The sequence below is a fragment of the Methylobacterium fujisawaense genome (assembly GCF_014138435.1).
GTDB classification, from domain to species: domain Bacteria; phylum Pseudomonadota; class Alphaproteobacteria; order Rhizobiales; family Beijerinckiaceae; genus Methylobacterium; species Methylobacterium fujisawaense.
In genome coordinates this window covers 284,137-394,431 of record NZ_JACJIM010000004.1, presented here as the reverse complement: position 1 = coordinate 394,431, position 110,295 = coordinate 284,137, and the positions used below count along the sequence as shown (strand labels likewise).

Below are 110,295 nucleotides of genomic sequence, written 5' to 3'. Positions count from 1 at the left end.
CGGAACCGAGACCTACGTCGCGACCCCCGACCTCACCGCGGCGGTCAACGCCGCGGTGGTGCTGGAACGCCCGCTTCTGGTGAAGGGCGAGCCCGGCACCGGCAAGACGGTGCTGGCCGAGGAGATCGCCAGGGGGCTCGGTGCGCCGCTGATCGTCTGGAACATCAAGTCGACCACCAAGGCGCAGCAGGGTCTCTACGAGTACGACGCGGTCTCGCGCCTGCGCGACTCCCAGCTCGGCGATCCCCGGGTCTCGGAGATCGGGAACTACATCCGGCGCGGCAAGCTCTGGGAGGCGTTCACTGCGCCCGAGCGCCCGGTCCTGCTGATCGACGAGATCGACAAGGCCGATATCGAGTTCCCCAACGACCTCCTCACCGAACTCGACCGGATGGAGTTCCACGTCTACGAGACCGGCGAGACCGTCAAAGCCGTGCGCCGGCCGATCGTGATCATCACGTCGAACAACGAGAAGGAGCTGCCGGACGCCTTCCTGCGCCGCTGCTTCTTCCACTACATCAAGTTCCCCGACGCCGAGACGCTGCAGCGCATCGTCGACGTCCACTATCCGGGCATCAAGCACCGCCTCGTCGAGGAGGCCCTGCGGACCTTCCTGGCCTTGCGCGAGGTGCCGGGCCTGAAGAAGAAGCCTTCGACCTCGGAACTGCTCGACTGGCTGAAGCTCCTCGTCTCCGAGGACATCGCCCCCGAGACCCTGCGCGAGCAGGACAGCCGCAAGCTGATCCCGCCCCTGCACGGGGCGCTCCTGAAGAACGAGCAGGATGTCAGCCTCTTCGAGAAGCTGGCCTTCATGATGCGCCGGGACCAGCGCGGCGGCTGAATTCGCGTGAAGACCCGAGGACTCCCGCCAGAGGAGCCCGGGACAGGGACGGAGCGTGCGGCATGGGCGAGATCGCGATCGTCGGCGGCGGCGTGATGGGGCACGGCATCGCCCTGGTGCTGGCGCTCGGCGGCCACGGCGTGCGGATCACCGACACGTCACCGGAGACCCGCGCGCGGGTGCCCGGCCTGATGGAATCGGCGCTGGCCACCCTGCAGGAGGCAGGGGCCGCGCCCGCGGGCTGGGATGCCGAGCGACTGGCACGGGCCGTCCGGGTCGAGGCGGCGCTGGACGCGGCGGTGGCGGGCGCCGGCCTCGTCATCGAGGCGATCACCGAGAACCCGGAGGCGAAGCGCGCCCTGTTCGCCGAGCTCGACCGGCTCTGCCCGGCCGACGCGATCCTCGCCAGCAACACCAGCTATCTCGACGTGTTCCCGCTGATCCCGGAGGCCCGGCAGGCGCGGGCGCTGATCCTGCACTGGTACACGCCGCCCTACATCGTCGACCTCGTCGACGTGGTCCCGGGGCCCGGCACGGATCCGGCGGTGGTCGCCGCCATGGCCGACCTCGTGCGCGGCCTCGGGCAGGTCCCGATCGTGCTGAAGCGCTTCATCCCCGGCTACATCGCCAACCGCATCCAGCAGGCGATCAGCGCCGAGGTGTTCCGGCTCCTCGACGAGGACGTCGCCGCGCCGCGGGACATCGACGATGCGATCATCCACGGACTCTCCTTGCGCATCCCGATCCTCGGCCACCTCGCCAAGGCCGACTTCACCGGCCTGGAGCTGACGCAGCGCGCGCTCGCCAACGGCAGCTACGCGCCGCCGCCGCCGCGCACCCGCTCCGAGACCCTCGACGCCCTCTGCGCCGCGGGCCGGACCGGGGTGATGGCGGGGCGCGGCTATTTCGACTGGGGCGGCCGGGCGCCCGCGGAGCTGTTCCGCGAGCGCGACCGCAAGCTCCTGGCGCTCAAGGCGGCGATGGCCGGGATCGGCCGGATGGAGGGATCATGATCGGAGCGGACCTGTCCGGACGGCGCGTCCTCGTCACCGGAGCCTCGTCGGGCATCGGCCTCGCGACGGTGGAAATCTTCGCCCGCAACGGCGCCGCGGTGGCGCTGAATCACCTGCCCGACGATCCCCGCGGTCCCGCCGAGGTCGCGCGACTTGCCGGGACGGGGCTCTCGGTGCTCGCGCTGCCCGGGGACGTGTCGCGGGCGGGCGAGGCCGAGGCGATGGTGGCGGCCGGGATCGACCGGCTCGGCGGCCTCGACGTGCTCGTCAACAATGCCGGAACGTCGGGCACGACCACGCCCATCGCCTTCGAGGATCTCGACGCGATGAGTGAGGATTTTTGGGCCACGATCCTGGCGACCAACCTCCTCGGGCCGTTCCGCTGCGCCCGGGCCGCGGCCGCGACCCTCAAGGCGAGCCGGGGCGCCATCGTCAACACCGCCTCGGTGGCCGGGCTCGGGCGGCGGGGCTCCTCGGTGGCCTACGCGGCCAGCAAGGCCGGGCTGATCAACCTGACCCGCAGCCTCGCCCGGGCGCTGGCGCCCGACGTGCGGGTCAACGCGGTGGCGCCGGGCCTCGTGGCCACGCCCTGGACCGAGCCCTGGTCGGAGGCGCGCAAGGCCTCGACGGTGGAGCGCACGATGCTCGGCCGCATGGCCCGGCCGGAGGACATCGCCGAGACGATCTTCTTCCTCGCGGCGGGGGCGGCCTACATCACCGGCGAGACGATCACGGTCGACGGCGGGGCGATCTGAGCCCGGGGAGGATACGATGTCGAGCACCACCGTCATCACCTGTGCCCTCACGGGCTCCTTCGACACGCCGAAGAAGAATCCGGCCGTGCCGGTGAGCCCGAAGGCCATCGCCCAGTCGGCCCTCGAGGCCGCCGCCGCCGGGGCCGCGGTGGTCCACATCCACGTCCGCGATCCCGAGACCGCCGCGCCCAGCATGGAGTTGGCCCATTACCGCGAGGTGGTGGAACGGATCCGCGACCAGAACGACAGCGTGATCCTCAACCTGACCACGGGGGCGGGGGGCCGGTTCGTGCCCGGCGATCCCGATCCGGCCGTCGCCGGCCCGGGCACCACCTTCGTGAGCCCGGAAGCCCGCACCCGGCACGTGGCGGCACTCACACCCGAGATCTGCACCCTCGACGTCGCCACGATGAATTTCGGCGAGCACCTGTTCCTCAACACCCCCGGCCACCTGCGGGCGATGGCGGGTCACATCCGCGACGCGGGCGTGAAGCCCGAGATCGAAGTGTTCGATCTCGGCCAGATCGAGCTGGCCCGGCACCTGATCGCCGAGGGGCATCTGGCGCGGCCGCCGCTGTTCCAGATCTGCCTCGGCATTCCCTGGGGAGCGCCGGCGACACCGGAAGCCCTGGTGGCGATGCGCGCCCGGCTGCCGGAGGACGCGGTCTGGTCGGCCTTCGGCATCGGCCGTGAGGAGTTCCCGATCCTCGCGGTCGCCGCCGGCATGGGCGGCAACGTCCGCGTCGGGCTGGAGGACAACCTGTACCTGTCCCGCGGCACCCTCGCGCCGAGCAACGCCGCGCTGGTGGAGAAGGCCGTGAACCTGCTGGCCCATATCGACCGTGCGCCGGCCACGCCCGATCAGGCGCGGGCGATCTTCGGGCTGGCGCCGCGGGGCGGTTGAGAGTCCGGTCGCCGCCGCTCACCCGTCATCACGTGCGCAGCGAAGACGGGGTGGCGCCTCGGAGAAGCGAATGCCCGTCCGCGATCACCGAAGCGTCGTCGCGGGCGGGGAAGGCGGCCCCTGACGGAACGCCCGCATCCTCACGCGTTGCCGTATCGACCGCGATCCCCCCCGGATAGTCTGCACCCTGAGAAGAACCGAGCGGCGATCAACGCCGCCGCGTTCGGACAAACAGGGAGAGAGACATGACGGTCCGCCACCACGTCGCGCGACTGCTCGGGAGCTTGTGCGCGCTCGGCGCCGGCGCCGCCTTCGCGGCCGACCTCGTCCCGGTGAAGATCGGCGTCCTGAACGACCGCTCGGGCGTCTACTTCGATTCCACCGGCGAGGGCTCGGTGGTGGCCGCCCGCATGGCGGTCGAGGACTTCAAGCCGGAGGCGCACGGGCTGAAGGTCGAGGTCGTCTCCGCCGACCACCAGAACAAGCCCGATGTCGGCGCCTCCGTCACCCGGCAATGGTACGACCGCGACGGCGTCGACGCGGTGTTCGACGTGCCGACCTCCTCGGTGGCGCTCGCCATCGCGCAGATCACCAAGGAGAAGAACAAGGCCTTCATCAACTCGGGCGGCGGCACCGCCGACCTCACCGGGCCGGCCTGCACGCCCAACACCGTGCACTGGACCTACGACACGGCGGCGCTCGCCAACGGCACCGGCAAGGCGATGCTCAAGCGCGGCGGCAAGACCTGGTACTTCATCACCGCCGACTACGCCTTCGGCCTCGCCCTGGAGCGCGACACCAAGGCCGTGGTGGAGAAGAACGGCGGCACGGTCGTCGGCGGCGTGCGCACGCCCTTCCCGAACCCGGACTTCTCCTCGTTCCTTCTCCAGGCCCAGGCCTCGGGGGCGCAGGTGATCGGGCTCGCCGATGCCGGCCTCGACGCCGCCAACGCCATCAAGCAGGCGCACGAGTTCGGCATCCGCCAGGGCGGCCAGAAGATCGCCGCCCTGCTGATCGCCATCACCGACATCCACTCGCTGGGCCTGGAGGTGGCGCAGGGGCTCGACTTCACGGCCTCGTTCTACTGGGACCTCAACGACGGCACCCGCGCCTTCGCGGAGCGGTTCGAGAAGCGCATGCCCGGCAAGAAGCCGACCTCGTACCAGGCGGGCGTCTACGCCAGCACGCTGCACTACCTGAAGGCGGTGGCGGCCCTGCATTCGGCCAAGGACGGCGCCGCCGTGGTGGCCAAGATGAAGGAGATGCCCACCGACGACCCGCTGTTCGGCAAGGGCTCGATCCGGCCGGACGGGCGCAAGATCCACCCGATGTACCTGTTCGAGGCCAAGGCGCCCTCCGAGTCGAAGGGCGCGTGGGACCTCTACAAGGTGCTGGAGACGATCCCCGCCGAGCAGGCCTTCCGCCCGATGAGCGAGGGCGGCTGCCCGATGGTGGCCGGCATGACCGCGAAGTAGGGGCCCGAGCTATCCCACCAAACCCCTCAGCCTGAGGTGCCGCGCAGCGGCCGCGAAGGAGGGCTCCAGGGATCGCGGCGGTATCGGGAGGGCTCCTTCGAGGCTTCCGCTTCGCTCCAGCACCTCAGGATGAGGGCGGGGGTCGGATGAGCGCCTCTCACGCCGCCCCGATCCGGTCGAGCGCCGCCATGGCCTCCTCCGGCAGGCTGAGTTCCGCCGCCGCGAGGTTCTCGCGCAGGTGGCCGAGGGACGACGTCCCCGGGATCAGCAGGATGTTGGGCGACCGGCGGAGCAGCCACGCGAGCGCCACCTGCATCGGCGTCGCGCCGAGCCCGGCGGCCACCTCCGACAGGGTGCCCGATTGCAGCGGGCTGAACCCGCCCAGCGGGAAGAACGGCACGTAGGCGGTGCCGGAAGCCGCGAGGGCGTCGATGAAGGCGTCGTCGCCCCGGTGGGCGAGATTGTACTGGTTCTGCACGCAGACGATGTCGGCGATCCGGCGCCCGTCCGCCACCTGACGCGGCGTGGCGTTGCTCAGGCCGATCCGGCGGATCAGCCCCCGGCGCTGGAGATCGGCCAGCACGGTGAGCGGCGCCTCGACCGGGCCCTCCGCCGGCCCGTGGACGTCGAACATCAGGCGCAGGTTGACCACGTCGAGGGCCTCGACGCCGAGGTTGCGCAGATTGTCGTGGACCGCCTGCGTCAGCTCCGCGGCCGAGAAGGCCGGGTTCCACGAGGCGTCGGCCCCGCGCTTCGCGCCGACCTTGGTGACGATCACGAGGTCGTCCGGGTAGGGGTGCAGCGCCTCGCGGATGATCTGGTTGGTGACGTGCGGCCCGTAGAAGTCGCTGGTGTCGATGTGGTCGACGCCCGCGGCGACGGCCGCGCGCAGCACCGCGATGGCGGCGGCGCGGTCCCTGGGCGGCCCGAACACGCCCGGCCCGGCGAGTTGCATGGCCCCGTAGCCGAGCCGCTTCACCCTGCGGTCGCCGAGTTGGAACGTGCCGGCCTGCGCGATGTCGGTCATGACGGATCTCCTGTTCGCGTCCCGGATGTAGACGCCAGCGATTCGACAGATAAGCGGTGACAATCGGCACGGGCTGTGCGGATCTTCGAACAATGACCCAGGATCTCACGGACCTCGCCGCCTTCGTGACCGTGGCGCGGGCCGGCGGCTTCCGCGAGGCCGCCCGCGCCGGGGGCGGGAGCGCGTCGCGCCTCAGTGAGGCGGTGCGCCGGCTGGAGACGGGGCTCGGCGTGCGCCTCCTGAACCGCACCACCCGCAGCGTCGCGCCCACCGAGGCGGGCATGCGCCTGCTGGAGCGGCTCGGCCCGGCTTTGGCCGAGGTGGAATCCGCCCTCGACGTGGTGAACGGGTTCCGCGACCGGCCGGCCGGGACGCTGCGGCTCAACGTGCCGCTGAGCGCGGCGCGCCTCGTCCTGCCGGCCCTCGTGCCGCCCTTCCTGGCGGCCTATCCAGAGATCCGCCTGGAGGCGGTCGTCGAGGACGGGTTCGTCGACGTGCTGGCGGCGGGCTGCGACGCCGGGATCCGCTACGACGAGCGGCTGGAGCAGGACATGATCGCCGTGCCGATCGGCCCGCGGCGGCAGCGCTTCGCCACCGCCGCGTCCCCGGCCTATCTCGACCGGCGCGGCCGGCCGGAGCATCCGCGCGACCTCCTCGCCCATGCCTGCCTGCTCGGCCGGTTCCCGAGCGGCGCCCTGACGGCGCCCTGGGAGTTCGAGCGCGACGGCGACATCGTCCGGGTGGACCCGTCCGGGCCGCTGATCGTGCGGGTCGCCGCCAGCGACCTCGCGGTGGAAGCCGCGGTCGCGGGAACCGGGATCGTCCACCTGTTCGAGGACTGGCTGCGCCCGCAGCTCGCGAGCGGCGCCCTGGAGCCGGTGCTGGAACCCTGGTGGCAGGTCTTCTCCGGCCCGTTCCTCTACTATCCGGGCCGGCGGCTCCTGCCGGCGCCCCTGCGCGCCTTCGTGGATTTCGTCGGCGCGCAGGCGTCGCGCGCTAGAACCGGAGGGTGAAGGTGCCCTTCACGGCCTGATCCTGGGCGCGGGCGCCGGTCTGGCCCGTGTAGGCCACGCCCAGGCTCGCGTTCGGCGCCACCGCCAGATCGAGCCCGACCTGCGCCACCAGCGCGTCCCGGTCGATCGGCACGCCCGCGCTCAGGAAGGCCGGGCCCGTGCCGAACCGCAGCAGGGCCGTCGGCACCACGTCGCCGAACGCCCGCCGGTAGCCGACCAGACCCCGCAGCGTCACCGGAAGACCCAACCCCAGCTCCAGGCCCGTCTGCGCCCGCACCCCCACGGTCGCCGCGCCCAGATCGTAGTCCCGCGCGACGCTCGCCAACGCCGCCGCGCCCCCGGTCTCCGCGAAGGCGTCCCGCCGGATGCCGACATACGCCCCGCCGACGAACGGCTCGACGTAGGAGGCCGCCGGCGGCACCGGCACCGCGACGCCGTCCCTCGACACCAGAGCCGCCGGAGCCGGCTGGCCGAGCGCGATCCTCCAGCCGATCTCGCCGAAACCCTGCACCGTATAGCCGCCGCCATGGCCGCTCAGCGTGTCCGACAGCCCGTACAGCACCGCCCGCCGGGTGCGCGTGTCGGTCCCGGCGTAGAGCGCCCCCAGCCGCAGCGACAACGGCCCGACCTCATAGCCGCCATACAGGCCGCCGAAGCCGCTCTTGAGCGTGGCGCTCTCCGCCCGGCTCGTGCCGCCGGACCGGCCGGCGCTGTCGAGATACGCCTCCGTGTAGCCGCCGACCACGCCGACGCGCAGCCCGTTCGACACGCGGACATCCGCGCCCGCCGCGAAGCCGGCGATCTGCCGGTCGAGGTTGAACGCGTTGCCGCCGCCCTCGGCCGTGCCGAAGGCGCCGAAGCCCTGGCCCCAGAGCCCGAACACCTGCGGGTCGAGCGTCCGCACCGGCACGCCCGCCACCACCGGCTGGCGCCCCGGCAGGTCGGCCGCGTAGGCGGCCGGCAGGGTGCCGTAATCGAGCCCGGTGCCGGGGCTGCCCCAGCGCAGGCGGTCGAGCACCGCCTCGCGCACGAAGAACGCGGTCTCGTAGGCGGTGGACACGGTGCCGGCGTGGATGTCGCCCGCCAGCGCCCGGAAGGCGTTGCCGGCCTCGGCCGTGGTGAAGGCGACCGCCGCGTCGAAGAGCCGGCCGCCGCCGGCCGCCTGGACGGCGGTGGCTGCGGCCGCGCCGTTGCGGCTGGTGGCTGACGCGGCGAACGGCACGTCGTTGCGGGTGAGGGTCAGGTCGACCGCGTCGGTCCGGTAGCGCAGGCCCGGGCTGAGGAAGGCGAGGTTCGCCGTCACGCCGGCGAACTGGCCCGAGACGCCGCCGGCGGCGGAGAGGATCGTGTAGGTGGTGCGCGGGTTGTAGGCGCCCGAGGCGGCCAGCACCTGGACGGTGCCGCCCGACAGGGTGGCGCTGCCGGTGGCGGCGATGCGGTCGGCCTGTCCGGCGGCGTTGGCCTCGACCCGGTAGGTCGAGCCGGCCGCGAAGGCGGCATTGCCGGCGACGGTGAGCGTGCCGATGGAGTTGCCGGGAGACACGGTGCCCCCCGAGAGCGCGCCGATCCCGCCCACCGTGCCGGAGCCGCCGAGCTCCGCCCCCGGCAGCACCGACACGACCGAGTTGGCGAGGGAGCCGTTCACCGCGAGCCGCCCGGCCTGAACCGTGGTGGCGCCGCTCAGCGTGCTGAGGCCGGTGAGCGTGAGGGTGCCGGCATTGGTCTTGGTCAGGGTCCCGGAGCCCGTGATGGCGTTGGGCAGCGTCCCGTCGACGGATTGATCGACCACGAGGGCCGCGTTGTCGACGATCGCGCCCGTGCCGAAGGCGCCGGCATGGCCGACCAGCGTCCCGCCACCGATCGTTGTGCCGCCCGCGTAGGTGTTGGCGCCGGCCAGCACCAGGGTGCCGCTGCCGAGCTTCTCGAGGCTGCCCGCGCCGCCGATATCGTTGCGCCACACATCGTAGGCCGAGAAGCCGCCCTTGGCTGCATCCAGGGTGACGCTGACGGGACCGTTGAAGGCCCCGTAGCCGTCGGCGGCGGCGAACAGGTTGATGCGGTCGTAGCCCAGGCCGTTGTCGAGGAACCCGCCGGAGGGCAGCTCGGTGGTGGCGATCACGTCGCGGCGCTGCGCCGCCGTGAGGTAGGGGAAGCGCGTCGCGAGCAGCGCCTCGGCGCCCGTCGGGACCACCGACGGCAGATTGGTGGGTCCGACCGAGGGGAGACCGTAGGTGAGGCGCGCCGTGTAGGCGGCCTTGTTGCGCGCAGAATCGGAGAAGCGGTCGGTGGCGGGATCGACCGCGGCGTGGGCGCACCGTTCCACCGGCCCGCCGCAGGCCTGGCTCAGGTAGCTCTGGGCCTGCGCGACGGCGTCCGCCAGCAGGGTCGCGTTGGCCGGGTCGTTGAGCGCCCGGATGGCGAAGTAGGTCGCCAGCACGCGGCCGCCGATCACGTCGGTGGGCGAGTGCATCCCCGCCTCGATGCGGTTGTCACCGAGCTCGCTGGCGCGGGTGAGCAGTTCCTGGAACCGCTGCGGGACCGCGTAGGCCAGGGCGAGGGCCGAGAGGTAGGCGGCGTTGGTGTGGCCGCTCGGGAAGCCGCCATCCGTCGCGGGCGTCGGGCTCTTCTCCGGCACGAGGGAGGGCGGCACGACGAAGCCGAGGCTTCCGCCGTTCAGGCTCTGCCGCCACGGGCGCGGGTAGCTGTAGGCGTCCTTGGCCGGGCTGGTGGAGGCGTTGGTCCGGAACACGTTGACCAGCTGCACGACCTTCCCGAGGGGCGACGTCGTCACGCCGGCGCCGGTGCCCTGGTCGACATACTGGACGCGGGACGTGGTCGCGTCGAAGGCCGGGATCGTGGTGGTCGCCCCGGACCCCGCCAGATAGGCCTGGGTCAGTGGGCCGAGGCCGTGGATGACGCTGTAGCTCTGGTTGCGGCGGTCGTCGTAATAGGCGGCAATCTCCTGCGCGAGAGTCCGCTCCCGCGCCCGCTCGGCGACGATCTGGATGTTGCGCAGCAGGAGGGGCGCCCCGAGGGCCGTGGGCGATCCGGTGTCGTAGGTCCGTCCGGGGATCCAGATCCGCCCGAAGCCCGACAGGATGTCGACGCCGTTGCCCGTACCGGGCGTCTGTGCCTGGGCGCCCGAACCGAGCATCGCGACCGCCAGAGCGGCGATTGAGACCCCATATCCCCGTTTCATGATGCGCTCCCCGACACCGCCCCGTCCGGCCGGTCGCGCGCCCCATATCCAAGATCATCGGTGGAAAATCGTCATATTTCGTTCAACATCTGACGTCTTCTTGATTCGTATCTTCGGAGCAACACTCTGTAAGTCGGCTTATTTTCGAAAAATATACCGAGATGTCCGGATTTATTCTATCACAATATCCGTCAAGAACTGGGTTTCGGCCTTCGATTGCCGCGTACGTGCGGCCGCACCTGAATAGCCGCGCCCGAGGCCGGGAGCGGTTGCAGGGGTCGGGGCCAGGCGGGGCAGGGGAGGCGGCCCGGATTGCGCCCGGGCGGATCCGGCGCCGAAGCGACCCGGCGGGATGCCGTGCGAATCGCCCGGCGGCGCGTGCGGATGCCGCCGGGACCGGCGGCCGGGCCTACTTCGGCAGTTCGAACACCGTGAGCTGCCCGCCCGGCGCCGTGTATTGCGACAGGGCCGCGTAGCCGCCGACCGCCCCCGAACCGTCGGCGGGATCGGTGAGCCCGGCCGCCAGACCGATCCCGGCCCAGCCGCCGACCCCGGAGAGCACCGCCACGTACTGCTTCCCGTCGTGCAGGTAGGTGGTGACGTTGCCGACGATGCCGGACGGCGTCTTGAACCGGTAGAGCTCGTGCCCGTCCCGGGCATCGACCGCCTTCAGGTAGCCCTCCAGCGTGCCGTAGAAGACCACGTTGCCGGCGGTGGCCAGCGCCCCCGACCAGACCGAGAAGGCTTCCGGGATCGTCCAGGCGATCCGGCCCTTGGCGCCGTCCCAGGCGATGAACGCCCCGGTCCGGTCCGAGCCCTCCGGCGGGTGCAGGGTGAGCGTCGCGCCGACATAGGGCTGGCCGGGCGTGTAGGTGACCCGGAACGCCTCGTAATCCATGCACATGTGGTTGGTCGGCACGTAGAACAGCCGGGTCAGGGGCGAGTAGGCCGCGGGCTGCTGGTTCTTGGCGCCCAGCGCCCCGGGGCAGATGTTCTTGGTCACCTCCTCCTCGTCGGCCTCCCCGGGCGCATAGCGCTTGTCGACCACCGGCCGGCCGTAATCGGGGGCGGCGGGGTCCATCACGATCCGGCTGGCCCAGTTGACCGTGGGATCGAACTTCTCCGCCACCAGCACTTCGCCCGTGGCGCGGTCGAGCGTGTAGCCGAAGCCGTTCCGGTCGAAATGGGTCAGCACCTTGCGCGACCGCCCGGCGATCACCTGCTCGGTGAGGATCATCTCGTTGACGCCGTCATAGTCCCACTGGTCGTGGGGGGTCATCTGGTAGACCCAGCGGGCCATGCCCGTGTCGGCGTCGCGGGCGATGATCGCCATGGACCAGCGGTTGTCGCCGGGGCGCTGGGACGGGTTCCAGGTCGCGGGGTTGCCGGTGCCGTAATAGACGAGGTTCAGGTCGGGATCGTAGGAGAACCAGCCCCAGCTGCAGGCGCCGCCGGTCCGCCATTGGTCGCCCTCCCAGCTCGTCAGCGAGGAATCCTTGCCGATCGGGCGCCCGAGTTCGGTCGTCGTCTCCGGATCGACCAGCATGTCGGCATCGGGCCCGGTGGCGTAGGCGCGCCAGAGGCGCCGGCCCGTCGCCTGATCGTAGGCGGTGACGTGGCAGCGCGCCCCGTACTCGCCCCCCGCGAGCCCGACGATGAGCTTGCCGTGGACCGGCAGGACCGTGGCGGTGTTGGTCTCGCCCCGGCCCGGATCGCCGTTCTTCACCGACCACAGCACCCGGCCGGTCTCGGGGTCGAGGGCGACCACGGTGGTGTCGGCCAGCTGCAGGAACAGCCGCCCGTCCGCGTAGGCCAGCCCGCGGGAGACCGTGTCGCAGCACATGACGGCGATGACGCCGGCCTCCTGCCGGGGGGCGTAGCGCCACAGGATTCGGCCGTCATGGTCGAGGTCGAGGGCGTAGACCACGTTGGGGAAGGGCGTGTGCACGATCATCACGTGCCCGACCACGATCGGCGCGCCCTCGTGGCCGCGCAGGACGCCGGTGGAGAAGGTCCAGGCGACCTTCAGGCGCCCGACATTGCCGGCGTCGATCTGGGCGAGATCCGAATAGCGGGTGTTGGCGTAGTCCAGGGTCTGGAGGACCGGCGCGGGTCCGGCCGAGGCCGCGCCGGCGAGGCCGGCGAGCGGCAGGGCCGCGAGGAGGGAAGCGCGCATCCTGAAAATCCTCCCGCCGCGCGGTCGCCGGCGCACCGGATCCCGCCCGGACCGCCTCACATCCGCTGCTGGACGATGGTCTCGGCCTGGGGATCCGGCTCGTGGCCGGCCGTGCGGAGCATCGGCACCACCTCGGCCGCCTCGCGGGCGACGAGGTAGCTCAGGTCGAGGCCCTCGCGGATGAAGCCGTGGCCGCGCATGTGCTCGAACAGGGCGAGCAGCGGCGCCCAGAACTCCGCCACCGAGACCAGCACCACCGGCTTCCGGTGCCGCCCGAGCTGCGCCCAGGTCAGCTGCTCGACCAGCTCTTCCAGGGTGCCGATGCCGCCCGGCAGGGTCACGAAGGCATCCGAGTGCTCGAACATCAGGCGCTTGCGGGTGTGCATGTCGGGCACCACCACGGTCTCCTGGACGTCCGCCAGCATGTGCTCCCGCGCCTGGAGGAAATCCGGGATGATGCCGGTGACGTGGCCGCCGGCGGCGAGCGCCGCCCGGGCGACCGTTCCCATCAGGCCGACATCGCCGCCGCCGTAGACGAGGCGCATCCCCGCCTGCGCGAGCGCGGTCCCGAGGACCTCCGCGGCCTCGCGGAAGGCCGGGTCGCGGCCGAAGCCGGAGCCGCAATAGACACAGACTGTCCTCACCGGGGCCATCCGGCGCCCTCCTCGCGCGTCCGTTGCGAGCCGTCCAGAACACGCCCCGCGCCCGGCACTCCACGCGCCAAACTGCTGAATTCGCGGGGGATTCGCCCGCCTGGACGGCGGGACGGCTTGGTGTCAGGACCATGTACGGTATTATGGGCGGCGCCGTCGACGGTTTTCGCGCGGGGCGGCCCGACGGGCGGCGGCAGGATCAGGGGAGGCCTTCGTGGCGATGTCGAGACAGGTGCGGCGCAGTCTCGCCCTGGCGCTCGCCGGCCTTCTCGGCGGACTGGGACTCGTGCTGGCGCTGTTCGGCGGCGATTCCCTGCGGCGGCTCACCGGCCGTCCCGTTCCGGACGCCCCCGCGCCGAGCGCCAGCCTGCGCGGCCTGACCGATCCGGGCGCCGTGGCCGGTCGCCCCGACCCGACCATCGACTTTCGCGACGACAAGCCGGGCCGGGCGAGCCCGGCGCCGGGGGCGGGCAACATGGCCGCCCGCCCGCAGGATCCCCGCGCCGCCGCACCCGGAGCGCCGCAGGCCGGCCCAAGCCCGGATGCGCGCCTGCCGGACGCCGCCGAGGCGCCGCGCTTCGACATCGTCCGGGTCGAGCCGAACGGCGACGCCGTGGTGGCCGGCCGCGGTGCGCCGGATGCCGGGATCGAGATGCTGGTCGACGGCAGGCCGGTGGCCCGGGCCAAGGCCGACGCCAACGGCCAGTTCGCGATCGTGCCGCCGGCCCTGCCGGCGGGGGCCAGCACCCTCCGCCTGCGCATGACCGGCAAGGACGGGCGCGCGACCGAGTCGCAGCAGAGCGTCGCGGTGGATGTCGCCCCCGGCCGGGATCGCCAGCCCCTGGTGGCCCTGACCGCCCCGGACGCCGCGACCGTGGTGCTGTCGCAGCCCGGCGCCCCCGGCGCGACGGCCGACGCCAAAGCGGGAGGCAAGGCGGATGGCTGGGCCGGATCCAAGCCCAGCTCTCAGCCCAGCACCGAGCCCGGCTCCAGGCCCGCCGACCCTGCGCAGGCCGCGCGGCCGGCCGGGAGCGGCGAGACCCGCGAGGCCGCGGCGCCCGGGTCGGCGCCGACCCGGATCGTCAGCGTGGACGTGCAGGGGAACGGCCGCCTGTTCGTGACGGCCACCGGTACGCCGGGAGCCAGGATCCAGCTCTACCTCAACGACACGCTGATCGCCCCCGGCAGCATCGGGCCGGACGGCCGGGCGACCTTCACCATCGGGCGCGGTCTCAAGTCCGGCCAGTACCAAGTGCGGATCGATGAGGTCGACCCGGCCACCGGCAAGGTCGCCAGCCGCGCGGCGGTGCCCCTGTCGGTGCCCGAGCCGGCGCAGCTCGCCGCCCGGGAACCCGCCGAGCCCGCGCCCTCGGCCGCCCAGGACGGGGCGCGGGCCCCGGACGCGCGGGCCGGCGACGCCCGCGACGGGGCCGATCGGGACCGGCCGGCCGCGGCCTCGCCCCCGGCCGCCGGAGCGAGCCCCCTGGTGGCCGACATGGCGGGGCCGAACCGGGCCGGGACGGTGTTCGTGCCGGAGATCAGCACGGCCCGGATCACCCGCGGCGACAATCTGTGGCGCATCAGCCAGCGCACCTATGGCCGGGGCGAGCGCTACACGGTGATCTACGACGCCAACCAGAACCAGATCCGCGATCCGGACCTGATCTATCCGGGCCAGATCTTCGTGCTCCCCGCCGACAAGCGCGGCTGAGCGGCTTCGGGGCCTGCCCGACCGTCCTCAGGGCCGCCGGGGCGGCCTGAAACGCCGGAGCTCCAGACCACGACCTCGTCCTGGGGTGCCCGCGCGCGCGGGCCTCGCAGGAGGGCTCCAGAATCCTGATCGCCAATCAGGGCGAGGCCCAGGGACGGGACGGGTCCCCGCGCGCAAGGCGCCCGGACCGCCTCCGGTCGATGCCGCCGAACCGTCGTCACGCGCACCGCCGTGACCGCGGGCGGCACAGCCCGGGCAGAGCCGGGCAGAGCCGGGCAGAGCCGGGCACCGGCGCCGTCCCAAGACCCGCCTCACTCCACGACCTGATCGTCGCCCGCAAACGCCAGGCGGCGCAGGCTGCGCAGCGCCCCGTCGAGGTCCGCGCGGGACGGGGAGGCCAGGGCGAGGCGCACCGCGTTCGGCGCGTGGCCGGGATGGACCGCGAAGGCCGAGGCCGGGAGGAGGGCGATGCCCTGGCGCAGGGCCGCGGCCGCGTAGGCCTCGGCCCGCCACGTCTCGGGCAGTTCCAGCCAGAGGTGGTAGGCCTGCGGATCGCCCACCACCCGGAGGTCGGCGAGCGCGGCCCGGGCCAGAGCCTGCCGGGCCGCCGCATCGTGGCGCTTGGCCTCGGCCAGCGCCGCCGCCGAGCCCCCGGCCATCCAGTGCATGCCGGCCGCGAGCGACAGGCCGAGCACCGTCCAGGCCCCCTGGCGGACGGAGGCGGCGAGCCGGTCGGTCAGGGCAGGCGGCGCGGCGATCAGGCCGACCGTCAGGGCCGGCATCACCCGCTTCGACAGGCTGTCCACGAAGATCACCCGGTGCGGTACGAGGCCGGCCAACGGCGGCGCCTCGGCCAGGAAACTGTAGACCGCGTCCTCGATGGCGATGAGCCCGGTGCGATCCAGGACCTCCGCCAGGGCGGCCCGCCGCGCCGGCCCCATCGTGGCGCCGAGGGGATTGTGCAGGGTCGGCTGGAGATAGACCCCGCTCAGCGGGGTCGCCCGGTGGGCCTGGAGCAGCGCCTCGGGACAGACTCCCTCGGCATCCATCGCCAGCGGGATCAGCGTGATCCCGAGCCGCGCCGCGATGCCCTTCACCCCCGGATAGGTCAGGGGCTCGCAGCCGATCCGCTCGCCGGGCGCCGCCAGGGCCGCCAGGGCGGCGGCGAGCGCCTGCCGGCCGTTGCCGGTGAACAGGATATCGGCGGGATCGGGGGCGTAGCCCTCCCGGGCCAGGAACCCGGCGGCGACGGCCTGCGCCCGCGGCGTGCCCGCGGGACCGTACTGGCTGAAGCCGATCTCGGCGCCACTGCGGGCCAGCGCCGCCAGGGTCTCGGACAGGACCGCCTCCTGCTCCGGCAGGCGCGAATGGGTCCGCTGCAGGTCGAGGGCCGCCGCGGGCGGCTCCGGCCGGAGCAGGCCGGCCTGCCCCGGATCGCTGCGGACATAGGTGCCCCGCCCGACCTCGCCGGTCACCAGCCCCCGGCGGGCCAGTTCCGCGTAGACCCGGCTCGCCGTCGAGACCGCGATGCCCCGGGCGTAGGCGAAGTCCCGCTGCGGCGGCAGCCGCGCCCCGGGGCGCAGCCGGCCCGCCGCAATGTCGGCGGCGATCGCGTCGGCGACGGAGCGGTAATCCGCGGCGCGCATCATTGCTCCGAGGTCAATGTTTCGATTGATCCGAGATGTGTATCGGATCAATGCTCCGCCAGCAATCCCGGCCGGACTGCATCCCCGCCATCGGATCGACCGCGATGCCCGCCGTCACATTGTCTTCGTCACCCGCCCTTCGCCGCCCCGCCGCGCGCCCGTCCCTGCTACGGACGTGGCTGAATCGGATCCGCACCCGGCGTGCCCTCGCGGCGCTCCACCCCGATCAGGCCCGGGATGCCGGCCTGGAGCCGTGGGCGCTGCGCATCGAGATCGCGAAGCCGTTCTGGCGGGCGTGACGGGTGCCCTGCGCGCAGCGCGGGTGATCCCGCGCCGCCCCGCGCCTATATGCGGGACTCAGCATTCCCTCCCGACAGAACCCGCATGACCGACAAGACCGCGCCTCAGGCCGGGCCGCCTCTCCCGGCCGAGCGCCCCGGCCTGATCGCCACCTACCGCCGGCTCTGGCCGCATCTCTGGCCCCATGGCCGGCCCGACCTGCAGCGCCGCGTCTTCCTGGCCTTCGGCCTGCTGCTCGCCGCCAAGCTGGTGACGATGGTGACGCCGTTCACCTTCAAGTGGATCACCGACGCGCTGGTCGCTGCCGTGGGGGGCAAGGACGCACCGGTGCCCACGGGGCTGCTCGCCGCGCCGATGCTCTTGATCGCCCTCTACGGCGTCTCGCGGATCGCCATGTCGGCGCTGACCCAGGTGCGCGACGGTCTGTTCGCCAAGGTGGCGATGCATGCGGTGCGGCGCCTCGCGCTCCAGACCTTCGAGCACATGCACCGGCTGTCCCTGCGCTTCCACCTGGAGCGCAAGACCGGCGGCCTCACCCGGGTGCTGGAGCGCGGCCGCGCCGGCATCGAGGAATTGTCGCGCCTGATGGTGCTGACGCTCGTGCCGACCATCGTCGAGTTCGTGCTGGTGCTCGGCGTGCTGGCCTACGAGTTCAGCTGGACCTACGCGGCGACCGCCTTCGTGACGGTCGCGGCCTATCTCGCCTTCACCTACAAGGCGACCGAGTGGCGGATCGCCATCCGCCGCCGGATGAACGCCTCGGACACGGACGCCAACACCAAGGCGGTCGATTCGCTGCTCAACTACGAGACCGTCAAGTATTTCGGCGCCGAGCGCCGCGAGGCCGCCCGCTACGACGAGTCGATGGCGCGGTACGAGAAGGCCTCGACGCAGACCTACGTGTCCCTGGCGGTGCTCAATGCCGGGCAGGCGGTGATCTTCACCCTGGGCATGACCGTGGTGATGTGGCTCGCCGCCCGGGACATCCTGGCCGGGCGCACCACGATCGGCGGCTTCGTGCTCGCCAACACCATGCTGGTGCAGCTCTCGATGCCCCTCAACTTCATGGGCATGATCTACCGCGAGATCAAACAGGCGCTCATCGACATCGACGACATGTTCCGCATCCTCGGGCAGAACCCCGAGATCGCCGACCGGCCGGGCGCCGCGCCGCTCGCGGTGGCGGGCGGCACGGTGCGGTTCGAGGATGTCCGCTTCGCCTACCATCCGGAGCGGCCGATCCTGCGCGGCGTTTCCTTCGCGATCCCGGCGGGCCAGACGGTGGCGGTGGTCGGGCCCTCGGGGGCGGGCAAGTCGACGCTCTCGCGCCTGCTGTTCCGGTTCTACGAGCCGCAGGGCGGGCGGATCAGCATCGACGGGCAGGACATCGCGGCGGTGACGCAGGAATCCCTGAGGGCAGCCATCGGCATGGTCCCGCAGGACACGGTGCTGTTCAACGACACGATCGGATATAACATCCGCTACGGCCGGGCCGACGCCACCGACGCGGAGCTGCGCGAGGCGGCCCGGCTCGCGCAGATCGACCGCTTCGTCTCGAGCCTGCCGGAGGGCTACGACACGCCGGTGGGCGAGCGCGGCCTGAAGCTCTCGGGCGGCGAGAAGCAGCGGGTCGCCATCGCCCGGACCATCCTCAAGGCGCCGCCGATCCTTGTGCTCGACGAGGCGACCTCGGCGCTCGATTCCTTCACGGAGGCGGAGATCCAGTCGGCGCTGGACCGGGTCAGCCGCGGCCGCACCACCCTGGTGATCGCCCACCGGCTGTCCACGGTGGTCAACGCCGACGCGATCCTGGTCCTCGACCACGGCCGCATCGTCGAGCGCGGCACCCATGCGGAGCTGCTGGAGGCCGGGGGCGTCTACGCGGCGCTCTGGGACCGCCAGCGGGAGGCCGATGCGGCCCTGGAGGTTCTGCAGCGCGCCGACGCACCGGTGGCGCCCCGGCCCGGGCAGGCGGCCCTGCCCGAGACCGAAGCCGCGGAGTGACCGGGCGGACACAAGCGGACCGTGCCGAGCGGCCCAGGTGCAACCGGAGGCGGCAGCGGCCGTTTGCCGGACATGCCGCACTTCTATCTCCACATCCGTGACGGCCAGTGGCTGATCGAGGATCTCGACGGCGCTGACCTGGCCGACCTCGACGCCGCCCGCGCCGAGGCCGAGCGCTCCGCCCGCGCGCTCTTGGAGATCCAGCGCGTCGACGGCGCGGTGCTGGCCGGCCAGTCCTTCGAGATCGCCGACGCGTCGGGTGCGGTGCTGGCGGTGGTCCCCCTCAAGGACGTGCTGGAGCTGCCCTGATCCCGCGGGATGCCTCGCATCCGCGCCCGCGTCCCGCGGTGCCGGAGCGCGGCGAAGGCCGCGAAGGAGGCCTCCGGCCGGGCGCGCGATCCCTGAAGCCCTCCTTCGCGGCCGCTCCGCCGGGGCGATCCCCTAGGACCGCGACCGCACCCGGACCCCGAGCAGCGCCTCGAACGGCAGGACCATAGCGCCCTTGTCCCGGTCGCCGTGTCCCTGGCGCAGGGCGGTCTGGTAGGTGACGGTGGCGGCCGCGGTGACCGGCATCGGGAAGCCGTTCTCCGCGGCGATCGCCGCCGCGGCGACGAGGTCCTTGTAGGCCGCCCCCATCGGATAACCCTCGTCGAAGCGGCCCTGGAGGATGCGCGGCACGAAAAACTGCGCCGCGTAGCTTCGGCTCGTGCCCGTGGTGACCACCTGGGCGACCTGATCCGGGTCGAGCCCCAGGGCGACGGCCATCGGCAGCACCTCGGCGAGCGCCGCGATGTTGATGTCGTAGAGCGCGTTGTTGATCGTCTTGGTGAGCTGGCCAGACCCGGCCGGCCCCATAGCGAGGATGGTCGTGCCGATCCGCGCCAGCAGCGGGCGCACCCGCGCCACCGCCCCGGCCTCGCCGCCGCACATCACGGTGAGCGTCCCGGCCTCGGCACCGGCCGGCGCCCCGGAGACCGGCGCATCGACGAAGGCGCGCCCGGTCGCCGCCACGGCGCGGCCAATCGCCAGGGCCTTGGCGTGGGCGATGGTGCTGAGGTCGACCACGACTGCCCCGGGGGCGAGGCGCTCCGCCAAGGCGCCGGTGCCGAAGAGCGCCGCCTCGACCGCGTCGCCGTCCGGCAGACACAGGAACAGCACGTCGGCGCCGGCGGCCTGACCAGGATCGGTCGTGGCGACGAGCCCCGGCGTGTCGAGACCGGCGAGGCGCCGCGGATCGCAATCAATCGCGACGAGCGTCTCGGCGTCGGAGTCCCGCTTGGCCGCGAGGTTGCGGGCGATGGGATGCCCCATCGCGCCGAGGCCGAGGAGGGCGAAGCGCGCGGCCATGCGGGTGTCCCTGTTCCGGGTGTCCGGCCGCCCGCCCGTCCGTACGGGGGGAGGCGCCGCGCCAGCATGTCGCCGGACGGGGCCGTCTTCCAGCCCCGTCTCCGGCATTCGTGGAACGCGCGTCATCCCGGGGCCGCGCAGCGGGACCCGGCTCCGGAGGCTGCTCCGGTCGGGACACCCGCGCCGTGCCCCCTCTCCCGTGCGGGAGAGGGGACCCGAATTCCCTGTGCTCGCGTCCCGCCCTCCAGCGCGGCCGCGCGGGATCAGGCGCACCGGAACGGCGGACGGGGGCCAGGGATGCGTGGAGTTGCGCCGCGCCGTTGTTCCCTCGCCCGAGAAATCGGTCTACACGGCCGCTCCCCCGAAATTGCTTACCTGCCGCGTATGCAGGACTGAGCCCGGAGACGCTCGAACCATGCCGATCCTCACCTTCCCCGATGGCAACACCCGGGAGATCGCCGCCGGCACCACCGGCCGCGCCGTGGTCGAGGGCATCGCCAAGTCGCTGGCTAAGCGCACCGTCGCCATGGCGCTCGACGGCACGGTCGCCGACCTCGACGACCCGATCGCGGGCGACGCCCGCATCGAGTTCCTCGACCGCACCGACCCGCGCAGCTTGGAGCTGATCCGACACGATTGCGCCCACGTGCTCGCCGAGGCGGTGCAGGCGCTCTGGCCGGAGACGCAGGTCACGATCGGCCCGGTGATTGAGAACGGCTTCTACTACGACTTCCATCGCGAGACCCCGTTCACGCCCGAGGACTTCCCGAAGATCGAGGCGAAGATGCGCGAGATCATCGCGCGCGATGCTCCCTTCACCAAGGAAGTCTGGACGCGCGAGGACGTGCGCGCCCTGTTCGCCGGCAAGGGCGAGGGCTTCAAGGTCGAGCTGGTCGACGCGATCCCGCCGGGCGAGGATCTGAAGATCTACCGGCAGGGCGACTGGTTCGACCTCTGCCGCGGCCCGCACATGACCTCGACCGCCAAGGTCGGCACCGCCTTCAAGCTGATGAAGGTCGCGGGCGCCTACTGGCGGGGCGATTCGAACAACCCGATGCTGACCCGCATCTACGGGACGGCCTGGGCGAGCCAGGCCGACCTCGACGATTACCTGCACCGGCTGGAGGAGGCCGAGCGCCGCGACCACCGCCGCCTCGGCCGCGAGATGGACCTGTTCCACTTCCAGGAGGAGGGGCCGGGCGTCGTCTTCTGGCACGCCAAGGGCTGGACGATCTTCCAGGAGCTGATCGCCTACATGCGCCGCCGCCTGCGCGGCGACTACGCCGAGGTGAACGCCCCGCAGATCCTCGACAAGGCCCTGTGGGAGACCTCCGGCCACTGGGGCTGGTACCGGGAGAACATGTTCGCCGCGCAGTCGGCCGGCGAGGAGGCCGAGGACAAGCGCTGGTTCGCCCTCAAGCCGATGAACTGCCCGGGCCACGTGCAGATCTTCAAGCACGGCCTGAAATCCTACCGCGACCTGCCCCTGCGCATGGCCGAGTTCGGGATCGTGCACCGCTACGAGCCGTCGGGCGCCATGCACGGGCTGATGCGTGTGCGCGGCTTCACGCAGGACGACGCCCACGTGTTCTGCACCGAGGACCAGCTCGCCGACGAGTGCCTGAAGATCAACGACCTGATCCTCTCGACCTACGCGGATTTCGGCTTCGACCAGATCGTCGTGAAGCTCTCGACCCGGCCCGAGAAGCGCGTCGGCTCCGACGCCCTCTGGGACCATGCCGAGGAGGTGATGACCCGGGTTCTGGCCCAGATCGAGGAGCAGTCGGCCGGCCGGATCAAGACCGCGGTGAACCCGGGGGAGGGCGCGTTCTACGGGCCCAAATTCGAGTACGTGCTCCGCGACGCCATCGGCCGCGACTGGCAATGCGGGACCACGCAGGTGGACTTCAACCTGCCCGAGCGGTTCGGCGCCTTCTACATCGACGCCGACGGCGCGAGGAAGCCGCCCGTCATGGTCCACCGGGCGATCTGCGGCTCGATGGAGCGCTTCACCGGCATCCTGATCGAGCATTTCGCCGGGCATTTCCCGCTCTGGCTGGCGCCCGTGCAGGTGGTGGTGGCGACGATCACCGGCGAGGCCGACGCCTACGCCCGGGACGTCATCCGGACCCTGGAGCGGGCCGGCCTGCGGGTCGAGGCGGATCTCCGCAACGAGAAGATCAACTACAAGGTCCGCGAGCACTCGCTGGCCAAGGTGCCGGTCCTGCTCGCCCTCGGGAAGCGCGAGGCGGAGGAGCGGACGGTCTCGATCCGGCGGCTCGGCAGCCAGCAGACCCGCACCCTGCCTCTGACCGAGGCCGTGGCGGCCTTCGTGGCGGAGGCGACCGCCCCGGATATCCGCCGCGCCCAGGCGGTGGCCGAGACGGTCCCGACCAGCGACACCGTCCTCGACGGCCATCACGGCGTGCACGACGCCCCGTGATCGCGCCGTGATCGCGCCGCCGCGCGGATCGCGCGGCGGCCGGATCGACCCGCCCGGCCTGCGCCGCCGGGCGGACGCGGAAACCGCCTTGGCCGACGGCCGGCATCCGCGCGCCGGGACCTCGTCCGGGGCTCTGGACAGTCTTGAGGCGCATCCACGCGACCGTCTCAACTTCCGGATGGCGCGACCGCGCCAAGGATCGTTGAACGCGAATTGATTTCGTCAAGGTTGGCGAAAGGAATCCCATTCTATGAGGACAAGGGATTAATTTCCGAGCCGGCTCGATCCGGCGGCCGCGCGACGTGGTCGGGTTGCATCGGGGGAATGGCCATGACGGCGCGGTTGGGCAGGGCGGCGATGAAGCTGGCGCGGCGCTATCCTCGGGCTGTCCGTGGCCGGCGCCAGGACGGCCTCGGCCGCGGACGCACCCTCGGACCCGGTTTGGTCCGGGCCCTGGATTCCCTGCCGCACGGCCTGTGCGTGTTCGATGCCGCCGACCGGCTGCTGTTCATGAGCGACGGGTTCCGGCGCCTCTTCGGGTCGGCCGCGAACCGGATCCGGCCCGGCCTGCATGCTCGGGAGGTCGATGCCGCGAGCGCGGCCGGGCCCCTCCCGTCCGACCGGGATCCGAACGGGCTCTGGGCGGCGTGCCGGCGGCTCCGCGCCCGGGGCACGACCGATGCGGTGGTGCAGACGCTTCCGGACGGGCGCCAGATCGCGCGCACGCTGCACCCGCAGGCCGGCGGCGGCTGGACCGCCCTGTGGGAGGACGTGACCGAGCGCCGCCGGACGGAGTCGCTCCTGCGCTACATGGCCCACCACGACCCGCTGACCGGATTGCCGAACCGCTACCTGTTCGCGGCCCGGCTCGACCGGGCCCTGGCGCGCCGCGACGGCGTGCCCTGCGCCTTGCTGTCCATCGACCTCGACGGCTTCAAGCCGGTCAACGACCGTCACGGTCACGCCATGGGCGACGCGCTCCTGCGGCAGCTGGCCGAGCGCCTCCGGGAGGGGTTGGGGGCGGCAGACATCGCCGCGCGGCTCGGGGGCGACGAGTTCACCATCCTCCTGGGCGACGCGGCGCCGGCGCCGGCGCTGGGCTTCGCCCTGCACCTCCAGGCGCGCCTCGCCGCCCCCTACGATCTCGGTGCGGGATCCCCGATCCGCGTGGGCGCCGCGATCGGCGTGGCCTGCGCGCCCCTGCACGCCACGCGGGCGCAGGCCCTGGCGGAGCGGGCCGACGCGGCGATGTACACGGCCAAGCGGCTCGGCCATCCGTGCCTGTGGGACGAAGCGCTGATTCTCGGGCCGACGGATACCGGACGCGGAGCCCCGGCCTGAGGCGGCCGCACCCCGATGTGCCGCGGAACACGCCCGCCGCGAAAGCTTGGGCTTATCTCTTCCCCATACCGCGAAGACAGTCGCGAGCCGGAGGGAGATCGACGATGAGCTGGACCAACCGCATCACACTGGCGCTCACCCTGGCGGGTGGCGCCATCGCGCTGACCCTGTACGCGCAGGCCCTGTCCCTGCCGGCGCATTTCGTCTGAGCGGCGCCGCCGGATCTGCGGGCGGGGAGGCGCTCAGCGCGCCTTCTCGTGCTCCCCGAGGCCCACGGCCTTGTAATCGTAGGTCGGGTAGAACTCGGTGCGATACGCGCCCCAGGCCGTGTCCTCGAGGACGCGGTTGACCTCGCGCAGGCGGGATGCGGGCAGCCGCAGCACGATGATCTGCCCGATCCCCATGACGACGGTCCAGGAGACGACCTCGATGCCCGGAGGCGGGAAGGCCTTGTAGAATCCCTGCCGGGCGAGCTGCGCGTTCAGGTCCGCCAGCGGGCGCGATTGGTCGTGACGCAGGAAGACCGTCAGCATCACGGCGTTGTCGGCCGTGGCCGAAGCCGTGCCCGCCGGCGGGGGCGGTGCGGTCTGCGCCGTCGCCCATCCGGCCGAGCCGAGAAGCATGAGCGCTGCCGCGAGGGCACGGGCCGGACCTGTCGAACGTCGCATGTGATGCCCCTGTCTTGGACCCGTGCCGGCCTCCGACACCGCGCCGGAGGGCGCGCCGTCAGCCGGTTTCAACATCGTAGGAGAGGCGCAGCCGCAGGCGGACCGCGCCCTGCTCGTCGCGCACGGCGATGACGTAGTCCTGCCGCTGCACCGGATCGGTCAGCCCCTGCGCGACCCGGGTCAGCAATCGAACCGCCTTCGCCCGCGCCGCGGCAAGATCGGGCAGATCGAAGCCGTCCCGATCGCGAATCAGGTTGGCGCCGTCGTGGAGATCGATGAAATAGCGGGGCACGGATGCGGGCTCAGCGAGCGCGGAAGCGCGCAGGTATCGACCGCCGGTGTTTCTACGTAGTTTCCCGCGGGCCGCACTGCGCGGTCCTCCGTGTCGCATCCCGAGACGCGGCCGGGATCAGTTCCCCAGAAGAGTCTCGGCAAAATCGTCCGGAACCTCCCCGAACTGGCCGAGGATCGTCACGCCTTCCAGTTCTCCGGTCTCGTCGTCCGCGACGATCTTGAGGGCCGCCGCGCCCGGCATGCGGGCGGCCAGCGCCTCCGCCTTCTTGAGGGCGCCGAACTCGCTCTGGGCGGGCTCCTGACGGGCGGGCCGCAGGCGTTTCCGATGCAGCTCGAACGGCTGCACGAGGAAGGTGGTCCTCAGGGTCATTCCGGTCTCCTCGGCGCAGCCGGCGATCGCGAGGCCGACGGCTCGCTCGCCTACAGGCTGCGTGTGGTCACCCCAAGGGCGAGCAGGACGTAGGCACCGATGAAGAACCATTGCCGGTGCGCCACGACCGTTTTACCGACCATGGGGATGCGCGTGTACAGGCTGGCGACGGCAAGGCCGATCAACACGGCCGACACCAGGAACGTGAGCAGGCGCGGGGCGGAGAGCGTGGGCATGGCCCATGCTCGCGCCGGCACGCTTACCGGACCGTTACCGGTCGAGCCCCGGAACGAGGGGGCGTTGCGCCGTCAGCGGCCCCTGGGTGCCCGGAAGCAGTCCGACCTCGGCGAGCCACAGAACCGCGATCGCTCCGGCCAGCAGCGTCGCGAGCGAAGCGAGGCGCCCGGTCCACCGCCGGAGGACGATCATCACGACCACGACGGCCAGCAGGGCGATGAGAAGCACGAGCATCAGCATGGCCGCGCCATGCCACGCCCCGGCCGCCGCGTCACCGCAGAAGACAATGCAGCCCCCGGCCGACAGAGACGCGCAAGCTCCGAAGCCGCGAGACTCGCCTTCTGGTCGTTCCGCAGAGTGGAAACACTACCGCAGTCGATAGGCTTCGCCGGGCCGCGCAAGAAAGTTCTCCATCGCCGATTGCCAGATCTACCTTCCAGCTGTCCGCCGCGCGCACGCCAGTCATCCGCAGGATGCCCCGCGCCAAACGCTTTTGTAACTTGCATTCAGCGCTCAAAAGTAGCAGATCCCTCGTGAGGGGCACATCAGGAATCTTGCAGTGACAGAGGAAACCACAGGGCCCAACTCGAATTTCATCGAGCTGGCGGGCGACATCGTCGCCGCCTACGTGTCGAACAATCCGGTTCCGGCCTCGGAGCTGCCGGCCCTGATCGCGCGGGTGCACGGCGCGATCAGCGGGCTCGTCGCCGGGACCCTGACGCCGGAGACCGGGGCGGCGCCCCAGGCCGATATCGAGAAGCCGAGCGCGGCCCAGATCCGCAAGTCGGTCCGGCAGGACGGGATCGTCAGCTTCATCGACGGCAAGACCTACAAGACGCTGAAGCGTCACCTGACCAGCCACGGCCTCGATCCGCGCAGCTACCGGGACCGCTACGGCCTTCCGGCCGACTACCCGATGGTCGCCCCGAGCTACGCCGAGCAGCGCTCCGCCCTCGCCAAGGCGATCGGCCTGGGCCAGCCCGGCGCCATGGCCGAGCGTGAGCGCAAGGGCCGCAAGGCAGCCTGAAGGCGGACATCTCCGGGGGTGCCCCGTGCGGGGCGCCCCCGCAACGCTCCGTGGAGCCACGCGCATCGCGCCCCTGCGGCCGGAACGGCCCGCAGCCTTTGGCCGCCGGAACGCACCGAAACCGTTGCATCACCGCCACACGCCTCCAAGACATCGCAGGACACGGACAAGCTGCCACACTCTGCACAAAGCTGATGCGCACGCCGGAGCCCAGGGATGTTACCGAGGGGTTCGGCGAGATGAAGCGAGAGCAGACGATGACGAGTTCGGTCGTGCCGTTCCCGGCGCATATCGCGCCCGCGGTCGCGGACGAGGACACCGCGTCGATCATCGCCGTGTTGCAGGATCAGCTGGCGCTGGCCCGCGAGGGCCGTTTGCGCTCGGTGGCGGTGGTCTCCGTCTCGGCGGACGGCGAGGCGATCGGCACGCAATGGTCCTGCAAGGGCTCCGACATCAGCAACCTGATCGGCAAGCTGACCGTCCTGACCCATGACATGATGGCCGCCCGGAAGTGAGCGACGGGCTCTCGCGGGTGCGCCCGCGAAACGAGCCCACAGGGCCGCGCGGATGCGCGGGCACTGTCCGCCCGCTGCGGCGTTCCAGAGGCGTGGTCCGGTCCCGGACCGAAGGAAGGCCTTTGGATGACTCGTGCTCTTCTGCTCCCCGCGTTACTGGCCGCGGCCGTCCTGCCCGCCGCGGCTGCGGCGGCCGAAGACCCGAAGGACGCCACGCGCACCGAGACGATCGCGGGTCTTGTGCGGATCGTCGGCGCGCAAGCCGGCATCGTTCTTTACTGCCGCAAGTTCTACACCGTCGATGATGCGGTCTCCGAGGGCCTGTCCCGCACGGTCCGCCGGGCACTCGACGTTTCCCTCGGCCACCGGCAGGCGCAGACCGTCATCGCCGCGGAAGGCCGGCGCGTCGCGGAGGAGATCGCCGCGGTGGGTGCGGAGCAATGGTGCGCCGACCAACGCGAGATCCTGAATACAGACGGCGTCCGCGTCTTCATCGACTGAGCCCGCTGGGGGCCGGCCCTGCGCTCAGCCCCCACGACATCGACAGCCCTCGCGACAGATCTTCCACGAGGCCCGCGCCCAGAACAGATGAGGGCGGCAGACCGACTTTATGTTCCGCAATGCAGAACAGATTATGATCTTGTTCGCCCGTTCTTCGTCTGTCATGTTTTGACGACGGATGAAACTGAACAGATCAAGCCGGTCGCACTCGTCCGTACAAGAGCCCCAAGGGCCGCGAGACCGGCGGAGAAGGAAACGCCATGTCCCGACCGCTCTATCTGGCCCTCGCCCTCGTCCTATGCGGGGCTGCCGTCACGCTGTTCGCCTTCATGCGCGCGCCCCAGTCGAAGGAATTCGCCGGGTGGGATGTCGCCTTCATGAGCGGCATCGGCGCGGTCGCCCTGGGCTTTCTCACCACCCTCGTCGAGGTCGTCACCGGCTAGGACCGGCACCGGATCGATACGCAAGCCGCGACCGGTGCGGCGCAGACGAGGCCGACCCGCCGGTCACGGCTTCATCGCCCCCTTTCTACTGGGCGGCCGGCGCGGCACAGGCCACGCGGTCGCCCAATCGCACCGCGCCCGAAGCCCGCTGAATTCACAGTTCGGCGGGCATCCCGACAATTCGATGCATTTCGCAAACCCTGTCTGAACCCGGGTGTCCGATCCTGTCGGACAGAGGTTTGTCGAGGCGGTGATGTTCGAACGACGCAGCGCTCCGCGCACGATCCTGAACGAGACCGGCAGCATCTCAGTAGACGAGCATCGAAGCCTGCCCTGCATCGTCTACGATCGATCGGCCGGCGGCGTGCGGATCGCGCTTCCGGACACCGAGATCGTGCCGGATCGCTTCATCCTCAGTATCGACGCGAGCAACGAGATCCTCGTCTGCCAGGCCATCTGGCGCAAGGCGGACGAGATCGGGGCGACCGCGGACGTCCCCGAGACGGCTCGGTCGGGCGGCTGGACGATGCTTCACGAGCTGGAGCGGGCCTGAAGGCGGCCGAAGGCCGGTCCGCCCAACAGCGAGGCCGCGCGGCCCGAAGTGGCCCTTCGCATCGGATCATCGCGCCGGTCGGCGCGCCGGGGCACCGTGGAGCCGGCTCGCATCAGTCCCAATCGATGTTCAGAGAGCGCTCGAAGGCGGCCGCGGACAGTTCCTTGCCCTTCGGGTCGGCGACCGTGATCTCGCGGAAGCCGCGCCGGGCCAGTTCCCAGGTCTTCTCCATGGCTTGCTCGTCAGTCCCGCAGGCGAACGTCATGACGCGCCCGGACGGATCAATCCCCTTGACGGTGAACACGTCTCTCTCCCTGCTCTCACCTCCCATATAGAGGCGCGTCCCGCATCGCGCCTCCCGCCATCGTGAGAGACACGGGGCCCCGTCGCGTCGTTCCGCGCGGGGCGGGCCCTCAACACGGAGCGGCAGGCCATCATCGGCCCACCGACGCACGGGATTCGCCCGTGAGACGCGAAACCGAGATCCGACCGGTCGTTGCACGGTACGGTCGATCCCTGGACCTCCGTGCTCGTGCGGCCGGCCCGCCCGGGCGGGGATGCGTCGCCAGGCGGGTCCGACCCGGACGCGCGCCTTCGCCGGGACCGGCCTCGCACAGGCCCGCAGGGCCATCGGGAGCTCATCGACGCGCTTCACGATTCGGCCGATCCCGCCCGCACCCGCGGGCAGGCGCTCGATGCCGCGATGACGCCGTGCAGGACGTGTACAGAGCCATCCGCGCCCGGTCTCTGGGCGCGTGGGCGGGCGGCCCGTCGCGGCGCTGCCGGCCGTCTTCGGACGCGGAGTTGGCAATGATGTACGGGGAGGTGGGCCGCCTGGCGGATGAGGGCCTGCGGCTGAGCCTGCGGCAGGCCGAGAATGCCGCATTGCTCGTGATGGCGATGCAGTATGCCTGGGCGGAACTGTGGCTCGAGGGATATCGGGCGGCCGGAGCCGCCCTCAGTGCCGAACGCGATCAACGGGCGCGGACGCGGCGCTTGATCCGTCGCGGCGTATCGCCGGCGGCAGCCGCTCAGGCGTTGCACATCGTCTGAGTCAGGGCCGGAGACAGAGGCGCCCGGGGCGCTCCGTCTCCGGCGGCGGGCTCAGCGACTCGCCTCGACGGAGGCCTGGACCATCGGTCGGCCAAGGGCCGAGACCGTCCGGCTGACGGTCGCCGGCGCCGCCACGGGCTGAGGCGTGGTGGTCAGGTCGTGGGTCGCACGGATCTGCTGGGCAGGCCGGGCCTGCTCTCGATAGAGCGGCGGGGTCAGGTGCAGGTGGTCGTCGGCGGCGGCCGGGCCGATGAAGGCGGCCGAGGTGAGCGCGGCCGACGCGAGGATGAGGATCGTGCGCATGGTGCGTCTCCGTTTCGATCGCAGCGTCGACCGCGGATTGCGATCGACCAGCGCATGAGACCACGGATTTGTGCGATGCGGCATGCGTTTTTCGCATTGCACCATATCGCCACGACGGCACGGTTTTGCAATGTTCCCGGGCTTTCCGGGGGGCCTGAGCAGGGCGACAATTAAATGCCCATGCATTCGATGCAAATGAACTAAACTTCCATTGGCCGGTTCTCAAATATAACTTGGACGCGCGCATCATTTAATTTCTGATCCGGGCGCCGGATGGTTCGTCGCCGCCGCACGGGCGCACCCGGATCGGCGGCCTCCGGCGCCAGATGCCCGTCACACAGGCCCGGTAGACCCACACACCATGCCAAGCATCACGGATGCGCCGATGACGCCCTCCGATCTCGACAAAAGGGCCGAACTCACCATCTGGCCCGCACGCGCGACCGGTCGTTCCGCGGAGGGGCGCCCGTTCGCGACGCTGCGCGAAGCCCTCGCGGTTGCGCTCGAGGCGATCGCGTCCGACGACGCCCGGCCGTGGATCATCACCGAGGCCGGTGACATCCTCTCACCGCGCTGGATCCAGGCGCATTCCCGCTCGCGATCCCTGCAATAGCCGGGGCGACGCGGGTCTTGCAGTCACGATCAGCAGCCGATGCAGATGTCGCGCACCACGTGCGGGTGTCGCAGACCCGTGCGCTGGTTCGGAAGCCGTCCTTCGAGGGATGAAAATCCGCTCCCCAGCCCCGGGGGACGTCGGCGCCCCCCGGTCGGGTCGGCCTGGACGGGTGCCGGCGCCGGTGCCGGCGCCGCCGCGACCGGTGCGGGCTGGGCCGGGAGGACGGGGGCGGGAGCGCCGCTGGCCATCCCCGGATCGGGCTGGGTCAGGGCCATGCCGGGAACCGGAGCCGTCGGCGCGAACTCGCCCGCACGTCCCGGCAGGGAGGCGGCGACGAGGGGAGCGACGATGGGGCCTGCGACGACGAGCCGGGTCAGCGGATGCATCACACTCTCCAGGCTTGGAAGCCGGCACGGCACGGAAAGCCGCGCCTGTGCCCGCCAATCCCGATGACGGGCCCCGGTCCGGCCCCTGTGTGACGCGGGGGCCGACGCGGCGCCACTCATCCATTCGACGGAGCGGTCTCCGGGCGGCTCAGTAAGCGCGACCGTAATAGGGCTGCGAGACCGGGCGATAGCGGTCGCTGACCGGCCACGTATAGGGCTGATTCTTGCCGGTCTGCAGGTGCGACCGGAATTTCGGCTCGTTGAAACCGATCCCGTGCAGGCCTGTCGCGCCATGGGCGCCCTGCGCCTTGGGGCCGGCATCGCGCGCCAGGGCTGCGCCCGAGACGCCGAGAACGAGAACGGCCGCGAAAGAGACGCGGCCCAGAATGACGCTCATTTCTGCCTCCTGTCCCGGCCCAGGTGCCGGAACAGGATGAACGGCATCGGTTCGGCCCGGTTCCGGGCCCGGGAGGCGCTCAGAAGCCGCCGCCGAGGCAGGCTTCGGCCAGGGGATCGCCGCAGAGGTCGCCGGTCCGGACCGGCGCGGCCGCCGCACCGCCGATGCCGGCCCCGCCGAACGCCCCTCCGCCGGACGGGAGCATGCGGGCCGCTTGTGCGGGGTCGTCCGCGCGGAGCCCGCTCGCCCCGACGATCCCGGCCCCGCCCGTTCCGACGCCCCCCGCGCCGGCCGCTCCGGAAATCGAGGCGCCCGCGCCCGGGCTCACGGTCGCGCCGGTCCCGAGCCCGAACACGCCGAACGGCCCGACGCTGGACAGGGTGGTGCCGGACGCTCCGATCGCGGCCGCGTCGGCGGTCCCGCCTGCGAGACCGGCCGACGCAGCCGCAGGGAACAACGTTCCCGATGTCCCGACAGAGCCGACCCCCGTGGCGGTGCCGTTGCCGAGACCGTTGAGGGAGCCCGCGCCCGTCAGGGCGGTCGTCTGCCCCGTGCGGGTCGTGCCGCCGGATCCCAGGCCCAGGGAGAGGCCAGACCCGCCACCCAGACCGATCGTGCCGCTGGTCAGCGACAGGGTGCTCCCCGGTGACGTGCCCAGCCCCGAACGCGACGCGGTGCTGAATCCGCTGCGCAGGCCGCTGGCGCCGATCGTCCCCCCGGTCCGGAGGCTGGAGCCGGAGACGCCTGCGCCGCCGGTCGCGGCCGAGCCCAAGGTTCCGAGCTGGCCCGCACCGGTCGATCCCGCGGCCGATGTGCCGATGGCAGTCCCGGCCGATTGCCCAGCCGCCCGCCCGCCCGAGGCGCCGATGCGGCCGCCGCCGCCCGCGCTGCCGAAGCTGAGCTGGCCGGCATTCACCAAGCCGCCGGTCTGCGCCGAGACGGTCGGGAACGGGCCGGTGGTGGTGCCGCCGCCGAGGCTGAGCTGACCGGGATTGGCGATGGGCGTGATCGGCTCCGGCGAGGCCGAACTCGGCACCGTCGCGGTGGCCGACAGGCTCTGCGCCGAAGCCGGGATGGCGATCGGCAGCAGCAGGGCGGCGAGGATGGACCGCATGGCACGCTCCGCAGGCCGGCGGACGAAGACAAAGCCGGACAGATTTGTTGCCGAGAAACAGAGGGGCGTGAGGCCGGTTCCGGCGGCGCACCGACGCGGAACGCCCGCCGCAGGCGCGGAAAGAGCACCGTCGGCCTTCATGCTGCCGGAAAGGCGGTGTGGTCTCGGCGGCGGATCCGCCCGGACCTGCGCCCCGACCTGCGATCGTACCGTTGCCCGAAACCCTCGCCTCAGGCTTGCGCAGCGCCGGCTGGCTCGCCGGCCTGCCGGCCCTCGCGCTGATCTGGGCGAGTGCGACGCTCTACGCCGCCCCGCGGATCGCCGAGGGGCTCGAGGCCGAGGGGGCGGCGGTGGCGTCCGGCACGGCCACCGCCACCGGCGAGCCCTGGCTGCGCCTGGAGGCCAGCGGCCGCGACCTCGTGGCCGCCGGCGAGGCGCCGGACGTCGCCGAACGGGCCACCGTGCTGTCCCGCCTCGCGGCCCTGGACGGCCCCCGCCGCATCGTCTCCGAGGTCGGCATCGTGGAGACCGCCGCGCCCTTCCAGTGGGCGGCGATCCGCACCGGCCCGAACCGGATCGCCCTGGAGGGCAGCCGCCCGGTGGAGATCGGCCGGCGGGCCCTGGAGGCGCGGATCACCGGCGCCCTCCATCCCGGCACAGGCCTCGACGACACCGCCCGGGCCGCCCGGGGGGCGCCGCCGGACTTCGCCAGCGCGGCCGCGTTCCTGGCGGCCCGGCTCTCGGGCCTCGCCAAGGGCGGGCGGGCCGCCCTCAGCGACACCGTGCTCAGCCTCTCGGGCGAGGCCCTGGACGTGCCGGCCTACGAGGCCCTGCGGGCGGCGCTCTCGGACCCGCCGGAGGGCTTCAGCATCGGGCGGATCGAGATCCTGCCGCCCAAGGTGGCCGCGTACCGGTTCGCCGTGGAGAAATCCGGCCGGGGCGTCGTCCTCGACGGCTTCACTCCCTCGGCCGCAGACCGCGAGGCCGCCCTGCGCGCAGCCACCGAGGCGGCGGCCGGCGGCGCCGTGGAGGACCGGCTCCTGGCGGCCCGGGGCCTCGACCCCGCCATCGACCCGAAGGGCCTCATCGCCTTCGCGTTCAAGCTCGCCGAGCTGATCCAGTCCGGCCGCGTGGTCTTCCAGGACGGGGCGGTCTCGGTGACCGGCGACGCCATCGACGGGCAGGCGCTCCCGGACGCCGAGGCGCTGATGCGCGACGGCCGGCCCGCCGGCGTGGCGGCCGGGCCGGTGGCGCTCACGGCGCGGCCGCTCTCGCCCTACCGGGTGGCGATCCGCCGGACCGCCGATTCCGTACTCCTCACCGGGCATCTGCCGGACACCGCGACCCGGGAGCGGGTGCTCGCCGCCCTGCGCCCGCGCCTGTTCCGGGAACCGGTCATCGACCGCACCCGCCTCGCCGACGGCGCCCCGCCGGATCTCGGGGACGCGCTGGCCGCCGCCGCCCCGCTGGTGGCGAACCTCGCGGACGGGACCGTCACGGTCTCGGACCGCGCCCTGACCCTGACCGGCGAAAGCCTCTACCGGGAGGGCGCCGCCCGCACCCCGGACCGGCTGGCCGAGGCGCTGCCCCCCGGCTGGACCGGACAGGCCACCGTCACGGCCCGGGACGCCGCCGAGCGGCGCGACCCCGCCACCTGCCGCGCCGACTTCACCGCCGCCCTGGCCGGCACCGACCTGCGTTTCCCCGCCGGGGGCGCGGTCCTGACGCCGGCCTTCTACCCGACCCTCGACGCCCTCGCGGCCCTGGCCAAGACCTGCCCGTCGCTGCGCATCGCCGTCTCGGGGCCCGCCGACCCGGCCAAGCCGACCCCGACGCCGGCCGCCGGTCCGGCGGCCACGGGGGAGGGCGCGCCCGCCGCCGCACCGACCCAGATCGCCAGCGCCGCCAAGACGGAGACGCCCAAGGCGGAGACGCCCAAGCCGGACCTTCCCAAGGCGGAGACGCCCAAGGGGGACACGCCCAAGGGGGACACGCCCAAGACGCGGGGCAAGCCGGATCACGCCAAGACCGAGGCCGGCAAGGCGGAAGCGGCCAAGAAGGACGCCAGGAAGGAGCCGGCCGCGCACGGCAAGGCTTCGGCGAAGAAGCCCGCCGAGGCCCCCGAGGAGCCGCCGCCCGACCTGCCGCGCCTGCGCGCCCAGGCGGTGATGGAGTATCTCCTCCAGGCCGGCGCCCGACCGGAGCAGGTCACGGCCGGGCCGGACGGGCCGGCCGGCCCCGTCGTCTTCGCGCTGCTGCCGTGAGGGACATCCGCTCCGCCCCGCGCCCGCCCGCCGGGCCGCGCCCATCCGCGCGCAGCGATCGCGCCCGCAGGGAGGCCGGACGGCCGTGACGCTGCTGCTCGCCGGATTCTGGCCCGGGCTCGCCGGGGCGGCCGCGCTCGGCCTCGTGGTCGGGGCGCTGGTCGGCTGGCCGGACCGGCTCGCCGCCTCGCTGGGACTTTGCGTGGTGGCGGGGCTCGTGGCCGCGGCGGCGCTCGCCGGGTTCGTGCCGGGCCTGCCCGGTCTGTGGCTCGACGGCGCGGGCCTGATCCTGCCGGTCTACTGCGCGGCCTGCGCCCTCGGGGCGCTGGGGCGCCGCCTCGTCGTCCGGGATTAAGGGTTCGGGAACCGGTCCGCCCCCCGGCGGCGTTCATCCGGCAACAGGGCCCCGAGGGCCCGCCCCGAACCCGGAGAGGCCGCGATGCCCTGGACCGTCGAAAGTCCCCATCCCGCGAAACGCCGCGCCGTCCGCCTGCCGCGCCCCCGCGCCGGCGCCGCCGCCACCGGCCTGTTCCTGGCCGGACTGATCCTCTCGGCCGCGACGGTGCCGCTGATCGAGCCCGCCGACGCCACCACCGCCGCCCACACCACGCAGGCCGCGCTCACCCCTCCGGCCCGCTGAGCGAGGCAACCCGCGCCCGCCCCCGAGGGTTGTCCGCCGGGGCCCGTCCGGCCCGAACCGTGGGGGAGACGCGCATGGGACTGCTCGAATCGGCGATCGGCGGCGTGCTGGGCCAGGTGTTCGGCGGGCAGAAGCAGGGCGCCGGGGGCATGTCGCCCCTGGTGAAGGCGCTCTTGATGCTGCTGCTGGCCAAGGGCGCCAGCGGCGGCTTCGGCGACATCTTCGGGCGCGGGGGACGGGGCGAGCCGGGCCCCGAGGCCGACCGCTCCGGCGGCGCCGGCCCCTACGGCCGTGATCCCGGCCAGCACCCCGCCGATGCCGGCGGACGCCGCCCCGACGACGGGGGCGATATCGGCGGCTGGGACCAGTATGGCGGCCGCCGCGACGGGGGCCCGGAGGGGCCGACGGATCCGTCCCTCCCGCCCGGCGACTTCTCGGATCTGTCCGGCATGCTCGACGGCCCTGGCGACGCCCCGGCCCCGAGCCGCGCCGCCCCGGAGGGGCAGGGGGATCTCGGCGGCCTCGACGGACTGGTGGACCGGTTCCGCCAGGGCGGCCTCGGCGACGTGATCGAGTCCTGGATCGGCCACGGTGCCAACCGCCCGGTGGCCCCGGACCAGCTCGCCCGGGCGCTCGGCCCCGACACGGTGGACACCCTCCAGAGCCAGACCGGGATGGACCGGGACACGCTTCTCGCGCAGCTCGCCCAGGCATTGCCGGAGGTGGTGCACACGCTCACCCCGCAGGGGCGGGTGCCGGGGGAGGCGGAGCGGCGGGGGTGGTAGGACGACAGGTCGGCTGGCGCGCGGCGCGTCGGACAGTGATCCCGATCGCGACCTCATCCTGAGGTGCCGGAGCGCAGCGCAGGTTTCGAAGGAGCCATCCAGTCAGCCCCGTGATCCCTGGAGCCCTCCTTCGAGCCTGCTGCGCAGCACCTCAGGATGAGGGCGGGCACGGGATTCCGCGCCCAGGTCTCACGGCCACCAGCGTCGCGGATCAGAGGAAGAGTATCTGCGCCGGCGCCATTGTTGGACCGGAGGCAGTATCCTGCCCTGAATGCCGTGACGGGCCGCAGGTTTTACCGATTTGTCGACGAGACGCCCGCGTTGACCGACAGAAGAACTGCTAGCCGGAACGTATTTCCTCTTGCAAGCATCGTCGGCGCGCGCTCGACCTGCTTCAGGCCCGTGCCAGCTCCCAACCGCCCGGACGCGCACGGCCCGTCAGCGTGCAGTCTCCACCCGTTGCAGGAACGCGGAGGCATTCCGCACGTCAGATCGCGATCAATGCTTCTGAGAGACTTGCAGACCGTCTCAGCGTGAGACGGTGACGCTCTTAAGCGACCCGCCGCATCACCAGCGACGCATTCGTCCCGCCGAATCCAAAAGAATTCGACAGCACGACATCCACCCGCTTCCGCTTCGCCTCGAACGGCACGAGGTCGATCTTGGTCTCGACCGAGGGGTTGTCGAGGTTGAGCGTCGGCGGGATGACGTTGTCGCGCAGGACGAGGATCGAAAAGATCGCCTCGACCGAGCCGGCCGCACCCAGCAGGTGGCCCACCGAGCTTTTGGTGGACGACATGGTGGCGTTCGCGGCGGCATCGCCCAGGAGCCGCTCCACGGCCTTCAGCTCCAGCTCGTCGCCCATGGGCGTCGAGGTGCCGTGGGCGTTGATGTAGCCGATCTCGGACGGCGAGATCCCGGCCCGCTTCACCGCGGCGCTCATGCAGCGGAAGGCGCCGTCGCCGTCCGGGGACGGGGAGGTGATGTGGTAGGCGTCGCCCGAGAGGCCGTAGCCCACCACCTCGGCGTAGATCTTCGCGCCGCGGGCCTTGGCGTGCTCGTACTCCTCCAGCACCACGATGCCGGCGCCCTCGCCCATGAGGAAGCCGTCGCGGTCGCGGTCGTAGGGGCGGGAGGCCTTCTCCGGCGTGTCGTTGAAGCCCGTGGTCAGCGCCCGGCAGGCGGAGAAGCCCGCGATCGAGAGGCGGTTCACCGGCGATTCGGCGCCGCCCGCCACCATCACGTCGGCGTCCCCGAGCGCGATCAGGCGGCTCGCGTCGCCGATGGCGTGGGCGCCCGTGGAGCAGGCCGTCACGACCGCGTTGTTCGGGCCCTTCAGGCCGTGGGCGATCGAGACCTGGCCGGAGGCGAGGTTGATGATCCGGCCCGGGATGAAGAACGGCGAGATCCGGCGGGGCCCCTTCTCGTGCAGGGTCACGGAGGCGTCGTAGATGCCGCCGATGCCGCCGATGCCGGAGCCGATCAGCACGCCGGTGGCGCACTGGTCCTCGTGGCTCTTCGGCGCCCAGCCGGCATCCTTGAGGGCCTCGTCGGCCGCCGCCATCGCGTAGACGATGAACGGATCGACCTTCCGCTGCTCCTTCACCTCCATCACGAGGTCGGGGTTGAAGGTGCCGTCGGTGCCGTCGCCGAAGGGGACCTGCGCGGCGATCCGGCAGGGCAGGTCGGCGGATTCGAAGCCGCGGATCGGGCCGGCGCCGCTGTCGCCCGCGATCAGCCGGCTCCAGGTGTGCTCCACTCCGCAGCCGAGCGGCGTGACCATCCCCAGACCCGTGACCACCACCCGCCGCATGTGCCCTGTCCCGTCTTGAGGCGCAGCCCCGCCGGCAGAGCCGCGGTCGCGCATCGTCCTAACGCCCTCGGCGGCGGAATCGGTCCCGGCGGGACCCGTCACGCCTCCGAGCCTTGAAACGCATAACGGCGCGGGGGCTGTTTCGCCTCACCCGCGCCGCGTCAAACCCGGTCCCCGGCGCCTTTAGGCGGCGGAGTTCTTCTCCAGGAACTTCACGGCGTCGCCGACCGTCTGGATGGTCTCGGCAGCGTCGTCCGGGATCTCGACGTTGAACTCCTCCTCGAAGGCCATGACCAGCTCGACCGTGTCGAGGCTGTCGGCACCGAGGTCGTCGATGAAGTTGGCGCTCTCGACCACCTTCTCGGGCTCCACGCCCAGGTGCTCGACGACGATCTTCTTCACGCGCTCAGCGATATCGCTCATCGGTCTTCCGTCCTCGTCCTTTTGGTCTGTCAGTCTTCTCGGGGTGGTGCCGTGGCCGCGTCGCGCCCTTGCGGGCTTGTTGTGACGGGCCGGTGTCCGATCGCGCGTGCTTCTGAGGTGAACCGGCGCGTGAGCCGGGACGCCCCCGCCGGAGGGCCTTGGACTGAAAACCCGCTGAACCGTCAACCCCCTGTACGGCTGCGGGGCGTGGTAGCACAGGGTTCCCGCCCTGGCGAGGGCCCGTTCAGAAAGCCTTCATGGGTGTGGCACTTGCGTGTCGGCGGGGGTGATTCGCGCGCGATCGTCGCCGGTTCGAGACCGGTCTTCGCACACTAGTACATGGCCATACCGCCATTCACGTGCAGCGTGTGCCCGGTGACGTAGGCCGCCTCCGCGGAGGCGAGGTAGAGACAGGCCGCCGCCACCTCCGAGCCTTCGCCGAGCCGCCCGGCGGGCACGCGGGCGAGGATGCCCTCGCGCTGCTTCTCGTTGAGGGCGTCGGTCATGGGCGAGCTGATGAAGCCCGGGGCGATGCAGTTGACCGTGATCCCGCGCGAGGCGACCTCGGCGGCGAGCGCCTTGGTCATGCCCACGAGGCCGGCCTTGGCGGCGGCGTAGTTGCCCTGGCCGGGATTGCCGGTGCTGCCGACCACCGAGCCGATATTGACGATCCGCCCGGAGCGGCGGCGCATCATGCCCTTCACGGCGGCCCGCGACAGGCGGAAGGCGGCGGTGAGGTTGACGGCGATCACCTGCTCCCACTCCTCGTCCTTCATCCGCATGAACAGGTTGTCGCGGGTGATGCCGGCATTGTTCACGAGGATGTCCAGCGGGCCGATCGCGGCCTCGGCGGCCGGCACGAGGCCCTCCACCGAGTCCTTGTCGGAGAGGTCGGCGGCGACGGGGCTCGCGCGCTCGCCGAGTTCGGCGGCGAGCGCCTCCAGGGCCGCGGGCCGCGTGCCCGAGAGCGCCACGGTGGCGCCCTGGGCGTGCAGCGCCCGGGCGATCGCCTGGCCGAGGCCGCCGGTCGCGCCGGTGACGAGGGCCTTGCGGCCGGTGAGATCGAACATGCGGGGCTCCTGTCGGATCAGAGCGCGAAGGCGGCGACGTCGGCGGGCGTGCCGACCGCCGTGGCGCTCGCCTGGGGGGCGATGCGCTTGACGAGGCCGGTCAGCACCTTGCCGGCGCCGAGTTCGTAGAACCGGTCGACGCCCGTCGCCGCCATGGCGGCGACGCTCTCGCGCCAGCGCACGGTGCCGGTGACCTGCTCGACCAGGGCCGTGCGGATCGCCTCCGGATCGGAGACCGGGGCGGCCGCGACGTTGGCGTAGAGGGTGACGCGCGGGGCCTTCAGGGCGACGGCGGCCAGCGCCCGGGCCATGGCCTCGGCGGCCGGGGCCATCAGGCGGCAGTGGAACGGCGCCGAGACGTTGAGCATCACGGCGCGCTTGATCCCGCGGCCGGTGGCGATGCCGATGGCGCGCTCCACGGCCGGCCGGTCGCCGGAGAGCACCACCTGGCCGCCGCCGTTGTCGTTGGCGACGTCGCAGACCGCGCCGCCGCCGGCCTCGTCGGCCGCCGCCTCGGCGACGGATCGGGCGGAGTCGAGATCGGTGCCGATCAGCGCCGCCATGGCGCCCGCGCCCGGCGCCACCGCCTCCTGCATCGCCTCGCCGCGCAGGCGCAGCAGCTTGGCGGCATCCGCGATCGTCAGGCTGCCGGCGGCCGCGAGGGCCGCGTACTCGCCCAGCGAATGGCCGGCCACGCAGGCCACGTCGCGTTCGAGGTCGAGGCCGCGCTCGGCCTCCAGCACGCGCAGCACCGCGAGGCTCGCCGCCATCAGGGCCGGCTGGGCGTTGGCGGTGAGGGTCAGCTCCTCGACCGGCCCCTCGAACATCAGCCGCGACAGGTTCTGGTTCAGGGCGGCGTCGACCTCGTCGAGGACGGCCCGGGCCTGCGGGAAGGCCTCCGCGAGGTCCCGCGCCATGCCGACCGCCTGACTGCCCTGGCCGGGAAAGATGAGTGCGCGCATGTTGCGTCCTGATCGCCGGCACCTTTCGGCGCGCGAACGCCGCCCGTGTCGGCCGAAACTCTGGAATGGGGCGCGCACTCGCACCCGCGGCCGTGGGTGTCAACAATGCGCCGCACCATGACGCCGCACCGACGCCGCACCCGAGCCTCGGCGCGCCCGGCCCGCAGCGCTCGCCGGAGGCGCGCCCGGCGCAACCCGCTGTGCTTGTTGCACAACGGCATCCGGTGTAGAGTGGCGCCATACCCGACATCTTCCGTCGCTCAAGCCCAAGGAGCCGCCCCGCATGGCGCGCGTCACCGTCGAAGACTGCATCGAGAAGGTCGAGAACCGCTTCGAGCTGGTGCTGCTGGCGAGCCACCGGGCCCGCCTCCTGGCCGCCGGCGCCCCCCTGACCATCGACCGCGACCGCGACAAGAACCCCGTCGTGGCCCTGCGCGAGATCGGCGACGAGACGATCACGGCCGACGACCTCAAGGAGCAGCTGATCCACTCGATGCAGAAATACGTCGAGGTGGACGAGCCGGAGGCCGAGACCGTGCCGCTGCTGTCGAGCTCGCCGGCCGCCGCCGCGGTGGCGCCCCAGTCCTCCAGCGACGACGCGGCGGTCCAGTTCGACCGCATGAGCGAGGAAGATCTGCTCCGCGGCCTTGAGAACCTCGCCCCGCCGGTCGAGACCGACGACGAGGGCGAGTGAGCCGGACACCGTGGGCCTGGATGCGCACGACCTGACCGAGACCGGACCCGGCGGAGACGCCGGGTTCTCTCGTTCCGAGGCCGGCCCGGCGCCGGAGGGTTTTCCCCCGCCGGGGGCTGGCGCCGGCCCGGCGGTTGCGGAACAATCGCGCGTGATCCCGACCCCACGCACGACCCAGGAAGCCCCGGCCCCGTCCCGGCGGATGATGCGCCAGTACGAGCTCGTGGAGCGGGTCAAGCGCTACAATCCGGCCGCCGACGAGGCGCTGCTCAACCGCGCCTACGTGTACGCCATGCAGGCGCACGGCACGCAGAAGCGCGCCTCGGGCGACCCGTTCTTCGCCCATCCCCTCGAAGTCGCCGCGATCCTCACCGACCTCCACCTCGACGACGCCACCATCGTGGCCGCGGTCCTGCACGACACCGTGGAGGATACCGAGGCGACGCTGGAGGAGATCCGCCGGCTGTTCGGGCCGGAGATCGGCGCCCTGGTCGACGGCCTGACCAAGCTCAAGCGCCTCGACCTCGTCTCCAAGCAGGCGGCGCAGGGCGAGAACTTCCGCAAGCTGCTGCTCGCGGTGGCGGCGGATGTGCGCGTGCTGCTGGTCAAGCTCGCCGACCGCCTGCACAACATGCGCACCCTCCAGCACATGCGGGAGGACAAGCGCCACCGCATCGCGCAGGAGACGCTCGACATCTACGCGCCGCTCTCCGGCCGCATGGGCATGCAGGAGCTGCGCGAGGAGCTGGAGGATCTAGCCTTCCGCAACCTGGAGCCGGAGGTCTACGCCACCATCACGCAGCGGCTGGCGCGGCTCACCGCCAAGTCCGAGAGCGTGGTCGAGACCATCGCGCAGGTGCTCACCGAGAAGCTCGCCGCGCAAGGCATCACCGCGGAGGTGAGCGGCCGGCAGAAGCGGCCCTTCTCGATCTGGTCGAAGATGGAGCGCAAATCCGTCGCCTTCGAGCAGCTCTCCGACATCTTCGGCTTCCGGGTCGTCGTCAACACCGTGCAGGAATGCTACGCGGCGCTGGGCATCGTCCACACCAGCTGGCCGATGGTTCCGGGCCGTTACAAGGACTACATCTCGACCCCGAAGCAGAACGATTACCGCTCGATCCACACCACGGTCATCGGGCCGAAGAGCCAGCGCGTCGAGCTGCAGATCCGCACCTGCGCCATGGACGACATCGCCGAGTACGGCATCGCGGCCCACGCGCATTACAAGGAAGTCGGCGCCGAGCTGGTCAAGGATCCGGGACGCGCCGAGGGCAGCGTGCATCCGCGGCTCGCCGGCGAGAGCGGCGCTTACCAATGGTTGCGCCGGACCATCGAACTCCTCGCCGAGGGCGACAGCCCGGAGGAGTTCCTGGAGCACACCAAGCTGGAGCTGTTCCAGGACCAGGTGTTCTGCTTCACCCCGAAGGGCCGGCTGATCGCCCTGCCGCGGGGGGCCACGCCGATCGACTTCGCCTACGCCGTGCATACCGACGTCGGCAACACGGCGGTGGGTGCCAAGATCAACGGCCGGATGGCGCCGCTTCTGCACGAACTCGCCAACGGCGACGAGGTCGAGATCAGCCGCTCCGACGGCGCCTCGCCCCCGGCCGCCTGGGAATCGCTCGTCGTGACCGGCAAGGCGCGGGCGGCGATCCGGCGGGCGACCCGGGCCGCCGTGCGCCGGCAATATGCGGGCCTCGGCCGCCAGATCCTGGACCGGGCCTTCGAGCGCGCCGCCAAGACCTTTTCGGAGGACAAGCTGCGCGGCGCCCTGCCGCGGCTCGCCCGCGCCACCACCGAGGACGTGTTCGCCGCCGTGGGGCGGGGCGAGATGTTCTCGGGCGACGTCGTCCGCGCCGTCTATCCCGACCACCGCGACGAGCGCCGGCCTTCCCCCGCGCAGGGGGCCGCCAACGGCGCCGGCCGGCTGGTCCGCTCGGCCGACCAGACCATGCGGCTCACCTTCCAGGGCGCCGACGGCAAGGAGGGCGCCGAGGATCGCAGCGACGCGATCCCGATCCGGGGCCTCGCGGGCGACCTTCCCGTGACCTTCGCGCCGAATGGCGGCGCGGTCCCGGGGGATCGCATCGTCGGCATCCTGACCCCCGGTGTCGGGGTCACCGTCTACCCGATCCAGTCGGCGGCCCTCGCCGCCTTCGACAACGAGCCGGAGCGCTGGCTGGACGTCCGCTGGGACACGGAGGCACTGGGCGGCGAGCGCTTCCCCGCCCGCCTGGCGCTGAAGTCGATCAACGAGCCGGGCGTGTTCGCCCAGATCGCCCAAGTGATCGCCGACCACGACGGCAACATCGACAACATCTCGATGAAGCGGCGCACCCAGGATTTCACCGACATCACGATCGACCTGTCGGTCTGGGATCTCCAGCATCTCAACGCGATCATCGCCGAGCTGCGCGGCAAGCGCCCGGTCAACAGCGTGGAGCGCGTCAACGGCTGAGTCCGGGTGCCCGCGCACGGCCGGGCCCCGACGCATCTGAGGTTTACGGGATCGACTTCCGTAAACCTCTTTCTTCAGCGCAGAAGCCCATTCGATCAATCTCCCGAGCCATTGATCCAGGTTTCCAGAGCCGCACATCTCCGTGCTCTGCTTGACACGGACGCGTTTGAAACGAATGGTCCGGTCGCCAGAGCGGCGGCCGCACGCACACGGACCGCGTCGTTACGCGCTGGATTGCAAAGCTTGGCGCCCCCGATCGCGGAGCACCGCCCCGGCCAGTCGCCGTCGGCGGACCCTGGCCGTTTAATCAGACGATTTCCTGTCACCCACGATTTTCCGGGATCTGACCTGTTCATGCCCACAACCCAACGCAGCGCCATCTTCATCGACGGCGCCAATCTCTATGCCACCACAAAGGCCCTCGGTTTCGACATCGATTACAAGAAGCTGCTCAAGGAATTTCAATCGCGCGAGAACCTTCTGCGCGCATTTTACTATACCGCCATGATCGAGGATCAGGAATATTCATCGATCCGCCCCCTGATCGACTGGCTCGACTACAACGGCTACCGCGTCGTGACCAAGCCCGTGAAGGAGTTCACGGATTCGATGGGCCGGCGGAAGTACAAGGGCAACATGGACATCGAGCTGGCGATCGACGCCCTCGAACTCAGCACGCATATCGATCACATGATCCTGTTCTCGGGCGACGGCGATTTCCGCTCGCTGGTCGAGGCGATGCAGCGGCGGGGCGTCAAGGTGACGGTGATCTCCACGATCCAGACCCAACCGGCGATGATCTCCGACGAGTTGCGGCGGCAGGCCGACGAGTTCGTCGACCTCGCGAGCCTCGCGGGCCGGATCGGGCGCGATCCGGGCGAGCGTCCGGTCCGGGCGCCCGGCGAGGCGCCGAGCCGTTACCGCGGGGAGGGCCGGACGAACCCGGGCCTGGAGAACCGCTACGGCATCCGCCAGCCGGAAGCCGAGGAGTAGGCCCTCAGGCGCCCGGCCGGTCGAGCCAGGCGAGAACCTGCCGGGCGCTCTGGTCCGGCGGGAAGACCGGGTAGAACAGCGCGCTCACCACGCCGTCGTCGATCACCAGGGTCAGGCGGCGCAGCAGCACCGCGCCGCCGGCCTCGAAGACCGGCAGGCGCGCCGCCATGGCGAAGGCCCGGTGCGGGTCGGCGAGGAGCGGGAAGGGCAGGTGCAGGCGCTCGGCCGCCTCCCGCTGGTAGGCGCTCGTCTGGGTCGAGAGGCCGAAGACCTGGGCGACGCCCCGGGCCTTCAGCTCGGCGTGGTGGTCGCGGAAATCGCAGGCCTGCGGCGTGCAGCCCCGGGCACCCGGGATCGCGTCCCAGTCGGGGGTGAGGCCGGGCTTCCCCGGCTCGCCGGTGCGCGGATACGCGTAGGCGACCGTGCGCCCGGAGAGCCGCGCCAGCGAGACGGTGCGTCCATCCGTTGCGGTGAGCGCCACGTCGGGCAGGCGCATCCCGCGGAGATGGGCGGCCGCGCCGTCATCGACGGTAACGGGCAGGTCGTCGGGCAGGACGTCGTGGCTGGATGGCATGGGCCGCACCTCGTATGCGCGAGTCCGGGCCGCCGCACCGGCGGAGGCGGGATCATGCGGCGGCGCGGGATCGCCGCCAAGGCGATCCTGTCCGCGCCCCCGGTGCAATCGGCTCAGCCCCACCGGTCCCGGGACCTAGGCCCGGAACCTAGCCCCGGTCGCGCAGCAGCCGGGCCCGGTCGCGCTGCCAGTCGCGCTCCTTCACCGCCTCGCGCTTGTCGTGGGCCTGCTTGCCCTTGCCCAGGCCGAGCTCGACCTTCGCGCGCCCCTGGTCGTTGAAGTAGATCTTGAGCGGCACCACCGTGTAGCCCTGCCGCTGGGTCGCGCCGATCAGCTTGTTGATCTGGCGGCGGTGCAGCAGCAGCCGGCGGGGGCGCTTGGTGTCGTGGTTGAAGCGGTTCGCCTCCAGGTATTCCGGGATGTAGGCGTTGAACAGCATCAGGTCGTTGCCGGAGGGACCGGCATAGGCCTCGCCGATCGTCGCCTTGCCGCCGCGCAGGGACTTCACCTCGGTGCCGGTCAGCGCGATGCCGGCCTCGAGGGTGTCCTCGATGGTGTAGTGGTAGCGCGCGGCGCGGTTGTCGGCGACGATCCGCCGGCTGGGCTCCGGTTTCGGGGCCATGCGGGTGCCTCTCAGTCGACCAGGAGCCCGGCATGCCGCAGGGCGTCGTCCACGATGCGCTTCGTGGGCTCCGTCACCGGCACGAGCGGCAGGCGCAGCTCCTCCTGCATGTGGCCGAGCCGGGCGAGCGCGTACTTCACCGGCGCCGGGTTGGCCTCGGCGAACAGGCCGGTCTGGAGCGGGAACAGCTTGTCCTGGAGGGTCAGCGCCCTGGCGTAGTCCCCCGACAGCGTCGCCTCCTGGAGGTCGGCGCAGAGACGCGGGGCGACGTTCGCCACCACCGAGATGCAGCCGTGGCCGCCCTGGGCGTTGTAGCCGAGCGCCGTCGCATCTTCGCCTGAAAGCTGGATGAAGCTCGCACCCATGGCCTGTCGCTGCTGGCTGACGCGGTCGATCTTGGCGGTCGCGTCCTTCACGCCGGCGATGTTCTTCAATTCGAAGAGCCGGGCCATCGTCTCGACACTCATGTCGATGACGGAGCGCGGCGGGATATTGTAGATGATAATCGGAATGCCGACCGCATCGTTGACGGCCTTGAAGTGGGCGTAGAGGCCCGCCTGCGTCGGCTTGTTGTAGTACGGCGTCACCACGAGGACGGCGTCGGCCCCCGCGCGCTCGGCGTGCTGCGCCCGCTCGACCGCCTCGGCGGTGGAGTTGGAGCCCGCACCCGCCACGACCGGCACGCGCCCGCCCGCCTCGTCGATGCAGGCCTCGACCACCCGGTCGTGCTCGGAATGGGTGAGGGTCGGGCTCTCGCCGGTGGTGCCGGTCGGCACGAGGCCGTGGCTGCCCTGCTCGATCTGCCAGCGCACGAATTTCCGGAAGGCGGCTTCGTCGAAGGCCCCGTCGCGGAAGGGCGTCACAAGCGCGGTGAGCGAGCCCCGCAGGCGGCTCCCGGTCATCTCGGTCATCTCAGGCGTCCCAAAGGGTCCCAGTTGGGATTTCGGCGGTCTCGGCGCCGCACGCGGTCCGCATCGTACGGGCGCGGACGGGCAGACATAGGCGGTCGCGCCACGGCGCGCAAACAGATCGTCGCGACGGTTAACGCGATCTTAATGGTCGCGGCCTCATCCTCGACCTTTCCCGTTCCGGTGATCAGAAGGGGGGAATCGTGACCCGATCCGCGGCCTCGCATCCGGCCTCGAAGCGCACGTCCCTCGCCGCCGCGGCGCTCATCGCCACCGTCGGCGTCGCGCTCGCCGGCCCGGTCGGCCCCGAGCCGTCCGCGACGCTCCCGGCCTCGCAGCCCCCGGCCTCGCAGCCCACGCCGCCGGCGAGCGACGCGCTCCTCCCCACCGGCCAGGTCCAGGGCATGCAGGCCGTGAAGGCCGCCGACCCGGTCGCCGCCGATGCCCTGAAGCTCGACCCGGTCCACGCCTCCGGCGGCGACGACAAGGGCGAGGAACCCGCACGGCCGCTGCCGGCCGCGGCCTCGGCCTACGCCTCCGCCGACCCGGATGCCCCGGTGGCCTTCCCGCTGCCCGACGCCGCCGTCACCCCGGCGGCCCCGGTGCCCGAGGTGCCCGATCCCGCGCGGCCGAAGATCTCCGGCGACACCGACCCGACGCTGCTGCGCGGCGCCATCGACCTCTACCGCAAGGGCCGGGTCGCGGACGGCGACCGGATGCGCGACACCTTCACCGATCCGGCCGCGAAGGCGCTGCTCGAATGGGTGGCGATCCGCGCGGGCGCCGGGATCGGCTTCAACCGCACGGTCGCCTTCGTCCGGGCCAATCCGGACTGGCCGGCCGGCCCGCTGCTGCGCCGCCGGGCCGAGGAGGCGCTGCTCTCCGAGCGGAAATCCCCCGCGATCGTCCGGGCCTATTTCGCCACGGCGAAGCCGGCCAGCGCGCCGGGCAAGTTCGCCCTGGCGCTGGCGCTGCGCGCCGAGGGCTGCGAGGCCGACGCCGCCGAGATGGTCCGCGACCTCTGGCGCACCGAGAGCTTCGGGCGCAGCCTGGAGGCCAAGGTGCTCGACGCCTTCCCGGACGTGCTCACCCGGATCGACCATCGCTACCGGATGGAGCGGGCGCTCCTGAAGGACGATTGGGAGAGTGCCGGCCGGGCGGCCGGCTACGCGGGCGGTGGCTATGCCAGCCTCGTGCGCGCCCGCCGGGCCGTGGAGGACAAGTCCTCCGGCGCCGCGGCCGCGCTCGCCGCGGTGCCGCCGTCCCTGCGCGGGGACGCCTCCTACATCTTCTCCCGGGCGCAGTATTTCCGCCGGGCCGACAAGCCCGAGGCCGCCGCCGCCGTGCTCGCCACGGCGCCGACCAATCCGGACGTGCTGGTCGACGGCGACGAGTGGTGGATCGAGCGCCGGATCGTGGCGCGCAAGCTCCTCGACCTCGGCGATGCCAAGACCGCCTACGCGGTCGCCAGCGCCCCGGCGGCGCGCAGCCCGGAGAAGCGGATCGAGGCCGAGTTCCACGCCGGCTGGATCGCCCTGCGCTTCGCCGGCGATCCGGCGAGCGCCGCGCAGCACTTCGCCCGGATGGCCACGGTCGCGGAGAGCCCGATCTCGCTGGCGCGGGCCGCCTACTGGCAGGGTCGGGCGGCCGAGGCCCTCGGGCAAAAGGACGAGGCGAAGCGCTTCTACGAGCGGGCGGCCCTCCAGCCGATCGCCTATTACGGCCAGGTGGCCCGGGCGCGGCTCGGCCAGACGAGCCTGCCCCTGCGGGCGCCCGCGGACCTCGAGGGGGCCGAGCGGCAGGCCTTCGAGGGCCGGCTCTCCATCCGCGCCCTGCGCCTCCTCGGCGAGGCTGGGATCAAGGAGCTGGCCCTGCCGCTCTACATCGACGCCGCCCGGGACCTCTCCGACCCGCGCGAGCTCCAGGCGCTCGGCGACCTCGCCACCGACATGAAGGATCCCCGCGCCCTGGTGGCGATCGGCAAGCTCGCGGTGCAGCGCGGCCTGCCGCTGGACGCCCACGCCTACCCGACGATCGGCATCCCCACCTACGAGACCTTCACGGCGGTGCCGCAGGTGGAGCGGGCCATGGTCTACGCCATCGCCCGGCAGGAGAGCCAGTTCGACCCGCGGGCGCAATCGGGCGTGGGGGCGCGGGGCCTGATGCAGATGATGCCGGCCACGGCGCAACGCACCGCCCGCCGGGTCTCGGCCGCGTTCGACGTCGACCGCCTGACCAGCGATCCCGCCTATTGCGCGAAGCTCGGCCAAGCCCATCTCGGCGAGCTGATGGAGGATTGGCGCGGCTCCTACGTGCTCGCCTTCGCCTCCTACAATGCCGGCGGCGGCAACGTGAAGAAGTGGATCGACGCCTACGGCGACCCGCGCCGGGGCGACGTCGACGTGATCGACTGGGTGGAGCGCATCCCCTTCACCGAGACGCGCAACTACGTGCAGCGGGTGATGGAGAACCTGCAGGTCTACCGCTCGCGGCTCGACAGCCGCAGCGCCCTGTTGATCGACGGCGACCTCCACCGCGGGGCGCGGTAGGGTCCCGGAATGAGGCGCGGCCCCCTCTCTCGTGCGGGAGAGGGGGCGCGGGCGCCCCTTCCGGCACGCGGCTGACCATCACGGCGCGCGGAGGGTCGACACCCGCTCGACGCACGAGACTCTCCCGTTCGCGCCGCGGCCCTCCGATACCGACACCCGATTTTCCCGCATTCCGCTCCGCCGCGGCATAGCTTTTGGTTGTGCCTCCCGTGCTTGGCTCCCTAGAAGATGGGCCGGTCCGCCTTGACCGGCTCCCGAGAGCCCGCACCGCCGAGAGGATCCCCATGCTGCATCCGAGATTGGGTTTCGCCCTGCTGCTGAGCACCGTGATCGCGGCCGGCGCTCCGGCCCTGGCCCAGGAGGCCTCCACCGCCGAGCAGACGATCGACGTGATGAACACGCTGTTCGGCAAGCATCCCGGGGCGCGGGCCAACCACGCCAAGGGGGTGGTGGCCGAGGGCAGCTTCACCCCGTCGCCCGAGGCGGCCAGGATCAGCAAGGCCTCCCTGTTCAAGGGCCCGCCGGTGCCGGTCACGATCCGGTTCTCGGACGCCACCGGCGTCCCGACCATCCCGGACGGGGCGGCCAACGCCAACCCGCACGGCCTCGCGCTCAAGTTCAAATTGAGCGACGGCTCGGAGATGGATGTCGTCACCAATGCGCTGAAGTACTTCCCCGTCGCCACGGGCGAGGACTTCCGCGACCTCCTGAAGGCCGTCGCCGAGAGCGGCCCGAAGGCGGCCCATCCCACCGCGCTGGAGCGCTTCGCCGCCGCCCACCCGGCCGCCGCCACGGCGGGTGGCACGGCCAAGACCCCGTCGAGCCTCGCCCGGCAGACCTATAACGGCGTCAACGCCTTCATCTTCGTGGATTCCGCCGGCAAGCGGCAGCCGTTCCGGTTCCGCTTCGTGCCCGTGGAGGGCGAGGAGATCCTCCCGCCCGAAGAGGCGGCCAAGCGCGATCCGAACTTCCTGATGGCCGAGATCGGCCCGCGGGTCGCCAAGACGCCGGCCAAATTCAGGATGCTGGCCCAGCTCGCCGAGCCGGGCGACCCGACCAACGACGCCACCAAGCCCTGGCCGGACGACCGCAAGACGGTCGATCTCGGCACCGTGACGGTGAGCACGGTGGTGCCCGACAGCGCCGAGGCCGAGAAGGCGCTGCTGTTCATGCCCAACAACCTGACCGACGGGATCGAGGTCTCGGACGATCCACTGATCGATGCCCGCGTCCAGGCCTACGCGGTCTCGTTCAGCCGCCGCTCGCAATAGGGCGGGCCGGCCGGATGGGGATCCCGGACCCGCGGCCTCATGCTGCGGTGCCGGAGCGCGGCGGAGGCCCCGAAAACGACCCCGAAGGCGGCCTCCGGCCCGTCGCGCGATCCCTGGAGCCCGCCGTCGAGGCCCGCTGACGCGGTCACCTCAGGATAAGGTCCGGGGGTGGGCGGACGCCCCCCTCGATCCGCCCCGGATCAGCGGCTCGTCCCGGCCGCCGGGGCGGGCGGCGCCTTCGCGTCCCCGGTCCGCCCCTTGCTCTCGACCGAGCCCGTGCGGGCGCCGTCCCGGATGGCCCCGGTGCCGCTGAGGCCGCCGGCGCCCATGCTGGTCGTGGACGCGCCGGCATCCGTGCGTCCGTCGGCCTTGCCGCCTTGCCCCTCGGCGGCGGCCGCCGCGCCGGTGAGCAGGACGGCGAGCAGGATTGTCGCGTTCAGGATCCTCATGGGGCCTCCGCAAGTCCAAGTGCGCCATTTCACGTGCGCTATTTCAGGTGCGCCATTCCAGGTGCGCCCCGGACGGGCCTAAGGGTCCAACCGGGCGCAGCCGGGCGCGTTCCCGGGGGAGGGCCGGTCGTCGGCCGGTCGTCACCCGGCGGCGCCGAGAGACGCGGCGGCGCGCCGGCCCCGCCGCTCGGCGGGATCCTGGAACACCCCCGACCACAGGCCGAGGCGCCGCCCCCAGGCGCGGTCCGCCGCCGCCGCGTAATCCGGCGCCACGTCCCGATCGGGCAGGGCGAGGCCCTGCGCCACCATCCAGGCCCCGAGATCCGCGTCGCCGACCCGGCAGAGCGCCGTCGCCGCGTCCCCGGTCCCATGGCCCCGCGGCTCGCAGGCGACGGCCGCCCCGCCGATCCGCTCGGCCAGCGCCCGGGCGGCGTCCCGGCCGCACGGGTAGGGCCGGTCCTGGGCGTCCGCGCAGGTCGCGTCGGCCTCCGGCGCGGCGATCCCGAACAGGCTGACCGCGCGGGTGCCGACGCGCAGCGTCCCGCCGTCGATCACCTGGGCGGGGCCGCGCAGGATCTCGCCGGCCCGGGCGGGGGCGTGCCAGGACAGGCCGCCCGCCAGCAGCGCGGCGAGGAGCGGCAGGCGCGAGCGGCCGGCCTTGTCGTCCGGGCAGAGGAGGGTGCCGGCGAGGCCGGCCGCGCAGGCGAGGAGGATACCGACGAAGAGCGACATGGTCTCAGGTCTCCGGAAGGGCTATGGCCGCCCTTGTGCCGAAGCGCCGCCCCGCGACCCTGACACCGCCTGTCAGCGTCCCGTCAGGCGGCACGGCTTAAGCCTGCTGCCCGCATGAGCCCGTTCCCGCCCCGCCGCCTCCACCGCCTCGTCGGCCGCGTCCTGGCCCTCGGCCTGCTGGCCGCCCTCGCGGGCGGGCCCCTGCACGCCTCCGAGGATGCCGACCGCGCCCGCCGGGCCCTGGAGCGGGGCGAGATCCGCCCCCTCGACGCGGTGCTGGAGGCGGCCCGGGCGGCGGTTCCGGGGGATGTCGTGTCGGTCGATCTCAAGCACGACGAGGGGCACTGGCTGTACAAGCTTCGCATCCTCGGGGCCGACGGGAAGCGCCGGACCGTGAAGGTCGATGCCGGCACGCTGAAGATCCTGGACGAGGACGACGATGATTGAGGAGGCCGGGCCGTGCGCGTCCTGATCGTCGAGGACGAGCCGCGCATCGCCGCCGACATCCGGCAGGGGCTGGAGATGGCCGGCTACGTCGCCGACGTGGTGGCGGACGGCGAGGCGGCGTGGTTCCGCGCCGAGACCGAGCCCTACGACGCCATGGTGCTGGATCTCGGCCTGCCGCGGCTCGACGGGCTCGGCGTGCTGCGCCGCCTGCGCGCCGCCGACGTAGCCCTGCCGGTCCTGATCCTCACCGCCCGGGACGGCTGGCGCGAGCGCGTCGAGGGCATCGACGCCGGCGCCGACGACTACCTCGTCAAGCCGTTCCGGATGGAGGAGCTGGTGGCGCGGCTCCGGGCGATCCTGCGGCGCACCGCCGGCCACGCCTCGCCGGTGCTGCGCGTCGGCGCGGTGGAGCTCGACACCCGCACCCGCGCGGTCAGCGTCGACGGACGGCCCACGGAGCTGACCGCCCTGGAATACCGGCTCCTCGCCTTCCTGCTGCACCGCCAGGGACAGGTCGTGCCGGCGGGGGAGCTGCTCGACCACCTCCACGGGGTCGGGACCGAGCGCGAGGCGAACGCCCTGGAGGCGCTCCTGACGCGCCTGCGCCGCAAGCTCGGGCCGGGGGTGATCGAGACCCGGCGGGGCCACGGCTATCTGGTCCCCGGACCGGGTGGATCGTGAGGCGCGACTCCCTCCGCCTCCGGCTCGGCCTCGCGGCGGCCGCCCTGATCGCCCTGGCGCTGGTGCTCGCCGGGATCGGCCTCACGGTGATCCTCGACCGGGTGCTCGACGCCCGCACCGTCGCGGAGCTGGACCGGACCGCCAAGCTCATCGCCGGGCGGGTCGGCCTCGCGCCGGACGGGGCGCCGACGCTGTCCCGGGACCTGCCGGACCCGCGCTTCGCCACGCCCTATGGCGGCCTGTACTGGCAGGTGGAGGCGGGATCGCACCTGCTGCGCTCGCGCTCCCTCTGGGACAAGAGCCTCGACCTCGGCCGGGCCGGAGCGGGTGCGCAGACCCCCGCCACCCTCGACACGACCGGGCCCGATGGCGGAAGGCTCATCGCGGTGGTGCGGCCGGTCCAGATCGGCGCGCAGGGCTCCGAGACCGCGCTGCGGGTCGCGGTGGCGGAGGACCGGCGCAGCCTCGCGGCGAGCCGGACCACCTTCCTGCGCCTGCTCGTCCCGGCCCTCGTCGCCCTGTTCGTCGTCCTGACGCTGGCGATGGGCCTGTTCGTGCGCCGGGCGCTCGGCCCGTTCCGGGTGCTGCAGGCGGAGCTCCTGGCGGTCCATTCCGGGCGGCGGGCGCGGCTGCCGGAGCAGTTCCCCGACGAGGTCCGGCCGCTGGTCACCGACCTCAACCGGCTGCTCGACGCGCAGGAGCGGGCCCTGGTCCGCGCCCGCGACGCCGCCGCCGACATGGCCCACGGCCTCAAGACCCCGCTGGCGGTGCTGGACGCCCTGGCGCGCCGGACGGGGCCGGCCGACCCGGCGCTGGCGGCCGAGATCGCCGAGCAGGCGCGGGCCATGGGCGGGCAGGTGGAGCGGGCGCTGACCCGGGCGCGGATCGCCGCCGCGGGCGACCTGCGCCGGAGAAGCTGCCGGGTCGCCCCGGTGGCGGAGCGCCTGGTCGCGACCCTGCGCCGGTTGCCGGAGGCCGACTCCCTGGAATGGAACGTGGCGGTGCCCGAGACCCTCGCCTATCCGGGCGAGGAGGGCGAGCTGATGGAGGTGCTGGGCAACCTCCTCGACAATGCCCGCAAATGGGCGCACCGCCGGGTCCGCGTCACCGGGACGATCGCCGGCCGCCCGAGCCTCGCCGTCGCGGATGACGGCCCCGGCATGAGCCCGGCGGCGATCGCCGGCATCGGCCGCGGCCAGCGCTGGGACGAGAGCCGGCCGGGCACCGGCTTCGGCATCGCCATCGCCCGCGACGTCGCCGAGGCCGCGGGCGCCCAGCTCGAGTTCGGGCGCTCGGAGATGGGGGGCCTGCGGGCGGAGCTGAGCTGGCCGGGCGCGTAGGGACACCCGGAGCCGCTGGCGGGCGCGACCTGCCCCCTCTCCCGCACGGGAGAGGGGACCCGCGCCCGGTTTCGGATCGTCGGCCCGTCCGCCGCTCGACAGGCCGCGAGCGGCGTCGGATGATCCCGGTCGCGCCGCTCACCCCCGCGGCTTCGCCGCCTCGGCGGCCCGGCTCAGCCGCATCAGCCGCGCGCTCAAGGCGCGGGCGCAGGCGTCCGTGCTGCGGCCCTCCGTGGTGATCGTCAGGTCCGGCTGCTCCGGCGCCTCGTAGGGCGCCGAGATGCCGGTGAAGCCCGGGATGCGGCCGGCGCGGGCCAGCCGGTACAGGCCCTTCGGATCCCGGGCCTCGCACAGGCCCAGCGGCGTATCGACGAACACCTCCAGGAACGGGATGTCGCCGGCGATCCGGCGGGCCAGCGCCCGGTCGGCCCGGTAGGGCGAGATCAGCGAGACGATCACCACCGCGCCCGATTCGGCCATCAGCCGCGCCACCTCGGCGGTGCGCCGGACGTTCTCGGCGCGGTCCTCCGGCGAGAAGGCGAGGTCGGCGTTCAGCCCGTGGCGGAGGTTGTCGCCGTCGAGGACGGCGCTGTGCCGGCCGCCCGCCACGAGGATCCGGTCGGCCTCGACCGCGAGGGTCGACTTCCCGGCCCCCGACAGGCCGGTGAGCCACGCGATCACCGGGACCTGGCCGAGGCGCGCCCAGCGCGCCTCCCGGGCCTGGAGGGGGTGCCAGGTCACGGGGCCCGGAGGGAGGCCGGTCGGGATCTTCTGCAAGACGCACATATCCACCGCCTGGGGCAGCGTGCGCGGAGGCGGCTGCCGGTCTTTGGACATCGACACGGGATCGGGGGGCCGGCGCGGGCCGTCAGGGCACGCGCCAGACCGGGCAGCCGACGGCCTCGCCGAGCCGCGCCTGGCATTCCTCCAGGATGTGGGCCGTCCGCCACCACCACGCGGGCGGGGACCGGAAGGCGGCCTGCGCCGTCGCCGCCCGCACCAGCGCATCGACCGCCGCCTCCGTCTCCGGCGCGATCGGCCCGGCGGCGAGTTCGTTCGGCGGTGCCGCGGGGGCGGGATCGATGACCGCGTCCCAGGACTGCCCCCAGCAGGCGGCGGCGAAGCGCGCGTTTGCGGCCGCGTAGCGCGCCGCGACGCGGGCCAGACCGTCCGGCGCATCGCCGCGGAACCGCTCGGCATCGAGCCCCCGCGCCCAGGCCCACTCGTCGAGGACATGGCCGAGCAGGCGGGGATGCCCGGTCACCTGACGGTGGACCCCGAGCCGGTACAGGCGGCGCGACGCCTCGACCGCGACGGGTCCGGAACTCCGGTTCGTGCGGTATTCCAGGTCGGCGGGACCGAGGAGCGGCGCGAGGCGCGCGCCCAGGCCGAGCCCGTCGACCAGCCGCGCCAGCAGCGGGGCGTCGGACCGGCGGTCGCGGTACGGCAGGGCGGTGACGCGCCCTGCGGCGGCACGCAGCCAGGGCTCGAGCCGGGCCGCGTAGTCGTAGCGCCCGGACGCGCCCTCGGAGCGCAGGAAGCCGCGGAACGTGCGGCCCTCGGCGACGACCTGAGCCCGCAGGGCATAGGCCGAGGCCAGCTGCTCACCCTGCGGCTTGACCACGAGCGCCGCCTCCAGGGCGAAGCCGCGGCGCGCGAAGAGGTCGGACAGGATCTCGGGCACGCGCCAGAGCGGGCGCTGGACGGAAAAATCCTCGTACGAGAGCACGACCGTGTCGGCCGGCGTGGTGGCGAGGATCGCGTCGAGCCGCGCGAGGGCCTCGCGGCGCTCCGCGGCGCCGCGGCGGCGGTCCAGCGCTTGGCCGAGCCGGTAGTGATTGACGTCGTCGCTGCCGGGGGCGCCCGGCGGGGCGAGGTTCGGGTAACAGATCCCGACCGAGGCGAGGCGGGGGCGCAGGCGGGCCAGCACCTCCTGAAACGCGGTGGAGCCGGTTCGCGGCATCCCGATGTGAACGATCGCGCGGCGCACGTGTCCTGTCGACCCTGCTGGATTTCGTGATTGCGGCAAGTCTTCCGCACAGCCGGACACAGTCCACGACCCCTCGTGGACGCGCACGTCTCGGGAAAACGCCAAACGAATCCGTAATCACGGTCCGATCACGGGAACGCGACCAGAAATAGCCAAGCTCCGTTTCTGCTCTATTTCGGATCGGGCAACGCGCGTCGGGCAAAGCGCGTCGGGCAGGGCGCGCATGCCGGCCCCTCCGAGGGAGGCGCGGAGGGAGGCGCGGCGGGAGGCGCGGCGCAGCCTCCGTGCGGGACAGGGGGGGGGCTGGGGACGCGAGGCCCGATCCCGGCGCCTCGGAACGCGGCGGACGGTGATCCAGGGCCCCTGCAGGGCGCGGCGCCGAGGCGGCGCCGCGTTCGCGCGCTAGCTTCCGGCGTCCTCGCGGCGGAGCAGGAACACGCCCTGCGCGCCGAACAGGTTCCAGACCCACCAGGGCATGGAGAACCGCATCGGCCTGCCGCGGGCGTCGAGCGCCGTCGCGTGCTCGATCCGGGCGCCGATCAGGCGGCACAGGCCGACGAAGTCGCGGATCGTGCAATGGTGGATGTTGGGGGTCTCCCACCACGCGTCCGGCATGATCTCGGTGACCGGCATGCGCCCGCGGAAGGCGAGTTCGGACCGCACGCGCCAGTGCCCGAAATTCGGGAACGAGATGATCACCTGCCGGCCGATGCGCAGCAGGTGCTCCAGCACCACCCGGGGGTTGCGGGTCGCCTGGATGGTCTGGGACAGGACCACCACGTCGAAGGCGCCGTCCGGGTAGTTGGCGAGGTCGGTGTCGGCATCGCCCTGGATCACCGACAGGCCCCGGGCGAGGCACGCATTCACGCCCTCGCGGGACAATTCGATCCCGCGCCCGTCGATGCCCCGGCGGTCGCGCAGCAGCGCCAGCAGCGAGCCGTCGCCGCAGCCGATGTCGAGGACCCGGGCGCCCGCCGGCACGAGGCCGAGCACGACGATATGGTCGACCCGGGCGCCGTTGCCCTCGCCGGCATGGGGGAGGGCGTCCGCGCTCTCCCAGGGCGCGCCGTGCGGGGCCTGTCCGAGGGAATGCTTGCCCATGGAATGCTTGCCCAGGGCGTGCTTGCCCAGGGCGTGCTTGCCCAGGGCGTGCTTGCCCAGAGCGTGCTTGCGCAGGGGCAGCTTGCCGAACATCATCTTGCCGGACCCGCCGCTCACAGGCCGCGCGCCCGGGCGGCGGCGTCGATGAAGCCGCGGGCGGCCGAGAACATCGCCGGCTCGTCGAGCAGGAAGGCGTCGTGGCCCTTGTCGCTCTCGACCTCCACGAAGGCGACCGGCGCCGCGGCGGCGTTCAGCGCATGGACGATCGCCCGGGAATCGCGGGTCGGGAACAGCCAGTCCGACGTGAAGGAGATCACGCAGAAGCGCGTCTTCGTCCCCCGGAAGGCGTTGGCGAGCACGCCGCCATGGTCCTCGGCGAGGTCGAAATAGTCCATCGCCCGGGTCAGGTAGAGGTAGGCGTTGGCGTCGAACCGCTCGACGAAGCTCAGGCCCTGGTGACGCAGATAGCTCTCGATCTGGAAGTCGGCGTTGAACGAGAAGGTCGGCGCCGATCCGCCCTGGAACCGGCGGCCGAACTTGCGATGCAACGCCGGCTCGGAGAGATAGGTGATGTGCGCGCCCATCCGGGCGACGCCCAAGCCCTTGGCGGGCCGCGTGCCCGCCTCGAGGTAGCGCCCGTCCGCCCAGGCCGGATCGGCCATGATCGCCTGCCGGCCGACCTCGTGGAAGGCGATGTTCTGCGCCGAATGGCGGGGGCCCGTGGCGATCGGCATCGCGGCGAAGACGCGCTCGGGATAGAGGGCCGCCCATTGCAGCACCTGCATCCCCCCCATCGAGCCGCCGATGCACAGGAAGAGGTCGTGGATGCCCAGGTGCTCCAGCAGCATCAGTTGGGCGCGGACCATGTCGCGGATCGTGACCAGCGGGAAGTTCAGCCCGTAGGGCCGCCCCGTCGCCGGGTCGATCGAGGCCGGCCCGGTGGAGCCCATGCAGGAGCCGATGACGTTCGAGCAGACGACGAAGTAGCGGTCCGTGTCGATCGGCTTGCCGGGGCCGACCAGGGTCTCCCACCAGCCGGGCTTGCCGGTCACCGGGTGGGTGTGGGCGAAATACTGGTCGCCGGTGAGCGCGTGGCAGATGAGGACCGCGTTCGAGCGCGCGGCGTTGAGGGTGCCGGCGGTCTGGTAGGCGATCTGGAACGGGGCGAGTTCGATGCCCGCATCGGTGAGCAGCGGCGTGTCCGCGGAAAACCGCGCCACCGGGCTCTTCGGGTCGAGCGCCTGCGAGCGCTCGGACGCGCGCCGTGCCGGCTCGTCGATCGGGTCCGGCCTCAGGGCCGTGTCCGGTTGGGTGTCCATGGCGGGTCGCGACGACCGTGTATCCGTTCGGATCCGAACCGGGAGAGCATCGTGCCGCCAGACGCGCCGCACTCGCCCGACGCGGCCAGCCCTGCGGAGGTAATGCGCGGGGGCCCGAGCGTCAACGCGCACAGGCCGGCGGCCGCCGCCGGGTTACTCAGGCGGGGTCTTGCCCGTCGGGGACGCCGGATGTCCAACCGGACGCGCGCGTCCGGATCTCGGTCGCCGAGGCGCCGGTCACGGCGCGTTGCGCGCGCAGCCATGCGGGTTCGACCAAGCCGGCCGCACCGTCCAGGACGAAGTTGAGAACGACGCTCATCTCGACACCTCCATCGCGCGCTGTCGTCGCGATGGCGCAGGTCTACGGCGGGCAGGCGGCCGCGACGGTGCGCCCGGACACGCAGGATCCCGGGAACGGGGCCGTGCCGCCGCAGGGGATGCCGCTCACGCGAGCGGCGCGGCCATCACGGCCAGTCCCAGGGCCGGAAGGCCGAGGGCGAGGGCGGCGCGGGCATCCAGCCGATCCGCGCCGACGCCCGCCCGCCAGTGACGGCTCGCAGCACTTTCGATCAATATCCCGGTGAGAACGAGACCGCAGCCGATCAGGGCCTGCATCGAAACCATGAATCCCTCGCCCAGCCGGCCGCACGTCCTGGCGCGGCGCCTGATTGCCGGTGGGAAAGTGCGTCCTGGGGCTGGCGGTTCCTCAGCGCATCGCAGCCGCGCAGGCCGCGAAGACCAGGGCGGCCCCGGCGGCCGTGATGCAGCCGTTGGCCCAGGGCGCCGGCTCGACACGGCGCAGGCGACAATCCGCGGCGAGCGAAACGAGGATCCCGATCAGGAACAGGCTGCAGGGGATCAGGTCACCGGGCATCGTCGATCCATCCAGGCGCATGCAGGGCGCGGCACGCCCGACGCGCCCCCGTTCTCCGGGTTCAACAGGCCGAAACGTGGCGAGTGCCCCGCGGCATTTGCGCGTCGCCGATTTGCCGCGGCGCGCCCGGATGGATCGAGCCCGTCAGAGCTTGCCGTTCAGAGCTTGGCCGAGGCGGGCCGGGTGTCGAAATCCTCGGGCCCCAGATCCAGGAGATCGTTCGGGGTCTCGGTCCGGTCGTAGGCCTGGCTCGCCGCGGCCTCGATCACCGCCTGGTTGCGGGCGAACAGCTCCAGGGGCGCGAGGTCGGCCCCGCCGCCGAATTGCTGACGCAGCACGGGGATCGGGACCTCGACCGCGATCACCCGCTGGCCGTTGGTCATGCCGAAGCGGATCAGCGTGTCGTCGGCGGGGAGGATGTGGGCGCCGCCGTCCAGGTATCGTTCGAGGGGCATGAATGGGGTCCTTCGCATGGGGCGCCTGCCGGCGGAGCGCCGGCATTGAGCCATGACTTCGTGCGGGCGTACAAGACGCCGCAGCGCCGTCCGATCCATCCCGGATCGGGTCCGTCTCGAATCGTCGGCGCGGTCGGGAGCGCCCGGGTCGGGACAGGGCTCGGATCGGGTGGCCCCGGCCTGCGGAACTCGGTCTGCCGGACGCGGCGGGACCGGCGCATCCCATGACCAATGGCCACGCCACGCGCCTTCCCTCGCCGCGGCGTGCAGCCTCGAACCCGGATCACGAGTCCCGCCGGGATCGGATCGAGGCGGCGCGCGACCGGCGTGGCGCCCCGGGCTGCGTGATTGCGCCTCAGGATATCCGGGCGCTCACCGGGACCGGCGCCCCTGAAGCGGGCCCGGGTTCACCGGCAAAGGAAATGCTGTAGACGGACGCGGAACCGACCGAACCCCGCGCATCCCGAGTCGCACCGCAATGTCCGCCCTCCGCCCCGCCCGTCCGGAACCGCGCCCCGGCGTCCTGGCGATCGACACCTACGTGCCCGGCAAGAGCGGGCGGCCCGGCGGCGGCACGGTCTACAAGCTCTCCTCCAACGAGACGCCCCTCGGCGCGAGCCCCGCGGCGCTCGCCGCCCTCCACGCGGCGACCGCCAAGCTCGAGACCTACCCGGACGGGCGCGCCACGGCGCTGCGCACCGCCATCGCCAGGCGCTACGGGCTCGATCCCGAGCGGATCGTCTGCGGGGCGGGATCGGACGAGCTGCTCTCGCTGCTGGCCTACGCGTATGCCGGGCCGGGCACCGAGGGTATCTACTCGGAGCACGGCTTCCTCGTGTACCGGATCGCCATCCTGGCCTCGGGGGGCGAGCCGGTGGTGGCGCCCGAGCGCGACCTCACCGTGGACGTCGACGCGATCCTGGCCCGGGTCACGGACCGGACGCGGATCGTCTACGTCACGAACCCCAACAACCCGACCGGCACCTACCTGCCCTTCGACGAGATCCGCCGCCTCCACGCCGGCCTGCCGCCGCACGTGCTGCTGGTGATCGACGGCGCCTATGCCGAATACGTCCGGGCGAACGACTACTCGGCCGGGCTCGAACTCGCGCTCGAAGCCGAGAACGTGGTGATGACCCGCACCTTCTCGAAGATCCACGGGCTGGCCGCCGTGCGGATCGGCTGGATGGTCGCGCCGTCGCACGTGGCGGACGCGGTCAACCGGATCCGGGGGCCGTTCAACGTCTCGGGGCCGGCGATCGCCGCGGGCTCGGCCGCCATCGCCGACGAGGCGCACATGGCCGCCGCCGCCGCCCACAACGCCGAGTGGCTGCCGAAGCTCACCGAGGGCGCCCGGGCGCTCGGCCTCACGGTCACGCCGAGCGTCGCGAACTTCCTGCTGATCCACTTCCCCGACGCGCCCGGCCGCTCGGCGGCGGATGCCGACGCGTTCCTGACCGAGCGCGGCCTCATCACCCGCCGGGTCACCGCCTACGGCCTGCCCAACGCCCTGCGGGTGACGGTGGCCGGCGCCGAGGCGAACACGGCCTTCCTGGCGGCGCTCGGCGACTTCGTGCGTGGCGCCCAGGGGAGCACCCATGCCTGAGGCGCTCAAGGCCGAGAGGCCCGCCGTCGACCGTCTCGCCATCGTCGGCCTCGGGCTGATCGGATCCTCGATCGCCCGGGCGGCGCGCCGCTACGGGCTCGCCCGCACCATCGTGGCCGTCGACCGGGACGAGGCCGTGCGCGACCGGGTGCGCGGACTCGGCATCGCCGACGCGGTCACGGGCGACCCGGCGGAGGGCGCGGCCGACACCGACCTCGTGATCCTGTGCGTGCCGGTGGGCGCCATCGGCGCCGCGGCGGCCGAGATGATGCCGCATCTGAAAGCCGGCGCGATCGTGTCGGATGTCGGCTCGGTGAAGGGCGCCGTGGTGGCGGCGATCCGGCCGCACCTGCCCGAGGGCGTCGCCCTGGTCCCCGGCCACCCGATCGCCGGAACCGAGTTCTCGGGGCCGGATGCGGGCTTCGCGACCCTGTTCCAGGGCCGCTGGTGCATCCTGACCCCGCCCGAGGGCACCGATCCGGCGGCGGTCGAGACCGTCCGCGCCCTGTGGGCGGGGATGGGCGCCAATGTCGAGACGATGAGCGCCGAGCACCACGACCACGTGCTGGCGATCACCAGCCACCTGCCGCACCTGATCGCCTACAACATCGTCGGCACCGCCGCGGACCTCGAATCGGCGACGCAGTCCGAGGTGATCAAGTTCTCGGCCAGCGGATTCCGCGACTTCACCCGCATCGCCGCCTCCGACCCGACCATGTGGCGGGACATCTTCCTCAACAACCGCGAGGCGGTGCTGGAGATGCTCGGACGGTTCAACGAGGACCTGTCGGCGCTCGCCAAGGCGGTGCGCTGGGGTGACGGCGACGCGCTCCACGCGATGTTCACCCGCACCCGGGCGATCCGGCGCAGCATCGTGGCGCAGGGCCAGGAGACCGCAGCCCCGGATTTCGGCCGGCCGCGGCCACCGGAGGAATAGCGGACCGCGCCGGGCCGCCCGCTCAGGCCGGCGGGCGGTTGACCAGAACCGGCTGCGCCGCCGTCCGCTCCGGGAACAGGCTGCGCAGCGCCTCCAGCTTCGGCGCATCGTAGGCGGCGATGTACGGGTGGTCGGGATGCAGGGCCATGAAGTCCTGGTGGTAACCCTCGGCCGGGTAGAACGCGGCCGCCGGCTCGATCCGGGTGGCGACCGGCCGCGCATAGGCCTTGGCCGCGTCGAGCTGGGCGATGTAGGCCTTCGCCACCCGCGCCTGCTCGGCATCCTGCGGGAACAGGGCCGAGCGGTACTGGTGCCCGGTATCGGGCCCCTGGCGATCCACCTGGGTCGGGTCGAGGGCCACCGAGAAGAAGATCCGCAGGAGCTCGTCGTAGCGGATCGCGGCCGGGTCGTAGGTGACCGAGACCGCCTCCGCATGGCCGGTCCCGCCGCCGCTCACCGTCCGGTAATCGGCCTCCGCACGGGTGCCGCCGGCATAGCCCGACACCGCATTGCTCACGCCGCGCAGGTGCTGGAACACCCCCTGCACGCCCCAGAAGCAGCCGCCGGCGAACACCGCGACGCGCGGCCCCGGCGGCTCGGCGGAGCGGGTCGCGGCCTCCGGCAGGCGCCGGGGCGCTTCCTCGGCGAAGGCCGGAAGCCGGGGGAGCAGGACGGCCCCTGCGAGTCCGAGCCCGAGGGCGGCCCCGAGGAGCGTGCGGATTCGATCGCGATGTGCCATTCTATCCTCCTGCCGGAAACCAACAGGGTGTTCGCCCCGTGGCCCGAACCGGTTACGCGGGCGGGACGCCGCATTGCAGCCGCGCCCGCATGGGTCTACGCACCCGCAACAGATCGACCCCAGCGACCGCAGGACCCGTCCCGTGACCATCGCCCCCGAGCCCAACTCCTTCCGCACCGGTCCCGACGAGCGCGGCCGCTTCGGCATCTTCGGCGGCCGTTTCGTCGCCGAGACGCTGATGCCGCTGATCCTGGAGCTGGAAGCCGCCTACGAGGCCGCCAAGGTCGATCCGGCCTTCGCGGCCGACATGGCGAGCTACGGCACCCACTATATCGGCCGGCCGAGCCCGCTCTACTATGCCGAGCGGCTGACCGAGCACCTGCGCGCCAAGGCTCCGGCCGGGCAGGGGGCCAAGGTCTATTTCAAGCGTGAGGAGCTGAACCATACCGGCTCCCACAAGGTGAACAACGTGCTGGGCCAGATCCTGCTGGCCCGGCGCATGGGCAAGCCGCGGATCATCGCCGAGACCGGCGCGGGCCAGCACGGCGTCGCCACCGCGACGCTCTGCGCGCGCTTCGGCCTCAAGTGCGTCGTCTACATGGGCGCGGTCGACGTCGCCCGGCAGGCGCCCAACGTCTTCCGCATGAAGATGCTCGGTGCCGAGGTGATCCCGGTGGAATCCGGCACCCGGACCCTCAAGGATGCCATGAACGAGGCCCTGCGCGACTGGGTCACCAACGTCGCCGACACGTTCTACTGCATCGGGACCGTCGCCGGGCCGCACCCCTATCCGGCCATGGTGCGCGACTTCCAGTCGGTGATCGGGCGTGAGACCCGGGAGCAGATGATCGCCCAGGAGGGCCGCCTCCCGGATTCGCTGGTCGCCTGCATCGGCGGCGGCTCCAACGCCATGGGCCTGTTCCACCCGTTCCTGGACGACCGCGAGGTCGAGATCTTCGGGGTCGAGGCGGCCGGCCACGGGGTTCATTCCGGCCTGCACGCGGCCTCGCTCACCGGCGGCAAGCCGGGCGTGCTGCACGGCAACCGCACCTACCTGCTGATGGACGCGGACGGACAGATCGCCGACGCGCACTCGATCTCGGCCGGGCTGGACTATCCCGGCATCGGGCCCGAGCACGCGTGGCTGCACGAGACGGGTCGCGTCACCTACATCTCGGCGACGGACACCGAAGCCCTCGAGGCGTTCAAGCTCTGCTCGATGCTGGAGGGCATCATCCCGGCCCTTGAGCCGGCCCACGCCCTGTCCAAGGTTCTGGAACTGGCGCCGCAGCGCCCGGCCGAACACCTGATGGTGATCAATCTCTGCGGTCGCGGCGACAAGGACATCCCGCAGGTGGCGGAGATCTTCGGGACGACGCTCTGAGGGCCGGCGCCCCCGGGACGCACCCCTCTTCCCGGACGCCCGGAACGCCGTGGACGGCGATCCGGGATCCGGCAGACGAAGCGCGGCGGAACGGGCCTGCGCGTTTCGGGCGGACGCTTCGCGACGTCCGGCGCGGGATCCCGGGCCGCCATCCGCTGGCGTCGCACGCGCCCGGGACAGGGGCGAGCCCGGACGACACCACGTGACACCGGGCCGGCCGCGGCCGCCTCACCGCACCGTCACCTGATCCTTGATCTTCTCGTAGACCGACCGGCTGAGCACCCGCTTCGACAGCAGCTGCTCCACCGCGGTGTAGGGCCGCTTGGCAACGATCGCCCGGCCGATGGCGCCGCCGCCACGCAGGCGGTTGAGATCCGCCACGGAGGCCGTGTTGAGATCGACCACGGCCAGGGCCCGGGGCCCGGCGCTGTCCTCCGCCCGCTCGACCTCGGCCTGACCGGCCGCGTCCTCGCCCTGCGGTTGAGGCGCCGCCTGCGGGGCCGGAGGGTCGGCGGGAACCGCCATCGCGTCGGACGGCATCTGTAACGGCGCGGCGGGCGCCGGGGCCTTGCCGGGCTGCGCAGGCGCGGGCTGCGAAGGCGCGGGCTCGACCGCCGCGGACGGGGCGGACGGGGCGGGTGCCGGCGCGGGCGGCGGGGCCGTCGAGGGTTCGGGAACCGCCGGTGCCGAGGGCGCAGGCGGGGATACCGGTCCGGGCGCCGGGCCCGGCAACAGGACCTGCACCACCGCCGCGAGTATGCCGGCAATGATGAGGAGGACCGAAATTCTGAGGATTGCAGGACCGCTGAGCACGCACCACTCGACGAGGATTAAAACTATATGCATCTACAGTTAATGCTGTCTTTGCGCGTCGTCCAATCCACGTCCGAAATCCGGTGAGCAATCCCCAGGGGATGAGCGCGCGGACGAGGCTCGGCGCACGCCTAGGCGAGCGGCTCGGGGAGCGCCTGGGCGCCCTGCGCTACCTGCCGACCCTGTTCCGGGAGATCGCCGCCGCCAGCCCGCGCCTGCTCGCGGCGAGCCTGTCGCTGCGCCTCGTGGCGGCCTGCCTGCCGGTCCTGATGCTGTATCTCGCCAAGCTGATCCTCGACGGGATCGTGGCCGAGCATGCCCGGCCGGCGCCAGGGGCGGGGCTGGCGGACTGGCTGGCCGATCCCGGCCGGGCCCGGCTCGCCGGGCTGGTGGCGGCCGAATTCGGCCTCGCCCTGGTCTCGGACCTCACCGGCCGTCTCGCGAACCTCACCGAGACCCTGATCGGCGACCTCTACGCCAACGCCGCCTCCCTGCGGCTGATGGCGCACGCCGCCGCCCTCGATCTCGCGCAGTTCGAGGACAGCGCCCAGCAGGACCGGCTGGAGCGGGCGCGCCGGCAGGTCAGCGGCCGCACCGGGCTCATCGGGACGGTGTTCGGCCAGTTGCAGGGGCTCCTGACCCTCGCGACCCTGGCGATCGGCGTCGCGGCCTTCACGCCCTGGCTCGTGGTGCTGATCGCCGCCGCCCTGGTCCCGGCGGTCCTCAACGAGTGGCATTTCACCAAGGCCGGCTACCGCCTCGCCTGGATCCGCAGCCCGGAGCGCCGCCGGATCGACTACCTGCGCTACCTCGGCGCCAGCGTCGAGACCGCCAAGGAGATCAAGCTCTTCGGCCTCTCGGACTACCTGACCGGCCTCTACGGGACGGCGGCGCGCCGGCTGCTCGCCGAGAACCGCAGCCTCGCCGTCGCCCGGGCCGGCTGGGGCTTCGCCTTCGCGAGCCTCGGGACGCTCGCCTACTACGCCGCCTACGCGGTGATCGTCTGGCGGACGGTGGCGGGCACCTTCTCGGTGGGCGATCTCGCCTTCCTGGCCGGCGCCTTCCAGCGCCTGCGCGGCGGCCTGGAGGGACTGCTCCTCGGGCTGACCCAGATCACCGGCCAGGCGCAGTACCTCGACGACTTCTACTCCTTCTTCGCGATCCGCCCGCAGATCCGCTCGCCCGTGCAGGCCGTGCCGGTGCCGCGCCCGATCCGGGAGGGGCTGGTCTTCGAGGATGTCGGCTACCGCTATCCGGGCACGCAGGCCTGGGCGCTGCGCCACCTCTCCTTCGCGATCCGCGCCGGGGAGACGGTGGCGCTGGTCGGCGGCAACGGCGCCGGCAAGACCACGATCGTCAAGCTGATGACCCGGCTCTACGACCCGCACGAGGGCCGGGTGCTCCTCGACGGGGTGCCGCTCACCGCGTACGACCTCGACGAGCTGCGGGCGCGGATCGGGGCGATCTTCCAGGACTTCGTCCGCTTCGACCTCACGGCGGGCGAGAACGTCGCGGTCGGCCGGATCGAGGCCGCCGGGGACGCGGAGCGCATCGCGGCCGCGGCGGCCCGGGGGCTGGCGGCGCCGGTGATCGAGCGCCTGCCCGAGGGCTACGCCCAGCCCCTGGGCAAGCGCTTCGCCGGCGGCCTCGACCTCTCCGGGGGCGAGTGGCAGAAGGTCGCGCTGTCCCGGGCCTACATGCGCGAGGCCGAGATCCTGATCCTGGACGAGCCGACCGCGGCCCTCGACGCGAGGGCCGAGCACGACGTCTTCGCGCGGTTCCGGGAATTGTCGGCCGGGCGGACGGCGGTGCTGATCTCGCACCGCTTCTCCACCGTGCGCATGGCCGACCGCATCCTCGTCCTGGAGGGCGGCCGGGTCCTGGAGGAGGGCGGCCACGCCGCCCTGATGGAGCGGCGCGGCCGCTACGCCGAGCTGTTCACCCTGCAGGCTGAGGGCTACCGGTAGGGGAGCCGGAAGCGGGGGCGAGGCCCTCGGGACGCCCCCGCGGCCCGGCCCAAGCATTGCCCGATTCCCTGAGCCTGCTATCTGCGGCGGACCGAATCGAGGTTGTCCATGCGCCTGCGCCTCTTCCGACTGCTGACGGCCGGCCTTCTCGTCTGCGCCGGGAACGCCCAGGCGGCCCCGCCCGCCGGGCCCGAACCGGCGGCCAAGCCCGAGGCGGCGACCCCGTCGCCCGAGATCGTCCTGGCCAACCATCGGGCGGTCTACGACCTGTCGCTGGCCGAGGGCGGAGGCACCCGCTCGGTGGAGAGCGCCCGCGGGCGCATCGTCATCGACTTCCGGGGGGATGCCTGCCGGGGCTACACGATGCTGACCCGCCAGGTGACGGAACTGTCCTCCGGCGAGACCGGCACGCGCCTGTCGGACATGCGCAGCACCACCTTCGAGGGCGGGCAGGGGCGCGAGTTCCGGTTCAAGACGACGACGCTGACCAACAACAAGGCCGCCGCCCCGGTGGACGGGACCGCCTCCGAGCAGGGCGACGCCCTCACGGTGAAGCTGAAGGGCGGCCCGAAGCCGTTCACCGTGGAGGGGCCGGTCCTGTTCCCGAGCGAGCACATGCGCCGCCTGATCGCGGCGGCGCGGGCCGGCCAGTCGACCCTCTCGGTCAAGGTCTACGACGGCTCGGACGACGGCAAGAAGATCTACGACACCTTCGCGGTGATCGGCCACACGGAGACCGGCCCGGCTTCGGCCGCGGGCTCCGACCGGGACAAGCCGCTGCGCGACGGTTCGCTCGCCGGCATGCCGCACTGGCCGGTCCGCCTGAGCTACTACACCGAGGGCGCCGGGGAGCGCACGCCGATCTACACCCTCGGCTTCGACCTGTACGAGAACGGCGTCAGCGGCGCGCTCAAGCTCGATTACGGCGATTTCGCCATCCTGGGCGACATGACCGCCCTCGACATCGACGCCAAGGCGGGGCGGAGCGACAAGGACGCGGGGAAGGGCTGCACGCCCTGAGCGCCGGTGGGCAGAGGGCGCGCACCGTTCCGACCATGCTCCCGGGCTCCCGGGCCCGCCGATCCGATCGGGGGGCGGGTCGCGCGTTGGGTCGCGGGGTGCGGCGCGGCCCCCTTCTCCCGCGCGGGCTCGCCGATCCCCACGTCGTGTGCCAGCCATCCACCGCGTGAGAGACCAGCGCCCGGGACCCATGCCTCATGGTGCTGGGCCAGGGGCAGGCCGGGCGCGGATCGCGGGCAGGCCCGGGATCCGCGGGCGGGACGCGCGCAGCGGTCCGCGTCGCGCCGGAGGCCTCACGCCCATTCGTCATCCGGCCGCGGCGACAGCCGCTGCCACGCCGCGGCGATCCGCTCCGGCTTGACGCCGAGGCCGTTCGCGCAGGCGACGAGGACGTTCTCGTCGCCCATCACGTGGTCGAGGACGCCCACCAGGAAAGCCGGCTCCCGGGCGCTTTCGCGCAGCGTGTCGGGGCTCAATCCGCTCGCCGCCAGGAAGGGCAGGAGCCGGTCCTCGTCCCCCGCGATCCACAACAGAACGTCCAGGGCGAGCCGTTCGGCGGACTCATCCCCTTGAAGAGGTTTGCCATTCATCAACATGTGAACGCTACAAAGGTGACGGAGGGGCTTCACCGCCCACTAATCATGATCGGCGCGCACCGGGACATCGGATCATGAAGAAGACGGTGCTGATCGTCGAGGACAACGAGTTGAACATGAAGCTGTTCAACGACCTGCTGGAGGCGAACGGCTACGCGACCCTGAAGACCGCCCACGGCATCGAGGCGATCGAACTGGCCCGCGCCCATCATCCCGACCTGATCCTCATGGACATCCAGCTCCCCGAGGTCTCCGGGCTCGAGGTGACGAAATGGCTCAAGGAGGATGACGACCTCAAGGGCATTCCGGTCATCGCCATCACGGCCTTCGCCATGAAGGGCGACGAGGAGCGGATCCGCGAGGGCGGCTGCGAGGCCTACCTGTCGAAGCCGATCTCGGTTGCGAAGTTTTTGGCAACGGTTCGGGCCTATCTTGAGCCGTGACCACGCCGGCGAGGCGCGCCGTTGAACCGGTCACCCGATCCGTCCGGGTCGGGTGACCGGTTCAACCGTCCGTCCTGTCGTATCCGCCCAGGCCCCTGCGGCTGACCGGCGGTGCGCGCCACGGCACACGGTGCCCGGTCCGGGCCGCTCCACCGCGCCCCTACGAGGAAGCATGTCGGCCCGTGTCCTGATCGTCGATGATCTGTTCCCGAACGTCAGGCTTCTGGAGACGAAGCTCGGCCTGGAATATTTCGACACGCTCGCGGCCATGAATGGCCGGGACGCGATCGCGATCTGCGAGAAGGGCCTCTGCGACCTCGTCCTGCTCGACGTGATGATGCCCGGCATGGACGGGTTCGAGGTCTGCCGGCACCTCAAGAACAACCCGCTCACGGCCCATATCCCGGTGGTGATGGTCACGGCCCTCGACCAGCCCGCGGACCGCCTGCGCGGCCTCGACGCCGGGGCCGACGACTTCCTGACCAAGCCCGTGGACGACACCGCCCTGTTCAGCCGGGTGCGCAGCCTCGTGCGCCTCAAGGCGGTGACCGACGAGCTGCGCCAGCGCGCGCTCGCCTCGCGCGAATTCGGGATCGGCGATCCCCTGGCGCTGGCCACCGCCGAGACCGGCCTCGATGCCCGGATCCTGCTCATCGAGGACCGCCCCGGATCGGCCGAGCGCCTCGCCGGGGCCCTGCGCCAGCACCACGTCGTCACGGTCGAGCCCGATCCGCAGGCGGCCCTGCACCTCGCCGCCGAGGCGCCCTTCGATCTCGCCCTGGTCAGCCTCGATCTGGCGGGCTTCGACGGCCTGCGCCTGTGCAGCCAGCTCCGGTCGCTGGATCGGACCCGGACGATGCCGCTGATCATGCTGGCGGAGGAGCACGACCGCGCCCGGGTCGTCCGCGGCCTCGATTTCGGCGTGCACGACTTCCTGATGCGCCCGGTCGACCGCAACGAGCTGATGGCCCGGGTCCGCACCCAGGTGAAGCGCAAGCGCTTCACCGAGGCGCTCCGGGGGGCGATGCAGGCCTCGCTCCAGATGGCCGTGATCGACGCGCTCACCGGCCTGCACAACCGGCGCTACCTCGACAACCATCTCGGCACGCTGTTCGGCGACGAGGCCGCCCGCCGGGCCCAGCTCTCCGTGCTCATCCTCGACATCGACCACTTCAAGGGCATCAACGACAGCTTCGGCCACGAGGCCGGCGACGAGGTGCTGCGCGGCTTCGCCGAGCGGGTCCGCCAGCACACCCGGCCCATCGACATCGTGGCGCGCTACGGCGGCGAGGAGGTGGTGGTGATCCTGCCGGAGGCGGGGCTCGGCGAGGCCCAGGGCATCGCCGAGCGCATCCGCGAGCGGGTCGAGGCGGTGCCGTTCTCGGTGCTGGGGGCTACCCGGACGGTGCCCGTGACCGTCTCGATCGGAGTCGCCGTGCGCCGCGGCGAGGATCTCTGCGCCGCCGACATGCTCCGGCGCGCCGACCTCGCCCTCTACCGGGCCAAGGCGGCCGGACGGAACCGGGTCGAGTCGCAGGCAGCCTGACACTCCGGCCGCGGCCTGTCCGGGCCGCCGGCCGAGGGCCCGGACCGCCGGCCGGCGGCCCGGTCCGGCAACAGGCCGGTTGACACCACTCCCGCCATCGCCAACACCTCGCGCCCGCCGCCCCCGCGCGGCGGACCCCGGGAAGATCTGTGATACGATGGCGGTGACGCGCACCTACCTCGACTTCGAGAAGCCGGTGGCCGAGCTGGAGGCCAAGCTCGAGGAACTGCGCGCCGTGAGCGCGCGCGACGGCGCGGTCTCCATCGCCGAGGAGGTCGGCCGGCTCGAGGCCAAGGCCGGCCAGGCGCTGGCGGAGATCTACGCGAACCTCACCCCCTGGCAGAAGACCCAGGTGGCGCGCCACCCGCAGCGGCCGCACTTCGTGGACTATTGCGACGGGCTGATCACCGAGTTCACCCCGCTGGCCGGCGACCGGAACTTCGGCGAGGACGAGGCGATCCTCGGCGGGTTCGGGCGGTTCCGCGGACGGCCGGTCCTGGTGCTCGGCCAGGAGAAGGGCGCCACCACCGAGGCGCGGCTGCGCCACAATTTCGGGATGGCCCGCCCCGAGGGCTACCGCAAGGCGGTCCGCCTCATGGAGACCGCCGACCGGTTCGGCCTGCCGGTCCTCGCCTTCGTCGACACCGCCGGCGCCTATCCGGGCATCGAGGCGGAGGAGCGCGGCCAGGCCGAGGCCATCGCCCGCTCCACCGAGGCCTGCCTCGCGCTGGGCGTGCCCAACGTCGCCGTGGTGATCGGGGAGGGCGGCTCGGGCGGCGCCATCGCGCTCGCCACCGCCAACCGGGTCCTCATGCTGGAGCACGCGATCTACGGGGTGATCTCGCCGGAGGGCGCCGCCTCGATCCTGTGGCGCGACCAGGGCCGCGCCGCCGACGCCGCCACCGCCATGAAGATCACCGCCCAGGACCTGCTGCGCCTCGGCGTCATCGACGGGATCATCCCGGAGGCCACCGGCGGGGCGCATCGCGACCGCGAGGCGGCGATCCGGGCCGCGGGCGACGCCGTCGCCGACGCCCTCGCCCAGTTCGACGGCCTGACGGCCGTCGAGATCCGCGACCGGCGCGCGGAGAAGTTCCTGGCGATCGGCCGGACCCTGTGAGCGAGCCCGGGGCGTCGGGGGGGCTGTTCGGCGCGCTCGGCCGGCTGCTGGGCCGGCGCGACGCGCGGGAGCCGGACCGGCACAACCATATCTCCCTCGGCTGCAACTGCCAGATGGCGCACGTCCTCAAGACGCTCGACCTGCGCCAATGGTCGGGGCCCCTCGACTGGATCTTCTCCATGCCCGGCATGGCCCGGGACTGCCTCGCCGACGATTTCTCCGCGCTCGTCGACCGGAGCCAGCTGGAGAGCATCCCGGAATCCGAGCGGCGCGGCCCCGGCATCTGGCGGGGGCGCCACCGCCTCTACCGGGAGCGGCACGGCCTCGAATGCGTGTTCAACCACCACGACCCGGCGACGAGCGAGGCGGATTACGCCTTCCTCGCCGAGGGCGTGCGCCGGCTGCGCCGGGCCCTCGACACGCCGGGCACCGACAACCGCCTCTGGATGATGACCCATCTCCACACGCCCCGGGACGTGGTCGAGGCGATCGACGACCTGCTCGGGCAGCGCGCCAGCCGCAACCACCTGACCTTCCTGCAGCTGGAGACCGGGCATCCGCGCATGGCGGTCGCCGAGGCGGTCGACCTGCGGACATCCCTGCGCTGGCTCACCGTGCACACGCCCTCGGAGCCCGTCGGCCTGCGGCTGGCCGACCCGGCCGACGACGCGGCCTTGGTGGAGATCATCCGGGCCGAGGCGGCGCGGCGGCCGGCGCTGTTCGGCTGAGCGGGCGCCAAGCCCGAACTGCGTGGCGCGCGACAGGGCAACGATCGCGCCGACGCGGACGGGCGCGAGGCAATTGCCTCACGGGTGAGCGCCGAAGGCGGCCCCGCGCATCCGCTCCGCCAGGAAATCCACCAGCACGCGCACCCGGGCCGGCATGGCGGGGCCGCCCACGAACACCGCGTGGATCGCCTCGCGGTCCTGCGGGTTGAACGGCTCCAGCAGCGGCACCAGCCGGCCGGCGGCGAGATCCTCGGCGATGTGGAAGTTGCCGACCCGGGTGATGCCGGTGCCCTGCAGGGCGAGCTGGACCAGGGTCTCGCCGTTGTTGGCGGCGACGTTGCCGCCCACCGGCAGGACGCTGTCGTGCCCGTCGACGCGGAACGGCCATCCGGGCTCGGAGCGGCGGAAGCTGAAATCCAGGCAGTTGTGGCCGGCGAGGTCGGCGGGCCGCCGCGGCGTGCCGGCCCGGGCGAGGTAGGCCGGCGAGGCCACCACCGTCCGGCCGGTCTCCCCGAGCCGCCGGGCGGTGAGCGGGCTGTCGGCGAGCGGGCCGAACCGGATCGCCACGTCGGCCCGGCCGCCGAGCACGTCGGCGAGTTCGTCGCTGAGGTCGATCTCCACCGTGATGCCGGGATGGCGCTCGACGAAGGCGGCGAGCAGCGGCACGATCACGAGCCGGCCATGGGCGGTGGCGGCGCTGACCCGGACCCGCCCGCGCGGGCAGCCCCGGTCGGCGAGCGCGGCTTCGGTCTCGTCGAGATCCGCCAGGATGCGGCGCGCGGCGCGCCCGTAGGTCTCCCCCTCGGCGGTGAGCCGGAGGGTCCGGGTCGTCCGCACGAGGAGCCGCGCGCCGAGCCGCGCCTCGGTCCGGGCGACGATCCGGCTGACCGCGGAGGGCGTCAGCCCGAGCCGGCGCGCCGCCCCCGACAGGCTGCCGGCCTCCGCCACCGCCACGAACACCGCCATCTCGCCCGCCCGGTCGACCTTGTCGCGCAGCATCATGCCCGTCCCGCGATGCCCGAAGCCGATCCCGGGCGCTCCGACCCGAGGCCCTCATCCTGGGGTGCCGGAGCGCCCCTCCGACGCCCGCCGGCGCGGGCACCTCACGATGAGGGCGTGATCGGGAGAGCCGCGCAGGATGCCCCCGTCGCCGATCCGTCGGCAAGCCCGCATTCGTGCCGTCGGCGCACAGATCCTGGTCCCGAGCGGGGACTACTGCCCTGAAGACGAATCCGCCACCTGCCTCACCGGAACGAACGGAGATGCGGACCCCATGGCGCTCAACCCACCCCTGCTGGCCCTCGCGGTCGGGGCCTTCGGCATCGGCGTGACCGAGTTCACCCCCATGGGCATGCTGCCCCTGATCGCCGCCGACCTGAACGTATCGATCCCGGCGGCGGGCCTCGTCGTCAGCGCCTACGCGCTGGGCGTAGTGATCGGCGCGCCGCTCGTGACCCTCGCCACCGCGCGCCTGCCCCGGCGGCGCCTGCTGGTCGGGCTGATGGCGATCTTCACCCTCGGCAACCTGATGGCGGCCCTCGCCGACAGCTACGCCATGCTGGTCGCCGGCCGGCTCGTCACCGCGCTGAACCACGGGGCCTTCTTCGGCGTCGGCGCGGTGGTGGCCGCCGGCCTCGTGCCGCCGGAGCGCCGCGCCGCCGCGGTGGCGGCCATGTTCTCGGGCCTCGCCATCGCGACGATCGGCGGCGTGCCGCTCGCCGCCTGGACCGGGGCGATGCTCGGCTGGCGCGCGGCCTTCTGGGGGATCGCCGCGATCGGCGCCGTCGCCATGCTGGCGCTGCGGCTCGCCCTGCCGGAGCTGAAGGCCGAACCGGGCGCCGACCTGTGGTCCGAGCTGCGCGTCCTCGGCCGCGGCCCCGTCCTGGCGGCCCTGGCGCTGACCATGGTGGGGTTCAGCGCGATGTTCACGGTGTTCACCTACATCGCGCCGATCCTGCGGACCGAGACCGGCGCGACGGCGCCGTTCGTCACCGCGATGCTGGTCCTGTTCGGGCTCGGCCTGACCGTGGGCAACTGGCTCGGCGGCCGGCTCGCGGACCACTCGGTGGACGGCACGATCATCGGCGCGCTGGCGGCGCAGCTCGTCGTCCTCGTGCTGTTCGCCTGGGGCATGCACGGGGCGGCCGCCGCGGCGTTGCTGATCGTCCTCTGGGGTGTCGCGAGCTTCGCCAGCGTGGCCCCGCTCCAGATGCGGGTGATGGCGCAGGCGGCGGACGCGCCCAGCCTCGCCTCGGCCATGAATATCGGCGCCTTCAACCTCGGCAACGCGGTCGGGGCGGCCGTCGGCGGCGCCACGATCGATGCCGGGCTCGGCTACCCGGCGGTGTCCCTGGCCGGCGCCGCCCTGGCGCTGGCCGGCCTCGTCCTCGTGCTCTGGCTGGGTCGCCCCGCCGCGGTCCCGGCCGCCTGTGGATAGGGCCTGCGCCGCAGGCTCTCCACACCGGATAACAATCCAGTGTTGCACCCGCGTCCTTGCGGTAAGGAAGGCGCAAGCTTAACGAGCCTATTGGGTTGGGGAGTGGCACCCGACGCGGCCAGCAAGGCCCGCGGGCGCGCGTAAGACGATCGAGGTTCCCCATGACGGCGCGTCTCGCGACCGCGCGACTGCTGGCGGCAGCGTCCCTGCTGGCCCTGTCGCTCGCCGCCTGCCAGGACGGCTCCGGGATCAACGGCCCGAGCGCGCGCAGCCTCGCGCCGGTCGCCCCCCAGACGGTCGCCCTGATGCAATCCAAGGGGATGCAGCAATCCGACCCGATCCTGATCCGCACCTTCAAGAAGGAAGCGGAGATGGAGATCTGGAAGCGGGGCGGCGACGGCCGTTACGCCCTGCTGAAGACCTACCCGATCTGCCGCTGGTCCGGCCAGCTCGGCCCCAAGACCCGCGAGGGCGACCGGCAGGCGCCGGAGGGCTTCTATACGATCACCCCGGGCCTGATGAACCCGAATTCCTCGTACTATCTCTCGTTCGATACCGGCTTCCCCAATGCCGTCGACCGGGCCAACGGGCGCACCGGCAAGTACCTGATGGTGCACGGCACCTGCTCGTCGGCGGGCTGCTTCGCCATGACCGACGCCACCATCGCGGAGATCTACGCCATCGCCCGCGAGGCGTTCATCGGCGGCCAGCGCAGCTTCCAGTTCCAGTCCTATCCGTTCCGGATGACAGCCGAGAACATGGCCAAGTTCCGCAACGACCCGAACATCGCCTTCTGGCAGAACCTCAAGGAAGGGTCCGACTATTTCGAGGCCCTGCACGAGGAGCCGAAGGTCGGCCAGTGCGGGACCAAATACGTGTTCGGCGGGGCCGACGCGGCGGCCGGCTCGTGCAAGCCCCATGTCGACCCGCTGGTGGCGGAGAAGAGCGCGCACGACGCCCGCGCGGTCGCCGACCTCGTCGCCAAGGGCACGCCGGCGGTGCGGGTCGTCTACCAGGACGGCGGCCAGAACCCGGTCTTCCGCCCGCAGAACACGAGCGCCTTCGCGAGCCTCGGCGGGACCGAGACGGTCCTGCCGTACGACGCCAAGGAATACGGACGGCACAATCTCGGCGACGTGAGCCGGCCCGAGACCCTGGCGGCGGGCCCGCAGGAGATCGAGGTCACGCCGAAGGGCCAGCCGGTGATGCTGGCCGGCGCCGAGCCGGCGGCCCCCGCCCGGGCCGCGAAGGCCGACGGCAAGGGGCGCGGGCGGGAGCCCGCGAAGCCGGCGGTCACGACGCTCATGGCGAACCGCGCCGATCCCAACGCGCAGGTCGAGACCACGGCGGCGCTGCCCGAGAAGCCCGCGCGGATCGCGGTCGCCGACGCGGACGGCGACCCGAGCAGCTACCAGAAGCTGTTCGGCCAGCTCTTCGCCAAGGACAAGCCGGCCCCGGCGGCACCCCCGACCCCGGCGGTCGACGCCGCGGTGGTGCCGGAGCCGGTGAAGCTCGCCCACGCCGCCGAGAAGGTCGCGCCGAAGGCCGCCAAGGCCCATGCGGTGAAGACCGCCAAGGTCGAGGGCAAGATCGACGGCAAGGCCGAGGCGAAGCCCGCCCTCCGGAAGGGCGAGCCCGAGGGCCGGAAGCCCTGACAGCTCAGACCAGCGGCCGGTCGCGGTTCATCAGCCACAGGGCGTGGACCGTGCCGGGCAGCCAGCCGAGGATCCACAGCAGGATGTTCAGCAGGAACTGCAGGCCGAAGCCCGTGGTGACGAGAACCGCGATCGGCGGAAAGAAGATCGCGAGCAGAATGCGGACGAGGCTGGACACGGACACTCCCGGACGAGGTTCCTGAGGGGATCCTCGCTCAAACGACGGGCGCGCCTCTCCGTTCCCGGGACTGTTCGCGCCGCTCCGGTGTCCCGTATCGGAGCCCGGAGCGGCGGCCTGAGGCGTGGCGCCTCAGTTCTTCGCCGGCGGCGTGGTCGCGGACGGCACGTTGGCCGCCTGCTTCTCCGGATGCTTCACCTGGCTGTAGGCGACGTTGGCGAAGGTGCCGATCACCGCGGGCCAGCTCGGGTTGCCGTATTGCGGGTCGTCGCGGCCGACCTTGCAGAACGCCGTGGTCAGGCCGTTGACGATGTCGTCGTCCGTGACCCCCGTGGGCTCCGCCTTCACCTGCTGCACCAGCCGGACGAGCGTCGGGACGAAGTCCTGCTGCTTCAACCCCTTCAGGCTCTCCTGGATGCCGATCTTGTCGAAGGCGGCCTTGAGCTTGTCCTGCTCGATCTCCGCGCAGGGGGCGGTGCCGGCCAGCATGGTCTTGGTGGCGGCGCGCGCCTCGGAGGCCTTGTCGCCCGTCACCACCGGCGCCTTGTTGCCCCAGGAGTTGCGGATGTAGTCGGTGACGTTCCTCACCTCGACATCGGTCATCTGCTGGCCGATCGCCACCATCGGGGCGAGGCCGCTCTGGGCCGCGAGCCCGCCATAGATCACCCGCAGCACCGTCTCGGGCCCTTCGGACTGGACCGAGGTGTTGCCGGCGAGCGCCGGCACCGCGCCCTCGATGCCCTTGCCGTCGGGCTGGTGGCAGGAGGAGCAGTAGGTCAGGTAGGTGGAGGCGCCCGGCGCGTCGGCGGTGTCGAAGGCGGCGAGATCCTTCGGCTTGTAGGTCTGCTTGGCCGGGACCGTGCGCAGGTAGGCGACCATCGCCTTCAGATCCTCCTCCTTCACCTTGGAGAGGGATTCCATGATGGTCTGGCGCATCGGCCCGGCGGCGACGCCCGGCCGGTTGCCCGGGGCGGTGCCGGTCTTGAGATAGGTCACCACCTGCTCGTCGGTCCAGGCGCCGATGCCCTGATGCCCGTCGGGCGTGATGTTGGGGGCGTACCAGCCGTCGATCACGCCGCCGCCGAAGCGCCCGGCGAAGCTCGAATTGCCGACGAGCTTGTTCTCGTTGTGGCACATGGCGCAGTGGCCGAGCCCCTCCACGAGATAGCCGCCGCGATTCACCTCGGCGCTGGCGTTCGGGTCGGGCTTGAAGCGCTCCTCGGTGAAGAAGGCGGTGCGCCACGTCACCAGCGCCGTGCGGACGCTGAAGGGGAACGGGATCTGGCTCTCCTGCCGCTTCTCGCTCACCGGCGGGAGCGATTGCAGGTAGGCCCAGATCGCCTTCGTGTCCTCGTCGGTGACCTTGGTGTACCAGGCGAAGGGGAAGGCCGGGTACAGGTAGCCGACATGCTTGCTGTAGCCCTGCCGGAACGATTTCTCGAAGTCGGCATAGGTGTAGTCGCCGAGCCCGGTCTCCTTGTCGGGGGTGAGGTTGGGGGTCATGATCACGCCGAAGGGCATGTTCAGGGCATAGTTGCCGGCGAGGTACTTGCCGCCCGGCGCCGTGTGGCAGGCCGCGCAATCGCCCATGGTCACGAGGTACTTGCCCCGCTCGATCTGGTCGGCCGACCCGTCCTGCGCCAGCGCCGGCGCGGCCAGGAACAGGCTCGCCAGGATCGGGGCCGACACGCGGCCGGAGGAGAGGGCTCTCGTGCGCTGCATGCCGCGTCTCCCATCCCGAACTTAGAGTAATTCAGATTCGTGTGCCGCGCGTGAACGCGGCCGTTCGCGGCGTTGTTCCGGCCGGCGCCGGGCTGCGGCGTTGTGCCGTGGCCGTCCGGAACCGCAGGCCGAGATCGGCGAGATGGGCGACGAGCCCGGCGAGCATCCAGGCGGCGACCGCGATCCAGCCGTCGCCCACCAGCGCCGCCCGCAGGGCCAGCATCAGGGCGGCCCCGGAGGCGAGGTTCGCCAGAAGGGACGGCAGCGGCGGGCCGCCCCGGCGGCGGACGAGCCACGCGAGGACGAGCGCCTCCCCGGCGACCAGCAGGAGGATGCCGTCGACGATCCGGCCCGAGGCGAACAGCGGGGCCAGAAGACCCTCCATCACGCCGGCTGCCCGAAGGGCGCGTTGAGGCGCACGATCCGCAGGTTCAGGCAGGCGGCGACGCTGACCCAGGCGAGGTAGGGCAGGTTCATCAGCCCGGCGCCGAGGCTGACCCGGCCGGTGACCAGCATCAGCACGGCGATGGACAGCCACAGGGCCGCCACCTCGGCCAGCGCCCAGTCGGGCCGCCGGAACCGGAAGAACAGCACGCTCCAGGCGATGTTGAGAACCCCGTTCACCGCGTAGGCGGCCAGGAGGACACCCCGCGCGGCGGGATCGGCGTCGCCGTTCCAGGCGAGCACACCGGCCGTGGTGGTGAGCGCGAAGATCACCGTCCAGACCGGGCCGAAGGCCCAGTCCGGCGGCTTCCAGGCCGGGACCCGCAGGCGCCGGTACCAGCCGTCCGTGGTGGTCGCGAGGCCGCCGGCCACGGCCACCAGCACGGCGGCGGCGGCGGCCACCGCGGGCGGCCCCAGGTCGACGGCGAGGCTCACGGGGAGACCCAGCGGAACAGGTGGGCGAGATCCTTGAAGAAGATCCGCGCGTGGGCGGCGGGCTTCGCCCGGACCAGCTCCTTGTTCATGTAGCTGTCCCAGGTGAGCTGCTGGACGTCCTTGTCCCGGCAGATCGAGACGAAGCGCTCGCGCAACCCGTCGCTGCGGTACCAGACCCACTGCATCATCCCGAGGATCCAGAACACGCGCCCGTGCAGCTTCATGAAGGCCTTGCGCGCCCCGGCCAGGGCGCGCGCGTCCCCGGTCCGCAGGAAGGCGGCGGCGGCCTCGGCCGAGAGCCGGCCGCCGAGCATCGCGTAGTAGATGCCCTCGCCGGAGGCCGGCGCCACGACGCCCGCGGCGTCGCCCGCGAGCAGCACGTCCCGGCCGTTGTCCCAGCGCTTCAGGGGCTTCAGCGGCAGCGGCGCGCCCTCGCGGCGGACGGTCTCGGCGTGGTCGAGGCCGGTCGCCGCGCGCAGGGCCCGGATCGAGGAGCGGAGCGAGAAGCCCTTCCTGGCGCTGCCGGTGCCGATGCTGAGCGTATCCCCATGGGGGAAGATCCAGCTGTAGAAATCCGGCGAGTGGCGGCCCTGGTAGTAGACGTCGCAGCGGGTCGCCTCGACGGCCTCGGCCCCGGGGGTGCCGGCCTCCGGCACCCGCAGGATCTCGTGATAGGCGAAGACCTGCCGCATCTTGGCGTGGCCCGGCACCTCCGCCCGGCCGACCGGCGAGCAGGCGCCGTCGGCGCCGATGACGAGGCGGGCCCGGACGGCGTGGCGGGCGAGATCCGCGCCGGTCCCGGTGGTGAAGTGGACGAGCGGCACCCCGTCGTCGGGCCGGGTGATCCGATCGTAGGCGGCGTCGCGCAGGTCGGCGCCGGCCTCTTCCGCGCGGGCGCGCAGCCACGGGTCGAAATGCTCGCGGTCGACCATGCCGACGAAGCCCTCGCCCACCGGCATGTCGACGGTCTTGCCGCTCGGCGCCACCATCCGGGCGGACCGGATCTTGGCGACGAGGAGCGCATCGGGGATCGCGAAATCGCGGATCAGCCGCGGCGGGATCGCGCCGCCGCAGGGCTTGATCCGGCCGGGCTTGTCGAGGAGCAGAACCGCGTGGCCGGCCCGGGCCAGGTCGGTGGCCGCCGTGGCCCCGGCCGGCCCGCCGCCGACCACGACGACGTCGTAGGATTCGCGACCGGAGCCGCCTTCGTCCAACCGAGCCATGGCCTCACCTCGCGCTGAAGGCAGGATCGAGCGGCACCGAATCGGGTGCCGGAGCGGGTTCGAGCCGGGCCGCCAGGACGACCGCGACGAGGAAGAGCACGCCTTCCGCGGCGAAGACCGCCGCGTAGGCCTGGACCGGTTCGGCGGTGACGAGCCGGACGGCATCCACCGCCGCCGCCCCCAGGAATCCGCCGGCCCCGAAGGCGACGCCCTGCGCGGCGCCCCAGACGCCCATGCGGGTGCCGCGCTCCCGTGCGTCGCCGCGGCCGGCCAGCGCCATCATCGAGCCGATGGCGGCCACCGCGTAGGCACCGTTGGCGACGCCCAGGGCGAACACCGTCGCGCGCAGGGGGAAGTCCGAGCCCGCCGCCACACCGCTCGCCAGGGCGAAGAGGGCGGCCGCCGAGCCGGCGCAGCCGATCCCGATCCAGAGCCGCAGGGAGGCGAGGGCGGTGCCGCGGGCGGCGAGGGTCACCCCCGCCACCAGCAGCATGCCGGCGAGCACCCCGCCGTGCTGCAACCCGGCGAGCTTGGTGGTGGCGCCGGGGCTCATCGCGAAGACGAGGCCGGCATAGGGCTCCAGGATCAGTTCCTGGGCGCTGTAGGCCAGCATCGAGACGAAGACGAAGATCGTGAAGGTCCGGGCCACGGGATCGGCCAGCACCTGGGCCAGCACGGTGAAGAACGGCCGGCGCGCCTCCGCGGGCTCCGGGGCGCGGACCGGCAGGCGGCGCTCGATGCCGGCGACCGCCAGCGCCGCCACGCAGAAGGCGACGAGCGAGACCGTGCCCGACACCGCCACGAGCCGCAGACCGGAGAACGGATCCAGGAAATGCCCGGCGAGCGGTGCCGTGACGGCGAAGCCGACGATCATCATCACCCAGACGATGGTGGCGGCCGCGCCCCGCCGGGCCGGGGCGACGCCCCCCGACAGCAGGACGAGGAGCGAGGTCCCGGCCGCGCCGACGCCCATCCCGACGCACAGGAAGGAGAGGGCCGCGAGGGCGAGGCCCAGGGCGAGGTTCTCGGCGGCGAGCGCGGTGCCGCAGGCGGCGCCGAACCCGCCGAGGCAGAGGGCCACCATGCCGCCGACGATCCAGGGGGTGCGCCGGCCGCTGCGGTCGGACCCGTAGCCCCAGCGCGGGCGCAGGACCTGCACGGCGTAGTGCAGGGCGACCAGCAGGCCCGGCACGATGGCGGGGAGCGCCAGTTCCACCACCATCACCCGGTTGAGGGTGGCGGTCATCAGCACGACGACGCTGCCCAGCGCCGTCTGGACGAGGCCGAGGCGGACGATCTGGGGCCAGCCGAGATACCCGTCGGACGCGACCGCTCGCCCGCCCGCCTTCGCGGGGGACGGGCGGGCGCCCGGCCGTTCCGTGCGCGAGCCGCCCGCCATCACACCCCTCCCACCAGCGGGCGCAGCGCGAAGGCCGAGACCAGCATGCCCAGGACGTAGAGGGTGGTGCCGGTGCCGTTGTACCAGATCGCCCGCTCCCGGGGGTTCTCGAGGAACCGGACCATCAGGGCGGCCTGGCCGGCGAGCAGCGCCGCGACGAGGCCGGCATGCCAGTACCGCTCCCAGTCGACGAGGAGCGCGATCACCGCCACCTGCGGCAGGGCCATCACGAGGCAGGCGAAGCGCGCGGCGCGCTGCGAGCCCATCTGCACGGGCAGGGACAGCAGACCCATGCGCCGGTCACCTTCCACCGACTTGAAATCGTTGAGCGTCATGATGCCGTGGGCGCCGGCTGCGTAGAGCAGCGCCACCAGGAGCACCCGCCGGTCCGGCAGGGCCGCGGCCATGACGGCGGCGCCGGTGAACCAGGGCAGCCCCTCGTAGCAGAGCGCCACCGCGGCGTTGCCCCACCAGCCGTTCCGCTTCAGCCGGACCGGCGGCGCCGAGTAGATCCAGGCCAGCACCAGCCCGAACAGGGCGGCCCCGAGGATCCAGGGCCCCAGGGCGGCGGCCACCACCAGCGACAGCAGCGTCCAGCCCAAAGCGAGGTAGAGCCCCCAGCGGCCCGGGATCCGCCCGGAGGGAATCGGCCGGTTCGGCTCGTTGATCGCGTCGACGTGGCGGTCGAACCAGTCGTTGGCGGCCTGGCTGGTGGCGCAGACCAGCGGCCCGGCGAGCAGCACCCCGGCGGCGATCACCGGCCATTGGCCGCTGGCCGGCTGCCCGGAGGAGATCACCCCGCAGGCGAACGCCCACATCGGCGCGAACCACGTCAGCGGCTTGAGCAGCTCGATGACTGCGCTCGGGGCGGGCGTAGCGGCCATGGCGGGAGGCTACCGGGCCCCGCCGAAGTGTCAAGGCAGATTTACACCACGCGGCGGAATGGGCGCGGCGTTTGTCCAGCGAATACAACCCCCACGTCAGGAATACATTATCCGGCACACCGGAAAGTCGCGGGGCGCAGCGCCTCGGCGGCGGCCGGTTTTACCGGTGCGGCGGCGGTCCTGCGCGCGCGATCCGGCGGTCGTGCGCGCGGAACGCGGCCATCCTCGCGCGTTGGGCGCGGTCAGGCGCGCGGCAGTCCGCCGAGGGCCGAAAGGGAGTCCGGCGCCCACCTCAGGCGTCGTCGGCCGGGCCGTCCAGATCGCCGACGCCGTAGCGGCGCATCTTGGCGTAGAGGCCCTGCCGGCTGAGGCCCAGCATCTCGGCCGCCGAGGCCCGGTTGTCCCGGGTGATCCGCAGCGCCGCCTCGATGCAGAGCTTCTCGATGAGGTCCGTGGTCTCGCGCACCAGGGTCTTCATCGAGACCCGGCCCACCAGCTCGGTCATCTGCTCCACCGAGCGGGGCAGCCCCCGCCCGATCGCCGAGGCGGAGCGCCCCTCGGCGATCCGCCGCGGGCCGGACCGGATGGCGAAGCCGAGGCAGGGGCGGGGGCCGGCCACCGACACGGCGGCGACCTCCACATCCTCCAGGCCGCCATAGGCGCCCCGGATGACGGTGGCGAAGCGGCGCACGGCGCCGTGGTCGACCAGGGTCGCGAACAGGGCCTGCGCCTCCATCTCGTCGCGGCCGAGCCAGTGGTCGAGGGTCCGCCCGCGGGCCTGCCCCTCGGTGGCGAGCTGGGCCAGCTCCAGGAAGGCGGCGTTCGCCATGAGGACGCGCCGCGACGGGTCGGTGACGACGAATCCTTCCGGCATCGCCGCCAGAACGGCGGCGGTGGGCGCCTCCTGATCGGGCCCGGCCGCCGTCGCCGCCGGGTCGGCGGCCAGCTGCAGCAGGGCGCTGGCGCCGCCCTCGCCCCGGAACAGCGAGGCGGACACCGTGACCTCGCCCCGCTCGTGCGGCAGGGACGCCCGGATCGCCCCGGCCTGCCCGGTCGCCCGCAGGGCGGCGAACTGCGCCTCCAGGGCCCGGGTGCTGGAGGCGTCGAACAGGTCGACGGCGTCCTGGCCGGTGATGCGCCGTGCGGGCCGCCCGAGCAGGCGCGCCGCGGCGGGATTGACCTCGGCCACTCGGCGCGTCCCGGCATCGACCACCAGCACCGGCTCGCCGGAGATCTGAAACAGCAGCCGGTAGCGGGTCTCGGCGGCGCGCAGGCGGTCGTAGTCCCGCTCCAGGGCCTGCTGCGTCTCCATCAGCCGGCGCTGAAGGGCCGCCACCGCCCGCATGTCGCGCCCGAGCACGAGGATCGGACCGTCCCCCGCCGGCCGGATCGAGGCGTAGCGGATCGGCAGGTCGATCCCGTCGGGGCAGGGATGGTTCACCTGGCGCCATCGGGTGATGCCCTCGGCCCGGGCATCCCGCAGAAGGGCGTTGACCTTCGGGCGGCTCTCCACCGTGACCGTGTCGATCCAGCGCCGGCCCAGCCAGCCCGCCACCGTCTCGGCCTTGAGATCGGCGCCGACCGTCGCGTCCCGAATCACCCCGTCGGCATCGATCACCAGCGACAGGTCCGTCGATGCCGCGACGATGCGGCCGACCGCCTCGCCTTCGAGGAGGCCGGCCACCTGCTGCAGGGCCGCGGGCGGCGACTGCGAGGTGTGGCGAGGCTGGGGCGTCACGGTCACCGCAATGTGATTGCAATGTGATATTCGGATACCAACCCTTTCAGCAGGCCAATGCCTGTCTGTCCAGCAAAGCTTCCGCCGCGGCGGGCGCCAGGCAGGCGTCCGACACGCAGGCATCCGCCCCGACGATCCCCGCCTCGCCGCCGTAGCGCGCGAAATAGGGGCCGCCGACCAGAACGCGGATCTCCCGGTTGCGGGAGTCGCGGCGCACCTCCGCCACGGCCTTCGTCAGGGCCGGCAGCAGCACGTCGCAGGAGAGCGACAGGCCGACCACATCGAACCAGTCGGTGCGGAGCAGCGTCAGGGGATCGACCTCGGGACCGGGCACCGCCGTGGTCACGTCCCAGCCGGCCTCCCGGAAGAAGCTCGCGACGATCGACAGGCCGAAGACATGCGTCTCGCCGGGACAGGGCAGCAGCAGCACGCTGCGCCCGTTGGCCGGGATCGATTCGTCCTCCAGCTCGGCGCAGAGGCGTCGGCTCACCGCATGGAGCCGCCCGAGCGCCTCCGTCACCGCCAGGAAGTCGCAGGCATCCTCCTCCCACAGCGCGCCGAGGTGGCGGGCCGCCGGGGCGAGCAGATCGAGGAGCAGGCGGGCCAGGGGCAGGCCGCCGTCGCGCAGGACCTCCACCCGGGCGTCGAGATCGACCGGACCGGCCTCCAGGAGCAGGGCGCTGAACTCGGCGATCTCCCGGGGACTCGGCGCGCGATTCGCCGGGCGGCCGCGGCCGGCGGGCCGGTGCGCGAGCATCAGCCGGGGCAGGATCTCCGCCTCGACCACGCGGGCGAGCATGTCCGGAACGGGCCGGCGCAGATCGGACCAACCGACGGGGCTATCGCGGAACACGGAACGACCATCGCTCACAGGGTTACAGCCGGCCGCGGGCTGGCCGTGATCCAGGCGATCGCCGAAATGCCTCCAGTCTCCCATCGGCATCCCTCCCTGAGTCGGCCCTGGCCCGGGAGGACCAGCGGCACCGCTCGTGTCCTGGGTGCGGCGTTGCTCGCCTGTCTATTCTTCGCGTTCGTCAGTCCCGGATCTGACAAGTGAAACTGCGGCAGTCTCCAGCCGTCGAGCCCGACGATACGCTTCCTGGCGATCTTGGCAATGATCTTATTCGAAGAAAAAATATCTCTCACCTGTCATGTTCCGAAACCGTCAAGCGCACTTGACACTTCTGGGACCCTCGCCCTAGCCTCTGTCAACGACGGAGCCTTTGGCGCCGCCGAGCACCAGGGAGCGGATGCATGGGTCCCGAGGACCGGCCGGCACGACCGCTCTACACGCCTGCCGAACGGCGACGGCGCGACTCTTCGCCCTGGACCCTGGTTCAGGGCGTGCTGGCGCCTCTGCAATTCGCGATCTTCCTGATCAGTCTCGTCCTGGTGCTGCGCACCCTCGCCACCGGCGCAGGTCAGTTCGCCGCTGAGATCTCGGTCGTCGTGAAGACCCTGGCGCTCTATGCGATCATGGTCACCGGCTCGATCTGGGAAAAGGCGGTGTTCGGGCGGTGGCTCTTCGCACCGGCGTTCTTCTGGGAAGACGTGGTCAGCATGCTCGTGCTGGCCCTCCACACAGCCTATCTCGCGGCTCTCATCACGGGCGCACTCAGCGGGCAGGCGCTGCTGCTGCTCGCGCTGGCGGCCTACGCGACCTACGTGGTCAATGCCGGCCAGTTCCTCATGAAACTCCGCGCCGCCCGTCTCGAGGGCACCGGCAGCCGCGCACCGCGCCTCGCGGAGGCGCTGTCATGAACGCTCCCCTGATCCACCAGCCTCCCTGCGGCGGCATCGACCTGCACCAAGAGCAGGGGCAGAGGGCAGTGTTCTGCGGCCTCACCGGCATCGTCTGGCTCCACCGGAAGATCCAGGACGCCTTCTTCCTCGTGGTCGGCTCACGGACCTGCGCGCATCTGATTCAGTCCGCCGCCGGGGTGATGATCTTCGCCGAGCCGCGCTTCGCGACCGCGATCATCGACGAGCGCGACCTCGCCGGGATCGCCGACGCGAACGAGGAACTCGACCGGGTCGTGACCCGGCTGATCGAGCGGCGGCCGGATATCAAGCTCCTGTTCCTGGTGGGCTCCTGCCCGTCGGAGGTGATCAAGCTCGACCTGTCCCGGGCGGCGCAACGGCTGTCGGGGCGCCTCGCCCCCGTGCGGGTCCTGAACTACTCCGGCTCCGGCATCGAGACGACGTTCACGCAGGGCGAGGATGCCTGCCTCGCCGCCCTGGTGCCGGACCTGCCCCGCGAGGTCGAGACGGCCGCGCCGTCGCTCCTGGTCGTCGGGGCGCTGGCCGACGTGGTGGAGGACCAGTTTCTTCGGATTTTTGCCGCGATGGGGATCGGCGACGTCCGGTTCCTGCCCGCCCGCCGGGCCGACACGATGCCCGCGGTCGGGCGCAACACGCGCTACCTCCTGGCCCAACCGTTCCTGGCCGACACGGCCCGCGCCCTCGAAGAGCGCGGCGCCCGCCGGCTCCCGGCGCCGTTCCCACTCGGTGCCGAGGGCACGACCGGATGGCTGCGGGCGGCGGCCGAGGCGTTCGGCGTCGCCGAGGCCGTCTTCGACCGGGCGACGGCCCCGGGCCGCACCCGTGCCGAGACCGCCCTCGCGCCCCATCGCGAAAAGCTCGCGGGCAAGCGCGTGTTCTTCTTCCCTGATTCGCAGCTTGAAGTGCCGCTCGCCCGCTTCCTCGCCCGGGAACTCGGCGCGGATCTCGTGGAGGTCGGGACGCCTTACCTGCACCGGGCGCATCTGGCCGCCGAGATCGAGCTGCTGCCCCAGGGTACGCGGGTGACCGAGGGCCAGAGCCTCGACGACCAGATGGACCGCTGCCGGGCGGCGCGCCCGGACCTCACGGTCTGCGGCCTCGGCTTGGCCAACCCGCTGGAGGCGGAGGGTCTGTCGACCAAGTGGTCGATCGAGCTGCTGTTCACGCCGGTACAGGGCTACGAGCAGGCCGGCGACCTCGCCGAGCTGTTCGTGCGCCCGCTCCGGCGCCGCGCCCTGCTGGAGGTGTAGCGCCATGCAGCTCACCCTCTGGACCTACGAGGGTCCCCCGCATATCGGCGCCATGCGCGTCGCAACGGCGATGTCCGGCCTGCACTACGTGCTTCACGCGCCGCAGGGCGACACCTACGCGGACCTGCTGTTCACGATGATCGAGCGGCGGGACGCCCGCCCGCCCGTCACCTACACCACCTTCCGCGCGCAGGATCTCGGCCGCGACACCGCCGAGCTGTTCAAGGAGGCGGTCGCCGCCGCGCACGCACGCTTCCAACCCCAGGCGATGATCGTCGGCGCCTCCTGCACCGCCGAGCTGATCCAGGACGATCCGGGTGGCCTCGCCAAGGCCCTCAACCTGCCGATCCCGGTGATCCCGCTGGAGCTGCCCGCCTACCAGAAGAAGGAGAACTGGGGCGCCTCAGAGACCTTCTATCGCCTCGTCCGGGCGCTCGCCGGTCCGCCGGCCCCGCGTCCGGCGCGCGAGCCCGGTCGGCGGCCGCTCTGCAACATCCTCGGGCCGACGGCTTTGGGCTTCCGCCACCGGGACGATCTGATCGAGATCCGACGTCTGCTCGACTCCCTCGGGATCGCCGTCAACATTGTCGCGCCGCTGGGAGCCTCTCCGGCCGACCTCGGCCGCCTCGGGGACGCCGATTTCAACGTCGTGCTCTACCCCGAAACCGCCCGGTCGGCCGCGGAGTACCTGAAGAAGAGCTTCGGTCAGCCATTCACGCAGACACTGCCGATCGGCGTCGGCGGCACCCGCCGGTTCGTCGCCGAGGTGGCGGAGATCGCGGGAATCGATCCGGCACCCGTGCTCGACGGCCCGGGCTCGCGCCTGCCCTGGTACTCGCGGTCGGTCGATTCGACCTACCTGACGGCCAAGCGCGTCTTCGTGTTCGGGGACGCGACGCATGCCATTGGCATCGCCCGGGTCGCGGCGCGCGAACTCGGCTTCACGGTGGTCGGTCTCGGGACCTACAGCCGCGAATTCGCCCGCGAGGTCCGCGCCGAAGCGGCCGAGCACGGGATCGAGGCGCTGATCACCGACGACTACCTCGACGTCGAGGCGGCGATCCGCGCGGCGGCACCGGAACTGGTGCTCGGCACCCAGATGGAGCGCCACGTCGCCAAGCGGCTCGGCATCCCCTGCGCGGTGATCTCGGCGCCGGTCCACGTCCAGGACTTCCCGGCCCGCTACGCGCCGCAGATGGGGTTCGAGGGCGCCAACGTCCTGTTCGACACCCTGGTCCATCCGCTGATGATGGGCCTCGAAGAGCACCTCCTCGGCATGTTCCGGGAGGATCCCGAATTCCACGACGGCGTCGGCCCCTCGCATCTCGGCGGCAAGTCCTTCGGGACTCCGGCGGACGGGGCGCTCGAGGCCGGAGAACGGGCGCCGGCCGACACCCCTCCGACGTCGGCGCCCGTTCCGATCCTGCTGGACAGGCCGGTCGCGACCGCATGGTCGCCGGAAGCCGAGAAGGAACTGAGAAAGATCCCGTTCTTCGTGCGCGGCAAGGCCCGCAGCAACACCGAGACCTTCGCCCGGGAGCGGCACCTGCCGCTCATCACGATCGAGACCCTCTACGATGCCAAAGCGCATTACGGCCGCTAGGCCGCCGATCCGCGTCGTCATCGTCACGCTCGACAATCATTTGGCGAGCGCGGTGGAACGGGCGCGCCTGCGCCTCCGGTCCGATATGCCGGGGCTGGTGCTGGGCTTCCACGCGGCAGCCGAGTGGGAGACCGATCCTGCGACGCTGGAGGCCTGCCGGGCCGACATCGCGCAGGCCGACATCGTGCTCTCGGCCATGCTGTTCATGGACGAGCATGTCCGGGCGATCCTGCCGGCGCTCGCGGCCCGGCGCGAGGCCTGCGACGCGATGATTGGCTGCATGTCGGCGGGCGACGTGGTGAAGACGACGCGGCTCGGCCGCTTCGACATGAGCGGCACCAAGCGCAGCGCCCTCGACTTCCTGAAGAAGCTGCGCGGCAAGCCCGGCCAGCAGGGCAATGCCGGCCGGCAGATGGCCCTGGTGCGCAAGCTGCCGAAGATCCTGCGCTTCATCCCGGGCTCGGCCCAGGACGTGCGCGCCTACTTCCTCACCCTGCAATACTGGCTGGCGGGCTCCGACGAGAACGTCGCAGCCCTGGTGCGTTTCCTCGTGCACCGCTACGCGGCGGGCGAGCGGGCGGCCTGGCGCGACGGGCCGGCGGCACCCGCGCCCCTCGACTACCCCGAGACCGGCCTCTACCACCCGCGCCTGCCCGGCCGAATCGGCGCGGACCCGTCTCGGCTGCCGCGCCGGGCGGACGCGACGGGCCGCGTCGGCCTCCTGATGATGCGCAGCTACGTGCTCGCCGGCAACACCGCCCACTACGACGGCGTCATCGCGGCCCTGGAGGCCAAGGGCCTCGACGTGGTGCCGGCCTTCGCCAGCGGTCTCGACAACCGCCCAGCCGTGGATTCGTTCTTCATGCGGGACGGGCGCGCCTGCATCGACGCCCTCGTGTCCCTCACCGGCTTCTCCCTGGTCGGCGGCCCCGCTTACAACGATGCCGCTTCCGCCGAAGCAATGCTGGCCCGACTCGACGTGCCCTACCTCGCCGCCCAGGCGCTGGAGTTCCAGACGCTGGAGCAGTGGGAGGCGGGTGAGCGCGGCCTGTCGCCGGTCGAGGCGACCATGATGGTCGCGATCCCCGAACTCGACGGCGCCACCGCCCCGATGGTTTTCGGGGGCCGCTCCGCCGCGTCGGGCAGCGACAATTCCCGCGACATGCGGGTCCATCCCGAGCGGGCCGCGCGTCTCGCCGAGCGGGTCGAACGGCTGGTGTCCCTGCGCCGGACCGAGAAAGCCGAGCGCCGACTCGCCGTGGTGCTGTTCAATTTTCCGCCGAATGCCGGCGCCACCGGCACGGCGGCGTTCCTGTCGGTCTACGCCTCGCTCCTCAACACCCTGAAGGGCCTGGCGGCCGACGGCTACAAAGTCGACGTCCCTGAAAGCGTCGATGCCCTGCGCGCAGCGATCCTTGAGGGCAACGCCAAGCGCTACGGCACCCAGGCCAATGTCCACGCCCGCATTCCGGCCGAGGATCACCTGCGGCGCGAGACTTACCTCGCCGAGATCGAGACCCAGTGGGGCCCGGCGCCGGGCCGCCATCAGACCAACGGCGCCGAGATCTTCGTGCTCGGAGCGCAGTTCGGCAACGTCTTCGTCGGAGTCCAGCCTGCCTTCGGCTACGAGGGCGACCCGATGCGGCTGCTGTTCGAGCGCGGCTTCGCGCCGACCCACGCCTTCTCGGCCTTCTACCGCTACCTGCGGGAGGATTTCTCCGCCGACGCCGTGCTGCATTTCGGCACCCACGGGGCGCTCGAATTCATGCCCGGCAAGCAGACCGGCCTGTCCGAGGCCTGCTGGCCGGAGCGGCTGATCGGGGCGCTGCCGAACGTCTACCTCTACGCCGCCAACAACCCGTCGGAGGGGACGCTCGCGAAGCGCCGCTCGGCCGCGACGCTGGTGAGCTACCTGACCCCGAGCCTCGCGGCGGCCGGGCTCTACCGCGGGCTGATCGACCTGAAGAGTTCGATGGAGCGCTGGCGCGGCCTCGACCTCGAAGCCGGGACGGAGCGGGAGAGTCTCGCCCGGATGATCCAGGACCAGGGCGCGGCCCTCGATCTCGTGGCCGCCGAGCCGGCCTGGACCGGCGATCTCGGCGCCCGGGTCGGCGCCCTCTGGTCCGCCGTGCAGGAGTTGGAGCAGACCCTGATCCCGCACGGGCTGCACGTGGTCGGAGCGGGGACGCCGGAGGTCGAGCGGGTCGACCTGCTCCTGGCGCTCGCCGAGTCGGCGCACGGCGTGAGTCCGGAGCGGGCCGGGATCGAGGCCCTGGTGGCCGGGCACGGCGTCGAGGCAGCGCTGACGGCCTCCGGCCTGTCCGCCGACGAGACCAGCCGCGCCGCCTTCGCGAGTCTGGCCGAGACCGACCGGCTGCTCGCCCGGGACCACGAGGTGCCGGCGCTGCTGCGGGCCCTCGACGGCCGCTTCGTTCCGCCGGTGGCGGGCGGCGACCTGCTGCGCAACCCTGCGATCCTGCCAACGGGCCGCAACCTCCACGGCTTCGACCCCTACCGCCTGCCTTCCGCCTTCGCGGTCGCGGACGGTGCCCGGCAGGTGGCCCGCATCCTCGAACGCTTCGCGGCCGACGGAAAGCCCTGCCCGGAGAGCGTTGCCCTGGTCCTGTGGGGCACCGACAACCTCAAGAGCGAGGGCGGCCCGATCGCCCAGGCGCTGGCGCTGATCGGCGCCGCGCCCCGCTTCGACGGCTACGGCCGCCTGAGCGGCGCCGAGCTGATCCCACTGGAGACCCTTGGCCGCCCGCGCATCGACGCGGTGGTCACCCTCTCGGGCATCTTCCGCGATCTCCTGCCGCTCCAGACGAAGCTCCTGGCGGAGGCTTCGTACCTCGCCGCCACCGCGGACGAGCCGCTGGAGCAAAACTTCGTCCGCAAGCACGCCCTGGCGATCCAGGCCGAGCAGGGCTGCGACCTGGAGACGGCGGCCCTGCGGGTCTTCTCGAACGCCGAGGGGGCCTACGGCGCGAACGTCAACCACCTTGTCGATTCGGGGAGCTGGGACGACGACGCCGAGCTGTGCGAGACCTTCTCGCGCCGCAAGAGCTTCGCCTATGGCCGCACAGGCCGCCCGGCGCCGCAACGCGCCCTGATGCAGGCGGTGCTGGCCTCCGTCGACATGGCCTACCAGAACCTCGACTCGGTCGAGGTCGGCGTCACCTCCGTCGACCACTACTTCGACGGCCTCGGCGGCATGGGCCGGGCGGTGGCCCGCGCCAAGGGCGAGGCGGTGCCGATCTACATCAGCGACCAGACCCGCGGGGAGGGGCGCGTGCGCTCCCTCGAGGAGCAGGTGGCGCTGGAGACGCGCACCCGCATGCTCAACCCGAAATGGTACGAGGGCCTGCTCGGCCACGGCTACGAAGGCGTCCGCCAGATCGAGACCCACCTGACCAACACGGTGGGCTGGTCGGCCACCGCCAACGCGGTCCAGCCCTGGATCTACGAGCGGATCACCGAGACCTACGTCCTCGACCCCGCCATGCGCGAGCGCATGGCGGCCCTCAACCCCACCGCCTCCGCCAAGGTCGCCCAACGACTGATCGAGGCCCACCGCCGCGGTTTCTGGACTCCCAACGCAGAGATGCGCGACGCCCTCGACCGGGCCGAGGAGGAGCTGGAGGATCGTCTCGAAGGCGTCACCACAGGAGTCGCCGCATGAACATCGCCATCCGCAATCCGGTCGTCGCCCGGAAGGAAGAAGGCAGCGTCCAGGTCGCTCTGGACCCGGACCTGAAGATCGAGACCGCCAAGGTGTTCGCGGTCTACGGCAAGGGCGGCATCGGCAAGTCGACCACCTCGTCGAACCTGTCGGTGGCCTTCTCCAAGCTCGGCAAGCGCGTGCTCCAGATCGGCTGCGACCCGAAGCACGACTCGACCTTCACCCTGACCAAGCGCCTCGCCCCCACGGTGATCGACGCCCTGGAGGCAGTGAACTTCCATTCGGAGGAGCTGCGCGTCGAGGACTTCGTGGTCGAGGGCTATAACGGCGTCATGTGCGTCGAGGCCGGCGGCCCGCCCGCCGGCACCGGCTGCGGCGGCTACGTGGTCGGCCAAACGGTGAAGCTCCTCAAGGAGCACCATCTCCTGGAAGACACCGACGTCGTGGTGTTCGACGTGCTGGGCGACGTGGTCTGCGGCGGCTTCGCCTCGCCGCTCCAACACGCCGACCAGGCGCTGATCGTCACCGCCAACGATTTCGACTCGATCTTCGCCATGAACCGGATCGTGGCGGCGATCCACGCCAAGTCGAAGAACTACCCCGTGCGCCTGGGTGGCGTCATCGCCAACCGCTCGGCCAAGACCGACGAGATCGACCGGTTCAACGACGCGGTCGGCCTGAAGCGCCTGGCTCATTTCCCCGACCTCGACGTGGTCCGCCGCTCGCGGCTCAAGAAGTCGACCCTGTTCGAGATGGACTCGTCCCCGGAGCTCGACGCCGTGACCGCGGAGTACATGCGGCTCGCCGAGACGCTGTGGTCGGGCGCCCCGCCCTGCGAGGCGGTCCCGATGAAGGATCGCGACCTGTTCGAGTTCCTCGGTTTCGATTGAGTTTGGGGTCCGACCGATGGCCAGCGCCAGCTACGACGCCCGCCGGGGCGAGTTGACCACCTACTTCGACCGCACCGCGGTCGAGGCGTGGTCGCGCCTGACCTCGGACGCGCCGGTGAGCCGCATCCGCGCCACGGTGCGGGCAGGCCGCGACGCCATGCGGGCGACGCTCCTCTCCTGGCTGCCCGCCGACATGACCGGCCTGCGCCTGCTCGATGCCGGCTGCGGCACCGGGGCGCTCAGCGTCGAGGCGGCGCACCGCGGGGCGGAGGTGGTGGCGATCGACGTCTCGCCGACGCTGATCGGGCTGGCGCAGGAGCGGCTGCCGGCGATCGCCGGGGCGGGCCGCATCGAATTCCGGGTCGGCGACATGCTCGATCCGGGTCTCGGCCGCTTCGACCACGTGGTGGCGATGGATTCGCTGATTCACTACCGGGCTGCCGACATCGCCCGGGCGCTGGCGGCGCTGGGTGCGCGCACCGACGGCTCGGTGCTGTTCACCGTGGCGCCGCGCACGGCCCTGCTGACTGTGATGCACGCGGCGGGCAAGTTCTTTCCCCGCAGCGACCGTTCGCCCGCGATCGTGCCGGTGACCGAGGGCGGCCTGCGCCGTCGGATGACCTCTGAAACAGCGCTCGACGCCTTCACCTGGGCGCGGAGCCACCGGATCAACAGCGGATTCTACCTGTCGAACGCGGTGGCGCTGACGCGCGCGCGCCCGTCCGCCTCTGCGGGATCGGGGGCGGCGTCGCCGGGGGTGCGGACATGAACGCCGCATCCCAGAAACTCACCCGCGCGCTGATGCGCCTCGGCCCGGCGATCCTCCCCTTCGCGGATGCCGCAACCGTCGAGCTGCCCCTCGGGCGCCTGCTTCGGCTCGCCCTGTTCCAGGTCACCGTCGGCATGGCGGCGGTGCTGCTGATCGGCACCCTGAACCGGGTGATGATCGTCGAACTGGGGGTGCCGGCCTGGATCGTCGCGGTGATGCTGGCGCTGCCGCTGATCTTTGCGCCCCTGCGGGCGCTGGTCGGCTTCCGCTCGGACACGCATCGCTCGCTGCTGGGCTGGCGGCGGGTGCCCTACATCTGGTTCGGCACGCTGCTTCAGTTCGGCGGCCTCGCGATCATGCCGTTCGCCCTGTTGATCCTGTCGGGCGACACCACCGGGCCGCTCTGGGTCGGCAACCTTGCGGCGGCTCTGGCCTTCCTGCTGGTCGGTGCCGGTCTGCACACGACCCAGACCGTCGGGCTGGCGCTCGCCACCGACCTCGCCCCCGCGCATGCAAGGCCGAAGGTGGTGGCGCTGCTCTGCGCGGCCCTGCTGTTCGGCATGATGGCGAGCGCCCTGCTGTTCGGCCTGTTCCTCGCCCATTTCTCGCCGGTGCGCCTGATCCAGGTGATCCAGGGCGCCGCCCTGGTCACCATCATCCTCAACGGGTTCGCCCTCTGGAAGCAGGAGCCGCGCGATCCCAACCGGACGCAGACGGCGCCGCAGCGCGACTTCCGGTCGTCCTGGCGGGCCTATGCGGGCGAGGGCACCGCCCGCCGTCGCCTCGTGGCGATCGGCCTCGGCACGGCGGGCTTCTCCATGCAGGACATCCTGCTGGAGCCCTATGGCGGCCAGATCCTGCACCTTTCCGTGGGCGCGACCACGGCCCTCACGGCGCTGCTCGCCGCGGGCGGCGGGCTGGGCCTGCTGGTTGCGGCGCGCTGGCTCGGCCGCGGGGGCGATCCGTTCCGGGTGTCGGCGGTCGGCGTCGGCATCGGCATCCTCGCCTTCTCGGCGGTGGTCTTCGCCGCGCCGCTGGCCTCGGCCGACCTGTTCGCCGCCGGCGTCAGCCTGATCGGGCTCGGCGGCGGCCTCTTCGCCCACGGCACGCTCACCGCCTCGATGAACCGCGCCGGCCCCGAGGATACGGGGCTGGCGCTCGGCGCCTGGGGCGCCGTGCAGGCGACCGCCGCGGGCCTGTCGATCGCGGCGAGCGGCCTCGTGCGCGACGTGGGCGGCGCCATCGCCCAGTCGGGGGTGCTCGGCGAGGGCATGAACGAGCCCGCGATCGGCTACCTCATCGTCTACCACATCGAGATCGCCCTGCTGTTCGCGGCGCTCCTCGCGCTGGGGCCGCTGGTGCGCGAGGACGCACGGACAGAGGATCGAGACCGCATCGCCAACGGCCTTGCCGGCCGGACGGCCTGACATTCGGGGAGGACAGCCATGCCAACCGGCGCACTTACGGGTTATGTCGACGTCGCCCAGGTCGTGCTCTACGCGTTCTTCATCTTCTTCGCCGGGCTGGTCTTCTGGCTGCGCCGCGAGGACCGGCGGGAGGGCTACCCGCTGGAGAACGAGGCCGTCGGCCGCCGCAAGGCGGACGATCCGATCCTGATCCCCCGGTCCAAGGCCTTCCATCTCCCCGGCGGCGAGACCACCTACGCACCACAGGCGGTGCACGGCCGGGACGACATCGAGACCGGCATCCCGGCCCGCAAGGTCGAGCCCTGGCCCGGCGCTCCCTACGAGCGCACCGACACGTCGCTCCAGGCCGGCGTCGGCCCCGGCTCCTGGGTGCTGCGACACGACGTCCACGACCGGACCTGGGACGAGGAGATCCGCATCGTTCCCCTGCGGGTGGCGAAGAACTTCGTCATCCACGAAAGCGGCCCGAACCCGATCGGCATGACGGTGTTCGGCACCGACAACGCCGTGGCGGGCGTGATCAGCGACGTCTGGGTCGACCGCGGCGAGTCGCTGATCCGCTACTATGAGGTGGAACTCCCGGCGGGCGGCCGCCGGCTGATGCCGACCACCTTCTGCCGGGCCGGCGGCTTCACCAAGACGGTGACGACCGAGGCGCTGCTCGCCAGCCAGTTCGCCGACATCCCGACCACCCGCGATCCCGACAGCGTGACCTTCCTGGAGGAGGAGCGGATCGTCTCGTATTTCGGCGCCGGCACGCTCTACGCGACGCCGGCCCGGGCGGAGCCCCTGATATGAGCGGCGACTTCCTCCCCGAGGGCACCCCGCGGGGCCTGCCCGGTCCTCTGCCGGCGGGCGAGCGCATCCTGTGGCAGAGCAGGCCGACCACCTTGGGCCTGTTGGTCCGGGTGTTCCACGCCCGTCTGGTGATTGCGTGGTTTGCGGTCTGCGCCCTGGCCTTCGGCCTGGCGGCCGGTTCGCCCGCCTCGGCCCTGAAGGTGGTGGGACCGACCCTGGTGATCGGCGCGGGCGCCGTCGCGCTGCTCTGGCTGCTCGCATGGCTCACCCATCGGACGACGCTCTACACGGTGACCAACCGTCGTGTCGTGCTGCAGGCCGGCATCGCCCTGCCGGTGACCCACAACCTGCCCTTCGCGCAGATCGAGACTGCGGCCCTGCGCGCCTTCACGGATGGCAGCGGCGATCTCCCTCTGCAGTTGCGGCCGGGCATCCGCATCGCCTACCTTCACATCTGGCCGCATGTCCGGCCCTGGCGTCTCGCCCGGACCGAGCCCATGATGCGGTCCGTACCGGAGGCCGACGCCGCGGCGGCGCTGCTGGCACGGGCCCTCGCGGCCCATGCCGACGGCACCGCGCCGCCGGTTCGGGTGGCGCAGCTCGAGCGCGCGGACGAAAATTCCGGTCGCCTCGTCGCGGCCGAATAGGGAGGGGCACGATGGGCGAGCGGGCGGAGGGCGCCGGCCGGGCGATGGGGCCGGCGGGACCGGCACCGGCGCTGCTGATGGTCGGTGCGGGCGCACTCATGGGCTTCACCATGCTGGCGGTCCTGATCGGCCGGAGCGAGCAGGTCGGCCTCGTCGCACTGCCGCCCGCCAAAGCGGTGGCGCGGCTCGAATTCCGCGCCGAGGATCAGGTCGACGGCTCGATCGCCCTGCGGGACATCGCCGACCGGCACATCGTCGCCTGGATCCGCCCCGGCGAGGACGGCTTCCTGCGCGGGACCCTGCGGGGCCTCGCCCAGGCCCGCCAACGGGAAGGCCTGGGGCCCGAGCAACCGTTCAGCCTGACCCGCTACGAGGACGGCCGGCTCGCGCTCGCCGACGAGGCGACCGGCCGCCGGGTGCCGCTCGAGGCCTTCGGGCCGACCAATGCCGGCGCCTTCGCCCGGCTGATGCCCGCGCCGGGCGTACCCGCCACGGAGACGCGGTGATGGGCCTGTTCGGCAGCCGCACCGTCACCGTACCCTGCACGGTGGAGATCGAGCAGACCCCCGAGAGCCTGCACGCCCACGTGACCCTCGATGCCGGCTTCGAGATCGAACCCGGCGACGAGGTCCAGGTCCACGACGCGCCGACCTCGGTGCCCTACGGCGAGCGGCTGACCGTGCGCCGCACCGCCACGGTCACCCGGGCCGGGGCGCTGGAGCGGGCCTGGACCAAACTCATCGCCCATCTCGAGCTGACCGAACTCTACGAGGTCAGCTTTTCCGAGAGGAGGAAGCTGTGAACGCATCTGTCCCGCCGCCCTCCGGCCAGCCTGTCCCCAAGGTCCCGGTCAACGAATCGACGCGGGCCGCCCAGGAGACGACGTTCCTCAGCCCGCGCTTCTACACGACGGATTTCGACGAGCTCGATCGCACCGATGTCGAGCCCGTGCGCCGCGACTGGGATCTGCTCATTGCCGAGCTGCGCGCCGACCCGAACAAGCGCCACTTCACCCGCAACGAGGAGTTCGACTGCGACCTGTCGCAGATGGAGCCCGAATTGCGGAAGGAGTTTTTGGACTTTTTGGTTTCCTCCATCACGGCGGAGTTTTCCGGCTGCGTCCTCTATGCCGAGATGAGGAAGCGGGCGAAGAATAAAGATATCAAGGAATTGTTCGGCTTCATGAGCCGGGACGAGGCGCGTCACGCTGGGTTCATCAACGATACGCTCAAGGATTTCGGCATCGGTGTGGATTTGGGGTTTCTCACCAAATCCAAGAAGTACACGTTCTTTCGACCGAAATTCATCTTCTACGCCACCTACCTCTCGGAGAAGATCGGCTACGCCCGCTACATCACGATCTTCCGCGAGCTGGAGCGGCACCCGGAGCGGCGCATCCATCCGATCTTCAAGTGGTTCGAACTCTGGTGCAACGACGAGTTCCGCCACGGGGAGGCCTTCGCGCTCCTGATGCGCGCGAACCCGAAGCTGACGAGCGGCGTGAACCGCTACTGGATCCGGTTCTTCCTGCTTGCGGTCTTCGCCACGATGTACGTGCGCGACCATCACCGGCCGGCCTTCCACAAGGCGCTCGGGGTCGATCCCACCGACTACGACTTCAAGGTCTTCCGGATCACCTCGGAGATCTCCCGGCAGACCTTCCCGCTGGAACTCGATCTCGACAACCCGAAGTTCAAGGCGGGGCTCGACCGGCTGCTTGCCTGCTCGCGGGCGATCGCCGACGCCAAGGCGCGGGGCGGCGTCGTCGGCACGGTGCAGCACGGCGTGCAGGTGCTGCGGGCGGCCACGACCTTCGCCCGGCTCTATCTCCTCCCCGTCAAGGCCAACGCCCTGCCGGCCGACATCCGCCTCCAGCCGGTCTGGTAGCATGGGGACCTACGCCGCCCCGGTGGTCTACGCGGTCCTGCTCTGGTGGTTCTCCACCGGGCTGATCCTGCTGCTCGACCACGCCCCGCGGCGGACGCATGCGTGGAGCATGGCCGGGGCGACGCTGCTGCTCGCGGGCGCCCTGTTGGCGATCCGGTCCAGCGCCGCGGACACGAGTGCCACGGGGGCCTACACGGCCTTCACGGCGGCGCTCGTCGTCTGGGGCTGGCAGGAGATGAGCTACTACATGGGCTTCCTGTCCGGCCCCAAGCCGGCCGCCTGCGCGCCGGGGGTGCGGGGGTTCGACCGCTTCCTCGCGGCGCTCGCCACCAGCCTGTGGCACGAATTCGCCATCGTGATCGGGGGTCTGGCGATCCTGGCCCTGGTCTGGGGCAGCCCCAACCGCTTCGCCCTGTGGACCTACGGTACCCTGGTGGTGATGAACCTCTCGGCGCGGCTCAACCTGTTCCTGGGGGTGCGCAACCTCCACGCCGAGTTCCTCCCGGACCATCTCGGCTACCTCGCCTGCTACCTGTCCCGGAAGCCGATGAACCTGCTGTTCCCGGTCTCCGTGAGCCTCGGGACCATCGCGGCGGCGCTGCTCGGACGCGCGGCGCTGGGGCCGGACCTGCTGGAGCACGAGCTGATCGGCCTCACGGTCCTGGCGACGCTCACGGCGCTCGCCACGCTGGAGCACTGGTTCCTGATGCTGCCGCTGCCCTCGGCGGAGCTGTGGCGCTGGAGCCTGCCGGCCCGGGCACCCGGGGAAGCGGCCGGACCGCCGGATCACGTGTAGGCCGAGGGATCACGAACGGGCGACGCACGTCCACCAATCTGGAACTGGTCTTGTGCGAAGTCCGGTGTCACAGGCGGGATCAACCCGCAGGATTTGTTCGGGGAGAGGCGACATGGACTACGAGACCTTCTTCGGGGCTGAGATCGCCGGGCTCCACCGGGAGGGGCGCTACCGGGTCTTCACCGACCTCGAACGCCACGCGGGCAACTTCCCGCACGCCACGCACCACCATGCCGGCGGCACGCGTCCCGTGACGGTGTGGTGCTCCAACGACTATCTCGGCATGGGCCAGCACCCGGCCGTGACCGGCGCGATGCACGAGGCGATCGACCGCTGCGGCGCCGGCGCCGGCGGCACCCGCAACATCTCGGGCACCAACCACTACCACGTGCTCCTGGAGCGCGAGCTCGCCGACCTCCACGGCAAAGAGGCGGCCCTGCTGTTCACCTCCGGCTACGTGTCGAACTGGGCGGCGCTCGGGACCCTGGCCTCACGCCTGCCGAACTGCGCGGTCTTCTCCGATTCCGAGAACCACGCCTCGATGATCGAGGGCATCCGGTTCTCCCGCGCCGAGCGACACATTTTTCGTCATAACGACCCGGAGGACCTGAACCGCAAGCTCGCCCTGGTCGATCCGGCCCGACCGAAGCTGGTGGCGTTCGAATCGGTGTACTCGATGGACGGCGACATCGCCCCCATTGGAGAGATCTGCGACGTGGCCGAGGCCCACGGGGCACTCACCTACCTGGACGAGGTCCACGCGGTCGGCCTCTACGGCGCCCGCGGCGGCGGCATCTCGGAGCGGGACGGCGTCGCCCACCGGCTCGACGTGATCGAGGGGACGCTGGGCAAGGCGTTCGCCGTGCACGGCGGCTACATCACGGCCTCGGAGAAGCTCTGCGACTTCGTGCGCAGCTTCGCGTCGGGCTTCATCTTCACCACCTCCCTGCCACCCGCGGTGGCGGCGGGCGCGGCGGCGAGCATCCGCCACCTGAAGACGAGCGGCGAAGAGCGCGCCCGGCATCAGGAGCGCGTGGCGAAGGTCCGTCAGGCGCTGGAGGCCGCCGACATCCCGACCATGCCCAACGACAGCCACATCGTGCCGGTGATGGTCTGCGACCCGGTGCTGTGCAAGGGGATCTCCGACACCCTGCTCGACGAGTTCGGCATCTACGTGCAGCCGATCAACTACCCGACGGTGGCCCGCGGCACCGAACGCCTGCGGATCACCCCGTCGCCGCTGCACACGGATGCCGACATCGCCCGTCTCGTCGAGGCCCTGACCACGATCTGGGGGCGGATCGGGCTTCGGCAGAAGGCGGCGGAGTAAGGCGCTCTTCCCTCCCCCTTGCGGAGAGGGGTAGGGGTGGGGGTGGTGCAGACGGCACCGCCTCGACCCATCCTGCACCCCCCCATCTCCGGCTCCTCCCCACGCGGGGAGGAGAGGAGCCAGAGCCAGAACCCCGTGCCCACCTTCCCCTTCTCGGCCATCGTCGGCCAGGACGAGATGCGCCAGGCGCTGCTGATCGCGGCGGTGGACCCGTCCGTCGGCGGCGTGCTGGTCTTCGGCGACCGCGGCACCGGCAAGTCCACGGCGATCCGGGCGCTGGCCGCCCTGCTGCCGCCGATGCGGGCGGTGGCCGGCTGCCCCTACAATTGCGACCCCGACAGCCCGGCCGCATCCTGCCCGCATTGCGCGGAAGGCGGCCCGCGAAAGAGTCACAAGACACCGGTGCCGGTGGTGGACCTGCCGCTCGGCGCCACCGAGGACCGCGTGGTCGGCACCCTCGATCTGGAGCGGGCGCTCGGCGCAGGCGTGAAGGCCTTCGAGCCGGGTCTGCTCGCCCGGGCCAATCGCGGCTTCCTGTACATCGACGAGGTGAATCTGCTCGAGGACCACCTCGTCGACCTGCTGCTCGACGTGGCGGCCTCCGGCGTCAACACCGTCGAGCGCGAGGGCCTGTCCCTGCGCCATCCGGCGCGGTTCGTGCTGGTCGGATCCGGCAACCCGGAGGAGGGCGAATTGCGCCCGCAGCTCCTCGACCGGTTCGGGCTGGCCTGCGAGGTCGTGACCCCGAAGGACATCCCGACCCGCATCGCGGTGGTGCGTGCCCGCGACGCCTACGAGCGCGACCCGGAGGGCTTCTGCGCCGCCCGCGCCCGGGACGAGGCCGCGATTCGAAAGCGCCTCCTGCTGGCGCGGGAGCGCCTGCCGTCGGTCACCGTGCCGGATGCCGCCCTGGAGCGCGCGGCGCAGCTCTGTCTCACCCTAGGCACGGACGGGTTGCGCGGCGAGCTGACCCTGATGCGGACCGCCCGGGCGCTCGCGGCCCTCGATGGCGCCGGGGCCGTCACCGACGACCACCTCCGCCGCATCGCCCCGGCCGCCCTGCGCCACCGGCTACGCCGCAACCCGCTGGACGAATCCGGATCCACCGCCCGGGTGGAGCGGGCGCTGGCGGAGATGTTTTCGTGACGGTCGCGCTGCCGGTCCGCCTGTCGTGGACCGGACGGACCGCGCCCGACCGGGTCGGGATGGCGCGCGGGTCTCCTCTCCCGTGCGGGAGAGGGACAGGGTGACGGACGTGCCCGATCCGGAAAGGTCTCCTCCCTCACCCCGACCCTCTTCCGCACGGGTGAGAGGGGGCGTCAAGTCGCGTTCCGGGCAGGCCGAACCGGCCGCCCAGGGCGAGGACGCGACTCTGCAGGACAGGCTTTTCAGCGCGTCGCATCCCTGGACCGACGCGCATCGCGCCGCCCGGCTCCTCGCCGCCGACCCGCATGGGCTCGGTGGCGCGGTGGTCCGCGCCCCTCCCGGACCGGAGCGCGAGCGCTGGCTCGAGACCCTGCGGTCCGCGTTGCCCTCCGGAACGCCCTGGCGGCGACTGCCGCCCGGCATCGGCGACGACAGCCTGCTCGGCGGCCTGGATCTCGCCGCGACCCTGGCGGCGGGCCGTCCCATCGCGCGGGCCGGTCTGCTGGCGGAGGCCGATGGCGGGATCGTCGTCGTCCCCATGGCCGAGCGCCTGCCGGCCGGCACCGCGTCCCGCCTCGCGGCCGCCCTGGATGCCGGCACCGCCGTGGACCGGCCGACCCGATTCGGCCTGATCCTCCTCGACGAGGGCGAGGCGGACGAGACGGTGGCCGAGGCGCTGGCCGATCGCCTCGCCTTCCGGATCGACCTGAACGGCCTCGCGGAGCCTCCCCCGGCTGAGCCGGAACCCGTCTCGGACGCTCCGGAGCCCGATCCGGTCGGGAGCCTCTGCGCCCTGGCCGAGGCCTTCGGGATCGCGTCGCTGCGCGGCCCGATCCTGGCGGTGCGGGTCGCGCGCGCCCTCGCGGGCGACGGGCCGATCGGCCGGGCGGAGATCGTCGCGGCCGGGCGCCTCGTCCTGGCGCCGCGCGCCACGCGCCTGCCCGCACCGGAAGAGCCGCGCCCCGAGACCGCCGAGGCGCCCCCCGCGGACGCGCCTCAGGAGCAGCCCAGGGCGGAGACGACGGATCCGTCCGCCGCGGAAACCCCCGATGACGTCGTGCTGGAGGCGGTGCGCGCCGCCATACCGCCGAACCTCCTCGACCAGTTGCTGGCGGGGGGTCGGCGGCTCACGGCCGCGAAGTCCGGCCGGGTGGGGCAGGCGGCGGCCGCCCGCACCGGGCGCCCGGTGGGCTGCCGGCGGGGCGATCCGCGGCGGGGACGCCTGGACCTGCTCGCCACCCTGCGAACGGCCGCGCCCTGGCAGGCCCTGCGGCGCACGGGGGAGGAGACGCGCCGCATCGTGGTGCGGCGGGACGATCTGCGGATCCGGATCCTCAAGCAGCGGACCGAGACCACCACGGTGTTCTGTGTCGATGCTTCGGGCTCGGCCGCCCTGGAGCGGCTGGCCGAAGCCAAGGGCGCGGTCGAGCTGCTGCTGGCCGAGGCCTATGTCCGGCGCGACCGGGTGGCGCTGGTGGCGTTCCGCGGCACCGGCGCGGAGTTGGTGCTGCCGCCGACCCGCTCGCTCACCCGGGCCAAGCGCGGGCTCTCGGGGCTGCCCGGCGGGGGCGGCACGCCGCTCGCGGCGGGGATCGATGCCGCGGTCGCGGTGGCGCTGGGCGTGCGCCGCGGCGGCAGCCGGCCGGCGATCGTGCTGCTGACCGACGGGCGCGCCAACGTCGCCCGGTCGGGGGAGGGGGGACGAGCCCGGGCGGGCGCGGAGGCCCTGCAGGCGGCCCGCACCTTGCGGGCGGCCGGGCTGGCGGCCCTGGTGGTCGATACGGGGACCCGGGGCGAGGACGCCCGGGCGGTGGCGGACGCGATGGGCGCCCGTTATCTGAAGCTGCCGCGGGCCGAGGCCGGTCAGCTCAGCGCAGCGGTGCGGGCGGCGCTCTGAGCGCCCCGCTCTTCAGCCCCGGGGCGGGGTCTCAGAGGTCGCCGCCGATGCCGCTGTCGGCGAGGCGCTGGTGATGGGCGAGCCACGAGTTCAGCATCTCGCGGATGACGGCCTTGAGGCTCCAGCCGCCGGAGACCGGGGCGGCGATGTTCTGGGTCGAGGAGGTGAACAGGATCATGGCCTTCTCCAAAGTCCGGGGACGCGTGTTGCTCTTGCTCGCCCGTGATATGCCGCCGTTGTTGCGGCGCAGCAATCCGCTTCCTCTCACCGGTGGCATGCGGCCGCCGCATAGGATTATGCAGTGCTACGAAATACTTCCGGCCATGAACGATAGCACCGCCGCCGCCTCTGGCCCCTCCGGCCTCTCCGGTCATGCCGCATTGCGGGATGCGGACGCATGTTGACCGGCGTCGCGACCGACCGACCGGACTGGGCCGTGGAGGGTCGCGACTGGCCCCATCGGGAGGCCAGCCGCTTCGTGGAGGCGGCGGGCCTGCGCTGGCACGTCCAGGAATTCGGGTCCCCGGATGCCCCGACGCTGCTGCTCCTGCACGGGACGGGGGCGGCCACGCATTCCTGGCGCGGGCTGGCGCCGCTCCACGCCCGTGACTTCCGCGTCATCGCCCCGGACCTGCCGGGTCACGGTTTCACGGATCCCCTGCCCGACGCCGACCTGTCCCTGCCCGGCATGGCCCGGGCCGTGGCGGGCCTCGTGGCGGCGCTCGGCCGGCCGCCCGTCCTGGCGGCGGGCCACTCGGCCGGTGCGGCCGTGCTGGCACGGATGTGCCTCGACGGCGCCATCGCCCCGCGGCTGCTGGCGGCCTTCAACGGCGCCCTGGCGCCCTTGCCGGGGGCGGCCAATCTGCTGTTCCCCGGCATGGCGCGGCTCTTGTTCCTCAACCCGCTCACCCCGAAGATCTTCGCCTGGACGGCGGACCGCGCCGCGGCCAAGCGGCTGATCGAGGGGACCGGCTCGCGCCTCGACCCGGAGGGCGTCGATCTCTACCGGCGGCTTTTCGCCCGGGCCGGCCATGTCCGCGGTGCGCTGGGGATGATGGCGAACTGGGATCTGGCCGGCCTGCACCGGGCGCTGCCCGGCCTCGCGACCCGGACCGTGCTGATCGTCGGCGGCGACGACAGGGCCATCCTGCCGGACACCGCCTTCGCCCTGCGTGACCGCCTGCCCGACGCCCGCGTCCGCCTGATCCGGGGTCTCGGCCACCTCGCGCACGAGGAGGCGCCGGAGCGCGTGGCCGAGGTGCTGCGCGCGGAGGCTTTGGACGCGGGCCTTCTGTCGCCGCCGTGACCCGGACGGGACTAGCGTCGGCCTTGCGTGGGTCGTAGAGCCTGCCGCGGGCAGCAAGGGCCTGCCGCTTAGACAGCACAATTAGCCAGCATAAGGAGCAGCCGGGACGATGGCGAGACCCGTGATCGGCGTCATCGGCAATGCCCGCCTGATCGACAATCGGTTTCCGGCGCAGATCGTCGGCGAGAACAACATGCGGGCGGTGGCCGCGGTGGCGGGAGCCCTGCCGCTGATGTTCGCCGCCGCCCCGGCGATCACCGACCTCGGCGACCTCCTCGATACCGTGGATGGCATCCTGCTCACGGGCGGCCGCGCCAACGTCCACCCGACCCGGTTCAACACCGAGCCCTGCGCGGCGCACGAGCCCTACGACGAGGACCGCGACGCCGTGGCTCTGCCGCTGATCGAGGCCTGCGTGGCACGCGGGGTGCCGCTGTTCGGCATCTGCCGCGGCTTTCAGGAGATGAACGTCGCCTTCGGGGGCAGCCTGCACCCGGAGATCCGCGACCTGCCGGGCCGGCTCAACCACCGCATGCCGCGCCTCCCGAACGGCGAGATCCATCCGGACCTGGAGGTGATCTTCGCCGACCGTCACGAGGTCCGCCTGACGCCCGGAGGCGCCTTCGCCCGTCTCCTCGGACGCGAGACGATCCGGGTGAACTCCCTGCACGGCCAGGGCATCCTCGAACTGGGCGGACGGATCGTGATCGAGGGGGTCGCCGAGGACGAGACGGTCGAGGCGATCCGCGTCCGCGACGCGGCGGGCTTCGCCCTCGGCGTCCAGTGGCACGCCGAGCACGATCCGGCGACCAACCCGCTCAACCGCGCCCTGTTCGAGGCCTTCGGGACGGCCGCGGCGACGCGGCACCGGGCAAGGGTGGCCGGGGGGCGCTGAGGCGCGGCATCGGCCGCGGACGGCGATCCCCTGACGGGGCGCCGATGCGGCGGGCCCAGGGTACGTCCCCACCGGCGCGGCCTGATGAAGGGGGCGGCCGCCGTCTCCACGCCGCCAGAGGCTGCCAGGCATCGGCATCCAGGGTCGGGCGAATCGGGCCGCGACGACGGCCCGCGGAACCCGCAGCGCCCGCCCGCGGTTGCCTCGCCATGTCCCCCTCTGCCGATGCGTCTTCCGGTCCCCCGTCCGGCCTGCGGGTGAGCGTCGATCTCAACCTGTGCCAGGCCTATGCCCAGTGCTGCTACGCGGCGCCGCGGCACTTCCGCATCGAGGGGCACGAGGCCCTGTTCTACGATCCCGCGCCCGCCGCGCAGGACCGGGACGACATCGAGCGGGCGCGCGTCGCCTGTCCGGTCCAGGCGATCCGGGTCGAGGATCCGGAGCGGGGCGCCTGATGGCGCAGCCCCCCGGGCGGGCCCTGATCGTGGGCGCCGGCCTCGCGGCCCTGCGCGGTGCCGAGTCCCTGCGCGCGGCGGGGTTCTCCGGCCCGCTCACCATCGTCGGCGACGAGCCCCATCCTCCCTACGACCGGCCGCCGCTGTCGAAGCATGTCCTGACCGGTGCCGTCGCGGCCGACGCGACGACGCTGCCGGGACGCCACGGCCTCGCGGCCGACTGGCAGCTCGGCACGGCGGCCGTGAGCCTCGATCGGCAAGCCCGCACGGTCCACCTCGCCGACGGGCGTGCCCTCCCGTACGATCGCCTGCTCATCGCCACCGGCACCCGCGCCCGGCCGTGGCCGAACCCCCACGAGGGCCGGCTCTCCGGCGTCTTCACCCTGCGCGGGCGGGACGATGCTGCCGCCTTGCGGTGCGCCCTGGCCGCCGGCCCGAGGCACGTTCTGGTGATCGGCGCGGGCTTCATCGGCTGCGAGGTCGCGAGCCTGTGCCGCCAGCTCGGTCTTCCCGTCACCCTGGTCGAGCCCGGCCCGACGCCCCTGTCCCGCGTGCTCGGCAGCACCGTCGGGGGGTTGATCGGCGCGATCCACGCGGGCCACGGGGTCGCGGTGCGCTGCGGCAGCGAAGTCGAGTGGCTGGAGGCGGAGGGCGGCCGGCTGGTGCGGGCCCACTTGGTCGACGGCGGCAGCATCGCGACCGACATCGCCGTCATCGCCCTGGGCGCGGTGCGCAACACCGACTGGCTCGAAGGGTCCGGCCTGTCTGCGGATTGCGGCGGGGTCGATTGCGACGCGCGCGGCTATGTCCTCGACACCGACGGACAGCCCGATCCGCACATCGCCGCCGCCGGCGACGTGGCGCGCTTTCCCCATCCCCACTACGGGGGCCGGCGCGTCGCCCTGGAGCACTGGAGCCACGCGGTGGCGCAGGGCATCCATGCCGGCCGCCTGCTCGCCGGCGCGGGACCCGAGGTGCCCTACGGCGCCCTGCCGACCTTCTGGTCGACGCAAGGAGACCTCGTGGTGAAATCCGCGGGTCTGACCGAGGGCGCCGACGCCGTGGCGATCACGCAGGGCGATCCGGCCGCCGGCCGCTTCGTCGCCCTCTACGGCCGCGAAGGACGCTGCATCGCGGCGGTCTCGGTGGATTCCGCCCGCTGGCTGCCGGCCCATGCCGAGCTGGTCGCCGCCCGGGCCCCGTTCCCGCCGCGCGGCGCCGCGACCGACCGGCCGAAGGCCGTCACGATCCTCGAGCCGGGCTTGCCCTAAGGAAACCGCATGCCCGACGCCACCCTCCTCAATCAGGTCAAGGATTTCGCCAACCGGCCGAATCCCTATCCGATCTATGCGCGGCTGCGGGAGAACCCCGTCTCGCGCCAGGACGACGGCACCGAGGAGGGCACCTGGGTTGCGGCGACCCACGGCACCATCGCCAGCCTGCTGCAGGACCCGCGGGTCAGCTCCGAGACCCTGCCCCCGGCCGACCGGCCGCGTACCGGCAACCCCCTCACCGACCTGATCGTGAAGCCGCTCAAGGACTGGATGATGGACCGGCACCGGGTCTTCATCTTCCGCGACCCGCCGGACCACGATGCCCTGCGCTCGGCGGTGGTGCACCAGTTCAGCCGGGAGCGCGTTCAGGCGATGCGCGCCCGCTCCGACCAATTGGTCGCCGATCTGCTCGACGAGAAATGCGGCGCCCGGGAGATCGATGCGGTCGACGACCTCGCCTACCCGCTGCCCGTGACGGTGATCTGCGAGCTGTTCGGCGTGCCCCGGGAGGACGAGCCGAAGTTCCACGGCTGGGCGACGCAGCTCGCCACCGCGCTGGAGCCCGACAGCCTGTCCGATCCCGAGATCCGCGCCGAGAACAGCCGGACCTTCGACGCGATCGGCGGCTACATGGCCGACCTGATCAAGGACAAGCGGAAGCACCCGGGGGACGACATGCTGTCGGGGCTTGCCAACCACGCGACCCCGGCCGGGGTGAAGATGGGCGATTACGACCTGATCGCCACCTCGATCCTGATGCTGGTGGCCGGCCACGAGACCACCGTGAACCTGATCACCAACGGCCTGCTGACCCTGCTGCGCCATCCCGACGAACTGGAGCGCCTGCGGCAGGATCCGCTCCGGGCCCCGCGGCTGATTGAGGAACTGCTGCGCTACGAGCCGCCGGTGCAGTTCCGGACGCGGCGGACGCTCTCGGCCATCGACATCGCGGGCGTGACGATCCCCGAGGGCGCCGACCTCGTGCTGCTGCTGGCCTCCGGCAACCGCGACGGGGCCGTCTTCCCGGATCCCGACCGGTTCGACCCCGACCGCGTCGGACTCCGCCATCTCGGCTTCGGCGGCAGCCTGCATTACTGCGTCGGCGCGCCCCTTGCCCGGTTCGAGGCCGAGGCGGCGCTGACCGCCCTTGCCCGCCGGCTCAAGGCGCCCCGGCTGATCGAGGACCCGCCGCCCTACCGGTCGGGCGCGGCGCTCCGCGGGCCCGAGCATCTGCGGGTGGCGATCGACGGGATCGCGTGAGGCGCCCGCCGGGCCGGCGGGGCGGCGGCGCCTGATGCCCCTCAGGCGGCCTTGACGGCGGCGAGGAAGGTCGTGACCTCCGCGCCGAGGTTCGCCGAGTAGCGGGCCAGTTCCTGCGCGGCGCTCAGGACCTGTCCGGAGGCCGTCCCGGTGTCGCGGGCCGCCTGCCGGACGTCGGCGATATCGGTGCTCACCGCCTGCGTGCCCTGCGCCGCCTGCGTGACGTTCCGGACGATCTCGCTGGTGGCCGCGCCCTGCTCCTCCATGGCGGCGGCCACGCTGAGCGCCACCGTGCGCATCTCGTCGATCGTGCCCCCGATCGTCCGCATCGCCTCGACCGCCTGCCGCGTCTCGGTCTGTATGGCCGCGATCTGCGCCGCGATGGTCTCGGTCGCCCGGGCCGTCTGCGAAGCGAGCGCCTTCACCTCGCCCGCCACCACGGCGAAGCCCT

111 protein-coding genes (2 of these 111 cut by a window edge) are annotated in these 110,295 nt (G+C 72.3%); 63 read left to right on the top strand and 48 right to left on the bottom strand.

The genetic code is table 11. From position 1 onward, the window contains the following. From GGQ91_RS14505 to GGQ91_RS14485, 5 genes are all read left to right on the top strand, one after another. Positions 1 to 841: the 3' portion of an AAA family ATPase gene (locus tag GGQ91_RS14505; RefSeq protein WP_043347425.1), read on the top strand. Its footprint begins 11 nt before the window's first position; the window shows 841 of its 852 coding nt (coding positions 12-852); its start codon lies beyond the left edge, outside the window; its stop codon occupies positions 839 to 841. Positions 842 to 903: 62 nt separating this feature from the next. After that, positions 904 to 1,854, top strand: a complete 951-nt coding sequence (locus tag GGQ91_RS14500) for a 3-hydroxyacyl-CoA dehydrogenase family protein (RefSeq protein WP_182592255.1) — start codon at positions 904 to 906, stop codon at positions 1,852 to 1,854. Further along, on the top strand, positions 1,851 to 2,609 hold the full coding sequence (locus tag GGQ91_RS14495) for an SDR family NAD(P)-dependent oxidoreductase (protein WP_053608470.1): 759 nt from the start codon (positions 1,851 to 1,853) through the stop codon (positions 2,607 to 2,609). The genes GGQ91_RS14500 and GGQ91_RS14495 overlap by 4 nt, the downstream gene beginning before the upstream one ends. A gap of 16 nt (positions 2,610 to 2,625) precedes the next feature. Next, positions 2,626 to 3,513, top strand: coding sequence for a beta-keto acid cleavage family enzyme (locus GGQ91_RS14490; protein WP_182592254.1), 888 nt, complete (start codon positions 2,626 to 2,628; stop codon positions 3,511 to 3,513). A gap of 245 nt (positions 3,514 to 3,758) precedes the next feature. Then, positions 3,759 to 4,988, top strand: a complete 1,230-nt coding sequence (locus tag GGQ91_RS14485) for an ABC transporter substrate-binding protein (RefSeq protein WP_182592253.1) — start codon at positions 3,759 to 3,761, stop codon at positions 4,986 to 4,988. 157 nt (positions 4,989 to 5,145) lie between these two features. Here GGQ91_RS14485 and GGQ91_RS14480 read toward each other — a convergent pair whose 3' ends face one another. Continuing rightward, complete coding sequence (locus GGQ91_RS14480) at positions 5,146 to 6,015, bottom strand: aldo/keto reductase family oxidoreductase (RefSeq protein WP_182592252.1); 870 nt, start codon at positions 6,013 to 6,015, stop codon at positions 5,146 to 5,148. A 92-nt stretch (positions 6,016 to 6,107) separates the two neighbouring features. Here GGQ91_RS14480 and GGQ91_RS14475 point away from each other — a divergent pair, with 92 nt between their 5' ends. Continuing rightward, positions 6,108 to 7,028, top strand: coding sequence for a LysR family transcriptional regulator (locus GGQ91_RS14475; protein WP_182592251.1), 921 nt, complete (start codon positions 6,108 to 6,110; stop codon positions 7,026 to 7,028). Here GGQ91_RS14475 and GGQ91_RS14470 read toward each other — a convergent pair. From GGQ91_RS14470 to GGQ91_RS14460, 3 genes are all read right to left on the bottom strand, one after another. Further along, the gene (locus tag GGQ91_RS14470; protein ID WP_182592250.1) at positions 7,012 to 10,227 is read right to left on the bottom strand and encodes an autotransporter family protein; all 3,216 of its coding nucleotides are present in this window, start codon (positions 10,225 to 10,227) and stop codon (positions 7,012 to 7,014) included. The genes GGQ91_RS14475 and GGQ91_RS14470 overlap by 17 nt on opposite strands. Before the next feature lie 409 nt (positions 10,228 to 10,636). Next, positions 10,637 to 12,403, bottom strand: a complete 1,767-nt coding sequence (locus GGQ91_RS14465) for a methanol/ethanol family PQQ-dependent dehydrogenase (RefSeq protein ID WP_043347454.1) — start codon at positions 12,401 to 12,403, stop codon at positions 10,637 to 10,639. Between the two features lie 56 nt (positions 12,404 to 12,459). Further along, entirely contained in the window at positions 12,460 to 13,056 is a 597-nt protein-coding gene (locus GGQ91_RS14460) for an LOG family protein (protein ID WP_043347456.1), read from the bottom strand. A gap of 220 nt (positions 13,057 to 13,276) precedes the next feature. Here GGQ91_RS14460 and GGQ91_RS14455 point away from each other — a divergent pair, with 220 nt between their 5' ends. After that, positions 13,277 to 14,767, top strand: coding sequence for a LysM peptidoglycan-binding domain-containing protein (locus GGQ91_RS14455; protein WP_053608321.1), 1,491 nt, complete (start codon positions 13,277 to 13,279; stop codon positions 14,765 to 14,767). 311 nt (positions 14,768 to 15,078) lie between these two features. On the opposite strand, the gene GGQ91_RS14450 is transcribed toward GGQ91_RS14455, so the two are convergent. Then, the gene (locus tag GGQ91_RS14450) at positions 15,079 to 16,413 is read right to left on the bottom strand and encodes an aminotransferase-like domain-containing protein (RefSeq protein WP_043347461.1); all 1,335 of its coding nucleotides are present in this window, start codon (positions 16,411 to 16,413) and stop codon (positions 15,079 to 15,081) included. A gap of 104 nt (positions 16,414 to 16,517) precedes the next feature. On the opposite strand from GGQ91_RS14450, the gene GGQ91_RS14445 reads away from it, so the two are divergent. The 3 genes from GGQ91_RS14445 to GGQ91_RS14435 all read left to right on the top strand — a co-directional run bounded on the left by GGQ91_RS14445 (position 16,518) and on the right by GGQ91_RS14435 (position 19,026). Further along, entirely contained in the window at positions 16,518 to 16,712 is a 195-nt protein-coding gene (locus GGQ91_RS14445; protein WP_043383150.1) for a DUF1127 domain-containing protein, read from the top strand. Between the two features lie 85 nt (positions 16,713 to 16,797). Then, positions 16,798 to 18,717 carry an ABCB family ABC transporter ATP-binding protein/permease gene (locus tag GGQ91_RS14440; RefSeq protein ID WP_179696555.1) on the top strand — a complete coding sequence of 640 codons (1,920 nt, stop codon included), beginning with the start codon at positions 16,798 to 16,800 and terminating at the stop codon, positions 18,715 to 18,717. 72 nt (positions 18,718 to 18,789) lie between these two features. Continuing rightward, positions 18,790 to 19,026 carry a DUF6894 family protein gene (locus GGQ91_RS14435; protein ID WP_043382977.1) on the top strand — a complete coding sequence of 79 codons (237 nt, stop codon included), beginning with the start codon at positions 18,790 to 18,792 and terminating at the stop codon, positions 19,024 to 19,026. Between the two features lie 132 nt (positions 19,027 to 19,158). Here the strand turns inward: GGQ91_RS14435 and GGQ91_RS14430 are convergent, their stop codons facing one another. Beyond that, a complete protein-coding gene (locus GGQ91_RS14430) occupies positions 19,159 to 20,064 on the bottom strand; it encodes an NAD(P)-dependent oxidoreductase (protein ID WP_053608319.1) in 906 nt (301 codons plus the stop codon). 415 nt (positions 20,065 to 20,479) lie between these two features. Between GGQ91_RS14430 and thrS the strand changes: the two genes are divergently transcribed. Beyond that, positions 20,480 to 22,507 (top strand): threonine--tRNA ligase, encoded by a 2,028-nt coding sequence (gene thrS / locus GGQ91_RS14425; RefSeq protein WP_043757140.1) that lies wholly within the window; start codon positions 20,480 to 20,482, stop codon positions 22,505 to 22,507. A 330-nt stretch (positions 22,508 to 22,837) separates the two neighbouring features. Further along, entirely contained in the window at positions 22,838 to 23,848 is a 1,011-nt protein-coding gene (locus tag GGQ91_RS14420) for a sensor domain-containing diguanylate cyclase (RefSeq protein ID WP_182592249.1), read from the top strand. A 242-nt stretch (positions 23,849 to 24,090) separates the two neighbouring features. Here the strand turns inward: GGQ91_RS14420 and GGQ91_RS14415 are convergent, their stop codons facing one another. From GGQ91_RS14415 to GGQ91_RS14395, 5 genes are all read right to left on the bottom strand, one after another. Continuing rightward, entirely contained in the window at positions 24,091 to 24,516 is a 426-nt protein-coding gene (locus GGQ91_RS14415) for a hypothetical protein (RefSeq protein ID WP_043353555.1), read from the bottom strand. Between the two features lie 58 nt (positions 24,517 to 24,574). Next, positions 24,575 to 24,808: a DUF6894 family protein gene (locus GGQ91_RS14410; protein WP_043353552.1), complete on the bottom strand. Its 234-nt coding sequence runs from the start codon at positions 24,806 to 24,808 to the stop codon at positions 24,575 to 24,577. 117 nt (positions 24,809 to 24,925) lie between these two features. Then, positions 24,926 to 25,180 (bottom strand): hypothetical protein, encoded by a 255-nt coding sequence (locus tag GGQ91_RS14405; protein WP_182592248.1) that lies wholly within the window; start codon positions 25,178 to 25,180, stop codon positions 24,926 to 24,928. Between the two features lie 50 nt (positions 25,181 to 25,230). Further along, positions 25,231 to 25,416, bottom strand: coding sequence for a hypothetical protein (locus tag GGQ91_RS14400; RefSeq protein WP_043353550.1), 186 nt, complete (start codon positions 25,414 to 25,416; stop codon positions 25,231 to 25,233). A gap of 34 nt (positions 25,417 to 25,450) precedes the next feature. Continuing rightward, positions 25,451 to 25,657, bottom strand: coding sequence for a hypothetical protein (locus GGQ91_RS14395; RefSeq protein WP_043353548.1), 207 nt, complete (start codon positions 25,655 to 25,657; stop codon positions 25,451 to 25,453). 319 nt (positions 25,658 to 25,976) lie between these two features. On the opposite strand from GGQ91_RS14395, the gene GGQ91_RS14390 reads away from it, so the two are divergent. The 5 genes from GGQ91_RS14390 (at position 25,977) to GGQ91_RS14370 (ending at position 28,456) form a co-directional block, all read left to right on the top strand. Beyond that, entirely contained in the window at positions 25,977 to 26,444 is a 468-nt protein-coding gene (locus GGQ91_RS14390; protein ID WP_043353547.1) for a Ros/MucR family transcriptional regulator, read from the top strand. A 239-nt stretch (positions 26,445 to 26,683) separates the two neighbouring features. Next, complete coding sequence (locus GGQ91_RS14385) at positions 26,684 to 26,959, top strand: hypothetical protein (protein ID WP_043353563.1); 276 nt, start codon at positions 26,684 to 26,686, stop codon at positions 26,957 to 26,959. A 126-nt stretch (positions 26,960 to 27,085) separates the two neighbouring features. Beyond that, positions 27,086 to 27,460, top strand: a complete 375-nt coding sequence (locus GGQ91_RS14380; RefSeq protein ID WP_043353545.1) for a hypothetical protein — start codon at positions 27,086 to 27,088, stop codon at positions 27,458 to 27,460. Positions 27,461 to 27,720: 260 nt separating this feature from the next. Next, on the top strand, positions 27,721 to 27,903 hold the full coding sequence (locus GGQ91_RS14375) for a hypothetical protein (protein ID WP_043353544.1): 183 nt from the start codon (positions 27,721 to 27,723) through the stop codon (positions 27,901 to 27,903). Positions 27,904 to 28,156: 253 nt separating this feature from the next. After that, entirely contained in the window at positions 28,157 to 28,456 is a 300-nt protein-coding gene (locus tag GGQ91_RS14370; RefSeq protein WP_043353543.1) for a PilZ domain-containing protein, read from the top strand. A 112-nt stretch (positions 28,457 to 28,568) separates the two neighbouring features. On the opposite strand, the gene GGQ91_RS14365 is transcribed toward GGQ91_RS14370, so the two are convergent. Further along, positions 28,569 to 28,787 (bottom strand): hypothetical protein, encoded by a 219-nt coding sequence (locus tag GGQ91_RS14365; RefSeq protein ID WP_210274712.1) that lies wholly within the window; start codon positions 28,785 to 28,787, stop codon positions 28,569 to 28,571. 380 nt (positions 28,788 to 29,167) lie between these two features. On the opposite strand from GGQ91_RS14365, the gene GGQ91_RS14360 reads away from it, so the two are divergent. After that, on the top strand, positions 29,168 to 29,509 hold the full coding sequence (locus tag GGQ91_RS14360) for a hypothetical protein (protein ID WP_236961428.1): 342 nt from the start codon (positions 29,168 to 29,170) through the stop codon (positions 29,507 to 29,509). Between the two features lie 51 nt (positions 29,510 to 29,560). Here the strand turns inward: GGQ91_RS14360 and GGQ91_RS14355 are convergent, their stop codons facing one another. Next, positions 29,561 to 29,812 carry a hypothetical protein gene (locus GGQ91_RS14355; RefSeq protein WP_182592247.1) on the bottom strand — a complete coding sequence of 84 codons (252 nt, stop codon included), beginning with the start codon at positions 29,810 to 29,812 and terminating at the stop codon, positions 29,561 to 29,563. 385 nt (positions 29,813 to 30,197) lie between these two features. Between GGQ91_RS14355 and GGQ91_RS14350 the strand changes: the two genes are divergently transcribed. Continuing rightward, a complete protein-coding gene (locus GGQ91_RS14350) occupies positions 30,198 to 30,425 on the top strand; it encodes a hypothetical protein (RefSeq protein ID WP_043353537.1) in 228 nt (75 codons plus the stop codon). Positions 30,426 to 30,454: 29 nt separating this feature from the next. Here the strand turns inward: GGQ91_RS14350 and GGQ91_RS14345 are convergent, their stop codons facing one another. The 3 genes from GGQ91_RS14345 to GGQ91_RS14335 all read right to left on the bottom strand — a co-directional run bounded on the left by GGQ91_RS14345 (position 30,455) and on the right by GGQ91_RS14335 (position 32,325). Continuing rightward, positions 30,455 to 30,814 carry a hypothetical protein gene (locus GGQ91_RS14345; protein ID WP_182592246.1) on the bottom strand — a complete coding sequence of 120 codons (360 nt, stop codon included), beginning with the start codon at positions 30,812 to 30,814 and terminating at the stop codon, positions 30,455 to 30,457. 148 nt (positions 30,815 to 30,962) lie between these two features. Beyond that, positions 30,963 to 31,211: a hypothetical protein gene (locus tag GGQ91_RS14340; RefSeq protein ID WP_043353533.1), complete on the bottom strand. Its 249-nt coding sequence runs from the start codon at positions 31,209 to 31,211 to the stop codon at positions 30,963 to 30,965. 79 nt (positions 31,212 to 31,290) lie between these two features. Beyond that, positions 31,291 to 32,325 (bottom strand): hypothetical protein, encoded by a 1,035-nt coding sequence (locus tag GGQ91_RS14335; RefSeq protein WP_043353531.1) that lies wholly within the window; start codon positions 32,323 to 32,325, stop codon positions 31,291 to 31,293. Positions 32,326 to 32,537: 212 nt separating this feature from the next. Between GGQ91_RS14335 and GGQ91_RS14330 the strand changes: the two genes are divergently transcribed. From GGQ91_RS14330 to GGQ91_RS14315, 4 genes are all read left to right on the top strand, one after another. Then, positions 32,538 to 34,589, top strand: a complete 2,052-nt coding sequence (locus GGQ91_RS14330) for a hypothetical protein (RefSeq protein ID WP_182592245.1) — start codon at positions 32,538 to 32,540, stop codon at positions 34,587 to 34,589. A gap of 85 nt (positions 34,590 to 34,674) precedes the next feature. Continuing rightward, positions 34,675 to 34,944: a hypothetical protein gene (locus GGQ91_RS14325; RefSeq protein WP_043757120.1), complete on the top strand. Its 270-nt coding sequence runs from the start codon at positions 34,675 to 34,677 to the stop codon at positions 34,942 to 34,944. Positions 34,945 to 35,028: 84 nt separating this feature from the next. Then, a complete protein-coding gene (locus GGQ91_RS14320; RefSeq protein WP_179698827.1) occupies positions 35,029 to 35,229 on the top strand; it encodes a hypothetical protein in 201 nt (66 codons plus the stop codon). A 74-nt stretch (positions 35,230 to 35,303) separates the two neighbouring features. Continuing rightward, positions 35,304 to 36,014, top strand: coding sequence for a YidB family protein (locus tag GGQ91_RS14315; RefSeq protein WP_053608311.1), 711 nt, complete (start codon positions 35,304 to 35,306; stop codon positions 36,012 to 36,014). A 550-nt stretch (positions 36,015 to 36,564) separates the two neighbouring features. Here GGQ91_RS14315 and fabF read toward each other — a convergent pair. The 4 genes from fabF to fabD all read right to left on the bottom strand — a co-directional run bounded on the left by fabF (position 36,565) and on the right by fabD (position 40,282). After that, on the bottom strand, positions 36,565 to 37,827 hold the full coding sequence (fabF, locus tag GGQ91_RS14310; protein WP_182592244.1) for a beta-ketoacyl-ACP synthase II: 1,263 nt from the start codon (positions 37,825 to 37,827) through the stop codon (positions 36,565 to 36,567). A 183-nt stretch (positions 37,828 to 38,010) separates the two neighbouring features. Continuing rightward, positions 38,011 to 38,250 carry an acyl carrier protein gene (locus tag GGQ91_RS14305; RefSeq protein WP_007559070.1) on the bottom strand — a complete coding sequence of 80 codons (240 nt, stop codon included), beginning with the start codon at positions 38,248 to 38,250 and terminating at the stop codon, positions 38,011 to 38,013. Positions 38,251 to 38,582: 332 nt separating this feature from the next. After that, positions 38,583 to 39,320, bottom strand: a complete 738-nt coding sequence (gene fabG / locus GGQ91_RS14300) for a 3-oxoacyl-[acyl-carrier-protein] reductase (protein WP_043355943.1) — start codon at positions 39,318 to 39,320, stop codon at positions 38,583 to 38,585. A 17-nt stretch (positions 39,321 to 39,337) separates the two neighbouring features. Continuing rightward, positions 39,338 to 40,282 (bottom strand): ACP S-malonyltransferase, encoded by a 945-nt coding sequence (fabD, locus tag GGQ91_RS14295; RefSeq protein WP_043355941.1) that lies wholly within the window; start codon positions 40,280 to 40,282, stop codon positions 39,338 to 39,340. Between the two features lie 283 nt (positions 40,283 to 40,565). Here fabD and rpoZ point away from each other — a divergent pair, with 283 nt between their 5' ends. The 3 genes from rpoZ (at position 40,566) to GGQ91_RS14280 (ending at position 44,427) form a co-directional block, all read left to right on the top strand. Then, positions 40,566 to 40,976, top strand: a complete 411-nt coding sequence (gene rpoZ, locus GGQ91_RS14290; RefSeq protein ID WP_010685409.1) for a DNA-directed RNA polymerase subunit omega — start codon at positions 40,566 to 40,568, stop codon at positions 40,974 to 40,976. A gap of 202 nt (positions 40,977 to 41,178) precedes the next feature. Next, positions 41,179 to 43,434, top strand: coding sequence for a RelA/SpoT family protein (locus tag GGQ91_RS14285; RefSeq protein ID WP_043355937.1), 2,256 nt, complete (start codon positions 41,179 to 41,181; stop codon positions 43,432 to 43,434). A 354-nt stretch (positions 43,435 to 43,788) separates the two neighbouring features. Beyond that, positions 43,789 to 44,427 (top strand): LabA-like NYN domain-containing protein, encoded by a 639-nt coding sequence (locus GGQ91_RS14280; RefSeq protein ID WP_043383019.1) that lies wholly within the window; start codon positions 43,789 to 43,791, stop codon positions 44,425 to 44,427. A 4-nt stretch (positions 44,428 to 44,431) separates the two neighbouring features. Here the strand turns inward: GGQ91_RS14280 and GGQ91_RS14275 are convergent, their stop codons facing one another. The 3 genes from GGQ91_RS14275 to dapA all read right to left on the bottom strand — a co-directional run bounded on the left by GGQ91_RS14275 (position 44,432) and on the right by dapA (position 46,534). Beyond that, a complete protein-coding gene (locus GGQ91_RS14275; protein ID WP_182592243.1) occupies positions 44,432 to 45,001 on the bottom strand; it encodes a peroxiredoxin in 570 nt (189 codons plus the stop codon). Between the two features lie 148 nt (positions 45,002 to 45,149). Beyond that, entirely contained in the window at positions 45,150 to 45,623 is a 474-nt protein-coding gene (gene smpB / locus GGQ91_RS14270; RefSeq protein ID WP_043355930.1) for an SsrA-binding protein SmpB, read from the bottom strand. An 11-nt stretch (positions 45,624 to 45,634) separates the two neighbouring features. After that, positions 45,635 to 46,534 carry a 4-hydroxy-tetrahydrodipicolinate synthase gene (gene dapA, locus GGQ91_RS14265; RefSeq protein ID WP_043383024.1) on the bottom strand — a complete coding sequence of 300 codons (900 nt, stop codon included), beginning with the start codon at positions 46,532 to 46,534 and terminating at the stop codon, positions 45,635 to 45,637. A gap of 200 nt (positions 46,535 to 46,734) precedes the next feature. On the opposite strand from dapA, the gene GGQ91_RS14260 reads away from it, so the two are divergent. Then, positions 46,735 to 49,080 carry a transglycosylase SLT domain-containing protein gene (locus tag GGQ91_RS14260; protein ID WP_182592242.1) on the top strand — a complete coding sequence of 782 codons (2,346 nt, stop codon included), beginning with the start codon at positions 46,735 to 46,737 and terminating at the stop codon, positions 49,078 to 49,080. Between the two features lie 284 nt (positions 49,081 to 49,364). After that, the gene (locus GGQ91_RS14255) at positions 49,365 to 50,351 is read left to right on the top strand and encodes a catalase family peroxidase (RefSeq protein WP_182592241.1); all 987 of its coding nucleotides are present in this window, start codon (positions 49,365 to 49,367) and stop codon (positions 50,349 to 50,351) included. 200 nt (positions 50,352 to 50,551) lie between these two features. Here the strand turns inward: GGQ91_RS14255 and GGQ91_RS14250 are convergent, their stop codons facing one another. Together GGQ91_RS14250 and GGQ91_RS14245 are read right to left on the bottom strand one after the other, a co-directional pair. Further along, positions 50,552 to 50,800, bottom strand: a complete 249-nt coding sequence (locus tag GGQ91_RS14250) for a hypothetical protein (RefSeq protein WP_043757099.1) — start codon at positions 50,798 to 50,800, stop codon at positions 50,552 to 50,554. A 141-nt stretch (positions 50,801 to 50,941) separates the two neighbouring features. Continuing rightward, a complete protein-coding gene (locus GGQ91_RS14245) occupies positions 50,942 to 51,532 on the bottom strand; it encodes a thermonuclease family protein (RefSeq protein ID WP_182592240.1) in 591 nt (196 codons plus the stop codon). 114 nt (positions 51,533 to 51,646) lie between these two features. Here GGQ91_RS14245 and GGQ91_RS14240 point away from each other — a divergent pair, with 114 nt between their 5' ends. The 3 genes from GGQ91_RS14240 to GGQ91_RS14230 are packed head-to-tail and all read left to right on the top strand — an operon-like array spanning position 51,647 to position 54,000. Then, positions 51,647 to 51,979: a PepSY domain-containing protein gene (locus GGQ91_RS14240; protein WP_043355911.1), complete on the top strand. Its 333-nt coding sequence runs from the start codon at positions 51,647 to 51,649 to the stop codon at positions 51,977 to 51,979. A gap of 12 nt (positions 51,980 to 51,991) precedes the next feature. Continuing rightward, entirely contained in the window at positions 51,992 to 52,660 is a 669-nt protein-coding gene (locus tag GGQ91_RS14235; protein ID WP_043355909.1) for a response regulator transcription factor, read from the top strand. Further along, entirely contained in the window at positions 52,657 to 54,000 is a 1,344-nt protein-coding gene (locus GGQ91_RS14230; RefSeq protein WP_043757087.1) for a sensor histidine kinase, read from the top strand. Before GGQ91_RS14235 ends, GGQ91_RS14230 begins: the two co-directional genes overlap by 4 nt. A 138-nt stretch (positions 54,001 to 54,138) precedes the next feature. Here the strand turns inward: GGQ91_RS14230 and cysC are convergent, their stop codons facing one another. The 8 genes from cysC to GGQ91_RS14190 form a co-directional block, all read right to left on the bottom strand. Continuing rightward, on the bottom strand, positions 54,139 to 54,786 hold the full coding sequence (cysC, locus tag GGQ91_RS14225; RefSeq protein ID WP_043383157.1) for an adenylyl-sulfate kinase: 648 nt from the start codon (positions 54,784 to 54,786) through the stop codon (positions 54,139 to 54,141). An 82-nt stretch (positions 54,787 to 54,868) separates the two neighbouring features. Then, positions 54,869 to 55,990 carry a hypothetical protein gene (locus tag GGQ91_RS14220; RefSeq protein ID WP_043383043.1) on the bottom strand — a complete coding sequence of 374 codons (1,122 nt, stop codon included), beginning with the start codon at positions 55,988 to 55,990 and terminating at the stop codon, positions 54,869 to 54,871. 402 nt (positions 55,991 to 56,392) lie between these two features. Next, complete coding sequence (gene metW / locus GGQ91_RS14215) at positions 56,393 to 57,091, bottom strand: methionine biosynthesis protein MetW (protein ID WP_043355923.1); 699 nt, start codon at positions 57,089 to 57,091, stop codon at positions 56,393 to 56,395. A gap of 113 nt (positions 57,092 to 57,204) precedes the next feature. Further along, positions 57,205 to 58,410: a homoserine O-acetyltransferase MetX gene (metX, locus tag GGQ91_RS14210; protein ID WP_043355903.1), complete on the bottom strand. Its 1,206-nt coding sequence runs from the start codon at positions 58,408 to 58,410 to the stop codon at positions 57,205 to 57,207. Positions 58,411 to 58,567: 157 nt separating this feature from the next. Next, on the bottom strand, positions 58,568 to 58,729 hold the full coding sequence (locus GGQ91_RS14205; protein ID WP_182592239.1) for a hypothetical protein: 162 nt from the start codon (positions 58,727 to 58,729) through the stop codon (positions 58,568 to 58,570). A gap of 125 nt (positions 58,730 to 58,854) precedes the next feature. Then, positions 58,855 to 59,034, bottom strand: coding sequence for a hypothetical protein (locus GGQ91_RS14200; RefSeq protein ID WP_043355901.1), 180 nt, complete (start codon positions 59,032 to 59,034; stop codon positions 58,855 to 58,857). 82 nt (positions 59,035 to 59,116) lie between these two features. Further along, the gene (locus GGQ91_RS14195; protein ID WP_164706390.1) at positions 59,117 to 59,284 is read right to left on the bottom strand and encodes a hypothetical protein; all 168 of its coding nucleotides are present in this window, start codon (positions 59,282 to 59,284) and stop codon (positions 59,117 to 59,119) included. A 158-nt stretch (positions 59,285 to 59,442) separates the two neighbouring features. Continuing rightward, entirely contained in the window at positions 59,443 to 59,739 is a 297-nt protein-coding gene (locus tag GGQ91_RS14190; RefSeq protein WP_043355896.1) for a hypothetical protein, read from the bottom strand. Positions 59,740 to 60,217: 478 nt separating this feature from the next. On the opposite strand from GGQ91_RS14190, the gene GGQ91_RS14185 reads away from it, so the two are divergent. Then, entirely contained in the window at positions 60,218 to 61,345 is a 1,128-nt protein-coding gene (locus GGQ91_RS14185; RefSeq protein ID WP_043383046.1) for a pyridoxal phosphate-dependent aminotransferase, read from the top strand. After that, complete coding sequence (locus GGQ91_RS14180) at positions 61,338 to 62,282, top strand: prephenate/arogenate dehydrogenase family protein (RefSeq protein ID WP_182592238.1); 945 nt, start codon at positions 61,338 to 61,340, stop codon at positions 62,280 to 62,282. The genes GGQ91_RS14185 and GGQ91_RS14180 overlap by 8 nt, the downstream gene beginning before the upstream one ends. 22 nt (positions 62,283 to 62,304) lie before the next feature. Here GGQ91_RS14180 and msrA read toward each other — a convergent pair whose 3' ends face one another. Continuing rightward, the gene (msrA, locus tag GGQ91_RS14175; protein WP_182592237.1) at positions 62,305 to 63,021 is read right to left on the bottom strand and encodes a peptide-methionine (S)-S-oxide reductase MsrA; all 717 of its coding nucleotides are present in this window, start codon (positions 63,019 to 63,021) and stop codon (positions 62,305 to 62,307) included. A 142-nt stretch (positions 63,022 to 63,163) separates the two neighbouring features. On the opposite strand from msrA, the gene trpB reads away from it, so the two are divergent. Next, entirely contained in the window at positions 63,164 to 64,405 is a 1,242-nt protein-coding gene (gene trpB, locus GGQ91_RS14170; protein ID WP_043353967.1) for a tryptophan synthase subunit beta, read from the top strand. A gap of 228 nt (positions 64,406 to 64,633) precedes the next feature. Here trpB and GGQ91_RS14165 read toward each other — a convergent pair whose 3' ends face one another. Then, entirely contained in the window at positions 64,634 to 64,930 is a 297-nt protein-coding gene (locus GGQ91_RS14165) for a helix-hairpin-helix domain-containing protein (RefSeq protein ID WP_244538785.1), read from the bottom strand. 389 nt (positions 64,931 to 65,319) lie between these two features. Here GGQ91_RS14165 and GGQ91_RS14160 point away from each other — a divergent pair, with 389 nt between their 5' ends. Continuing rightward, on the top strand, positions 65,320 to 67,185 hold the full coding sequence (locus GGQ91_RS14160; protein ID WP_043353963.1) for an ABC transporter ATP-binding protein: 1,866 nt from the start codon (positions 65,320 to 65,322) through the stop codon (positions 67,183 to 67,185). A gap of 108 nt (positions 67,186 to 67,293) precedes the next feature. Beyond that, a complete protein-coding gene (locus tag GGQ91_RS14155; protein ID WP_043353960.1) occupies positions 67,294 to 68,205 on the top strand; it encodes a cell envelope integrity EipB family protein in 912 nt (303 codons plus the stop codon). Positions 68,206 to 68,498: 293 nt separating this feature from the next. Here GGQ91_RS14155 and GGQ91_RS14150 read toward each other — a convergent pair whose 3' ends face one another. Then, the gene (locus GGQ91_RS14150; RefSeq protein ID WP_043353976.1) at positions 68,499 to 68,795 is read right to left on the bottom strand and encodes a DUF3572 domain-containing protein; all 297 of its coding nucleotides are present in this window, start codon (positions 68,793 to 68,795) and stop codon (positions 68,499 to 68,501) included. A gap of 80 nt (positions 68,796 to 68,875) precedes the next feature. Between GGQ91_RS14150 and GGQ91_RS14145 the strand changes: the two genes are divergently transcribed. The 4 genes from GGQ91_RS14145 (at position 68,876) to GGQ91_RS14130 (ending at position 72,638) form a co-directional block, all read left to right on the top strand. Next, on the top strand, positions 68,876 to 69,244 hold the full coding sequence (locus tag GGQ91_RS14145) for a response regulator (RefSeq protein ID WP_043353956.1): 369 nt from the start codon (positions 68,876 to 68,878) through the stop codon (positions 69,242 to 69,244). Between the two features lie 172 nt (positions 69,245 to 69,416). After that, on the top strand, positions 69,417 to 70,790 hold the full coding sequence (locus GGQ91_RS14140; RefSeq protein ID WP_043383055.1) for a PleD family two-component system response regulator: 1,374 nt from the start codon (positions 69,417 to 69,419) through the stop codon (positions 70,788 to 70,790). 157 nt (positions 70,791 to 70,947) lie between these two features. Beyond that, positions 70,948 to 71,910, top strand: coding sequence for an acetyl-CoA carboxylase carboxyltransferase subunit alpha (locus tag GGQ91_RS14135; protein WP_043757075.1), 963 nt, complete (start codon positions 70,948 to 70,950; stop codon positions 71,908 to 71,910). Next, on the top strand, positions 71,907 to 72,638 hold the full coding sequence (locus GGQ91_RS14130; RefSeq protein WP_043383061.1) for a DUF1796 family putative cysteine peptidase: 732 nt from the start codon (positions 71,907 to 71,909) through the stop codon (positions 72,636 to 72,638). Before GGQ91_RS14135 ends, GGQ91_RS14130 begins: the two co-directional genes overlap by 4 nt. Positions 72,639 to 72,716: 78 nt before the next feature. Here GGQ91_RS14130 and GGQ91_RS14125 read toward each other — a convergent pair whose 3' ends face one another. Further along, a complete protein-coding gene (locus GGQ91_RS14125) occupies positions 72,717 to 73,637 on the bottom strand; it encodes a LysR family transcriptional regulator (protein ID WP_043383160.1) in 921 nt (306 codons plus the stop codon). Between the two features lie 274 nt (positions 73,638 to 73,911). Here GGQ91_RS14125 and GGQ91_RS14120 point away from each other — a divergent pair, with 274 nt between their 5' ends. Then, a complete protein-coding gene (locus GGQ91_RS14120) occupies positions 73,912 to 75,075 on the top strand; it encodes an MFS transporter (protein WP_182592236.1) in 1,164 nt (387 codons plus the stop codon). A 161-nt stretch (positions 75,076 to 75,236) separates the two neighbouring features. Next, entirely contained in the window at positions 75,237 to 76,730 is a 1,494-nt protein-coding gene (locus tag GGQ91_RS14115; RefSeq protein ID WP_053608306.1) for a L,D-transpeptidase family protein, read from the top strand. A 4-nt stretch (positions 76,731 to 76,734) separates the two neighbouring features. On the opposite strand, the gene GGQ91_RS14110 is transcribed toward GGQ91_RS14115, so the two are convergent. The 9 genes from GGQ91_RS14110 to GGQ91_RS14070 all read right to left on the bottom strand — a co-directional run bounded on the left by GGQ91_RS14110 (position 76,735) and on the right by GGQ91_RS14070 (position 85,690). Next, positions 76,735 to 76,908 (bottom strand): YqaE/Pmp3 family membrane protein, encoded by a 174-nt coding sequence (locus GGQ91_RS14110; protein ID WP_012318839.1) that lies wholly within the window; start codon positions 76,906 to 76,908, stop codon positions 76,735 to 76,737. Positions 76,909 to 77,040: 132 nt separating this feature from the next. Next, entirely contained in the window at positions 77,041 to 78,630 is a 1,590-nt protein-coding gene (locus tag GGQ91_RS14105; RefSeq protein ID WP_179698821.1) for a c-type cytochrome, read from the bottom strand. 31 nt (positions 78,631 to 78,661) lie between these two features. Next, positions 78,662 to 79,015, bottom strand: coding sequence for a hypothetical protein (locus GGQ91_RS14100; protein WP_043383164.1), 354 nt, complete (start codon positions 79,013 to 79,015; stop codon positions 78,662 to 78,664). Next, on the bottom strand, positions 79,015 to 79,509 hold the full coding sequence (locus tag GGQ91_RS14095; RefSeq protein ID WP_043383069.1) for a TspO/MBR family protein: 495 nt from the start codon (positions 79,507 to 79,509) through the stop codon (positions 79,015 to 79,017). Before GGQ91_RS14095 ends, GGQ91_RS14100 begins: the two co-directional genes overlap by 1 nt. Next, positions 79,506 to 80,732 carry a geranylgeranyl diphosphate reductase gene (locus GGQ91_RS14090; protein ID WP_043383072.1) on the bottom strand — a complete coding sequence of 409 codons (1,227 nt, stop codon included), beginning with the start codon at positions 80,730 to 80,732 and terminating at the stop codon, positions 79,506 to 79,508. The genes GGQ91_RS14095 and GGQ91_RS14090 overlap by 4 nt, the downstream gene beginning before the upstream one ends. 4 nt (positions 80,733 to 80,736) lie before the next feature. Then, positions 80,737 to 82,131: a BCD family MFS transporter gene (locus GGQ91_RS14085; protein ID WP_210281282.1), complete on the bottom strand. Its 1,395-nt coding sequence runs from the start codon at positions 82,129 to 82,131 to the stop codon at positions 80,737 to 80,739. Then, positions 82,131 to 83,015, bottom strand: a complete 885-nt coding sequence (chlG, locus tag GGQ91_RS14080; protein ID WP_075380129.1) for a chlorophyll synthase ChlG — start codon at positions 83,013 to 83,015, stop codon at positions 82,131 to 82,133. The genes GGQ91_RS14085 and chlG overlap by 1 nt, the downstream gene beginning before the upstream one ends. A gap of 292 nt (positions 83,016 to 83,307) precedes the next feature. Next, complete coding sequence (gene ppsR / locus GGQ91_RS14075) at positions 83,308 to 84,759, bottom strand: transcriptional regulator PpsR (protein WP_182592235.1); 1,452 nt, start codon at positions 84,757 to 84,759, stop codon at positions 83,308 to 83,310. A 40-nt stretch (positions 84,760 to 84,799) separates the two neighbouring features. Then, positions 84,800 to 85,690, bottom strand: a complete 891-nt coding sequence (locus GGQ91_RS14070; RefSeq protein ID WP_182592234.1) for a cobalamin B12-binding domain-containing protein — start codon at positions 85,688 to 85,690, stop codon at positions 84,800 to 84,802. A 317-nt stretch (positions 85,691 to 86,007) separates the two neighbouring features. On the opposite strand from GGQ91_RS14070, the gene bchF reads away from it, so the two are divergent. From bchF to GGQ91_RS13990, 16 genes are all read left to right on the top strand, one after another. Next, positions 86,008 to 86,514, top strand: coding sequence for a 2-vinyl bacteriochlorophyllide hydratase (bchF, locus tag GGQ91_RS14065; protein WP_043346566.1), 507 nt, complete (start codon positions 86,008 to 86,010; stop codon positions 86,512 to 86,514). After that, entirely contained in the window at positions 86,511 to 87,785 is a 1,275-nt protein-coding gene (locus GGQ91_RS14060; protein ID WP_043383078.1) for a ferredoxin:protochlorophyllide reductase (ATP-dependent) subunit N, read from the top strand. The genes bchF and GGQ91_RS14060 overlap by 4 nt, the downstream gene beginning before the upstream one ends. Positions 87,786 to 87,789: 4 nt before the next feature. Next, positions 87,790 to 89,388 (top strand): ferredoxin:protochlorophyllide reductase (ATP-dependent) subunit B, encoded by a 1,599-nt coding sequence (gene bchB / locus GGQ91_RS14055; protein ID WP_043383081.1) that lies wholly within the window; start codon positions 87,790 to 87,792, stop codon positions 89,386 to 89,388. After that, the gene (locus GGQ91_RS14050) at positions 89,363 to 93,067 is read left to right on the top strand and encodes a magnesium chelatase subunit H (protein WP_182592233.1); all 3,705 of its coding nucleotides are present in this window, start codon (positions 89,363 to 89,365) and stop codon (positions 93,065 to 93,067) included. The genes bchB and GGQ91_RS14050 overlap by 26 nt, the downstream gene beginning before the upstream one ends. Further along, entirely contained in the window at positions 93,064 to 93,957 is an 894-nt protein-coding gene (gene bchL, locus GGQ91_RS14045) for a ferredoxin:protochlorophyllide reductase (ATP-dependent) iron-sulfur ATP-binding protein (protein ID WP_043346558.1), read from the top strand. Before GGQ91_RS14050 ends, bchL begins: the two co-directional genes overlap by 4 nt. A gap of 16 nt (positions 93,958 to 93,973) precedes the next feature. Beyond that, complete coding sequence (gene bchM, locus GGQ91_RS14040; protein ID WP_043383088.1) at positions 93,974 to 94,726, top strand: magnesium protoporphyrin IX methyltransferase; 753 nt, start codon at positions 93,974 to 93,976, stop codon at positions 94,724 to 94,726. After that, positions 94,723 to 96,153, top strand: coding sequence for a BCD family MFS transporter (locus GGQ91_RS14035; RefSeq protein ID WP_043383090.1), 1,431 nt, complete (start codon positions 94,723 to 94,725; stop codon positions 96,151 to 96,153). Before bchM ends, GGQ91_RS14035 begins: the two co-directional genes overlap by 4 nt. 18 nt (positions 96,154 to 96,171) lie before the next feature. Further along, positions 96,172 to 96,951, top strand: a complete 780-nt coding sequence (gene puhA, locus GGQ91_RS14030) for a photosynthetic reaction center subunit H (RefSeq protein WP_043757045.1) — start codon at positions 96,172 to 96,174, stop codon at positions 96,949 to 96,951. Then, positions 96,948 to 97,598: a photosynthetic complex putative assembly protein PuhB gene (gene puhB / locus GGQ91_RS14025; RefSeq protein WP_043757042.1), complete on the top strand. Its 651-nt coding sequence runs from the start codon at positions 96,948 to 96,950 to the stop codon at positions 97,596 to 97,598. Before puhA ends, puhB begins: the two co-directional genes overlap by 4 nt. An 11-nt stretch (positions 97,599 to 97,609) precedes the next feature. Then, the gene (gene puhC / locus GGQ91_RS14020) at positions 97,610 to 98,104 is read left to right on the top strand and encodes a photosynthetic complex assembly protein PuhC (RefSeq protein WP_052083600.1); all 495 of its coding nucleotides are present in this window, start codon (positions 97,610 to 97,612) and stop codon (positions 98,102 to 98,104) included. Further along, complete coding sequence (locus GGQ91_RS14015) at positions 98,104 to 98,400, top strand: hypothetical protein (protein ID WP_020095258.1); 297 nt, start codon at positions 98,104 to 98,106, stop codon at positions 98,398 to 98,400. Before puhC ends, GGQ91_RS14015 begins: the two co-directional genes overlap by 1 nt. Further along, positions 98,397 to 99,485, top strand: a complete 1,089-nt coding sequence (acsF, locus tag GGQ91_RS14010; RefSeq protein WP_043383098.1) for a magnesium-protoporphyrin IX monomethyl ester (oxidative) cyclase — start codon at positions 98,397 to 98,399, stop codon at positions 99,483 to 99,485. The genes GGQ91_RS14015 and acsF overlap by 4 nt, the downstream gene beginning before the upstream one ends. A 1-nt stretch (position 99,486) precedes the next feature. Further along, on the top strand, positions 99,487 to 100,281 hold the full coding sequence (gene puhE, locus GGQ91_RS14005; protein ID WP_043354267.1) for a putative photosynthetic complex assembly protein PuhE: 795 nt from the start codon (positions 99,487 to 99,489) through the stop codon (positions 100,279 to 100,281). A 112-nt stretch (positions 100,282 to 100,393) separates the two neighbouring features. Then, entirely contained in the window at positions 100,394 to 101,611 is a 1,218-nt protein-coding gene (hemA, locus tag GGQ91_RS14000; protein ID WP_043383104.1) for a 5-aminolevulinate synthase, read from the top strand. Positions 101,612 to 101,746: 135 nt separating this feature from the next. Further along, positions 101,747 to 102,757 carry a magnesium chelatase ATPase subunit I gene (gene bchI / locus GGQ91_RS13995; RefSeq protein WP_053608298.1) on the top strand — a complete coding sequence of 337 codons (1,011 nt, stop codon included), beginning with the start codon at positions 101,747 to 101,749 and terminating at the stop codon, positions 102,755 to 102,757. A 226-nt stretch (positions 102,758 to 102,983) separates the two neighbouring features. Then, positions 102,984 to 104,654 carry a magnesium chelatase subunit D gene (locus GGQ91_RS13990; protein WP_182592345.1) on the top strand — a complete coding sequence of 557 codons (1,671 nt, stop codon included), beginning with the start codon at positions 102,984 to 102,986 and terminating at the stop codon, positions 104,652 to 104,654. Positions 104,655 to 104,685: 31 nt separating this feature from the next. Here the strand turns inward: GGQ91_RS13990 and GGQ91_RS13985 are convergent, their stop codons facing one another. Next, the gene (locus GGQ91_RS13985; protein ID WP_164706391.1) at positions 104,686 to 104,832 is read right to left on the bottom strand and encodes a hypothetical protein; all 147 of its coding nucleotides are present in this window, start codon (positions 104,830 to 104,832) and stop codon (positions 104,686 to 104,688) included. Positions 104,833 to 105,051: 219 nt separating this feature from the next. Here GGQ91_RS13985 and bchO point away from each other — a divergent pair, with 219 nt between their 5' ends. The 5 genes from bchO to GGQ91_RS13960 all read left to right on the top strand — a co-directional run bounded on the left by bchO (position 105,052) and on the right by GGQ91_RS13960 (position 109,844). After that, complete coding sequence (gene bchO / locus GGQ91_RS13980) at positions 105,052 to 105,960, top strand: alpha/beta fold hydrolase BchO (RefSeq protein WP_043383113.1); 909 nt, start codon at positions 105,052 to 105,054, stop codon at positions 105,958 to 105,960. 109 nt (positions 105,961 to 106,069) lie between these two features. Beyond that, positions 106,070 to 106,855: a gamma-glutamyl-gamma-aminobutyrate hydrolase family protein gene (locus GGQ91_RS13975; RefSeq protein WP_182592232.1), complete on the top strand. Its 786-nt coding sequence runs from the start codon at positions 106,070 to 106,072 to the stop codon at positions 106,853 to 106,855. Between the two features lie 209 nt (positions 106,856 to 107,064). Beyond that, complete coding sequence (locus GGQ91_RS13970; protein ID WP_043383119.1) at positions 107,065 to 107,310, top strand: ferredoxin; 246 nt, start codon at positions 107,065 to 107,067, stop codon at positions 107,308 to 107,310. Continuing rightward, positions 107,310 to 108,581, top strand: coding sequence for an NAD(P)/FAD-dependent oxidoreductase (locus GGQ91_RS13965; RefSeq protein ID WP_182592231.1), 1,272 nt, complete (start codon positions 107,310 to 107,312; stop codon positions 108,579 to 108,581). Before GGQ91_RS13970 ends, GGQ91_RS13965 begins: the two co-directional genes overlap by 1 nt. 9 nt (positions 108,582 to 108,590) lie before the next feature. Further along, complete coding sequence (locus tag GGQ91_RS13960) at positions 108,591 to 109,844, top strand: cytochrome P450 (protein WP_182592230.1); 1,254 nt, start codon at positions 108,591 to 108,593, stop codon at positions 109,842 to 109,844. A 41-nt stretch (positions 109,845 to 109,885) separates the two neighbouring features. On the opposite strand, the gene GGQ91_RS13955 is transcribed toward GGQ91_RS13960, so the two are convergent. Continuing rightward, on the bottom strand, positions 109,886 to 110,295 hold the final stretch of the coding sequence (locus tag GGQ91_RS13955; protein WP_343066795.1) for a methyl-accepting chemotaxis protein. Its footprint extends 1,288 nt past the window's final position; the window shows 410 of its 1,698 coding nt (coding positions 1,289-1,698); the start codon falls outside the window, past its right edge; it ends in the stop codon at positions 109,886 to 109,888.

Bases quoted from the DNA above. Each gene is read 5' to 3' on its own strand.
- GGQ91_RS14105 (WP_179698821.1), bottom strand. From the start codon at position 78,630: ATGCAGCGCACGAGAGCCCTCTCCTCCGGCCGCGTGTCGGCCCCGATC.
- GGQ91_RS14190 (WP_043355896.1), bottom strand. From the start codon at position 59,739: ATGCCCCTCGAACGATACCTGGACGGCGGCGCCCACATCCTCCCCGCC.
- GGQ91_RS14400 (WP_043353550.1), bottom strand. From the start codon at position 25,416: ATGCCCACGCTCTCCGCCCCGCGCCTGCTCACGTTCCTGGTGTCGGCC.
- GGQ91_RS14460 (WP_043347456.1), bottom strand. From the start codon at position 13,056: ATGGCCCCGGTGAGGACAGTCTGTGTCTATTGCGGCTCCGGCTTCGGC.
- cysC (WP_043383157.1), bottom strand. From the start codon at position 54,786: ATGTGCGTCTTGCAGAAGATCCCGACCGGCCTCCCTCCGGGCCCCGTG.
- GGQ91_RS14395 (WP_043353548.1), bottom strand. From the start codon at position 25,657: ATGCTGATGCTCGTGCTTCTCATCGCCCTGCTGGCCGTCGTGGTCGTG.
- GGQ91_RS14250 (WP_043757099.1), bottom strand. From the start codon at position 50,800: ATGAGGATCCTGAACGCGACAATCCTGCTCGCCGTCCTGCTCACCGGC.
- GGQ91_RS14315 (WP_053608311.1), top strand. From the start codon at position 35,304: ATGGGACTGCTCGAATCGGCGATCGGCGGCGTGCTGGGCCAGGTGTTC.
- GGQ91_RS14305 (WP_007559070.1), bottom strand. From the start codon at position 38,250: ATGAGCGATATCGCTGAGCGCGTGAAGAAGATCGTCGTCGAGCACCTG.
- GGQ91_RS14205 (WP_182592239.1), bottom strand. From the start codon at position 58,729: ATGAGCGTCGTTCTCAACTTCGTCCTGGACGGTGCGGCCGGCTTGGTC.
- smpB (WP_043355930.1), bottom strand. From the start codon at position 45,623: ATGGCCCCGAAACCGGAGCCCAGCCGGCGGATCGTCGCCGACAACCGC.
- GGQ91_RS14285 (WP_043355937.1), top strand. From the start codon at position 41,179: ATGATGCGCCAGTACGAGCTCGTGGAGCGGGTCAAGCGCTACAATCCG.
- GGQ91_RS13965 (WP_182592231.1), top strand. From the start codon at position 107,310: ATGGCGCAGCCCCCCGGGCGGGCCCTGATCGTGGGCGCCGGCCTCGCG.
- GGQ91_RS14145 (WP_043353956.1), top strand. From the start codon at position 68,876: ATGAAGAAGACGGTGCTGATCGTCGAGGACAACGAGTTGAACATGAAG.
- GGQ91_RS14275 (WP_182592243.1), bottom strand. From the start codon at position 45,001: ATGCCATCCAGCCACGACGTCCTGCCCGACGACCTGCCCGTTACCGTC.
- GGQ91_RS14475 (WP_182592251.1), top strand. From the start codon at position 6,108: ATGACCCAGGATCTCACGGACCTCGCCGCCTTCGTGACCGTGGCGCGG.
- GGQ91_RS14160 (WP_043353963.1), top strand. From the start codon at position 65,320: ATGAGCGCGCGGACGAGGCTCGGCGCACGCCTAGGCGAGCGGCTCGGG.
- GGQ91_RS14355 (WP_182592247.1), bottom strand. From the start codon at position 29,812: ATGCGCACGATCCTCATCCTCGCGTCGGCCGCGCTCACCTCGGCCGCC.
- GGQ91_RS14125 (WP_043383160.1), bottom strand. From the start codon at position 73,637: ATGCTGCGCGACAAGGTCGACCGGGCGGGCGAGATGGCGGTGTTCGTG.
- GGQ91_RS14050 (WP_182592233.1), top strand. From the start codon at position 89,363: ATGCCAAAGCGCATTACGGCCGCTAGGCCGCCGATCCGCGTCGTCATC.
- GGQ91_RS14420 (WP_182592249.1), top strand. From the start codon at position 22,838: ATGACGGCGCGGTTGGGCAGGGCGGCGATGAAGCTGGCGCGGCGCTAT.
- GGQ91_RS14135 (WP_043757075.1), top strand. From the start codon at position 70,948: ATGGCGGTGACGCGCACCTACCTCGACTTCGAGAAGCCGGTGGCCGAG.
- msrA (WP_182592237.1), bottom strand. From the start codon at position 63,021: ATGGCACATCGCGATCGAATCCGCACGCTCCTCGGGGCCGCCCTCGGG.
- GGQ91_RS14365 (WP_210274712.1), bottom strand. From the start codon at position 28,787: ATGGGAGGTGAGAGCAGGGAGAGAGACGTGTTCACCGTCAAGGGGATT.
- GGQ91_RS14500 (WP_182592255.1), top strand. From the start codon at position 904: ATGGGCGAGATCGCGATCGTCGGCGGCGGCGTGATGGGGCACGGCATC.
- GGQ91_RS14240 (WP_043355911.1), top strand. From the start codon at position 51,647: ATGAGCCCGTTCCCGCCCCGCCGCCTCCACCGCCTCGTCGGCCGCGTC.
- fabG (WP_043355943.1), bottom strand. From the start codon at position 39,320: ATGTTCGATCTCACCGGCCGCAAGGCCCTCGTCACCGGCGCGACCGGC.
- GGQ91_RS14140 (WP_043383055.1), top strand. From the start codon at position 69,417: ATGTCGGCCCGTGTCCTGATCGTCGATGATCTGTTCCCGAACGTCAGG.
- GGQ91_RS14280 (WP_043383019.1), top strand. From the start codon at position 43,789: ATGCCCACAACCCAACGCAGCGCCATCTTCATCGACGGCGCCAATCTC.
- GGQ91_RS14245 (WP_182592240.1), bottom strand. From the start codon at position 51,532: ATGTCGCTCTTCGTCGGTATCCTCCTCGCCTGCGCGGCCGGCCTCGCC.
- GGQ91_RS14430 (WP_053608319.1), bottom strand. From the start codon at position 20,064: ATGGCCGCGCGCTTCGCCCTCCTCGGCCTCGGCGCGATGGGGCATCCC.
- GGQ91_RS14090 (WP_043383072.1), bottom strand. From the start codon at position 80,732: ATGGCTCGGTTGGACGAAGGCGGCTCCGGTCGCGAATCCTACGACGTC.
- GGQ91_RS13960 (WP_182592230.1), top strand. From the start codon at position 108,591: ATGCCCGACGCCACCCTCCTCAATCAGGTCAAGGATTTCGCCAACCGG.
- bchF (WP_043346566.1), top strand. From the start codon at position 86,008: ATGGGTCCCGAGGACCGGCCGGCACGACCGCTCTACACGCCTGCCGAA.
- GGQ91_RS14440 (WP_179696555.1), top strand. From the start codon at position 16,798: ATGACCGACAAGACCGCGCCTCAGGCCGGGCCGCCTCTCCCGGCCGAG.
- GGQ91_RS14445 (WP_043383150.1), top strand. From the start codon at position 16,518: ATGCCCGCCGTCACATTGTCTTCGTCACCCGCCCTTCGCCGCCCCGCC.
- GGQ91_RS14155 (WP_043353960.1), top strand. From the start codon at position 67,294: ATGCGCCTGCGCCTCTTCCGACTGCTGACGGCCGGCCTTCTCGTCTGC.
- chlG (WP_075380129.1), bottom strand. From the start codon at position 83,015: ATGGCCGCTACGCCCGCCCCGAGCGCAGTCATCGAGCTGCTCAAGCCG.
- GGQ91_RS14035 (WP_043383090.1), top strand. From the start codon at position 94,723: ATGAACGCCGCATCCCAGAAACTCACCCGCGCGCTGATGCGCCTCGGC.
- GGQ91_RS14450 (WP_043347461.1), bottom strand. From the start codon at position 16,413: ATGCGCGCCGCGGATTACCGCTCCGTCGCCGACGCGATCGCCGCCGAC.
- GGQ91_RS14340 (WP_043353533.1), bottom strand. From the start codon at position 31,211: ATGAGCGTCATTCTGGGCCGCGTCTCTTTCGCGGCCGTTCTCGTTCTC.
- GGQ91_RS14380 (WP_043353545.1), top strand. From the start codon at position 27,086: ATGACTCGTGCTCTTCTGCTCCCCGCGTTACTGGCCGCGGCCGTCCTG.
- GGQ91_RS14060 (WP_043383078.1), top strand. From the start codon at position 86,511: ATGAACGCTCCCCTGATCCACCAGCCTCCCTGCGGCGGCATCGACCTG.
- GGQ91_RS14255 (WP_182592241.1), top strand. From the start codon at position 49,365: ATGCTGCATCCGAGATTGGGTTTCGCCCTGCTGCTGAGCACCGTGATC.
- GGQ91_RS14480 (WP_182592252.1), bottom strand. From the start codon at position 6,015: ATGACCGACATCGCGCAGGCCGGCACGTTCCAACTCGGCGACCGCAGG.
- GGQ91_RS14495 (WP_053608470.1), top strand. From the start codon at position 1,851: ATGATCGGAGCGGACCTGTCCGGACGGCGCGTCCTCGTCACCGGAGCC.
- GGQ91_RS14150 (WP_043353976.1), bottom strand. From the start codon at position 68,795: ATGAATGGCAAACCTCTTCAAGGGGATGAGTCCGCCGAACGGCTCGCC.
- GGQ91_RS14195 (WP_164706390.1), bottom strand. From the start codon at position 59,284: ATGCCCGGTGACCTGATCCCCTGCAGCCTGTTCCTGATCGGGATCCTC.
- hemA (WP_043383104.1), top strand. From the start codon at position 100,394: ATGGACTACGAGACCTTCTTCGGGGCTGAGATCGCCGGGCTCCACCGG.
- metW (WP_043355923.1), bottom strand. From the start codon at position 57,091: ATGGGCAAGCATTCCCTCGGACAGGCCCCGCACGGCGCGCCCTGGGAG.
- puhC (WP_052083600.1), top strand. From the start codon at position 97,610: ATGGGCGAGCGGGCGGAGGGCGCCGGCCGGGCGATGGGGCCGGCGGGA.
- fabD (WP_043355941.1), bottom strand. From the start codon at position 40,282: ATGCGCGCACTCATCTTTCCCGGCCAGGGCAGTCAGGCGGTCGGCATG.
- GGQ91_RS14490 (WP_182592254.1), top strand. From the start codon at position 2,626: ATGTCGAGCACCACCGTCATCACCTGTGCCCTCACGGGCTCCTTCGAC.
- GGQ91_RS14115 (WP_053608306.1), top strand. From the start codon at position 75,237: ATGACGGCGCGTCTCGCGACCGCGCGACTGCTGGCGGCAGCGTCCCTG.
- GGQ91_RS14185 (WP_043383046.1), top strand. From the start codon at position 60,218: ATGTCCGCCCTCCGCCCCGCCCGTCCGGAACCGCGCCCCGGCGTCCTG.
- GGQ91_RS14415 (WP_043353555.1), bottom strand. From the start codon at position 24,516: ATGCGACGTTCGACAGGTCCGGCCCGTGCCCTCGCGGCAGCGCTCATG.
- GGQ91_RS14165 (WP_244538785.1), bottom strand. From the start codon at position 64,930: ATGGCGGTTCCCGCCGACCCTCCGGCCCCGCAGGCGGCGCCTCAACCG.
- GGQ91_RS14100 (WP_043383164.1), bottom strand. From the start codon at position 79,015: ATGGAGGGTCTTCTGGCCCCGCTGTTCGCCTCGGGCCGGATCGTCGAC.
- puhE (WP_043354267.1), top strand. From the start codon at position 99,487: ATGGGGACCTACGCCGCCCCGGTGGTCTACGCGGTCCTGCTCTGGTGG.
- bchB (WP_043383081.1), top strand. From the start codon at position 87,790: ATGCAGCTCACCCTCTGGACCTACGAGGGTCCCCCGCATATCGGCGCC.
- dapA (WP_043383024.1), bottom strand. From the start codon at position 46,534: ATGACCGAGATGACCGGGAGCCGCCTGCGGGGCTCGCTCACCGCGCTT.
- GGQ91_RS13970 (WP_043383119.1), top strand. From the start codon at position 107,065: ATGTCCCCCTCTGCCGATGCGTCTTCCGGTCCCCCGTCCGGCCTGCGG.
- GGQ91_RS14085 (WP_210281282.1), bottom strand. From the start codon at position 82,131: ATGGCGGGCGGCTCGCGCACGGAACGGCCGGGCGCCCGCCCGTCCCCC.
- bchO (WP_043383113.1), top strand. From the start codon at position 105,052: ATGTTGACCGGCGTCGCGACCGACCGACCGGACTGGGCCGTGGAGGGT.
- fabF (WP_182592244.1), bottom strand. From the start codon at position 37,827: ATGCGGCGGGTGGTGGTCACGGGTCTGGGGATGGTCACGCCGCTCGGC.
- GGQ91_RS14405 (WP_182592248.1), bottom strand. From the start codon at position 25,180: ATGACCCTGAGGACCACCTTCCTCGTGCAGCCGTTCGAGCTGCATCGG.
- thrS (WP_043757140.1), top strand. From the start codon at position 20,480: ATGCCGATCCTCACCTTCCCCGATGGCAACACCCGGGAGATCGCCGCC.
- GGQ91_RS14485 (WP_182592253.1), top strand. From the start codon at position 3,759: ATGACGGTCCGCCACCACGTCGCGCGACTGCTCGGGAGCTTGTGCGCG.
- puhA (WP_043757045.1), top strand. From the start codon at position 96,172: ATGCCAACCGGCGCACTTACGGGTTATGTCGACGTCGCCCAGGTCGTG.
- GGQ91_RS14465 (WP_043347454.1), bottom strand. From the start codon at position 12,403: ATGCGCGCTTCCCTCCTCGCGGCCCTGCCGCTCGCCGGCCTCGCCGGC.
- GGQ91_RS14015 (WP_020095258.1), top strand. From the start codon at position 98,104: ATGGGCCTGTTCGGCAGCCGCACCGTCACCGTACCCTGCACGGTGGAG.
- GGQ91_RS14320 (WP_179698827.1), top strand. From the start codon at position 35,029: ATGCCCTGGACCGTCGAAAGTCCCCATCCCGCGAAACGCCGCGCCGTC.
- bchM (WP_043383088.1), top strand. From the start codon at position 93,974: ATGGCCAGCGCCAGCTACGACGCCCGCCGGGGCGAGTTGACCACCTAC.
- rpoZ (WP_010685409.1), top strand. From the start codon at position 40,566: ATGGCGCGCGTCACCGTCGAAGACTGCATCGAGAAGGTCGAGAACCGC.
- GGQ91_RS13975 (WP_182592232.1), top strand. From the start codon at position 106,070: ATGGCGAGACCCGTGATCGGCGTCATCGGCAATGCCCGCCTGATCGAC.
- GGQ91_RS14375 (WP_043353544.1), top strand. From the start codon at position 27,721: ATGTCCCGACCGCTCTATCTGGCCCTCGCCCTCGTCCTATGCGGGGCT.
- GGQ91_RS14370 (WP_043353543.1), top strand. From the start codon at position 28,157: ATGTTCGAACGACGCAGCGCTCCGCGCACGATCCTGAACGAGACCGGC.
- GGQ91_RS14350 (WP_043353537.1), top strand. From the start codon at position 30,198: ATGACGCCCTCCGATCTCGACAAAAGGGCCGAACTCACCATCTGGCCC.
- GGQ91_RS14200 (WP_043355901.1), bottom strand. From the start codon at position 59,034: ATGGTTTCGATGCAGGCCCTGATCGGCTGCGGTCTCGTTCTCACCGGG.
- GGQ91_RS14435 (WP_043382977.1), top strand. From the start codon at position 18,790: ATGCCGCACTTCTATCTCCACATCCGTGACGGCCAGTGGCTGATCGAG.
- GGQ91_RS13985 (WP_164706391.1), bottom strand. From the start codon at position 104,832: ATGATCCTGTTCACCTCCTCGACCCAGAACATCGCCGCCCCGGTCTCC.
- GGQ91_RS14335 (WP_043353531.1), bottom strand. From the start codon at position 32,325: ATGCGGTCCATCCTCGCCGCCCTGCTGCTGCCGATCGCCATCCCGGCT.
- GGQ91_RS14455 (WP_053608321.1), top strand. From the start codon at position 13,277: ATGTCGAGACAGGTGCGGCGCAGTCTCGCCCTGGCGCTCGCCGGCCTT.
- GGQ91_RS14120 (WP_182592236.1), top strand. From the start codon at position 73,912: ATGGCGCTCAACCCACCCCTGCTGGCCCTCGCGGTCGGGGCCTTCGGC.
- GGQ91_RS14385 (WP_043353563.1), top strand. From the start codon at position 26,684: ATGAAGCGAGAGCAGACGATGACGAGTTCGGTCGTGCCGTTCCCGGCG.
- GGQ91_RS14470 (WP_182592250.1), bottom strand. From the start codon at position 10,227: ATGAAACGGGGATATGGGGTCTCAATCGCCGCTCTGGCGGTCGCGATG.
- GGQ91_RS14070 (WP_182592234.1), bottom strand. From the start codon at position 85,690: ATGGGAGACTGGAGGCATTTCGGCGATCGCCTGGATCACGGCCAGCCC.
- GGQ91_RS14180 (WP_182592238.1), top strand. From the start codon at position 61,338: ATGCCTGAGGCGCTCAAGGCCGAGAGGCCCGCCGTCGACCGTCTCGCC.
- metX (WP_043355903.1), bottom strand. From the start codon at position 58,410: ATGGACACCCAACCGGACACGGCCCTGAGGCCGGACCCGATCGACGAG.
- GGQ91_RS14345 (WP_182592246.1), bottom strand. From the start codon at position 30,814: ATGCATCCGCTGACCCGGCTCGTCGTCGCAGGCCCCATCGTCGCTCCC.
- bchL (WP_043346558.1), top strand. From the start codon at position 93,064: ATGAACATCGCCATCCGCAATCCGGTCGTCGCCCGGAAGGAAGAAGGC.
- puhB (WP_043757042.1), top strand. From the start codon at position 96,948: ATGAGCGGCGACTTCCTCCCCGAGGGCACCCCGCGGGGCCTGCCCGGT.